The organism is Pseudonocardia sp. C8 (assembly GCF_014267175.1).
GTDB lineage: Bacteria > Actinomycetota > Actinomycetes > Mycobacteriales > Pseudonocardiaceae > Pseudonocardia.
On sequence record NZ_JACMTR010000002.1, the window covers coordinates 1,167,886 to 1,283,228 of the forward strand.

Here is a 115,343-nt window from a genome sequence, read left to right on the forward strand (position 1 = left end):
TCGAGCAGGTAGTCGATGTCCGCGGCGCTGGCCGCCGGGTGGGCCTTGTCCAGGTCCCAGTCGGTGTCGGTGGTGCCGATGATCCAGTGCCGGCCCCAGGGGATGACGAACAGCACCGACTTCTCGGTGCGCAGGATCAGCCCGGAGTCGCCGCGGATCCGGTCGCGCGGCACGACCAGGTGGATGCCCTTGGACGCCCGCACCTTGAACAGCCCGCGCTCGCCGGCCAGGCCCTGGGTCTCGTCGGTCCACACGCCGGTGGCGTTGATGACCTGCTTGGCGCGGACCTCGATCCGCTCGCCGGTCTCCAGGTCCTGGACGGTGGCGCCGACCACCCGGCCGGCGTCCTTGAGCAGCCCGACGACCCGGGCGCGGGTCGCGACGTGCGCCCCGTACGCCGCGGCGGTGCGGGCGATGAACATGGTGTGCCGGGCGTCGTCGACCTGCGCGTCGTAGTACTGCAGCGCGCCGACCAGGGCGTCCTTGCGCAGCGACGGGACGATCCGGCGCGCGCCGCGCCGGGTGAGGTGCCGGTGGTGCGGGACGCCGCGGGACCGCCCGGACAGGAAGCCGAGCGTGTCGTAGAGGGCGACGCCGGCGCCCGCGTAGAGCCGCTCCCAGCCGTGGTGCTGCAGCGGGTAGAGGAACGGCACCGGGCGGACCAGGTGCGGTGCCAGGTGCTGGATCAGCAGGCCGCGCTCGGCGAGCGCCTCGGCGACCAGCCGGAAGTCCAGCATCTCCAGGTAGCGCAGGCCGCCGTGGACCAGCTTGGACGACCGGCTCGACGTGCCGGACGCGAAGTCGCGGGCCTCGACCAGGCCGACCGACAGGCCGCGGGTCGCCGCGTCGAGCGCGGCACCGGCACCGACGACACCGCCGCCGACGACCAGCACGTCCAGCTCGCGGTCGCCCATCGCCTGCAGCGCCACGGTCCGGGCCTCGGGGGAGAGCGCCACCGATTTCATGATCAGACCTTCCGGTTGTACGTCGTGGGCGGGGACCACCCGATCCAACAGCGGGCCGGGCGCCGGTGTGCCGCCCGCGCCCCGTCGGGCGACGGGCGGCACACCGGCGGGTGACGGTCACTCCACGTCGACCCAGTCCAGGGTCCGCTGGACGGCCTTCTTCCACTGCGCGTAGCCCTGCTCGCGCTTCGCCTCGTCCCAGTGCGGCTCCCAGCGCCGCGCCTCGTTCCAGTTCTCCCGCAGCTCGTCGGTCGACTTCCAGAACCCCACCGCCAGCCCGGCCGCGTAGGCGGCGCCGAGCGCGGTCGTCTCGGAGACGACCGGCCGCGACACCGGCACGCCCAGGACGTCGGCCTGGATCTGCATGCAGAGCTCGTTCTGGGTGACGCCACCGTCCACGCGCAGCACGTCGAGGGTCACCCCCGAGTCCTTGGTCATCGCGTCGCTGACGTCGCGGGACTGGTAGCAGATCGCCTCCAGCGTGGCCCGGGCCAGGTGCGCGTTGGTGTTGAACCGGGACAGGCCGACGATCGCACCGCGCGCGTCCGAGCGCCAGTACGGCGCGAACAGCCCGGAGAACGCCGGGACGAAGTAGACCCCGCCGTTGTCCTCGACCTGCCGCGCGAGCGACTCGGACTGGGCGGCACCGGAGATGATCCCGAGCTGGTCACGCAGCCACTGCACGGCCGACCCGGTGACGGCGATCGAGCCCTCGAGGGCGTAGACGACCGGTTCGTCACCGAACTTGTAGCAGACCGTCGTGAGCAGCCCCGACTCCGAGCGGACCAGCTCGGTGCCGGTGTTGAGCAGCATGAAGTTGCCGGTGCCGTAGGTGTTCTTGGCCTCGCCGGGGGCGAAGCACACCTGGCCGACGGTCGCGGCCTGCTGGTCGCCGAGGTCGCCGGTGATGCGGACCTCGCCGCCCAGCGCGCCGGTGGCGAGGGTGCTCCCGAAGGCGTCGGCCGACGACGACGGGGTGATCTCGGGCAGCATCTGCCGCGGGATGCCGAAGAAGCCCAGGAGCTCGTCGTCCCAGTCCAGGGTCTCCAGGTTCATCAGCATGGTGCGGCTGGCGTTGGTCACGTCGGTGACGTGCCGGCCGCCCTGCGGTCCACCCGTGAGGTTCCAGATCACCCAGGTGTCGGTGTTGCCGAAGACCGCGTCACCGTTCTCGGCGGCCTCGCGGACGCCGTCGACGTTGTCGAGGATCCACTGGATCTTGCCGCCGGAGAAGTACGTCGCGGGCGGCAGCCCGGCCTTGCGGCGGATGACCTCGCCCCGGCCGTCCCGCTCCAGCGCGGTGGCGATCCGGTCGGTGCGGGTGTCCTGCCACACGATCGCGTTGTAGTACGGCCGCCCGGTCCGCCGGTTCCAGACGACGGTGGTCTCGCGCTGGTTGGTGACCCCCAGCGCGGCCAGGTCGGCCGCGGACAGTCCGGACGAGTTGAGCGCGGACTGCAGGCAGGCGTTGGTGCGCTCGATGATCTCGACGGGGTTGTGCTCGACCCAGCCGGCCTGCGGCAGGATCTGCTCGTGCTCCAGCTGGTGGCGGCCCACCTCGTTCCCGCCGTGATCGAAGATCATGAATCGGGTGCTGGTGGTGCCCTGGTCGATCGCGCCGACGAACTCGGCCATTGAGCTCTCCTAAAGGGGTTCGGGATCGGGGTGGCCGGGCGGTCAGACCCGCCCGATCTCCTGCGGGGCGTCCTCGGCCGGGATGAAGCGGTCGATCAACAGCTTGAACAGCCCACCGCCGACGACGGCCCCGAGGACCGGGGCGACGATCGGCAGCCACCAGTACGGCGTGCCGTCCGGGGTCACCCACGCGGTGTCGTAGCCGGTGATCCAGGACGCGAGCCGCGGGCCGAAGTCACGGGCCGGGTTGATGGCGTAGCCGGCGTTCGACCCCCAGGCCATGCCGATGCCCACGACCAGCAGCCCGATCATGAACGGCGCCAGGTTGGCCAGCGGTCCCTTGTTCCGCGGGTGCACCAGGGCGAAGATCACGAACACGAGGATCGCGGTGCCCACGACCTGGTCCAGGAACGCGGTCGGGATCGACACCGGATCACCGGGCAGGGTCGAGAAGATGTTCTGGGTCTCGGTCAGGTTCGGGTCGACGGACCGGATGAAGTCGGCGTAGGTGACCCGCACGATCAGCGCCGCGACGAGCGCGCCGAGCGTCTGGGCCAGGACGAACGGCCCGACCTTGCGCCACGGGAAGCCCTCGTAGACCGCGAACGCGATCGTGACGGCCGGGTTGATGTGCGCCCCGGAGATCCGTCCGGCCACGTAGACGCCCAGGGTCACGCCGAGGCCCCAGGCCCAGGCGATCGAGTCGTGGTCACCGTTCGACCCGTCCGGCGTGGTGACCACCTGCGCGACGACGCCGCAGCCGAACAGGATCAGGATCATGGTGCCGGCGAACTCGGCGCTCAGCTCGCCGAGCAGCGACGGCGTCCGGGCGGCGGGTGCCGCCTCGGAGCCGGTTTTCTCGGAGCTCGTCATCGAACTCCCTCCTCCTGGTTCCCCCTTGCGGGACCGGACGGCCCCGTCGTGTGCGCGCCGACGCTAGGAGCGGCCCCGGTCCCCGGCAACGGAAGGCATTCGACGATGTCGAACGTTGCGGGTCGTTCGGTCCATGATCGGAATGCGGGGGGCGGTTACGATCGGCCGGTGGCCCGGCAGATCCAGTCCGTCGAGCGGGCGGCCGCGCTGCTGCGGCTGCTCGGTGGCGCCGGACGTCCGCTGGCCCTGGCCGAGCTGGCGTCCGCGCTCGACCTGGCGCGGCCGACCGTGCACGGCATCCTGCGCACGCTGCGGGACGAGGGCCTGGTCGCCCAGGACCCGGGATCCGGGCGCTACCTGCTCGGTGACGGCCTCGACCGGCTCGGCATGCCCTGGGACCGGCACGATCTCCGGGCCCGGGCGATGAACTGGGCCGACGCGCTGGCCGCCGGGACCGGATGTGCCGTCTACCTGGGGGTACCGGCCGCCGACGGCCGCGGCGTGGACGTCGTGCACCACGTGTTCCGCCCCGACGGCAGCCCGCAGACCCTGCGCACCAACACGGTCCAGCCGCTGCACGCCACCGCGTGGGGGCTGTGCCTGCTGGCGTTCGCACCCGCGTCGGTGCGGGTCCCCGAACGCCTGGAGCCCTACACCCGGCGCACGCTGACCGACCCGGCGGCGCTCACCCGGGAGCTCACCGCGACCCGCCGGCGCGGGTGGGCGGCCGACCCCGGCGGCTGGGAGCCGGACGACGGCGGGCTCGCCGTCCCGGTGCGCAGCGGCGGCGGGCTGACCGTGGCCGCGCTGGGCATGGGCGGGCCGATCGAGCAGCTGTTCACCGGCGACGGCCGGGCCCGGCCGGACCCGATGATGCAGCTCGCCAGCGCGGCGGCCGAGATCGCGGCCGGGCTGGAGGGCCTGCCGTGAGCAGCGGCCGGGCCGGAGGCGCCGCCGTGAGCGCGACCGGGCGGGGCGTGCCCCAGTCGGAACGGGTGGTCGCCGCGATCGACCAGGGGACGACGTCGACCCGCTGCCTGCTGTTCACCCGCTCCGGCCGGATGGTCGGCGTCGCCCAGCGCGAGCACCGGCAGTACTTCCCGGCGCCCGGCCGCGCCGAGCACGACGCCGCCGAGATCTGGCGCGCGGTGACCCGGGTGGTCCCGGCGGCGCTGCGCCAGGCCGGGCTGGGCCCGGAGAACGTCGCGGCGCTCGGCATCGCCAACCAGCGCGAGACGACCGTGATCTGGAACCGGCACACCGGCGTCCCGCTGGCACGGGCCATCACCTGGCAGGACACCCGCACCGACGGCATCGTCGCGGGCCTGGCCGCCGACGCCGGGCTGTACACGCAGGTCTCCGGGCTGGGCCCGGCCACCTACTTCGCGGGCCCGCGGCTGCAGTGGCTGCTCGACCACGTGCCGGGCGCGCGGGACGGTGCCGAGCGCGGCGACGTGCTCTTCGGGACGATCGAGACCTGGCTGATCTGGCAGCTCACCGGTGGCCCGAACGGTGGCGTGCACGTCACCGACGTCACCAACGCCAGCCGCACGATGCTGATGGACCTGCGGACCCGGGAGTGGTCGCCGACGCTCTGCGCCGCGCTGCGGGTGCCGCAGGCGATGTTGCCGACCCTCGTGCCCAACGCCCAGGTCTACGGACGCTGCACCGACCTGCTGCCCGGGGTGCCGGTCGCCGGGGCGCTCGGCGACCAGCAGGCCGCGCTCGTCGGGCAGACCTGCTTCGCGCCGGGCGAGGCGAAGTGCACCTACGGGACGGGCGCGTTCCTGTTGAAGAACACCGGGTCCCGGATCGCCGGGTCGGAGGCGGGCCTGATCCCGACCGTCGGGTACCTGTTCGGCGACGAGCCGGTGTACGCGCTCGAGGGCTCGATCGCCGTGACCGGGTCGCTGGTGCGGTGGTTCCGCGACGCCCTCGGGATGATCGCTACGGCACCCCGGATCGAGACGCTCGCGCTGAGCGTGCCGGACAACGGCGGCTGCTACGTGGTGCCGGCGTTCTCCGGGTTGTACGCCCCGCGCTGGAACGCCGACGCGCGCGGCGTGATCGTCGGCCTGACCTCCTACATCCACCGCGGGCACCTGGCCCGCGCGGTGCTGGAGGCGACCGCGTGGCAGACCCGCGAGGTGCTGGACGCGATGAACGCCGACTCCGGCCTCCCGGTCACCCGGCTCAAGGTCGACGGGGGTATGACCGCGAACCACCTGCTCATGCAGTGCCTCGCCGACGTGCTCGACCTGACCGTGGAGCGCCCGCTCGGCTCCGAGGCCGTGTCGCTCGGCGCCGCCTACGCGGCCGGGCTCGCCGTCGGGTACTGGCCGGACCTGGAGGTGCTGCGCCGCAACTGGCACCGGGCGGCCGCCTGGGAACCGGCGATGGATCCGGACGTGCGGGACCGGGAGCACGCCAACTGGCGGCGCGCGGTGGAGCGCAGCATGGGGTGGGCGCGACCCTAGGGGGCGCCTGGGCCCGGCGCTGGGGCGGGTTCGTGCCGGTCGGAGGTCTGACGCCTGTCGATCAGCACGATGTGGCCGGTGGCGGGGCGAAATCGTGCGGGTGAGCCGTGCGGGCAGGCTCGAGCGGCACGTTGTCGTCCGTGGCGGGGCGTATTCGTGCGGGTCGCCTGTGTGCGGGATGTCGATCAGCACGAGCACGCCCCGCCGTTCGACGGCGTCATCGTAGCCCGAATGGGTCACCGACGGTGATGCGATCGTCACCGTCCATGTCCGGTTGGCGGACCGGCGTGGGGCCTTGCTCACGATGTGGGTCATGTGCGAGCGTGCCGGTCCGTTGCGCCCGGTCGCCGTCGTCCGGGCCGGTCGACCCGAGGAGCCGCGCGGATGGGCCCGGAGATCGTCTCGATCGTCGTCCTGGTCGTGATGTTCGTGATCGCGACGACGATGCCCGTGAACCTCGGTGCGCTGGGCCTGGTCGCCGCGGCCGCGGTCGGCGTGGGGATGCTCGGGATGAGCATGGACGAGGTGATCCTCGGCGTCCCGGACGGCGACGAGATCACGGGCGGGTTTCCCGGCGACCTGTTCCTGCTGCTGGTCGGGCTGACCTACCTGTTCGCGCTCGCGACCGCGAACGGCACCGTGGACCTCCTCGTGCACTGGGCGATGCGTGCGGTCCGCGGCCGGCTGGCGCTCGCGCCGTTCGTGTTCTTCGCGATCTCCTGCGGGCTCTCCGCGGTCGGCGCGCTGTTCGCCGTGGCGATCGTGGCGCCGCTCGCGCTGCCGTTCGCCCGCCGGTACGGAGTGAACCTCCTGCTCATGGGGATGATGGTGGTGCACGGCGCGCTCGGCGGGGCGTTCTCGCCGATCACCGTCTACGGCGCCTTCGTCAACTCCACGATGGCCCGGGTCGGGCTGCCCGCGGATCCGCTGGTGCTGTTCGTGACCCCGCTGGTGGTCAACACCGTCATCGCCGTGGTGATCTTCGTTCTGCTCGGGGGACGGTCGCTGCTCGGCCGGTTGGTCGATCCCCGCACCGACGACGGGGACGCGGACGGGGACGCGGACTCCACCGGCGACGAGGCGGGGCCGGCCACCGGCCGGGAGCACGTCGAGCGCGGCATCACCCTGGCCGGGATCGGGCTGATGACCGTCGGCGCCGCGTTCGGCTGGAACGTCGGTGTCGTCGCGCTCGCCGTCGCGATCGTGCTGCGGCTGGTCGCCCCGCGCCGCCCCGACGTCGTCGGCAAGGTCTCCTGGTCCACGGTCCTGCTCATCTGTGGCGTGATCACCTACGTCGGTGTCCTCACCGCCGCCGGCACGATCGACTTCGTCTCGTCGGGCATCACGGCGATCGGGGCACCCGTGCTCGCCGCCCTTCTGCTCTGCTACCTCGGCGGGGTCCTGTCGGCGTTCGCGTCCTCGGTCGCGATCCTCGGAGTCGCGATCCCGCTCGCGGTCCCGTTCCTGCAGCAGGGCGCCGTCTCCGCGGTCGGGATGGTCGCCGCGCTCGCGGTGGCGGCGACCGTCGTCGACGTCAGCCCGTTCTCCACGAACGGAGCCCTGATCCTCGCCAACGCGCCGGCCGGAATCGACCGGGACCGCTTCTACCGGCAGATGCTGGCCTACGCCGGCGTCGTCGTGGCGGCCGGCCCGCTGCTCGCCTGGGGCCTGCTCGTCCTTCCGGCCGTGCGATGAGGCGATAGCGTCGCGACCATGAGCACCACCGACACCGCCGTCGCCGCCGGGCGCCTCGCCCGCGGGCTGGAACCGCTGCACGCCCAGATCTACTTCGCCCCGGAGGCCGAGTCCCGGTTCGCGCGAGCCGGTCTCGAGGAGGGGCACCGGATGACCTACTTCGCGCCGCGCGCCGCGCCGATGGGCGCGGTCGGCCCCTCGGTGGTCAGCGCGACGTTCTACAACTTCTCCCCGCGGCTGGTTGCGGAGTCGATCCCGCGCGCGTGGGAGCTCGCCCCACCCGCCGACCTGGTCGCGGCCCGGTTCGAGGCCGCGGACGCGTCCCTGCGCCGGTTGCTCGGTGACGACGCCGTCGGCTCGGCCGAGATGGCCGAGGCCGCCGCGCTGGCCCGCGCGGCCGCCGAGGCCGTCACCCCGGAGGGACGCCCGCTGGCGGCGGGCCACCTCGACCTCGCCTGGCCGGCCGCGCCGCACCTGGTGCTCTGGCACGCCCTGTCCATCCTGCGGGAGTACCGCGGCGACGGGCACATCGCCCTGCTGATCGAGGCCGGCCTCTCCGGGCTGGAGGCGCTGCTGACCGCGACGGGCACCGGAACCGGGTTCACGATCGCGTTCGCCCTGTCCAGCCGGGGCTGGACGGTCACCGAGTGGAACGACGGCGTCGCCCGGCTCGCCGAGCGCGGCCTGCTGCAGTACGCACCGCCGTCCGACGAGGCCGTGACGCCGGTGCTCACCGAGGCCGGGGCCGCGCTGCGCAAGCGGCTGGAGGACGACACCCACCGGCTCGGGGCGGCACCGTGGTCGGTGCTCGGGACCGAGCGCGCGTCCCGGCTCGGCGAGATCGGCGGCGCATTCGTGCGGACCGCGCTGGCGAACGGGGCGTTCCCGTCCGGGGTGTTCGCGGCCCGGCCCCGCGGCTGACGGACGCCGACCCGGGGGCCGACGGGCCCGCCCGCGGATCCGGCGGAACGTCCCCGGTGTCCGATATGGTGCGGAGCGCGCCCGGTTCCCGGGAGCCGGTGCAGCAGAACGCAGGCGACGAAAGGAGACCGGGTGGCCGAGATCAGCGGGCTCGAATGGGCCGTCATGATCGGCGTCGTGATCGCGCTGCTCGCGCTCGATCTGATCCTTGCCTGGGTGAAGCCGCACAAGGTCCACTTCGGGGAGGCGACCGCCTGGTCGGTCTTCTACGTGCTGGTCGCGGTCGCGTTCGGCGTCGTGTTCGCGATGATGCACGGCTGGGACCTCGGCACCGAGTACTTCACCGGCTACATCGTCGAGAAGAGCCTCTCGGTCGACAACCTGTTCGTCTTCGTGATCATCATGACGACGTTCGCCGTCCCCGAGGAGCACCAGCACAAGGTCCTGACGTTCGGCATCGTCCTCGCCCTGATCATGCGCGCGATCTTCATCGCGGTCGGGGCGGCGCTGCTGAACCTGTTCTCGTTCATGTTCCTGCTGTTCGGACTGCTCCTGCTCTGGACGGCGGTGCAGCTCTACCGGCACAAGGACGAGGAACCCGACGTCGAGGACAACATGGTCGTGAAGGGCGCGCGCCGGCTCTTCCCGGTCACCGAGGAGTACGACCGCGGCCGGCTGTTCACCCGGAAGGACGGCCGCCGGGTCGCGACGCCGATGTTCATCGTGCTCGTCTCGATCGGCGGCATCGACCTGCTGTTCGCGCTCGACTCGATCCCCGCCGTGTTCGGCGTGACCCAGGAGCCCTACATCGTCTTCGCGGCGAACGCGTTCGCGCTGCTCGGCCTGCGGGCGCTGTACTTCCTGGTCAAGGGCCTGCTCGACCGGCTGGTCTACCTGTCCACCGGCCTCGCGATCATCCTCGGCTTCATCGGGGTCAAGCTCGTCCTGCACTGGGCCCACGTGGACCTCTCGCCCGCGGTCCCGGAGATCCCGACCGTGCTGAGCCTGGTCGTGATCGCAGTGGTCCTGACCGTCGTCACCATCGCCAGCCTGATCAAGACCAAGGGCGATCCGTCGCTGACGGCCAAGCCGGGCTCGCTGAAGGCGCGCAAGGAGCACCCCGAGCGGGAGGCGAGCTGACCCTCAGCCCAGCCCCGGGCCCCCGAGCGGGGTCACCTCGATGTAGTCGGGCGGCGCGGCCAGCAGCTCGAGGACGTCGGCCAGCCCGGCCTCGCCGAGGTCCCGGGCCAGCGCCGCCTCGGACGACGCCGTGTCCGACCAGATCTCGGTCACCCACACCGTGTCCGGCTCGTCCGGCGCCCCGTTCACCACGTAGGCCAGGCAGCCCGGCTGGGCCGCCATCCCGTCCGCGACCCGGAGCAGGGCCTTCGCCAGCTCGGGGCCCTGCCCCTGCACCGCCACCATCCGCACGTACCGGCCGACCCGCTCGCTCGTCTCCACGGCCGCGACCGTAGACGCCCGCCCCGCGGGCCCGCGCAGCACCGTGCCCGGCCACCGATCGAGGACCGGAGCTGTCCTCGACGGGCGGCACACTGGGTGCGTGATGGAGACCTCGGCGCGGCTGCTGCGCCTGCTCGGGCTGCTGCAGGTGCCGCGTGACTGGACCGGCCGGGCGCTGGCCGAACGGCTCGACGTCGACGTCCGCACGGTCCGGCGGGACGTCGACAAGCTGCGCACCCTCGGCTACCCGGTGCACTCCACACCGGGCACGACCGGCGGCTACCGGCTGGGCGCCGGAGCGGCGCTGCCACCCCTGCTGCTCGACGACGACGAGGCCGTCGCCGTCGCGGTGGGGCTGCGGACCGCGGCCGGCGGGACCGTATCGGGGATCGAGGAGACCTCGGTCCGCGCGCTCGCGAAGCTGGAGCAGGTCCTCCCGAACCGGTTGCGCCGCCGGGTCGCCGCGCTCGGCACCGCCACCGCCACCCTCGCCGGCCGCGGCCCCACCGTCGACGCCGACGACCTCTCCGCCCTGGCCGCCGCCTGCCGGGACCACGAGCTGGTGCGGTTCGACTACGTCGCGGCCGACGGCGGTGAGAGCCGCCGGATCGCCGAACCCGAGGGCCTGGTGCACACCGGCCGCCGCTGGTACCTGGTCGCCTGGGACACCGGACGCGACGACCGCCGCACGTTCCGGGTGGACCGGATGCGCCTCAAGCTGCCCGCCGGGCCGCGGTTCACCCCGCGGGAACCCCCGGAGGGCGGCGTGGCCGCGTTCGCCCAGCGCGGGATCTCCTCGGGCGCCTACCCGTACCGGGCGCGGATCGTGTTCGACGCGCCGCCCGAGCGGATCGCCGAGCACGTGACGCCGTCGTCGGGGATCGTGACCGACCTCGGCGACGGCCGCTGCGAGCTCGTCGCCGGGGCGTGGACGCTCGAGTCACTGGCGGTGTGGATCAACTTCTTCGACGTCGACTTCCACGTCGTGGAACCGCCGGAGCTCGTCGAGCACCTGGAGGCGCTCGCGGCCCGGCTCACCCGGGCCGCGGCGCGGTCACGGGAGGTCGCCGATCCCGGGGCACCAGGGGTGGCCGGGGCGCACGGCTAACCGGCCGAGCGTGCGTCCCGCTCGCCGGGGGAACCGAACCGGGGGAGCGGCCTGCGGCACAGGAACGTCCGGGCGGGCGGCGGGTTGCGCCACTCGGTGGCGGTCTCGACGACCTCGTCGAAGTGCGCGTCGAGCAGCGCCCGCAGGTCGCGGACCCGGTTCGGCAGCGCCATCCAGGTGACGATCATGCTCATGACCCCGTCCGGCACCAGCCGGCGGGCGATCACCCCCATCACCTTGCTGCGCATGGCCTGCGGGAAGACCGCCCACGGCAGGGTGGACACGAACGCGTCCACCCGGTCGATGCCGGCGTCGTCGAGGATCCGGTCGAGGTCGGCGACGTCGCCCTCGACGACCTCCAGCCAGGGCTTGTGCCGGCGCAGGTGCGCGACCAGCTCGGAGTCGATCTCGATGGCGAGGTAGCGGGCCTGCGGCCCGAGCCGGGACCGGATCGGCTCGGCCAGCACGCCGGGCCCGGCACCGAGTTCGACGACCACGCCGTTCGTGCCGTACGGGACGACCTGGGCCAGCTGCCTGCAGAGTCGCCGTCCGGTGAGGAACGGGGTCGCCAGCTGGTCCATCTTCGAGAAGGACCGTTTGAGGAAGACGGTGTGGTCGGGACGGGACATGAGGACATCGTGGCGGGTCCGGGCGCCCCGGTCATGTCCTGGCGACCGGCATCACCCGTGCGGCACGGACCTCGGTGACCCACGCGGCGACCTGGGCGCGTGAGGAGAAGCCGAGCTTGCTGCGAATGTGATCGACGTGGACCTCCACCGTGCGGTGTGAGATCACCAGCTTCGCGGCGATCGCCTTGTTGCTCAGGCCGTCCGCGATCAGGCCGGCGATCTCGAGCTCCCGCGGGGTCAGCCCGCCCGGGGGCGTGTCGGCAGCGGGGGACACCGCGCCACCGGTGCCCTCCTCGAGGGCGAAGGCAACGGCCTGGTCGAGACGCAGGCGGGCCCCGGACCGGAACTCGGCCTCGAACGACTCCTCGCGCAGGGTGCGGCGGACCCCGTCGAGGCACCGCTCGTGGTGGCGGATCAGGTCACGGATGCCGAACAGCGGAGCACCGACGTGCCTCCAGATCTCGTCGGCGCATCCGAGCAGCCTGGCCGCCCGCCGGTGCTTGAGGTCCGCGTGCGCCGTCCAGGCGAGGGTCTCGATGCAGAAGGCGATGACCATCTGCTCGTTGAAGACCCTCGCCTGCTGGAGGGCGTCGCGCGCCGACACCGCGGCGCTCGCGCCGTCGCCGTGCTCCCATGCCACCAGTCCCATGTCCCAGAGCAGGTACGACTTCAGCCAGCGCTCCCCGTGCTCGTCGCACAGGGCCAGGGCTTCCTCGCACATCTGCGCGGACCGGCTCGCGTGGCCGAGCAGCGCGCTGACCGCGACCAGGTAGAAGGTGGCGTCGAGCACTCCCACCGGGTTGCTGCAGCGCTCGTGCCGGACGAGCCCGCTCTCGAGGCGCGACCTCGCCGTCGACAGCGAGCCCGTCGACATCGCGGCCATGCCGGAGAGCTGCGTGGCCCAGGCCAGCGCCACGCGATCGTCCAGCTCGCTGGCCTGGCGCTGGCACTCGGTGATGAGCGGTTCGGCCGCCGCGACGTCCTGCTGGATGATGCACAGGTAGGCACAGGTCCAGAGGGCCTGGTTCCGGGCGCGGCTGGGCGCCTTCTCGACGTCGAGAAGGCGCTCGAGCCAGCGTCGCCCCTCGCTCGTCAGGCCGGTGGCGAGCCACACGAACCACAGCGCCGCGGCCATCTCCAATCCCGACTCGGCGCGGCCCCGCTCGGCGAGACAGTGGTCGAGCGCGGTCCGGACGTTGCCGTGCTCCTGCCGTGCCCGCAGGAGCAGGTTTTCCTGGTCCGGCCCGAACCAGCCGGCGGCCGCCTGCACGGCCTGCTGCAGGAAGTGCCCGCGGTGCCGGTCACCCACCTCCCGCGCGAGCCCCGCCTCGCGCAGCCGGTCCCGGCCGTACTCACGGATGGTCTCGAGCATCCGGTAGCGGACGTGACCGTGCTCCTCTCCCGCGATCACGATCGACTTGTCGACCAGGGCGCTCAGCGCGTCGAGCAGTGCATGCGGATCGACCTCGTCGTCGGTGCCGACCGCCTCGGCCGCGGCGAGATCGAACCCGCCCGAGAACACCGACAGCCGGGCCCACAGCGCCCGCTCCTCGTCGGAGCACAGCTCGAAGCTCCAGTCGATGAGGGCACGCAGCGTCTGGTGCCGGGGGAGCGCCTCGGGACTGCCCCCCGTGAGCAGGCGGAAGCGGTCCTCGATCCGGTCCGCGATCTCGGCGATGGACAGCGCACGCAGCCGTACCGCGGCGAGCTCGATCGCGAGCGGGAGACCGTCCAGCTGATCGCAGACCTTGAGCACGGGCTCCGCGTCCTCCTCGGTCAACGCGAAGTCGGGCTGGACGGCCTTGGCGCGGGCGACGAAGAGGTTCACCGCCTCGTACTGGATCAGCGAGTCCACGGGCGGGACCTGCCCCGATCCGGGCCGGGACAGGGTCGGCACCTGGTAGATGTGTTCCCCCGTCAGGCCGAGCGGCTGCCGGCTGGTGGCGAGGATCCGCACCTGGGGGGCGGACCGGAGCACGACGCCGGCCAGCTCCGCGCACGCGTTGCGGAGGTGCTCGCAGTTGTCGAGCACCAGCAGCATCCGCTTGTCGGCGAGGTGGTCGGCGAGGGCGGACGCCGGTGGGCGGGCGCCCCAGTCGTGCAGGCCGAGTGTCTGCGCGACGGTCTGGGCGAGCAGGCCGTCGTCCTCGAGCGGGGCCAGTTCGACGAGCCACGCGCCCTCGGGGAAGTCGTGCCGGATCTTGCCGGCCACCTGGAGCGAGAGCCGGGTCTTGCCCGCCCCGCCGACGCCGGTGAGGGTCACCAGCCGCGCTTCGGTGAGCAACCGCGTGACGTCGGTCATCTCCCGGCGCCGGCCCACGAAGCTGGTCAGCTCGGCCGGGAGGTTGCCGGCGTCACGGGGCCGGCCGGTGGCGGTCATGGCCGATTGTAACGGTCACCACACCGGGCTCGACAAGGTAGTGATCTTGCTCGGCCGGGTTCGCCGGCGCAGCCGGGTGCCCTCGACGGCCGCCGGCGCCGACTACGTACCCGGCGATCTAGGTAGTCGCCCAGATCCGCAGCTGTGACCGTTGCCACAGACTCAGTCTCGCACAGCCCAAGGAGTTGCCCTGGAGGTAGTGGCCTATGAAGCAACGAATCGCAGTTCTCGGAGCCGGGCCCAGCGGACTCGCCCAACTGCGGGCCTTCGAGACGGCGCGGCGGCAGGGGCACGAGGTACCCGACCTGGTCTGTTACGAGAAGCAGGGCGATCTCGGCGGGCTGTGGAACTACACCTGGCGCACGGGGCTGGACGAGCACGGCGAGCCGGTGCACGGCAGCATGTACCGCTACCTGTGGTCGAACGGGCCGAAGGAGTGCCTGGAGTTCGCGGACTACTCCTTCGAGGAGCACTTCGGCCGGGCGATTCCCTCCTACCCGCCCCGCGCCGTGCTCCGTGACTACATCATGGGCCGGGTCGACAACCACGATCTGCGCCAGTACATCCGGTTCAACACCCCGGTCCGGTGGGTCTCCTACGACGAGGCCGACCAGCAGTTCACGGTGACCGCGATGGACCACAACGTCGGCCGGATGACCGAGGAGAAGTTCGACTACGTCGTGGTGGCGACCGGCCACTTCTCCACCCCGAACACCCCTTACTTCGAGGGGTTCAACACCTTCCCGGGTCGCGTCCTGCACGCGCACGAGTTCCGGGACGCCTGCGAGTTCACCGGCAAGCGGGTGCTGACGATCGGCAGCAGCTACTCGGCCGAGGACATCGGCTCCCAGTGCTACAAGTACGGGGCCGCCTCGGTCACGTTCAGCTCGCGGTCCGGGCCGATGGGCTTCGACTGGCCGGAGACGATGCACGAGGTGCCGCTGCTGCAGCGGGTGGACGGCAGGACCGCGCATTTCGCGGACGGCAGCAGCGAAGAGGTCGACGCGATCGTGCTGTGCACGGGGTACCTGCACCACTTCCCCTTCCTGCCCGACTCGCTCCGGCTCCAGACGCGCAACCGGCTGTACGCGCCGAACCTGTACAAGGGGATCTTCTTCGAGGGCAACCGCAGGATGGTGTACCTCGGCATGCAGGACCAGTACTTCACGTTCAACATGTTCGACGCGCAGGCCTGGTATGCGCGGGACGTGATCCTCGGCCGGATCACGCTTCCGGACGAGGCCGCGATGGTCGACGACCAGAAGCAGTGGCTGGTTCGCGAAGAGGCACTGGAGACGGCCACCCAGGAGATCGACTTCCAGGCCGCGTACATCCGGGACCTGCTCCGGGAGACCGACTACGAGTTCGCGGTCGAGGAGCAGGGCGAGCTCTTCAAGCAGTGGAAGAAGCACAAGTACGAAGACATCATGGGATACCGCAACAAGAGCTATCCCTCCACGATCACCGGCAACCTCGGCACTCCGCTTCCGGACCACTGGCTGAAGCTCCGTGACGACTCCCTGGAAACGTTCATGACCAGCACCCTTCCCGCCTCGGAGGCCGAGGCCGGCGGTGCCCGATAGCGCTCGGGCCGACCGTTGCGGGACGAGGTCGGCGAGGGCAGCAAGGAGTGGAGAATGCAGCACACCCCTCCGATAGAAGAATTGCGGGCCGACCATCGCAACCGCCAGGTGCGCTGGGGGTTCATCTGGGCACTCTGGTGCGCCGTGCTGTGGGGCGCCTGGTACGTGCCGGGTTACGCCGTCTACTCGGAGCCACCGTTCGTGGACCTGAGCGAGACCGACGGCGACCTGATGCTCGCCGCGACCGTGGTCGCGTTCCTGAACGCCGTCGCGGTGCTCGCGGCGATGTTCGTCTGGGTCGGCGTGCTCGGCAAGACCAAGGACTACGCCCGCACCCTCCGGCACCGGCAGGTGTCGCAGTGGTACCTGCCGGCCGGGGTCGCGGGCGGCCTCGCGATCTTCGGCACCTACGTCGCCGTCGTCTACGTCGGCGCCCAGTTCGCCGCGGTGGCGGGGCTGCTGTACCCGATCGTGGGCGCGTTCGCGGCCCGGGTCTGGTACCACGAGCGCATAACCCCGCAGGCCGCGATCGGCATCATCGTGATCGTCGCGGGCGGGGTGGTCATCTTCGCCCCCGGCCTGATCGGGGAGCTGACCGGCACCGGCACCGCGGGCTGGATCGGCTACGTCGCCGGCGCGATCACGTTCGTCGGCTGGGGTCTCGAAGGTGCCATCGCCGGGCGCGCCCTCGACGTCAGCGACCCCGATGTCGGGCTCACGCTCCGGTTCACCTACGAGGTCGGCCTGTGGCTGGTCGTCGGCGTCCCGGTCAGCACGGTGCTGGCGGGCGGCGCGTTCTGGTCCGCGCTCGGCACCGCGCTGGCCAACCCGGCGGTCTGGCTGATGCTGCTGCTGATGGGGCTGACCTTCGCGTTCTGCTACGTGTCCTGGTACAAGTCGTTCCCGCTGATCGGCGTCGGACGCGGGCAGGCCATCGCCGCGCTGTACGGCCCGCTGGCGCTGCTCTGGCTGTTCCTGTTCACCGCCGAGTGGCCGGGCACCCACTTCGTCATCGGCGCGGCGATCGCGGTCGTCGGCAGCTTCATCCTGTTCACCGAGCGGCGCGGCATCCTCGAGATCGTCCGCGCCGTCCCGGCCCGGCGGACGACGGCGGAGGTCGAGTGATGGCGGAGCTGCACATCAAGGGTTACATCCTGCAACTGATGGCACGCAACGGCGCGATGTGGGACGACGACATCGCCAGGGACGTGCTGGGGCACTACGGGCTCTCCGGTGACTACTGGTACGGGACGGTCCGGGTGACCCTCACCGACCTGTTCTCCGGCGGCCTGCTCGACGAGCTCGACACCACCGTCGATCCGGATCGGACCGGCGGCAAGCCGAAGCTGCTGTTCAAGTTCGCCGTCAACGACTTCGGCCGCGAACGCATGGCGCAGACCGGACTCCTGGAGGCGACACCATGATCGAATTCTTCGCCTGGGGCGAAGCGGGGCTGATCCTGGCGGTGATCCTGCTGATCGGCCTGCCGGCGCTCGCGCTGTACCAGGCCCGCACCTTCGTCAAGCGACTCTGACACCAACGCGCGCATCCGGGGTGCTCCCTGCCCCGGATGCGCGCCCGTGCGTGAAGGGAACGACGGCGATGACAGCCACGACGACAGCCACGACACCGCCCCCGCCGAGACTGCTGTTGCCGGGGCTGCGCCCGGTCGAACCGGGGCTGGAGACGTACTGGGTGCGTCCGGCCGGTGTGACCACGCTGCGGCTCGACGCGGGGGACGAGCTGACCGTGATCGACCGGGCGGGCAGGCAGGCCGCCGAGGTGACCGTGATCGCCGCGAGCGGTGCCGGCGGTGCCGCGCTGGGTATCACGGCGGACGCGCCGGCGACCACGGTGCAGGCGCTGGCGGGCGCGGGGCCGGGCACCGGCGGTGCTGCCGACGAGATCCTCGCCGTGCTCGCCGGGGCCGGCGTCGACCCGGCCCGGGCCCGCGCGGCGCGGCTGTTCGGCGAGTGGTCACCGGCGGGCGCGCGGGAGACGTTCACCGCGGCCGAACCCGCCGATGTGCTCGTCGCCGCGCCCGCGCACACCATGACGGTCGACGACGCCGCCGCCAACCCGCCGTCCGACCTGCTGCTGGAGCTCCGGCGGGCGAACCCGCGCCGCCGGTTCGAGCCGCGGCTGCCGGCGCCGCTGGCCGAGCCGGTCCTGGACATGCGCATCGACGCGGCGACGGCGCGCGGCTACGAGGTCAAGGCCGGGCAGTACATCCAGATCATCGACGTCGAGGGCAGGCAGTGCTCGGACTTCCTGGCGTTCGACGGGCGCCGGCTCGACGCGGGCGTGGAGCGCGGCCTCGACGCGACGACGACGCGCTACTTCATGGGCAACGCGTACCCGCAGCCCGGGTTGTTCGGCAAATTCTACGACCAGGACATGCAGCCGCTCGTGGAGGTGGTGCGCGACACCGTGGGCAGGCACGACACGTTCGGGCTGGCGTGCAACGCGAAGTACTACGAGGACCTGGGCTACCCCGGCCACGTGAACTGCACCGACAACTTCAACGCGCAGCTGGATCCCTACGGCATCGCGGCGCGCAAGGGCTGGCCCGCGCTGAACCTCTTCTACAACACCGCGTTCGACGACAACAACCTGCTGGTGTTCGACGAGCCGTGGTCCCGGCCGGGCGACTACGTGCTCCTGCAGGCGCAGACCGACCTGGTCTGCGCGTCGTCGGCGTGCCCCGACGACGTCGACCCGTCGAACGCGTGGCTGCCCACCGACATCCATGTCCGTGTCTACGACGCGAAACGGAAGTTCTCCATGGCCATCTCCCACCGCGTCACCCCGGAGTCCGAGGCCGTGCTCACCAAGGAGACCGGGTTCGGCGAGCGGACCTCGAAGCTGACCCGGCAGTTCACCGAGTACCGCGGCTACTGGCTGCCGACCAGCTTCGACGGCCACGGGCCGCAGGCGGAGTACTGGGCCTGCCGGGAGCGGGCCGCGGTGATGGACCTGTCGCCGCTGCGCAAGTTCGAGGTGCTCGGCCACGACGCCGAGGCGCTGCTGCAGGCCTGCGTGACCCGCAACATCCGCAAGCTCTCGCACGGGCAGGTCGTGTACTCGGCGATGTGCAACGAGACCGGCGGGATGATCGACGACTGCACGATCTTCCGGCTCGGCGACACCAACTTCCGGTTCGTCGGCGGCGACGAGTACGACGGCGTCTGGCTGCGCCGGCAGGCCGAGCGGCTCGGGCTGGACCAGGTGTGGGTGAAGGACTCCACCGACCAGCTGCACAACATCGCGGTGCAGGGGCCGGCCAGCCGCGACATCCTCCGCGGGATCATCTGGACCCCGCCGAACCAGCCCGCGTTCTCCGACCTGACCTGGTTCCGGTTCGCGATCGGGCGGATCGGCGACCACAACGGCATTCCGCTGATCGTGTCCCGCACCGGCTACTCCGGCGAGCTCGGCTACGAGCTCTGGGTGCACCCCACGGACGCGCCGGCGCTGTGGGACGCCGTGTGGGAGGCCGGCGCGCCGCACGGCATGCTCCCGCTCGGCCTGGACGCGCTGGACATGCTCCGGATCGAGTCCGGGCTGGTGTTCGCCGGATACGACTTCTCCGACCAGACCGACCCCTACGAGGCGGGGATCGGGTTCACCGTGCCGCTCAAGACGAAGGAGGACGACTTCGTCGGCCGCGAGGCACTGCTGGAGCGCAAGGCCCACCCGCAGCGCACGCTCGTCGGGCTGGAGCTGGCGGGCAACGAGCCCGCCGCGCACGGCGACTGCGTCCACGTGGGCCGGTCGCAGGTCGGCGTCGTCACCAGCGCCACCCGCTCGCCGATCCTGCGCACGAACATCGCGCTGTGCCGGATCGCGGTGCAGCACGCCGAGATCGGGACCGAGGTCGAGGTGGGCAAGCTCGACGGCCATTCCAAGCGCATTCCCGCCCGGGTGGTGCGGTTCCCGTTCTACGACCCGGAGAAGCTCCGCCCACGCTCGTGAGCAGTGGGGGACCTGGAAGGAGATGGTGCGCCGTCAGGGACTCGAACCCCGAACCCGCTGGTTAAGAGCCAGCTGCTCTGCCAATTGAGCTAACGGCGCAGTGGTGCCGGTGAAGCAGTACTGCCGGTATTGCGTGCGCCGTCAGGGACTCGAACCCCGAACCCGCTGGTTAAGAGCCAGCTGCTCTGCCAATTGAGCTAACGGCGCATGTGTTCTTGTGCGTTCTGTTCTTGTGCGTTCGCCCGCCCCGGGCGAGAACGACCCCGGAAAACTAGCACGATGCTTTCCGGGATCGATCGCCAGGGGTGGCGACCGGGTGAGTGACGGGACTCGAACCCGCGGCCACCTGGACCACAACCAGGTGCTCTACCAACTGAGCTACACCCACCATGCGACCTCTCCGGCCGGGGCCGGAAGCGCTCGTACAGCATAGCCCCCGGCCTCCCGGGCTCCGCGCGGGGGTCGTTCAGCCCTCCGCGGCACCCCCGGCCTGCGGCTCGGGCGGGGCCGCGACCCCGGCGACGGCGGCCGCCGCGGCCTGGGCCTGCTCGCTGCTCGGCCCGGGCGGGGCCACGAACAGCACCTTGCGGTAGTAGGCGAGCTCGCGGATCGACTCGCGGATGTCGGCGAGCGCGCGGTGGGCCAGCCCCTTCTCCGGCTTGGCGTAGAAGACCCGCGGGAACCAGCGACGGGCCAGCTCCTTCAGCGAGCTGACGTCGATCATCCGGTAGTGCAGGTAGGCGTCCAGCTCCGGCATGTCCCGGGCGATGAACGCGCGGTCGGTCGCGATCGAGTTGCCGGCCAGCGGGGCGGAGCGGGCGTCCGGGACGTGCGCGCGGATGTAGTCGAGCACCATCCGCTCGGCCTCGGGCACGGTGAGGGTCGCCCGGCGGACCTCGTCGGTCAGTCCGGAGCGCTCGTGCATGTCCCGCACGACCTCGGGCATGTGGTCGAGCTTCTCGGCGGGGCAGGCGATCACGACGTCGACACCGTCACCCAGGATGTTCAGGTCACCGTCGGTGACCAGCGCCGCGATCTCGATGAGCGCGTCCTTGCCCAGGTCGAGCCCGGTCATCTCACAGTCGATCCACACCAGCCGGTCGGTCATTCCCGCAGACTATGTGACGCCGGTGCGCCTGGCGCGCGCCTGCGGGGGCGTGCCCTACGCTGCCGCCCGTGGCCGACAACACTCCTGCCCGCACGATCGCCGAGGGGTACGCCACCGACGGCGCCGCGCTGGAACTCGGCACGGTCGTCGTGGACGGCGCCTGCGACCCGGAGGCCCGGGTCCGCATCCCGCTCGCGACGCTGAACCGGCACGGCCTGGTCGCCGGCGCCACCGGTACCGGCAAGACGAAGACGCTGCAGGCGATCGCCGGGCAGCTGTCCGACGCCGGCGTCCCGGTGCTGCTCGCCGACGTCAAGGGCGACCTGTCCGGGATGGCGCGTCCCGGTGAGCAGAGCGAGCGGGTCGACGCGCGGGCGCGCGACACCGGCGACGACTGGACCCCGACGGCGTACCCGGTGCAGTTCCTGTCGCTGGGCGACGGCGGCACCGCCGTGCCGGTCCGGGCGACGCTCACCCAGTTCGGGCCGATCCTGCTCGCCAAGGTCCTGGGGCTCAACGCCACCCAGGAGTCCACCCTGGGGCTGATCTTCCACTGGGCCGACCAGCGCGGGCTGCCGCTGCTGGACACCAAGGACCTGCGCGCGGTCATCCAGCACCTCACCTCCGACGAGGGCAAGGCCGACCTCAAGGGGATCGGCGGCGTGTCGCCGGCGACGGCCGGGGTGATCCTGCGCGCGCTGGTGAACCTGGAGGCCCAGGGCGGGGACACGTTCTTCGGGGAGCCGGAGTTCGACCCGGCCGACCTCATGCGGCAGATCGACGGTAAGGGTGTCGTCACGCTGCTGGAACTCGCCGAGCGCGCGGCGAACCCGGTGCTGTTCTCGACCTTCCTCATGTGGCTGCTCGCCGAGCTCCACGAGGAGCTCCCCGAGGCCGGTGACCTGGACCGGCCGAAGCTGGTCTTCTTCTTCGACGAGGCGCACCTGCTGTTCGCGGACGCGTCGAAGGCGTTCCTCGACCGGATCGAGCAGACCGTGAAGCTGATCCGGTCCAAGGGCGTCGGCGTGTTCTTCTGCACGCAGCTGCCGACCGACGTGCCGAACGAGGTGCTGTCCCAGCTCGGCGCGCGGGTCCAGCACGCGCTGCGGGCGTTCACCCCGGAGGACCAGAAGGCGCTGTCCCGGACGGTCAAGACGTACCCGCGCTCGGAGGTCTACGACCTCGAGTCCGCGCTGACCTCGCTGGGTACCGGCGAGGCGATCGTGACGGTGCTGTCCGAGCGGGGCGCCCCCACGCCGGTGGCCTGGACCCGGCTGCGGGCGCCGCGGTCGTTGATGGCCGCGATCGGCGACGACGCGGTCCGCGCGGAGGCGGCGGCCTCGCCGCTGCAGGCCAAGTACGGCGAGATGGTCGACCGCGACTCGGCCTACGAGCGGCTGACCGGGCGGATCGCGTCCGGTCCGGGTGGGGAGGCGACCCCGGTCGGGGCGCCGCCCGCCGCCGCGGGCACGCCGCCGGCGCAGCCCGCGCCGCCGCAGGACGGCGACGGCGGGTCGGGCTGGTTCTCCAAGGTCGGCGACTTCCTGCAGTCGCCGACCGGCCGGCAGATCACGAACACGGTGACCCGGGAGATCACCCGGAGCCTGTTCGGGACCCGCCGCAGGCGCTGACGCCGCCGACCGCCTCCGGGGTGACCTCGGCCATCAGCGCGACCGCGTCGCCCGCGGCCAGGTCGAGGATCCGCACCGCACCGGACCCGGCCGCCGTCGTCGCCTCGAGGGTGACGAGGCCGGCCCGGCGCTGGAACACGGTCTGCCGGACCCGCCAGCCGATGACGCCGTCGCGGCGCAGCGCCGCCGTGGTCCGGAGCAGGGAACCCTGACGGGCGACGAGGTACTGCGCGTCGAGCCGGTGCCCGAGCGCCCGGTAGCGGTCCAGGCCCAGCGGCACGGCGGTCAGCACGAGCAGGCCCGCGGCGGCGACCGGCCACAGCGGACCGCCCGCGGCGGCGAGCACGGCCGCCGCCGCCGGGAACACCAGGGCGGGGACCACGGCCCGGACCAGCCGGCGGGTGCGTGCGGCCGGCGGGTGCGGGGTGAGCGGCCCCGAGGTGAGGCCCTCCCCGGCCCGGGCCGCGACCGCGGCGATGTGGTGGGCGTGCGCCCGCCGGACCGGCGGGCCGAGCGCCCCGCCGTGTGCCTTCTCGCTCTCCGAGCCGGCCAGTCCGACGGTCAGCGCGCCGGCCTGGGCGCCGCGGCCGAGCGCGCGGACCAGCAGCGGCTCGCCGACCGTCACCCCGCGCAGCCGCTGCTCGGACACCGACAGCGACCGGTGGGTGAGCAGGCCGCGGCGCACCCGCAGCGTGCCGTCGGGCTCGCGGGTCAGCCGGAAGCCCCACCACCGCTCCACGAACAGCGCGATCGAGCCGGCCACCATCAGCAGGAGCAGGGCGACGCCCCCGGCCAGCACCGACGCCCAGATCGGCGCGCCGGCCAGCTCGCCGGTGACGGCGGCGGCGCCGGGGAGGGTGCGCGGGTCGACGCCCGCCTCGTGCAGCAGGTTCCACCCGGCACCGGCCACCGCACCGACCGCGGCCAGCGACCCGGCGGTCAGCGGGGCGTAGCGCAGCGAGTCCCAGTCGAGGCGGTCCAGCTCCTCGCCGGGGCCGGGATCGGCCGGTCCGGTGACGTCGTCCCACCCTGCGGTGCCGGCCGGTCCGCCGGGGGAGCCCGGTCGGTCGGGGGAGTCCGGGCCGGCGGGGGAATCCGGCACGGCCTGCGGGCTCGGGCCGGCGGGCGGGTACGGCACCGGCCGGGACGCCGGACGCGCGAGCAGCTCGCGGCGCAGGCGCTCGGCCTCGGCCGTGGTGACGGCGTCGAGGTCCAGGCCGGACTCCTTGCCGCTCTGCCCGGAGCCGACCTTGACCACGCTCAGGCCGACGAGGCGGTGCAGCAGCGGCGCGGTGAGGTCGACGGTGCGGATCCGGTCCCGCGGGACCGAGCGGCGCTGCCGCTGCAGCAGGCCGCTGTGCAGCTGCACGCGTTCGGGGGTGATCCGGTAGCGGGTGGTCCGCCAGCGGACCACGCCGGCGGCGACGGCGACCACCGCGAGCCCGGCCGCGATCCACACCTGCACGGCGTCGCCCCGGCCCGCGCCGAAGAGCAGCAGGACGATCAGGGCCGGGGCCAGCTTGAGCAGCGCGGTCGCGGGCCCGACCAGCAGCATGAGCGCCGGGAGCCGGCGCCACTCGGCCGCCCCGGCCCCGCCGCCGGGTTCCGCATCGGCGAGGTCGGGGTCGGTCCCGCCGCTGCTCACGTCGCGTCCCCGGGGTGCCGGCCGGTCGTCTCGGTGAGCCGCCGGGCCAGCTCGCGGGCCGCGCCGGCGTCCAGCCCGGCGATGCGGACCGGGCCGCGGGCCGACGCCGTCGTCACCGTGACGGTCGCCAGCCCGAGTGCCTGCTGCAGCGGGCCGTGCTCGGTGTCGACGGTCTGCACCCGCGGGATCGGTGCGATCCGCCACTCCCGCACCAGCCAGCCCGACCGGTGGTAGACGGCCTCCTCGGTGACCTCCCAGCGGTGCAGGCGGTAGCGCAGGGCCGGCACCACCAGCGTGTCGGCCAGCAGCCACAGCACGGTGAGGGTGATCGTGGCGACCAGCAGCCCGCGCCACTCCGGGAGCAACGCCCAGCTGGCACCCTGTGCGACCAGCAGCACGATCGGCACCGGCAGCGCGCGCAGCCGCCACCACCAGATCGCGCGTGGGTCCACCTGGTGCGCCGGCGGGCGCAGCGGCAGCGGCAGGGCGCTGCCCGGACCGGCAGTGCCGTCGGCCGGGTCGCCGCTCCTGAGAGGGCCGGTGGCGGTCATGTCCCCACTGTGCCGAATCGGACCCGTCCCGGGTGGGCGGCCGCGCCGCCGGTGGCCGAAAGGTGGGTGCCGTGCCCGCCGCGGATGCGTCACACCGGCCCCGTCGCGCCGCGGGCCCGCCGTAAGGTCGCGTCCGTGACCCGTCCCCGCCTGGTCGCCCTGGACATCGACGGCACCGTCGTGCACGGCAGGCGGCCGCCGACCCCGGCCGTGCTCGACGCGATCGCCGCGGCCTCCGCGCACGCGGAGGTGATGCTCTGCACCGGCCGCACGGTGATCGGGGCCGCCGCCGCCCTCGACCAGGTCGGGCTGCGCCGGGGTGTCACGCTCACCTCGAACGGCGCCGTCGAGATGGACACGGCGTCGCGCGCGGTGCGGTCGGTGGCCCGGTTCGACGTCCGCGCGGGGCTGGCCCGGCTGCGGGCGACGTTCCCGGGCGCGGTGTTCGCCGGCGAGCACGTCGGTGTGGGGCAGCGGGTGAGCGGGCCGTTCCCCGACGGCGTCCTCGCCGGCACCGTCACCGAGGTCGGGCTGGACGGCGTGGCCGACCGGCCCACCCCGAAGCTCATCATGTACTGGCCTGGCCGGACGCCGGCCGAGACCGCCGCGCGCGCCGCCCGCCTGCGGTTCGATGACGCCACCATGACCCTCGACCACGAGCTGCCGTGGGTGACGCTGGTGCCGGCCGGGGTGTCGAAGGCGTCCGGGCTGGCCCGGGTGGCGCAGCGGCTCGGCGTCGACCGGTCCGAGGTGCTCGCCGTCGGCGACGGCGACAACGACCGCGAGATGCTGCGCTGGGCGGGGCACGGCGTCGCGATGGGGCAGGCGCCGCCCGAGGTGCACGCCGACGCCGACTCGAGCACCGGCACGGTCGCCGAGGACGGGCTGGCAGCCGCCCTGCGCCGCTGGTTCTAGCCGACCGGCCCGACCGGTCGCGCCGATCCGGCCAGCTCGACCGGGACGCCGGCGACCAGCGGCACCGTGGCGTCCGGGAACGCCCCGCAGGACGGCGGGCGCGGCGGCAGCCCGGTGCCGGCGCGCACGTCGACCGTCCACACCCGGCCGTCGGTGGCACGCACGGCCACCGCGCCGGGTCCGTCGGCCGCGTCCACCTGCAGCGCCGTGGCGTCACCGATCCCGGTGTGCTCGCGGACGGCCAGCTCGGCGAGCTGCTGCGCCGGTTCCAGCCCCGCGTGCCCGCGGCACGCCCACGGGTCCACGTTCCCGCCGGCCGCCGCCTTGAGCGCGGCCAGCGCGCTGCCGGTGTCGAGCCGGCCGTAGGCGTACCCGGTGGGCAGCACCAGCGCGGTCGGTGCGAACCGGTGCCCACCGAGGTGGGTGCACTCCCACACGTCGGCGCCCTCGGCGTCCAGCTCGGCGGCCAGCGCGCGGCCCCGCACGGCGCAGCAGACGTCCCGGCGGCCGTGCGCGCAGACCAGCAGCACCGGGTCGGTGACCGGCTCGCCGGCGTCCGGGTCCAGGCAGACCGTGACGAGCTCGTCGGTGCTGCAGACGGTCCGTGCCCGCACCCGGGACGCGCCGGGGGCCAGGTCGGCGAGGTAGACGGTGCGGGCACCGTCGCAGTCGCGGCCCGCGCGCCCGGGCCGCCGGATCAGCAGCAGCCGGACGTCGGCGCGGCGCAGCCGCTCGAACAGCTCCGTGACGTCGGGGTCGGGATGGTCGGCGACCGTGCGCGGCCACGCCCCGACGTGCTCGACGGCGACGACCCGGCGGGCGGCCGGCGCGGTCCCGGCCAGGGGCTCCCGGGCGGCCTCGCTCAGCGCCGCGCAGCCGGTGCGCGGTCGTGCGTCCGCGGCCGGGCGGCCGCCCGGAGCAGCGGAAACCGTCATCGGACCAGTGTAGGCAAGGATGGCCTAAGTTCAAGCCGGGGTCCCTGGTCGCGGTCAGGTTCGCCCGGGCAGGTCCTTCCGGAGCACCTTTCCGGTCTGGTTGCGTGGCAGCTCGTCGAGGAAGTGCACGTCCCGGGGGACGGCGAACTTCGCCAGATCGGACCGCACCCGGTCACGGATCGTGTCCGCGTCGAGGTCCGCGCCCGGCTCCAGAACCACCCAGGCGGCGAGGCGCTGGCCGTAGTCGGCGTCGTCCACGCCGAGCACGCAGGCCTCGCGGACGCCGTCCAGCCCGGCGACGAGGTCCTCGACCGGACCGGGGTGCACGTTCTCCCCGCCCGAGACGATCATGTCGTCGGCCCGTCCGGTGAGGAACAGCCTGCCCTGCTCGTCGAGGTGCCCGACATCGCCGGTGCCCAGCAGCCCGTCGCGTTCCTCGAGCCCGGACTCCCCACCGGTGTAGCCCTCGAACGGCAGGTCGTTGCCGACGAACACCCGTCCCTCGACACCCGGCCCGGCCGGCCGGTCGTCGTCGTCCAGGACCACCAGGGTGGTCCCGGCGGGGGCGCGGCCCGCGGTGCCGGGGGCGTCGCGCAGGTCGGCCGGGCCGGCGATCGAGACCCAGGAGACCTCGGTGGAGCCGTAGAGGTTGTAGAGGCAGTCGCCGAAGCGGTCCATGAACGCGGTCGCCTGCCCGGCCGGCAGCGCCGAGCCGGACACGGCCACGATCCGGGGTGCGTGGCCCGCGGGCCATCCCGGGGCGCCGGACTCGAGCACCCGCTGCAGCATCACGGGCACCGCGAACACCGTGGTGCACCACCGTTCGGCCACCGCGTCCAGGAAGCCCTCGGGGGTGAACCTGCGGCGCAGCACGACCGTCGCGCCGTGCAGCGCGGCGAGCAGCAGCCCGGCGTTGCCCCAGGTGTGGAACAGCGGCGCGGCGATGTGCACCGGCTCGGCGGCGCGCAGCGGGATCGCCGAGAGGATCGACGCCGCCGGGGCGAGGGTGGACGGGTGCGGCCGCTTGGCACCCTTCGGTGTGCCGGTGGTGCCGGAGGTCAGCACGATCTGCTTGGAGGGTTCCGGCCGGAACGGCAGCTCGCCCGGTCCGCCCCGCACGATCATGGCGCCGAGGTCGTCCACGGCGCGGTCCCCGGCGGGCCGCGGACGGTCCGGTGTGGAGGTCAGCACGACCCGCGGGCCCTCCGGCACGAGGTCGAGGAACTCCGGGTCGGCGACGATCGTGTGCAGCCCCTGCTGGGCCTGCACCCCGCGCAGCTGCTCGGCCGACAGCCCGGTGTTGACCAGGACGACGTCGGCGCCCGCCTTCCCGGCGGCGATCATCGCCGCGATCGGGGCGGCCGAGTTGCGGCACAGGATGCCGACCGGGGCACCCGGCCCTGCCCCGGAGTCGAGCAGCGCCAGCGCGAGCCGGTCGGTGCGCTCGTCGAGCTCGGCGTAGGTGGTGACGCCGTCGTCGTCGACCACCGCCAGCCGGTACGGGTGCCGGGCAGCGCCGACCGCGTAGGCGGCGGGGATGCTGTGGCCGTAGCGCAGCAGGGCGCGGCCCATGCCGACGAGCTTGCCCGGGCCGACCGGCCGCACGACCCCGGAGCGGGCCAGGGCGACGGTGGCGCGGGCGGTGCCGCTGCCCAGCTCGTACGCCGTGCGTGCGGTGCCGGTCAGGGTCTGGAGCAGCGGGGAGGCGGCCATGCGCGGCAGTCTTGCAGGGGTCTCCGGAGCGTCGCCGGATGCGGTGCGGTGATCTGTGTCGGGTCTCACTGCGTCCGTCCTTCGGGTGGGGCCGCCCGCTCGGGTGCCGGACCGGCCGGCGGGGAGGGGGACCCGTCGGCCGGCCCGGTGGCCCGGCCGCGGGCATGCGGCCGGGTCCCGGGCGCCGTCACCTCCGCCGGGGGCGCGTGCCCACGGCGGGTGACGACGACACGGCGCACGGTACTACCCGCCGGTAGGGGCTCAGCGGGCCCGCCAGTACCCCGTCGCGTAGACCGCGCGCCGGTCGAACCCGCGGTCGCTCAGCAGGTGGCCCCGCAGCTCCTTGACCGCGGCCGACTCGCCCGACAGCCAGGCCTGGCCGCGTCCCTCCGGCAGCGTGAGCGCCTTCACCGCCGCGACCAGCGGCGTCCCGGCCGGGGCGTCGCCCCGGTGCACCCAGTCGACCTGCGCGTGCCCGGGCAGGTCCTGCTCCTCGCCGGCGTCGGCGACCTCCACGACCGCGCGGACCGGGACGTCCGGGAGCGCGGCGGCGAGCGTCTCCAGCACCGTGGCGACCGCGGGCAGCGCCGACTCGTCGCCGATCACCAGCTGGAACGACGCGGCGGGGTCCGGTTCCCACCGGCCGCCCGGTTCGGACACGCCCACCCAGTCCCCGGGCCGCGCGTCCACCGCCCACGCCGCGGCGGGCCCGTCGCCGGCGTGCACGACGAAGTCGACGTCCAGCTCGCCGTGCGCGCCGGCGTCCGGGGCGAACCGGCGCACGGTGTAGGTCCGGATCGCCGGGCGGGGCTCACCGGCCGGCCAGACCGGACCGCCGGTGGACGCGCGCGGGATCGCCGGGCGGTCCTGGCCCTCGACCGGGAAGAACATCTTGATCCGGCGGTCGGGGCCGTGCCCGGGGAACCCGGCCAGCTCCTCGCCGGTCAGGGTCACCCGGATCATCGCCGGCGTGATCCGCTCGGTGCGGGCCACCTGCAGCAGGCGGGGCGCGGTCGTGCTCATGGCGGTGGAGTCTCCCGGACGCCCCGGTCAGGGCCGACCGCGGAGTCCGGCCAGCCCGGTCCAGACGACCTCCATCAGGTAGTCGGTCGCCTGCTCGGCGGTGATGCGCTCGTCCTGCCCGCGCCACACGGCGAGCCGTTCCGCGGCACCGACGATCACCTGTGCCCAGCCGGTCAGCCGCGCGGGGTCCGCCTCCGGCACCTGGGCGGCCAGCAGCCCGGCGATGAAGTCGGTCTGCTGCGCGCGGATCTCCTCCAGCGCGTCGTCGGCCACCCCGGCCTCGGAGCAGAACAGCTGCCAGGCCGGCGCGCGGCGGTCCAGGTAGACGAAGAACGCGAGCGTGCCGCCGCGCAGCATCGACTCGGGGTTGTCGGCGGCGGTCGCGGCCTCGGCCACGGCCTCCAGCAGCTCGGCCCGGGCCCGCGCGATCGCGGCGAGCAGCAGGCCCTCCTTGGAGCCGAAGTGCGTGTAGAGCACCGGCTTGGTGACCCCGACGCGCTCGGCGACGGCGTCCATCGACGCGCCCGCGTACCCGCGCTCGCCGAACACGGCGACGGCGGCGTCCACGATCTGGCGTTCCCGCTCCGCCCGGGGCACGCGGCGCCGGGGGCCGGGAGCGGTCTGCGTGGTCACGGCACGAACCGTACCCAGATGAAGTTACTCGTGGTAGGTTACCGTCGGTAACACCGAGCGAGCCGGAGGAACGCATGGCCGAGCAGGTCGACACGCTGATCGTCGGGAGCGGGTTCGCCGGGCTGGGTGCCGCCGTCCGCCTGGACGAGGCCGGGCGCCGGGACTGGCTGATGCTGGAGAAGGCCGACACCCTCGGCGGCACCTGGCGCGACAACGTCTACCCGGGCTGCGCCTGCGACGTGGAGTCCCACCTGTACTCGTTCTCCTTCTTCCCGAACGACGAGTGGACCCGCACCTTCGCCCGGCAGTCCGAGATCCGGTCCTACCTGGAGGACGTCGCCGACCACTTCCGGCTGCGGGACCGCATCCGGTTCGGCGCCCACGTCACCGGCGCCGAGTGGGACGGCGCGGCCTGGGACGTGACGCTCGCCGACGGCAGCGCGCTGCGTGCCCGCTACGTCGTGTTCGGCACCGGCGCCCTGCACGAGCCGGCCGTCCCCGAGATCGAGGGCCTCGAACGGTTCGCCGGAGCCGCGTTCCACTCCGCGCAGTGGGACCACACGGTGGACCTGCGCGGCAAGCGGGTCGCCGTGATCGGGACCGGTGCCTCGGCCATCCAGTTCGTGCCGGCCGTCGCGCCCGAGACCGCGCACCTCACGCTGTTCCAGCGCACCGCGCCGTGGGTGCTGCCCAAGCCGGACCGCCCGATCCGCGAGCGCACCCGGCGCGCGTTCCGCCGCGTCCCCGGCCTTCGCCGGGCATACCGCACCGCGCTCTACTGGCGGCACGAGGCGCTGGTCGTCGGCTTCCTGCACCCGAAGATCATGTCGGTGGTCGAGCGGGCGGCCCGGCTCTACCTGCGGCGCGCCTTCGCCGGTGACCCGGAGCTGCGCCGCGCGGTGACACCCGACTTCACCATCGGCTGCAAGCGCATCCTGATGAGCAACGACTACTACCCGGCGCTGCGGCGCGACGACGTCACCGTCGAGACGGCCGGGATCGCCCGGATCACCGAACGGGGTGTGGTCACCACCGACGGGGTCGAGCACCCGTGCGACGTGATCGTGTTCGGCACCGGGTTCCGGGTCGGCGACGGCATGAGCCGGATGGCGATCACCGGCCGGGACGGCGTCAAGCTGGCCGACGCCTGGCGGGACGGCCCGCAGGCCTACCACGGGACGACGGTCGCCGGGTTCCCGAACCTGTTCACGCTCGTCGGGCCGAACACGGGCCTCGGGCACAGCTCGATGGTCCTCATGATCGAGTCGCAGCTGAACTACGTGCTCGACGCGATGGCGCTCGTCGACCGCAACCGCGCCGTCGCGATCGACACCCGCGCCGACGCCCAGGACGCGCACAACGCCGAGCTGCAGGAACGGCTCGGCTCGGCGGTCTGGGGCGCCGGCGGCTGCGCCTCGTGGTACCTCGACGAGAACGGCCGGAACCGCACCCTGTGGCCCGGTTACACGTTCACCTTCCGCAACCGGACCCGCCGCGCCGACCCGGCCGCGCACGAGCTCGTCGCGTAGCTAGCGTCTCGCGGGTGGACGTCTACGCGCTTCCGATGACCACCCGCTTCCGCGGGATCACCACGCGGGAGGGCCTGCTGCTGCACGGCCCGGCCGGGTGGGGGGAGTTCTGCCCGTTCACCGAGTACGACGACCGCGAGGCCGTCGCGTGGCTGGCCGCCGCCCGGGAGGCGGCGGGGCAGGGCTGGCCGGAGCCGGTGCGCGACCGGGTCCCGGTCAACTGCACCGTGCCCGCGGTCGGGCCGGAGCACGCGCAGCGGATCGTGCGGGCCTCGGGCTGCACCACGGCGAAGGTGAAGGTCGCGGAGCGGGGCGGGCGGCCCGGCGATGACGAGGAGCGGGTCGCCGCCGTCCGGGACGCGCTCGGCCCGGCCGGCCGGATCCGGGTCGACGCCAACGCGGCCTGGTCCGCCGACGAGGCGGTCGCCGCGATCGGGCGGCTGGCGGACGCGGCCGGCGGGCTGGAGTACGCCGAGCAGCCGTGCGCGTCGGTCGAGGACCTGGCCCGGGTCCGGCGCGCGGTGGACGTGCCGGTCGCCGCCGACGAGTCGATCCGCCGCGCCGAGGACCCGCTGCGGGTGGTGCGCGCGGAGGCCGCCGACGTCGTCGTGCTGAAGGTGGCGCCGCTCGGCGGGGTGCGCCGGGCCCTGCGGATCGCCGGGGAGTGCGGGCTGCCGGTCGTCGTGTCGTCGGCGGTGGAGTCGAGCGTGGGCCTGGCCGCGGGGCTGGCGCTGGCCGGGGCGCTGCCGGAGCTGCACCACGCCTGCGGGCTCGGGACGGCGTCGCTGCTGGCCGCCGACGTCGTCGCCGACCCCCTCGTGCCCCGCGACGGGTGGTTGCCGGTCCCGCGGCGGGCCCCGGAACCCGTCCGGCGCGGCGAGGTGGCCGCACCCGCGGACCGGGCGAGCTGGTGGCGGGCCCGCCACGACCGGGTCGCGGCCCTGCTCGACCGGTCCTGCTAGCGGACCGCCCGCCACACCGTCGCGGTCGTCGCCAGCAGGACCAGCGTGCCGACCGACTCCACGACGAGCGTGGTCGGCGCCAGCTGGTAGTCCAGGCTGGACCGGATGCCGAACAGCCCGACGGTCAGCGCGAGCACCAGCGACAGCAGCGTGCCCGCCATGAACAGCAGGGCCAGCACGCACGCCAGCAGCAGGAGCCGCCGTCGCAGCACGAGCACGGCGACCGCCAGCACCGCGCCGCCGATCGCGTTCAGGATGAACAGCACCCCGAGGACGCCCCCGGTGCCGTTCAGGGCGAGGTAGAGGTGGATGCCGCCCATCGCGAGCAGGAACAGCGCGCTGAGCGCCTGCCCGAGCATCGGTGAGCGCTGCACGTGGCGATCGGTGGTCCGCGACATGACCGTGCCTCCCGGCGCGCGGCGGCCGACCGTCCCGGGCGCCGCCCGGTGAGTGCACCACATCCGGGGCGGCGACGGCGTCCCGAAATCTGACGAATCGCCGCCGGGTCAGGTCCGGCGGGGCAGCAACGCGACCGCGTACAGCACGAGGATCGCGCAGTACAGCGACGCCGGCACCGCGGAGGCCGGGACGCCGGAGCCCGACCACAGCCCGGGCCACTCCATCCCGATCAGCGGCAGCGCGAGCAGCGGCGCGGCGAGCGCGGTGTCCCGCCGGGCCAGCAGCACCAGGACCCCGGGCATGAGCAGGGTCAGGTAGTTGTGCCAGCTCACCGGGGAGAGCAGCAGGGCCGCGGCGGCCACCGCCCACAGCCCGGTGCCCCCGCCGTCGCCGTCGCGGTGTGCCCGCCACAGCGCGACGCTCACCGCCAGCAGGCCGAGGACCACGCCGGCGGCGAACCCGCCCGGCACGACCGCGACCGGGGAACCCGAACCGCTGTCGGTGGTGAGCCGGGCGAGGGTGGCGGGCAGGGAGGCGTTGTCGGCGTAGGTCTGCGCCGGGCGCCGGAGCAACGACGCCGCCCACGTGGCGAGCGCCGCCGGGCCGGTGACGAGGGCGCCCGCCCCGGTCGCGACCACGGCGGTGAGCGCACCGGCCGCCGTCCCCGGGAGGCGTCCCTGCAGGGCCGGGACCAGCAGGACCGGAGCGAGGCTGGGTTTGAGCGCCACCACCAGGCCCAGCGCGACGCCCTCGGCGACCGGCCGGGTGGCCCGGGCCGCCAGCCAGGCGGCGACCAGCCCCGCCGTCAGGACCGGGTACACCTGGCCGAGCCCGAGCGTGCCGAGCACCGGCGACGAGACCAGCAGCGCGACCGTCGCCGGGACCGCGAGCCGGGGCTCCAGCCGGCAGGCGACCGCCACGGCGGCGAGCGAGCCCGCCAGCAGCACCGCGCCGAGCAGGACGGTGAGCCGGTAGGCCTCCAGCGGGGCGAGCAGCGCCAGCGGCACGCAGAGCACGACGAACAGCGGCGGGTTGAGGTTCGGGTCCCGGGCACCGGTGGCGTAGGGGTCGGTGCCGTCGAGCAGCGCGCGTGCCGAGCGGCGGAACGTGTCGAGGTCGGAGTGGATCGCGAACTCGTCCGAGGCGAGCCGGGCGAGCGCGAAGCTGCCGCGGTCGACGTAGAGCGTCGCGGCGGTCGCCACCGCGGCGACGGCGACCGCGTACGCCGTCGCCCGGCCCGCGCGCGCCGTGGCCGATGTGGACGGCACGGGACCTCCGGGGGACGGCGGGCGGGCCGTCGACGGTAGCGCGCCCTCGACACCGGCGGGCCCGCGCCTCGCCCCGGCGTCGGCCGTGCCGTGGGCGAACGCTCACCGAACCCGGAGACGCTCGCGGGATGGAGTGAGCGTCTCCGGGTTTCGTGAGCGTTTGCGTGGCGCGCGCCGCGCGGAGGGGTGCAGGGGTGCCGATCTCGCGCCCATCGCCCGGCGGCCTGCACACCGCGCCCGTCGCCCGATCCGGCTCAGCGGCTGACCGGGCGGGCGGTGTTGCCCGGTGCCCGGCACCTCGCCCGCGCCGGCCGGCCGGGCGCGTCCCGCACGATCGCGGCGCGGCCTAGGCTCGGTGACGTGGGCGTGATCGTGGCCGGGGCAGGCATCGCCGGGGTCGCCTGCGCCGCCGAGCTGGCGTCCCGGGGCGTCGACGTGACGGTGCGGGAGCGGGCGTGCGGTGTCGGCGGCCGGCTCGCGGTGCACCGGCACGCGGGCCGGCCGGCCGACATCGGCGCCGCCTACCTCACCGTGTCCGACGAGGACTTCGCCGCCCGGGTCCGGTGCTGGCGGGACGCCGGCCTCCTTCGCGAGTGGACCGACACCCTGGCGGCCTACGAGGGCGACGCCCGCGGCCCGGACAGCCCGGGGCCGATGCGGTGGGCAGCGCCGGGCGGGCTGTGGTCGCTGGTCGCCGATGCGGCCCGGGGACTGGACGTCCGGACCGGGCACCCGGTCACCGCGGTCCGGCCCGGGCCGGGCGGGCGCCCGGTCGTCGACGGCGAGCCGTGCGACGCGGCCGTCCTCGCGATGCCGGACCCGCAGGCCGCCCGGCTGCTCGACCCGGACACCGCGGCCGGTGCCGCCGTCGCCGGTCGGGTGTGGAACCCGGTGCTCGCACTGACCCTCGGGTTCGCTCGCCGCGACTGGCCGGCCCTGCCCGCCGCGTTCGTCAACGACCACCCGGTGCTGGCCCTGGTCGCCGACGACGGGGACCGCCGCGGCGACGGCGCGCCGGTGCTCGTCGCCCACTCGACCGCCGCGTTCGCCCGCGCCCACGACACCGCGCCGGAACGAGCCGTGCCGGAGCTCACCCGCGCGGTGCGGGCACTGCTCGGGATCGTTGCGGATCCGGAGTGGACGTACGTGCACCGGTGGCCGCACGCCGCGCCCGCCACGGCCCGGGAGGCCGCGTTCCACCTCGACGACGACGGCGTCGGGTTGGCCGGGGACGGCTGGGGCCGCCCGCGGGTGCAGACGGCGTGGCTGTCCGGCCTGCGCCTGGGGCGCGCCGTGGCCGCGCGCCTCGGCCACTGACCGCCGGGGACGCCCGGTCGTTGCCGCCCCGCCCCGGTCGTCGCTGCCGCGCCCCGGTCGTTGCCGCCCCGCCCCGGTCGTCGCTGCCGCGCGCCGGTCGTCGCCACCCTGCCCGGCCGTCGCCCCCGGGACCCGCCGAGATGCAGATGAGCGCGAATTGTCGATCCTGGGCTCAAGGGGTGGTCGCAACATCCGGTGGGACGGGTCGTGAGAGTAGCCGGGCCATGGCCTCGGCGGGGCTGTCCCAGCCGAGTGTCTTGCGGGGACGGGCGTTGAGCTCGGCGGCGACGGCGGCGAGGTGTTCGGCGGAGTGTCGGGACAGGTCGGTTCCCTTCGGGAAGTACTGGCGCAGCAGCCCGTTGGTGTTCTCGTTGCTGCCGCGCTGCCAGGGACTGTGCGGGTCACAGAAGTAGATCGGCAGGCCGGTGGCGATGCTGATCTCGCCGTGGCGGGCCATCTCGATGCCCTGGTCCCAGGTCAACGACCGGCGCAACATTTCCGGCAGGGAGCAGATGGCGGGGATCATGGCGTCGCGCAGTTCCTCGGCGCCGTGGCGGCCGGGCAGGTGCAGTAGCAGCACGAACCGGGTGCTGCGTTCGACCAGGGTCCCGATCGCCGTCGCCCCGTCACCACCGATGATCAGGTCGCCTTCCCAGTGTCCGGGCACGGCGCGGTCGTCGGCCTCGGCCGGCCGCTCGGAGATCATGATCTTGTCGGGGATCCGGCGTTCCCGGCGTTGGTCGGGCAGCCGGCGGGGCCGGCGCAGTGCCCGGCCGGTGCGCAGGCAGCGGGTCAGTTCCCGGCGGAGTTCACCGCGGCCCTGGACGTAGAGTTCCTGGTAGATCGTCTCGTGGGACACCCACATCTCCGGCTGCTCGGGGTAGCTGCGCCGTAGTGTGCTGCTGATCTGTTCCGGGCTCCACCGCGCCTTCAACCCGGCCTTGACCTCGGCCAGCAGCGGCGGGTGGGTGAGTTTGCGGGGCTTGGGGCGCCGCGCTCGCTGTTCGGCCTTGGCCTGGGCCAGCGAGGGCCGGTAACGCAGCCGCTCGTGCTGGGGCTTGTCCCGGCCACGGTTGGTGCCCGGTACCGGGCCCGGCCGCCGACGCTGGCCGTCTGGTGCCGGTTCCCGCCGGGGGCGACCCCGGGCATGGTTGCGGGCCAGCTCCCGGCCGACCGTGGACCGGTGGCGTCCGATCTCGTGGGCGATCTTGGCGCGGGACCACCCCTTCGACCAGCCATCCGCGATCTCTTCGCGTTCGGCCAGCGACAGGTAACGGCCCGCAGGCGGACCGTCGAGATCATCCGGGATCATCCCGCCAGACTGCGCGACCCACCCGCGGGCACCGGTCGGTGACACGCCGACCGCGGCGGCCGCTTCCTCGAGCGTCGCTCCGCCGAGCCGAGCCAGCCAGAACGCCCGCACACGATCACGGGGCAACCGCGGAGGACCAGACACCACAACACCTCATCTACAAGCAGTGTTGCGACCGCTCCTTGAATCCGCCGATCTTCGGCGAACCGTCAGCTGCATCTCGGCGGGATTTTCCGGGTTGGCCGGGCCGGCCGCTGCGCCGGATCGGGGCGTGCCTGGCGATCCGCGCCCGGCCCGACCCGCCCTGCTCCTGACCGGGGTACCCCTGGCCGGGTACCGGGGTGCCCCTGGCCGGGTACCGGGTTGCCGCATACCGTCGCGGGCATGGCCGAACCCGCACCCGAGTCCGCCGGAGACCTGATCGACGGGCGACCCGCCGTCGTCGAACCGGAGGGGCGGCCGTTCGGCGGCTCCACCGCCCCCGCCGCGCTGGACGGTGCCGGCCCCGACGCCGCGGGCCGCGCGCTGCTGGCCGAGCTGTCCGCCGTCCTCGACGCCGAGCAGGTCCTCACCGACCCGGACACCGTCCGCCCGTACGTGCACGACGAGGCGGAGTGGGCCGAGTACGGCACCCCGCTGTGCGTCGTGCGGGCCCGGAGCACCGCCGACGTCGCCGCCACCGTCGCCGCGTGCGCGCAGGCCCGGGTACCGGTCGTCGCGCGCGGGGCGGGGACCGGGCTCTCCGGCGGGGCCAACGCCGTCGACGGGTGCGTGCTGCTCTCCCTCGAGCGGATGGCCGCGATCAAGGAGATCTCGCCGGGGGAGCGGCTCGCCGTCGTCGAGCCGGGTGTCGTCAACGACGACCTCCGCGCGGCCTGCGCCGAGCGGGGCCTCTGGTACCCGCCGGACCCGGCGTCGGCGCCCTGGTCGACGATCGGCGGCAACGTCGCCACCAACGCGGGCGGGCTGTGCTGCGTGAAGTACGGCGTCACCCGCGACTACGTGCTCGCCCTCGAGGTCGTCACCGCCACCGGCGAGGTCGTGCGGGTGGGGCGGCGCACCGCCAAGGGCGTCGTCGGCTACGACCTCGCCGGGCTCATGGTCGGCTCGGAGGGGACCCTCGGCGTCATCACCGAGATCACCGTCAAGCTGCGCCCGGCCCGCCCGGCCGCGCCGCGCACCGTCGTCGGGTTCTTCGAGACGCTGGCCGACTGCGGGGCCGCGGTCGCCGCGGTCACCGAGCAGGGGCTGCAGCCCGCGGTGTTCGAGCTGGTCGACCGGGAGGTGCTCGGCGCGGTGAACGCCTGGCGCAACGCCGGGCTCCCCGAGGACGCCGCCGCGCTGCTGCTCGCCCAGACCGACCTGCCCGAACCCGCCGCCGAGGCCGAGGCGGACGCGATCCTCGCGGCCTTCACCGAGCACGGTGCCACCGAGGCGATGGCGTCCACGGACGCCACCGAGGCCGAGGCGCTGTTCGCGGCCCGCCGGATGGCCTACCCGGCGCTCGAACAGCTCGGCATGGGGATGCTGACCGAGGACGTGTGCGTCCCGCGCCCACGGATGGCCGAGATGCTGGCCCGGATCGAGGACATCGGCCGCCGCCGGGACGTCCGGATCGCGACCGTCGCCCACGCCGGCGACGGCAACCTGCACCCGCTCATGCTCACCCCGCACGACGACGCCGCCGCGCGGGACCGCACGAAGGCGGCGTTCGACGAGATCATCGCCGCCGCCGTCGAGCTCGGCGGGACCGTCACCGGGGAGCACGGCGTCGGGCTGCTCAAGCGCGACGGCATGGAGCGCGAGCTCGGGCCGCAGGTGCTGGCGCTGCAGCGAGCGGTCAAGTCGGCCCTCGACCCGGACGGGATCCTCAACCCGGGCAAGGCGGTGTAGCCCGCGGCGCGTTTCGCCCGGATGGAGCCGAGTGAACGACCCGTCACCGGGGAACCACCGGTCACATGAGCCTCGACACGACCCCCACGCGGACCGATCCGACCGGCACGGAACTCACCTATCGCGGCCCCGCCCACACCGGGGCCCCGCGGCTGACCGGACTGTCCGGTGTGGACGACGCCCGGCCGGTCACCGAGGCCGAGATCCACGAGCACGAGCGCTTCGACACCGCCGACCTGCGGCTGCTCGCCTCCGGCATCGAGCTCGCCGTCGAGCGGGTCACCCCGGACCGGGCGTCCCCGGCGCAGGCGACCGCCGCGTGGGTGCTGCGCCTGCCCGACGGCGACCCCGGCGAGGAGATCCGGGTGCCGCTGCCGGGCCCGGACGTCGAGGGTGTCGACCCCGACACCGTCCCGGACCAGATCGACGCGCTCGTCCGGCGGGTCCGCGGTGACGCCGAGCTGCACCCGGTGGGCCGGGTCCACGTCGTCCGGTCGGTGACCGGCCTGCACGGCGACTCCGGCCGCCTGCTCGCGACGCTGCAGCGCGACCAGGTGCAGCTGTCCACGTTCGGCGACTCGACCACGGTGGAGGGCTGGAGCGAGGCCGTGGTGCGGCCCGGCACCGTCGGCACCGACCTGCTCCAGCGGATCGACGAGGCGCTGCGCGGCACCGGCCTCACCCGCGGCCCGGGGCAGGCCGGGCGCCGGCTCGCGGAACTGCTCGCGGAGAACGGACCGGCCGAGCCGCCGCGCGAGCGGGGGCGCAAGGGCAGCGCCGGACGGCTCGTGCTCGACTACCTCGGCCGGCAGGTCGACGCCCTCACCGAGCGGGAACGTGACCTGCGCGCCGACCGGCCCGACGCCGTGCACCAGATGCGGGTCGCGGCCCGCCGGATCCGCTCCGCGCTGCGCACGTTCGGCCCGCTGTTCGAGGGGCCGCGGGGGCCGCACCTGGTCGCCGAGCTGCGCTGGCTGGGTCGTGCCCTGGCCGGTGAGCGGGATGCCGAGGTGCAGGAGGAACGGCTGACCACCCGGCTGCGGGCGCTGGAACCGGAGCTGGTGCTCGGGCCGGTGCAGGCCGCCGTCACCAGGCACTTCGCCCGCACCCGGGCCGAGACCGGCGCCGTGGTGTTGGAGGTCGTCGACAGCGAGCGCTACGCCGCGCTGCAGGGCGGGTTGCGCCGGCTGCTGGCTGACCCGCCGCTGTCGGCCCGGGCCGGGAAACCGGCCGACAAGGTGCTGCCCGGGATGGTCGGGCGCACCGCCCGCAAGCTGGAGCGCCGGATGGAACGCGCGCTGGCCGACCTCGACGGCGGCGAGGAAGCCCCGACCTCCATGCACGACGCCCGCAAGACCGGCAAGCAGCTGCGCTACGCCACCGAGGTGGTCCGGCCGGCCGCCGGTGCCGATGCCCGCCGCTTCGCGAAGCGGCTCAAGAAGGTCCAGCGCCTGCTGGGGGACCACCAGGACGCCGTCGTCTCCCGGGAGACGCTGCGCACCTTCGGTGCCCGGGCCGGCGCCGACGACGAGAACGGGTTCACCTTCGGCGTTCTCCACGGGCGCGACACGGCGGCGATGCTCGAGCTGGAGCACCGCCTTCCCGACGTGTGGCAGCAGGTGTGGACGAAGAAGGCCCGGCGCTGGATGCATAGCTAGTCTGCGGGATGTGAGAGACGCCGTCGCCGACCTGCGCCGGATCGCGTTCCTGCTGGAGCGGGCGCACGAGTCCACCTACCGGGTCCGGGCGTTCCGGTCCGCGGCGGCCGCGCTGCGCGGGCGGGACGCCGACGAGCTGGCCCGCCTGCAGGCCGCCGGGGCGCTCACGGATCTGCGCGGCGTCGGCGAGGTCACCGCGCGCTGCATCGGCGAGTCGCTGTCCGGCGAGGAGCCGGTGTACCTGCGCCGCCTCGAGGACGCCGTGGCCCGGGCCGACGCCGACGGCATCCCGCTGGCCGAGGCGGCGCTACGGCTGCGGGAGTGGCTGCGCGGTGACTGCCACAGCCACACCGACGCCTCCGACGGCGGCTCCCCGCTGACCGAGATGGCGGAGACCGCGATCGGGCTCGGGCACGACTACCTCGTCGTCACCGACCACTCGCCGCGGCTCACCGTCGCCAACGGGTTGTCCGCCGACCGGCTCCGCCGCCAGATCGAACAGGTGGCGGCGCTGAACGAGCGCATCGCCGCGGCCGGGTCGGCATTCCGGGTGCTCACCGGGATCGAGGTCGACATCCTGGACGACGGCGCCCTCGACCAGGAGCCCGACCTGCTCGCCGAACTCGACCTCGTCGTCGCCAGCGTGCACTCCAAGCTGCGGATGCCGCGTGACGAGATGACCGAGCGGATGCTGACCGCCATCGCGAACCCGCACGTCGACGTGCTCGGGCACTGCACCGGCCGGATGGTCACGGGCCGCCGCAAGCGTCCCGGGTCCGAGTTCGACGCGGCCGCGGTGTTCGAGGCCTGCGCCGCACACGGGGTCGCCGTGGAGATCAACTCACGGCCGGAGCGGCTCGACCCGCCGAAGCGGCTGCTGCGGCTGGCGGTCGAGGCGGGCTGCGAGTTCACGATCGACACCGACGCGCACGCGCCCGGGCAGCTCGACTGGCTCGACCACGGCTGCGCCCGCGCGACCGCCTGCGGGGTGCCGCCGGAGCGGATCCGCAACACCCGCGACGTGGCCGGGCTGCTCGGGGCGGGCTGAGCTCGCCCGTCGGTCCGGCATCGTCGTGGGGGACGGCCGGTCGCAGCGCGGGCCGGGTGCCGCCGCGGTCGTCAGTGCGCTGATCGATGGCCGGGGAGGCCCGGAGGTCGGTCGAGGTGCGCGTACGCGCCGTGCTCGGCGCGGAAGTGTGCTGATCGACTGGGGGTGATCCCCGTGCCGGGGTCGAGATGCGCGTTCGTGCCGTCGGTGCGGCGGAAGGGTGCTGATCGACGGGTGGTGTCGGGTCGAGGTGCACGGTGTTGCCGTGGGTGGGGCGGATGCGTGCGGGTCGATCGGGGTCGGCCGGTCGATGTGCGCGCTATCGCCCCGGCCGGGGCGGGAGAGTGCTGGTCGACCACGATGCGCCGCCGACGGCGGGTCACAGCACGGGCAGCCGCCGCGGCCGCCGTGCTGGGCGGTGTGAGTGGTGATGCCGGAGTCAACGCAGCTCGAAGTCGTCGAAGTCGAAGCCGGGGGAGACGACGCAGCTGACCAGGACGGGTCCGTCGCCCAGGGGTGATGCCCGCTGCCAGACCCCGGCGGGCACCTCGCGCTGGGGGAGGGTCCGCATCCCACCGGGCTCGGGTGGCCCGAGGAGCAGCACGGTCCCGGGGCCGGGTTCCTCGCCGTCGCCGCCGAGGACCAGCTCGACCTCACCGAGGTGCCGGCACCAGATCTCCGCCGAGCGGACGCGGTGCCAGCGGCCCGGGGCGTCGAGCAGGTAGAGGATCGCGGTCGCGGACGGTCGCGGCCCGTGCGGCGTGTCGACCGTCACCGGGGACGTCCACGTGCGGCGGAACCACCCGCCCTCCGGGTGCGGTGCGAGGTCCAGTGCGGCGGCGAGCTCGGGACGCGACACACCCCCAGCCTGGCACCTGAACGCCGCACAGGTTCTGGTCGCCCCGCATGGGCTCGGACCTGTGCGGTGGTGCCACATCTTGTGCGGCGGTGCGCGACCGTGTGCGAGCGAGGCCCCGATCGGGGGTGGCCCGGACGGGTGCTTCCGCTGGCCTCGGTCACCGAGTGCTCGTCTGATGGGACTGTCGTGACACAAGGGAACGGGAGTGACCCATGGTGCGTACGAGGAAGCGAGCCCTGCGGAGCACGGTGGCGGTGCTGGCCGCGCTCACCGCGGCCCTGGCGGTGACCTCGGGGACGACAGTGAGCGCTCCGGTGGTGCTCACCTCGTCCGCGACGGCGGTCTCAGGCCCCGCCGCCGACCCCGCGCCCGCCACCGACCCCGCGCCCACACCCGCCCCGCCGTCGTCGCACTGCACCTCCACCGCCGCCGAGAAGTTCGGCTGGGGCGCCCCGGCCCGGCACTCGACGTTCGGCGGCACTGCCGTCCCGCCGGACTGGCACCCGTACGGCCCCGAGCCGGGTCACAACAAGAAGGGCACCCGCACCCCGGACGCGGTGACCGTCGCCGACGGCGCCATGACGATCCGGGGCGACCGGGACGGCACGACCGGCGCGGTGAGCTGGCATCCCGGGCAGAAGTACGGCCGCTGGGAGGCCTGCGTGCGGTCCGAGGCGGCCCGGGGAGGGCTCAACGCGCTGCTGCTGCTCTGGCCGGTGGCCGAGGACTTCCCGGTCGGCGGCGAGGTCGACTGGATGGAGATCCTGTCCGCCGACCGGCAGGAGACGGCGTTCTTCCTGCACTACGGCCCGGACAACGACCAGGATCACGGCTCGGTGCAGCACGACTCGACCCGGTGGTCGGCGTACGCGCTGGAGTGGACGCCGGAGAAGATCACCGCCTACGTCGACGGCAAGGAGTGGTACACGAACACCGAGACCGACCACTTCCCGCCGCGACCGATGAACATGACCATGCAGCTCGACTACTTCGGCAATGCCGGCGGCCCGACCGCCATGCACATGGACTGGGCGAGCCAGTGGGCGCTGCCGGAGAGCGAGCCGGCGACGCTGAGCCTGCCGCCGGGCGCGCCGGCGACCGGGCAGCCCCGCGACTACCCGCAGCGGGCGCCACGGGCGCTGACCCCGGCCGAGCAGCAGGCGCAGGACGCGATGCTCGCCGGCCCCCGGTGATCGACCGTCCGGCACGGAATCCGGCCGGATGTGTCCGGGATCCGTGCCGATGCGTCGATCACTGCGCGGTGCGCACGAGGAGTCTCAGGACGTGGTGGCGTCGAGCTCGGCGCGTGTCGGCGGGTTCGCGCCGTGCCGGGAGCAGGTGATCGCGGCGGCGGCGACGGCCTCGGCGAGCACGCCGTCGAGCGGCTCGCGTTCGATCCGGTACAGGTCCTCGCGGGCGGCCGCGCCGAGGAACCCGCGCCGGTGCAGCCCCGCCAGCATCGCCGCGGAGAAGCTGTCCCCGGCGCCGACGGTGTCCACCACGTCGATCTTCTTCCCGGGCAGGACGGTGTGCAGGCCGGACGCGGTGCCGGCCAGCACGCCGTTCGCCCCGAGCGTCACGACGACGACCGCCGGGCCCAGCTCCAGCCACTCGCCGACGACGTCGCCGGGCTCCCGGCCGGGGTGCAGCCAGGCCAGGTCCTCCTCGCTGACCTTGACGACGTCGGCCAGCCCGAGCAGCTCGTGCACGCCGGGCAGCTCCTCGTCCGGGGTGCCCATGAGCATCGGCCGGAAGTTCGGGTCGTAGCTGACCGTCGCGGTGTCCACAGCGGACGCCAGCAGCTCCCGCAGCGCCTCGTGCCCCGGTGGGGTGGTCAGCGCCAGCGATCCGGAGTGGACGGCCACGACCGGGCCGGCGTCGCCGTCGTCGAGGGCCCCGGCGAGCTCCTCGTCGGTCCACTGCCAGTCCGCGGTGCCGCCGATCCGGAAGTCGTAGGACGCCTGCCCGTCCGGGGCCAGCTCGACGATCGCCAGCGACGACGGCTCCTCGGCCGCCACCGCACGCGAGAGGTCGACACCGTTGTCCGCGAGATGGCGGCGCAGCTTCCGGCCCAGCAGGTCGTCGGCCAGCCGGGCGAGCATGCGGGCCGGGACGTCGAGGCGGGCGAGCCCGACGGCGACGTTCGCGGGGCTGCCGCCGGGCGCGAACTCCCAGTAGCCCTGCGCGGGCGCGGGGACGATGTCGACCAGGGCCTCGCCGGCGACGGCGACCACCCCGCGTGGCGGGCGTCCGGCGGTGGTGTCGGGCATAGGGGGAACTCTGCCACGGCCGGGGGGCGTGGTACTCATGTCGGGTGCCCCGGAAGATCCCGGTCGTGGTGCTGGCCGGGTTCCTCGGAGCCGGCAAGACGACCCTCCTCAACCACCTCCTCGCCGCCGGCGGGGACGCGCGGATCGGCGTGGTCGTCAACGACTTCGGCTCGGTGGGCATCGACGCGATGCGGCTGGCCGGGCAGGCCGGCGGCGTCGTCGGGCTCGGGAACGGCTGCCTGTGCTGCGAGGTCGGCGAGGGCGGGGTTTCGCAGGTCCTGGAGACGCTGACCCGGCGCCGCGACGAGATCGACGTCGTCGTGATCGAGGCCAGCGGGATCGCCGAGCCCGGCACGCTCGTGCAGCTGGTACTCGACGCGCTGGGGCAGCACCTGAGCTTCGGCGGGCTGGTCGAGGTGGTCGACGCCGCCGAGTACGAGGCCACCCGCCGGCGGCACCCGCAGCTGGACCGGCACGTCGGGCTGGCCGACCTCGTCGTCCTGAACAAGATCGACCGGGTGGGGACGGGCACGCTCTGGCGGGTGCGCAGGTTGTGCCGCGAGGCGAACCCGCGGGCGCCGATCGTCCCGGTGCGGGACGGCGCGGTAGACCCGGCACTGCTGTTCGACATCGAGATCGTCCCCGGCCGCCAGCTCATGCTCGGCGAGCAGGTCCGCGAGGCCGGCGACGACCACGAGACCCACCTGCACACCGGCTACCAGAGCGTCACGTTCCTCTGCGACGAGCCGCTCGACGCCGCCCGGCTCCGCGAGCTGCTCGACGCCCGCCCGGCCGGCCTGTACCGGATCAAGGGCTCGGTCCGGTTCGCGGCCGCCCCCGGCCGGGAACGCTGGGACCTGCACACCGTCGGCCGGTACGTCCGGTTCCGGCGCACCCGGTGGGACGCCGGCGAGCCGCGGCGCACCACGCTCGTCCTGATCGGCACCGGCCTCGACGAGGCCGCCCTGGAGCGGGCCCTGCGGGGCTGCGTCGCGGGCGACGGCGACCGCCGCGACCCCGACGCGCTGCTCCCGGTCGCCCGCTACGCGGTCTGACCCGGTCCGGCCCGGTCAGACCCAGGTCAGGTCCGGGCCGGTCGCCGGCTCGGTCAGCGACTGCACGGCCTCCGCGGCCCACTCCTCGCCACCGGCGACGGCCGTCCACAGCAGACCGCCGAGGGTGCGGGTCGGGTCGATCCGGCCGGACTGCCAGGACCGGCTCGCGGCCAGCCGCTCGGCGCGGGCGCACAGCTGCCCGGCGGCCGACGACCGGTCGGTGACGTCGACGGCGAACCGGGCGTGCCCGAACCGGCGGCGGTAGGCCCGCACCGGATCGGTCACCGCGTGGATCACCGAGAGGACGGCGACGGCGGCGGTGAACGCGAGCGCCAGCGTGCCGAGGAAGATCAGCAGCGACCAGCCCCACAGGTTGTCACCCACGGTGACGGCGACCACGGCCGACGTGAGGACCGCCGTCCCGGTCATCAGCCCGGCGGGGAGCCGGGTGTAGACGAGGTCGCCCGCGTCGTCGATCACGTAACGGGTTCCGGCGATCAGAGCAGGGTCGTAGACGCGGTAGCCGTGCTTGGTGCGCACGAGGGTCGGGAGCCGGTCGGTGCGGGCACCGGTGGTGACGTCGTTCATGGTCGTGCTCGATCTCTGAGGGAAGCTGCTGCTCGCGGCCCACCGGATGGCCGTCGCGCCCGGGACGTCGTCCACGATGCCCGCGGTCGTTACGACTTCACAACGTCGATCCCGCGCGGCGTACCTGTGTTGTTGATCACCCCGGGCTCGCGGGTGCCGGACCGGTCTCCCCGGGTGGCCACGGGTCCCCCCACGCGGCGTCGCGGGCGGCCCGGAACAGCTCTTTGCGACTGCGTGGTACGGGGGTGTCGCGTAGTCCTCCGTCCGCCGAACAGACACGGAGGGTGACGAGACCCTTCCGGCTCCCGGGGTGGCGGACGATCCGGCCGGGCGCCCGGTCCGGGTGCTCCCGCACCGCGACGACGTAGGAGAACTTCTCGTCCTCGTGGCCGAGCGTGCCGGCCTTGAGTGCCCGGTGCCGCGAGCTGCGAGGCACCCGTGCCGCGAAGTGGCACCAGTCGTCGCCGGTCACCGGGCAGGCGCCGTCGTGCGGGCAGGGCGCGGCGATCCGCATCCCGGCCGCCAGCAGCTGCGAGCGGGCGGCCAGCACCCGGGCGTACCCGGCGGGCGTCCCCGGCTCGACGACGACCACCATCCGCGCCGCGCGGGCCGCCGCGCCGGTCAGCGCCTCCCGGACCGGCTCCGGCAGCTCGCCGAGCAGGTAGCAGGCGGTGACCAGGTCGGTCTCCGGCAGCGTGGTGCCCGTGCCGAACACCGCGGCCTCCCACCGGGCGGCCCGCACCGCCGGTACCGGTGCCGCCTCGGCGAGCCGCCTGCCGAGCGCCCGGGCCGGGGCCGCGGCCTCGAGCACGGTGGCCTGCCGCAGCGACGGCCACACCTGGGCGGCCGCCCACACGGCCGCCCCGGTCCCGCCGCCGAGATCGACCTGGGTCGCCGGGTCGTCGACCCGGCCCGCCACCCGCTCCAGGACGTCGACGACGGCCGCGTACGTGGCCGGCATCCGGTACGCCGCGTAGGCGGCGGCGTCGTCGGCGGTGCGCAGGATCGGCGACGACGGCACGGTGCCGCTGCGGTAGTCCCGGATCAGCCGGTCCACCACCGGGGCGAGCCGCCCGGCCGGGACCGGGTCCAGCACGTCGTCCAGTGCCGCGGCGAGGCCGGCCGCGAGATCGGTGTCCGGGGCTGTCACACCGGACATTGCACCAGGCCGGGGTGCGCGGCCCGCGGCCCGCTCAGCGGCCGGCGAGCAGCGGGTCGTCCAGCGCGTCCAGCAGCGGGGCCTGCAGCCGCGCCCACGGCGACAGGCCCGAGGCCGGGTCCTCGGCGGCGGCGCGGAACCGCCCCCAGCTCCACCACTGCACGTCCTCGACCTCGTCCGGGCGCGGATCGGGCCGCCCGGCGAGCCGCGCCACGAACACCGGGCACAGCTCGTTCTCCTCGACCCCGTCCTGCGAGGCCCGGTAGGAGAAGTCCGGCAGCACCAGCCGCAGCTCGGTGGCCCGGACGCCGAGCTCGTCGGCCAGCCGGCGGCGCACGGCGTCCGCCATCTCCTCGCCCGGAGCGGGATGCCCGCAGCAGGTGTTCGTCCAGACCAGCGGGAACGCGGTCTTGGTGCGGGCGCGGCGGGTGACCAGCAGGCGGCCGCCGTCGTCGACGCCGTAGCAGGAGAACGCCAGGTGCCGGGGGGTCGTCGCACCGTGCACGGTCGCCTTGTCGGCGACGCCGACCGGATTGCCGTCGTCGTCCAGCAGCACGACCTGTTCCATGCCTCCCTGTCTACCGGACGGCACCCGCCGCGGCCCGCCTGCGGGCGCGGATCACGCCGGCCGGCAGGTGCGCGGCGACCAGGGCGAGCGCGGCGGGGGAGACGGTGCCCCGGGCCAGCCCCAGCCGGACCGCGCAGTCGAAGACGGTCCGGTGCGCGCCGGCGGCGCCGATCGCGGCGTCCAGGAACGCCGGCCGGGCCGAGAGCCGGGCGAGCGCGCCGACGTGCCGGTGGTGCCGGCCGAAGGCGCGTTCCATCGCCGCCCGGTGGGCGGCACCCGCGGCGGCACCCCGCAGCGCGTTGCGGCCGGCCAGGATGCCGGACGCGACGGCGTCGAAGATCCCCTCGCCGGTCAGCGGGTTGACCTTGGCCGCCGCGTCCCCGGCGAGCAGCACCCGGCCGTCGGGCTGGAACCGGGGCGTCGTCGACAGCGGCAGGTGGTGGGCCCGCAGCGTGGCCGGATCGGGTTCCTGGCCGGGCAGCAGCACCGCGAGCCGGTCGAGGAGCTCCGCGCGGGATCCGGTGCCCCGCTTGTCGAACACCCCGTAGCCGACGTTCGCGCCGCCCCCCGCGACCGGGAACGACCAGGCGTAGGCGGGCCAGGCGTCCCCGGCGTACTCGATGGTGAGCGTGCCCGGCTCCGCGGCCACCGGGGCGTACCCGCGGATCGCGACGGCCGTGCCCGCAGGCGGGGCGGGCGGCGCGCCGAGCGCGCGGCGCACCACGGAGTGCGCCCCGTCCGCGCCGACCACCGCGCGGGCGGCGATCGTGCCGTCGACGACGACCCGGCCGGGCTCGACCGACAGCGTGCGCACCCGGTGGGCCCGCAGCTCGGCACCGGCTGCGACGGCGGCGTCGACCAGCGCCGCGTCCAGCACCCGCCGGATGATCACCCGGTTCGGCCGGGGCGCGGTCCGGTGCACGACCCGCCCGGTGGGGGTGCGCAGCCGCAGCCGGGGCGCCACCGGACCGAGGTCGCGGATCCCGGTGACGCCGAGGTCGTCGAGCAGGTCGAACACCTCCGCCGCCACCCCGTCGCCGCAGGTCTTGTCCCGCGGGAACGTGTGCGCGTCGAGCAGCAGCACGGCCGCGCCGGGCCGCAGCCGCAGCACGTTCAGCGCTGCCGAGGCCCCGGCCGGACCGGCCCCGACCACGACGACGTCGTACACGAACATGGGACCTATTCTGCGTTCGCCGGCCGCGGACGCCGCTCACCCGCCGCGAAACCCGGTCGCCGCCGGACGGCGACTCGTGTTCACTCGTGGCTACCGCACGGTATTCCCGCCGCGGTCCCGCACGCTCCCGACCGGGCTGCGCCGACTCCGCGGGGGAGCACACGACAGGAGGATCCCGCTGTGACGACCGAGCCGACCACCGGCGACGCCCCCGGGACGGAACGGCTCCCACCCGGCGCGCCGCTGATCATCTCGTTGCTGGTCGGTTCCGCCTTCGTCATGATCCTCAACGAGACGATCATGAGTGTGGCGTTGCCGGCCCTGATCGCCGACCTCCGGGTCAGCGCGGCCACCGTGCAGTGGCTGACCAGCGGCTTCCTGCTGACGATGGCCGTGGTCATCCCGATCACCGGCTACCTGCTGCAGCGGTTCCGGCCGCGCTCGGTGTACCTGGCGTCGATGAGCCTGTTCAGCGCGGGCACCCTGCTCTCCGCGCTCGCCCCGGCGTTCCCGGTGCTGCTGGCGGGCCGGGTGGTGCAGGCCTGCGGCACCGCCGTGATGGTCCCGCTGCTGATGACGACGATCCTGCGGCTGGTCCCGGCGTCGCGCCGCGGGCAGACCATGGGCACGATCTCGATCGTCATCGCGGTCGCGCCCGCGGTCGGCCCGACGCTGTCCGGGGTGATCCTCTCCGCGCTGGGCTGGCGCTGGATGTTCTGGCTGGTGCTGCCGATCGCGCTGCTCGCACTGGCCGCCGGCGCGGTCTGGCTGAAGGTGACCGCCGAGACGTCGAAGGCGCCGCTGGACGTGCTGTCCGTGCTGATCTCGGCGGTCGCGTTCTCCGGGATCGTCTACGGCCTCTCCGCGATCGGGGAGTCCGCGGCGGCCGGCGGGCGCGGTGGCGTCCCGCCCTGGGTGCCGCTGGTCATCGGCGCGGTCGCGCTCGCCGTGTTCGTGCACCGGCAGCTCCGGCTGCAGCGGACCGGCGCGCCCCTGCTCGACCTGCGGCCGTTCGCGATCCGCCGGTACACCCTGGCGCTGGTCCTGGTGGCCACCGGGTTCATGTCCCTGTTCGGGGCGATCATCCTGCTGCCGCTCTACATCCAGGACGTGCTCGGCGACAGCGCGTTCGTCGCCGGCCTGGTGGTGCTGCCCGGCGGCCTGGTGATGGGCCTGATGGGGCCGGTCGTCGGCCGCGCCTACGACCGGCTCGGCGTGCGGCCGCTCGTGATCCCGGGGGCCCTGCTGCTGGCAGTGGTGATGTGGGGCTTCACCGCCCTCGGCGCGACGTCGCCGATCTGGCTGGTCGCGGTGCTGCACGTGGGCCTCTCCGCGGCGCTGGCGCTCATGTTCACCCCGCTGATGACCGACGCGCTCGGCGCGCTGCCCGGGGACCTGTACTCGCACGGCAGCGCGATCCTCACCACGCTGCAGCAGGTCGCCGGGGCCGCCGGCACCGCGCTGTTCATCACGGTCATGACGCTGTTCTCGGCCCGGGCCGGGGTGGACGAGGCCGGGGTGCACGCCGCATTCCTGGTCGCGGCTGTCGTCTCGCTGGTCGTGGTGGCGGTCGCGTTCCTCACCGGCGGGCGGAAGGACGCCGCGGAGCCGGCGGAGCGCACGCACGTCTGACGGGCCGGGATTCCCGGCAGGGGGACACGGCCGGTGGCGGGTGGCGTCGAAGGGACCTGCACACTGTTCCCGTGCACCTCGTCTCCCGGTTCGTGAGTCGGCGCCACGTCGACCTGCGCCGCCAGGCGAGCGCGCTCTGTCCCGGCGCCTGACCGCACCGTGAGGACCCGCTGCCGCAGCGGTACGTCCGCGTGCCGGCGTGCACCGCCCCCGTCCACGCCCGGGCTGCCGGCCTGGGCCGCCGCGCCCGTGGGTCCTGATGAGCGTCGAGCCCGGGCGCCACGGTCGCCCGAACCCCCACCGCGTGGTCCCCGCCGGCGCCCTCACCCGTCCCCGATCTCGTCAGGAGAGACCATGTCCGTCGTCGACGAGCGCGAACCCGGCCGGCTGGCCCGGGTGCTGCGCGAGATCCCCGCCACCGAGCGGGCGGCCTTCGGGCCGCAGGACCGGGCCGCGAAACCCCCGCAGTGGACGGTCGTCGCGGTCGGCCTCGTGCTGGCCGCGCTGTTCCTGGCCGGGGTGAGCACGGTCGCCCCGGCCACCATGGTCGGCACCGCCGCGCTGGGGCTGGCCCTCGGGTTCACCCTGTTCCACTCCCGCTTCGGCTTCACCTCCGGCTGGCGCCAGCTCGTGGCCGTCGGACAGGGCGCCGCGATCCGGGCCCACATGGTCATGCTGGGGACGGCGTCCGTGCTGTTCGCGGTGATCCTCGCGTCCGGGACGGCGCTGGCCGGGGAACCGCGCGGGTACACCTCGCCGATCGGCATCGGACTCGTCGTCGGCGCGTTCCTGTTCGGGCTGGGGATGCAGGTCGGCGGGTCGTGCGCGTCCGGGACGCTGTTCGCCGTCGGCAGCGGGCAGAGCGCGATCGTGCTGACCCTGTTCGGGTTCGTCGTCGGCTCGATGTTCGCGGTGCTCACCCACACCTTCTGGACGCGGACGGTGCCGCAGGGCCCGAGCGTCAACCTGGCCCAGGTACTCGGCTACCCGGGTGCGCTGGCCGCGACGCTGCTCGTGCTCGCCGCGATCACCGTCGTGACCTGGGTGGTCGCCCGGCGGCGCACCCCGCCGCCGGTGGAGCGGCCGCCGTCGGCCCGCGGCGCCGCCCGGGTGCTGCAAGGGTCCTGGCCGATGTGGGCCGGCGCGATCGTGCTGGCCGTGCTGAACGCCGCGGTCCTGTTCGTCTCGGCCGCACCGTGGGGCGTCACCTCGGCGTTCGCGCTGTGGGGGTCGAAGTTCCTGGAGCTCCTCGGCGTGGACGTGGCGAGCTGGGCGTACTGGCAGGTCCCGGCGAACGCGAAGTCCCTCGCCGGCCCGGTGCTCGCCGACCGGATCTCCAACCTGGACATCGGGATCATGATCGGCGCGCTGGTCGCGTCCGCGCTGGGTGGCGCGTTCGTGCTGCACCGGCGGATCCCGTGGAAGCTCGCGCTCGGCGCCGTGCTCGGCGGCATCGCCATGGGCTACGGCGCGCGGCTGGCGGGCGGCTGCAACATCGGCGCCTACTTCTCGGGCATCGCGTCGTTCAGCCTGCACGGATGGATCTGGGCCGTCGTCGCGCTCGGCGGCACGTGGGTCGGGCTGCGGCTGCGGCCGCTGTTCGGCCTGAGCAACCCGAAACCGGCCGACTCGCTCTGCTGAGGGCTCCGGCACGTGCTGCCGCACCCCTCCCCGGCGTGTCGCACCCGTCGGGTGGGGTGCGGCACGCCGGGACGGGGTGCAGCGGCGGGGCAGTGCGGTGATGCGGCCGGCCGTGCTCGGACGCCACCCCTCCGATGACTTGCGTCATGTGTAACCGGTGGTAACGTTACTGGCGGTTACAGTAACTGACGTCGTCGTCTGCGAGGAGCCGACATGACCGCCACCGTTCCGGAGCCCCAGACCGAGACGCTCGACGAGCGGCAGGACTCCGCCGAGCGCCTGCTGCGGTCGTCTGCCGAGCTGTCGTTCGACCCGGCGACCCAGGTCGACTGGGAGACCCCGCTCGACCGCAGCTACCACGGCATGAGCCCCGAGTGGAGCAGCCTCTACGGCACCGCGTACTGGGACGAGCTGACCGAGGAGCAGCGCACCGAGCTGACCCGCCAGGAGTCGGCGTCGGTCGCCTCGACCGGGATCTGGTTCGAGATGATCCTGCAGCAGCTCGTGCTGCGGGACTTCTACGCGAAGGACCCGACCGACCCGTCGTTCCAGTGGGCGCTGACCGAGATCGCCGACGAGTGCCGGCACTCGATCATGTTCGCCCGGGGCTCGGCCAAGCTCGGCGCCCCGGCCTACATCCCGAAGCGCTGGGTCGTGAACCTCGGCCGGCTCTGCGCGCTGACCTACTCCGGCGAGGCGGCGTACGCGTCGATCCTGGTCGCCGAGGAGGTCCTCGACGTGATGCAGCGGGACTGGATGCGCGACGAGCGCGTCGTCCCGTTCGTGCGGACGATCAACAACATCCACGTGGTCGAGGAGTCGCGGCACATGAAGTTCGCCCGGGAGGAGACCCGGGAGCGGCTCAAGGGCGTCGGCCGGCTGCGCCGCCAGTACCAGGCGTTCGCCGTCGCCGCGGCCGCGTACTTCATCGTCACGAGCATGTGGAACGAGAAGATCTACGAGAACGCGGGCCTCGACACCGAGCGCGCGCTGCGCGAGGCGAAGGCCAACGAGCACCACAAGGCGCAGCTGCGCTCGTCCTGTGCCGGGCTGATGGAGTTCCTGTCGTCCTGCGGCCTGCTGACCCGGCCGGCGCTGTGGTTCTACCGCCGCGCGAACCTCGTCTGAGCCCCGGGAGCCGGCCGTGCCCTTCGCGATCACCCAGACCTGCTGCACCGACGCGTCCTGCGTCGCCGCGTGCCCGGTCAACTGCATCCACCCGACGCCCGGCGAGCCGGACTTCGGGACGACCGACATGCTCTACATCGATCCGCGGGCGTGCATCGACTGCGGGGCCTGCGCGGATGCGTGCCCGGTCGACGCGGTGTTCCCGGTGGAGCGTCTGAGTGCCTCGCTGGCCGGCTACGCCGAGGTCAACGCCGCCTACTACGAGGGCAAGCCGGTCGCCGGGAAGCTCGAGGGGGGCGACTCGCCGCTGTTCCACGACTGGCAGCCCGCGACGTTCACCCGGTCGCTGCCCGCGGACATGGCGCCGCTGGACGTCGCCGTCGTCGGGACCGGGCCGGCCGGGATGTACGCGGCGCAGGACCTGCTGCTGCACACCCCGTCGCGGGTGACGTTGGTGGACCGGCTGGAGACCCCGGGGGGTCTGGTCCGCTACGGCGTCGCGCCCGACCACCCGTCGACCAAGGGGATCGGCGAGTCGTTCGCCCGCTTCCACACCCACCCGCGGGTCCGGATGCGGCTCGGGACCGAGGTCGGGCGGGACGTCACGGCCGACGAGCTCGCCGACCAGCACGACGCCGTGGTCTGGGCGGTCGGCGCGCCCGCGTCGAAGGACCTCGGCCTGGAGGGGGAGGGGCTGCCCGGCAGCATCGCCGCGGACACCGTCGTCGGCTGGTACAACGGCCACCCCGATGTCCCGCGGGACGCCGTCGACACCCGCCGGGACCGGGTCGTCGTGATCGGGACCGGCAACGTCGCGCTGGACGTCGCGCGGGTGCTGACCGCGTCGCCGGACGACCTGGCCGGCACCCCGATCGACCCGCACGCCCTCGCGGCGCTGCGCTCCGGCGCGGTCCGGGACGTCGTCCTGCTCGGCCGGCGCGGCCCCGAGTCGGTCGCCGCGACGGCGCCGGAACTGCGGGAGCTGCTCGGCCGGACCGGGGTGGACGTGGTCGTCGACGAGCACGACCCGCGGGTCACGGAGTCCCTCGACGGGCCGGCCGCCTCCGAGGCGCACGGCCTGCTGCAACGGGCCCGCCGCGAGAAGATCGACTGGTCGGTGCCGGCCGGGGCGCCGCGCGTGGTGTTCCGCTTCCACTCCGCCCCCGACCGGATCGCCGGCACGGTCCGCGTGCAGGGCGTGCACACCGCCGAGGGCGCCGAGATCCCGGCCGGCCTGGTGGTGCGGGCGGTCGGGCACCGCGGCCGTCCGGTCCCGGGGCTGCCGTTCGACGACGACCGGGGCGTCGTCCCGCACGACGCCGGCCGGGTCCGGGAGCGGCCCGGGCACTACGTCGTCGGCTGGATCAAGCGTGGGCCCTCCGGCGGCATCGGGACCAACCGCACCTGCGCGGCCGAGACGGTCGGCTCGCTGCTGGACGACGCCGTCGCCGGTCGCCTGCCGGCCCGGAGCCGGCAGGCCTCTCCGCTGCGGGCCGCGGTGCGGAAGCTGCGCGTGCGCGGCGGCTGACCTCACACCCCTTCGCGTTGCCGGACCCCCGTCGTAACAGGTGTGAGCCCTGGCGAACGGGTGTGAGGCTGCGCCGTCGCTGCTCGGTCAGCGCCCGAGGTCGAGCAGGGACAGCGCGCCACGCAGCACGTCGTCGATCCGGGCCGCCGGGATCGTCCGCCGCCACCCGGGCAGCGTGCCGCGCACGGTGATCCGGTCCGGGGCGAGCTCCACGCCGTGCAGGTGCAGCTGTGGCGGCAGGCCCGCCAGCTCGACCTGCCCGGACCGGATCGCGCGCAGCCGGGTGCGGTCGACCATCGCCCGCATCCCGCGGGAGGGCTCGACCCGGCGCCCGCCGACCGTCAGCGCGGCGACCGTCCAGGACAGGGTGTGCCCGTCGACGGCCACCGCGAGCTCCGCCGCCCCGAGCCCGGGACGGTCCCGCAGCCGTACCCGGGGGACGCCGTCCGGGTCGATCGTGGCCACCACCGCCGGAGCGTGCTCGCGCAGCCGGCCCGCCACCCAGTCCGGGTCCAGCACGGCCGCGATGTCCACCGGCCCCGTGACCAGCTCCGGGGCCAGCGCCGGCCGCAGCCGGACCTCGGAGGCCCGCACCGTGAGCTCCCGCAACCGCAGCGAGGGCCGGACGACGGCGCGCGCGGTGAGCCGGACGTCGTCGAGCCGGCCGGTGGTCAGGGCCCGCGTCCCGAGCGCGGACGCCTCGACGGCGGTCGGGACCAGCCGGACCTCCGCATCGTGGCTGCGCAGCGTCGTCTCGCGGCCGACGTAGCGGACGCGGACGGCCTCGACGAGCGCGCGCAGCAGCAGGGCGGACCCGGGGCCGGTGCCGGACGCGAGCAGCACGGCGCTCTCCAGTACCCCGGGCCCCTCGGGAACCGCGACGGGGTCCGGTCCGGCCATGCGGCTCCTTTCCCGTTCCCGGACGCCGGCCGTCGTGTCCTGCTCTCGACGGCGCTCGCGCACCCGGAGGTCCCGGGGCGCCGGTCCGCACGGGGAGTCGTCTCCCACGCGGGACCGTGCCCAGCGTCGCAGCAGCTCCCCGGCCGTCGCGAACCCGTGGTAACCCCCTGCGCCGACGTGCCGGCCGGCGTCGGCGGGCGGGTGGTGTCATCGAGCACGTCGTCACGACGCCCGGAAGTCACCTCGTTCGACGAGCAACGCCACGACACACCCGGTGACGAGTCCCCAGAACGGACCACCGATGTTGAGCACCGTGACGCCGGACGCGGTGACGACGAAGGTGACCAGCGCGCTGAAGGTGAAACGGTGACCGAACGCGGCGACGAAGGCCGCCTGCAGCACCTTGAGCATGGCGAGCCCGCCGAGCGTGGCGACGAACGCGGGCGGAGTCGCGAGCATGAGCGTCGTGAAGAGCGGAGCCAGCGCGCCGAACGCCATCGCCAGCAGCCCGCAGGCGATCCCGGCGGTGTACTGCCGTTCCCGCTCACCGGACACCGTCAGCAGCGCGTTGGTGGGGCCGGTCAGGCACGTCGAGACCGCTCCCGCGCCGGCGGCCAGCACCGACCAGGCTCCGCACAGCACCGTCGCGACGTTCACCGGGACGTCGTGTCCGGCGGCACGCAGAACGGCCACTCCCTGGCCGTTCTGGACGACGATGACGGTGATCGCCAGCGGAACGACGAGCTCGACCATCGCCTGCCAGGACCAGGTGGGTACCGCGAGGACCGGCGCCGCGAAGAGGCTCGCGCCGTCGGGCTCGTAGCGGAACGAGCCGGTCACCGCCACCGCGACGATCCCGGCCACGAGCGCGCCGACGACCGGCGGGACCCGGCGCGCGGCGGCGCCCCATGCGGTCAGCACCAGGAACACCACGACCATCGGCACCGCGATCGCGACGTCGTCGGTGACCGCACGGGCCAGGCCGGTCCCGAAACCCAGGAACACGCCGGCGACCATGCCCATGACGACGGGCATCGGGATCGCCGCCATCGCGGCCCGGATCCAGCCGGTGAGCCCGAGCACCAGGACGAGCACGCCCGTGACCACGTAGGCGCCGACGACCTCGGCCGGAGCGAGGTGGGAGAGGGCCGGGCCGATCAGGACCGTGCCCGGGATGGTCCACAGGAACGCCAGCGGCTGCCGGTAGACCCAGCTGACGACGACGGTGAGCACGCCGTTGAGGAAGAAGACACCGAAGATCCACGAGGCGATCTGGCGCTGGTCCAGACCGCCCTGGACACCGACGGCGAGGATCACCGCGACCGGGCCGGTCGCGGCGAAGATCAGGCCGACCAGACCGTTCACGAGGTACTGCGGACCGCTGTCGCGCAGGACCCCGCGGGGACCGTGGACCGCCGGCGGGCGCTCGAACCGGGCCTTCGCGTCCGGACGATCCGTCGTCGTCATGGGCACCTTCCGTGGGGCAGCTGGGTTCGATCAGTTCGCAGCAGCGGTCGAAGCGTCCTGGCGCTCGCCTCGTCGGGGCACGCCACGATGGGTCCCCGGCACCAGCCACGTCAGGACGACGCCGGCAACCGCGAGGGCCGCCAGGACGTAGAAGATCGAATCGAGCGCGAGTCCCGAGGCCACCATGAGCCCGCCGACGAGCGGGCCGCCGACCCCGCCGAGCCGTCCGAACCCGGCGCACCAGGCGACGCCCGCGCTCCGCACGTTCGTCCGGTAGTAGGTCGCGACGAATCCGTAGATCAGGATCTGGGTACCGCTGGTGCCCAGGCCGACGACGGCGACGAAGGCCAGCAGGACCGCCAGCGGCAGGTCGACGGTCATCAGGGCGATGGCGACCGCACCGATGCCGAAGCTGGCGGCGACGATCTTCTTGGGGCCGAAGCGGTCGGCGAGCCGGCTGGCGAGCAGGGCCCCCACGACCGCGCCGCCGTTGAGGACGAGCAGGAAGCTGAGCGAGCCGGACGTCGAGAAGCCGGCACGACCCATGAGCTCCGGGAGCCAGGTGTTGAGCGCGTAGACCAGCACCAGGCCGACCGCGCTCATCAGGCCCAGCAGGACGGTCGGGACCAGGTAGTCACGGAACAGGCCACCGAAGCCTGGCCGGCCGTCGGTCGCGGGGGCCGTCGCCGGTGACGGCCGGGACGCGATCTCCGCGAGGGGGATGCCGCAGCGCAGCGCGGCCTGCTCGGCTTCGGCGACCCGCCCGCGGGACATCAGCCAGGCGGGGGACTCGGGCATCCGGACCAGCGCGAGCGGCAGCAGCGTGACCAGGGGAATACCACCGATGAGCAGCATCCCGCGCCACCCGATGACCGGGAGGAGCAGGATGGCCAGCAGTGCCGCGACGAGGCTCCCCAGGGGGACCCCGGAGTAGGTGACGGCGTTGCAGAGGTTCTTCCGTCCGGGGGGCGCGAACTCCGCGACCAGGGCTCCGGTGGTGGCGACCAGGGCACCCACGCCGAGCCCGGTGAGGAACCGCAGGATTCCGAACGTGCCGGCGGTGCCGGTGAACGCGGTGGCGATCATCCCGACCGAGAACCACGCGTACGCCGTCAGCATGACCTTCCGTCTGCCGACGATGTCGGCCACGCTGCCGGCCATCAGCGCTCCGACCAGCACCCCGACCAGGGCGTAGCTGCCCAGGGCTCCGGCCTGTGCCGGATCGACCGGCCCGAGCTGGCTCGGGTCGCGCAGGAAGACCGGCACCAGTGTGCCGTACACGACGAGGTCGTAGCCGTCGAAGATCAGGCCCACGAGCGCGAGACCGACGATCCACGTGATCGTCCGTCTTCGCAGATCGGGGTCTCCCTCGGTCTGCCGTGACTGCCCGGATGACGTCATTGTCCGCTCCTCTGTGTGTCCGGAAGGCACGGCCGGCGCAGTGGTCCACCGGCCTCATGGATCTCGGGGTCCGCCGCCCGGGGGCGGCTCCGCTCGGATTCGATTCCAGAACGGGATCGGCACACATCCTGCACATCACCGAAAAACGAAGTCAAGGACGCAGAATGTGCTGACAGAGACATTGCCGATCCCAGTGCATGCACCATTGGTCCGCACGGACCTCGACAAATACCTAGCGCCGACCTGGGCATCATCGAGCTGCTGGATGTCTGGATCGAGCAGAACTCGGTCTTGGTTGCCACGGGTCGCGGGATGCACCGCCTGTAAGAGCGCCTCATGGCAATGACGCCGATGGCGAATACGGCTCCGAGCAGCTCAGGAAGAGCGACCTGACGGGTGGTGGTCACCGACCGTCCCGAGCACGGCGGCGACGAACCACCGAGACCGCGCCCATCGAAGGCACGGTGATCCGGGTGCCCGGACGCGGGCTCGTCGTTCAGCCGCAGACGACGTCGTCGGCCGGGATCCGGACCGTCACCCCGCCGTCATGGGTCACGAGGCTGCTCGCGCGGCGGCACCTGGTGGTCGTCCGGTCCCGTAGGTGTTCCCGGCCGGCGCGGGCACGCTGGTCGCCACCCGGCTCGACACCGCCGGGGTTTCCGCACGGGAGATCGCGAACCACCCGGGCGGAGAAGGCGTCGACGACGCAGGACGGCTACATGTCCTGCACAGCCCGCGGGCGAACGCGCCGCTGCTCTCGATGAGTTCCGTCCGGACGAAAGCGCGGACGGAACCAGCCGGGCCTCTGGCCCGGTGTTCCGGCGCCCCCGGCAGGACTCGAACCTGCGACCTAGAGATTAGAAGGCTCTTGCTCTATCCAGCTGAGCTACGGAGGCCGACGCGGCCCCCACGGTAGCGACACCCGCAAGCGGGCCCCCACCCGCCACGGGGCCCCGCACGGCCTGCGGGCACCATCCATACGGTTGAAGCGGACGGCGAACGGACCTCGCCTGCGACCCCGGCGAACCGTGCCGTCCATACTGTCCCCATGGTTCTGGGACTGCGATCCGCGATCAGGTCGGATGTGGGTCGTCGCCGGACGTCGAACCAGGACGCCGGCGCGACGACCGGCCGCCTCCTGATCGTCGCCGACGGCATGGGTGGCCACGCCCACGGCGAGATCGCGAGCGCGATGACGGTGTCGGCCTTCACCGAGATGGAGGCCCGGCTGCCCCAGGACCTCACCGACGTCGACCTCGCCGCCGAGCTGAGCGCGACCCTGGACGACGTGACCGAGCGGCTGACCCGGCGAGCCGGCGAGGAGCCGGACACCCGGGGGATGGGGACGACGGTCGTGTCCCTGCTGCTGACCGGTGAACAGTTCGCGCTGGCGCACATCGGGGACTCGCGGATCTACCGCCTCCGGGACGGCGACCTCACCCAGCTCACCCACGACCACACGATGGTCCAGCAGCTGGTCGACGAAGGGCAGATCACCGCCGAGGAGGCCGCCCACCATCCGCGCCGCTCGGTGCTGATGCGGGCGCTGAGTACCGACCACGCACCGGAACCCGACCTCGACCGGATCGACATCCTCGAGGGGGACCGCTACCTCCTGTGCTCGGACGGCGTCACCGCGGTCCTCGACGACGAGGTGCTGCGGCAGGAGCTGAGCAGCGGGGCCGAACCGGAGGAGATCGTCGAGCGGCTGGTCGCGCTCGCGAACGAGGGCGGCGGCCCCGACAACATCACGGCGATCGTCGCGGACGTCGTGGACCCGCCGGACGAGGCGTCGCTGGGCCTGCGTACGGCCGGTGCCGCCGAGGAGTTCAGTACCTCGAACTGACCGGGTCAGCGGCGGGCCACGATCCGGCGCAGCCGTACCGACCGTGCCGCGGACCGGTGTGCGGCCAGGGCCGAGCGCGTCTCCGCCGGCAGGTCGGGCGGGTAGACGCCGGCCTCGCACAACGCGCCCACGTCCCGGACCCGGTCGCTCCCCGGGACGTCGTCCAGGGTGAAGTCGAGCCGGTCATCGGCCAGGACCGCGAAGTCCGCGGACGAGGCCAGCCACCCGGGATGCTCCACGCCCGACCGATGACGCCACGCGTCCCGCACCGCCCGCCGTAGCTCACCACCGCGCCATCCGAACGACGCCGGCGCCGGGACCAGGAGCGACAGCAACCCGTGCGGGGCGAGCACCCGCCGCAGCTCCGCGAAGAGCCCCTCCATGTCCGGCAGCAGCGGAAGGACGAGGGGGACGGCGACCCGATCGACCGACCTCGTTCGCACGGGGAGCGCGAGGGGCGACGCCCGCAGGTAGCCGGGCGAGCCACCACCGGCCTCCACCGCGATCCCGTCGCGGACGACGGTTGCCCGCACCCGGCTGCGGGCGCCCGGTGCCCGGCACCACCGGGCCGCCGTCAGGCCACCGTCGGCGCGGAGCCGGTGCAGCACGGGAGCGAGGACGTCACCGTCGGTCGGCACGCCCGGCAGTCTGACGCAGTGCGGGCGCCGAAGCCGGGTACCCACGACGAGCGGCCGTTCCCGGCCGATGATCGTCCCGTCCGCGGCCGGGGCATCGCGCCAGACGGTCGGCGGGCCGCACGTCGGCCGTTCGTCGCGGCCCGTGGCCACGACGGGCGGTCGAAAAAAATCTTGAAAAAACCTGGCGCGCAGGCAGACGCGGGACGAACGACAACCGGTGCGGCTCCCAGCGGCCCGGATCCGCCGCGCCCCTTGCGTGATCCGCGCTGGTCAGCCACCATCCACGAGAAGCACGTCGGCGCGACCGTTCGTCGCGCGGCCGGGGTGGATGCGTCCGCGGCCCGGCGCGGCTCGGAGACGAGTTCGCGCAGGTCAGATGGCGTTTTCGACCCCGGTTTGACGTGCTCGGAGAGCGTGCCGTAACTTATTCCCTGTCAGCGAGAGAGCCGGACAGAACGGGCCCTGAGGGGGTCGGTCAGCAGGCCCCGCTGGTGGGCTCCCCCCTGGCTGCATCGGTTGGTTTCGGTGTGGTTATGGTGGTGGGGTCGAGGTGATCCGTCTGCTGGATCCGCGTCCGTGTGTGGGTGTGGTGATGGCCGGTGCGGGTGTCTTTTGAGAACTCAACAGTGTGTCGAGCTATATATGTTTGGCGTTTTTGTGCCAGATTGTTTGTTCGGTTGCGGCCCGACCCCCGTCGGGTGTTTGTGACCGGTTTTTTGTCAGGGTTTTTGTTGGAGAGTTTGATCCTGGCTCAGGACGAACGCTGGCGGCGTGCTTAACACATGCAAGTCGAGCGGTAAGGCCTCTTCGGGGGTACACGAGCGGCGAACGGGTGAGTAACACGTGGGTGACCTGCCCTCCACTCTGGGATAAGCCCGGGAAACTGGGTCTAATACCGGATAGGACGCACTGTCGCATGGTGGTGTGTGGAAAGTTTTTTCGGTGGGGGATGGGCCCGCGGCCTATCAGCTTGTTGGTGGGGTGATGGCCTACCAAGGCGGTGACGGGTAGCCGGCCTGAGAGGGCGACCGGCCACACTGGGACTGAGACACGGCCCAGACTCCTACGGGAGGCAGCAGTGGGGAATATTGCGCAATGGGCGGAAGCCTGACGCAGCGACGCCGCGTGGGGGATGACGGCCTTCGGGTTGTAAACCTCTTTCGCCAGGGACGAAGCTTTTGTGACGGTACCTGGAGAAGAAGCACCGGCCAACTACGTGCCAGCAGCCGCGGTAACACGTAGGGTGCGAGCGTTGTCCGGAATTATTGGGCGTAAAGAGCTCGTAGGCGGTGTGTCGCGTCGGCCGTGAAAACCTGGGGCTTAACTCTGGGCGTGCGGTCGATACGGGCATCACTTGAGTTCGGCAGGGGAGACTGGAATTCCTGGTGTAGCGGTGAAATGCGCAGATATCAGGAGGAACACCGGTGGCGAAGGCGGGTCTCTGGGCCGATACTGACGCTGAGGAGCGAAAGCGTGGGGAGCGAACAGGATTAGATACCCTGGTAGTCCACGCCGTAAACGTTGGGCGCTAGGTGTGGGGACCATTCCACGGTTTCTGTGCCGCAGCTAACGCATTAAGCGCCCCGCCTGGGGAGTACGGCCGCAAGGCTAAAACTCAAAGGAATTGACGGGGGCCCGCACAAGCGGCGGAGCATGTGGATTAATTCGATGCAACGCGAAGAACCTTACCTGGGTTTGACATGCACAGGATCGCGGCAGAGATGTCGTTTCCCTTGTGGCCTGTGTGCAGGTGGTGCATGGCTGTCGTCAGCTCGTGTCGTGAGATGTTGGGTTAAGTCCCGCAACGAGCGCAACCCTTGTTCCATGTTGCCAGCGGTTCGGCCGGGGACTCATGGGAGACTGCCGGGGTCAACTCGGAGGAAGGTGGGGATGACGTCAAGTCATCATGCCCCTTATGTCCAGGGCTTCACACATGCTACAATGGCCCGTACAGAGGGTTGCGAGACCGTGAGGTGGAGCGAATCCCTTAAAGTGGGTCTCAGTTCGGATCGGGGTCTGCAACTCGACCCCGTGAAGTTGGAGTCGCTAGTAATCGCAGATCAGCAACGCTGCGGTGAATACGTTCCCGGGCCTTGTACACACCGCCCGTCACGTCACGAAAGTTGGTAACACCCGAAGCCGGCGGCCCAACCCTTGTGGGAGGGAGTCGTCGAAGGTGGGACTGGCGATTGGGACGAAGTCGTAACAAGGTAGCCGTACCGGAAGGTGCGGCTGGATCACCTCCTTTCTAAGGAGCCTCACTGTGGTGGGGCGCCGGTGGCTGCCTGTGTGGTGGCTGCTGGTTGCTTAGCTGATTCGCACCGTCAGCCCCGAGTGTGGGTTGGGTGTGACTGGGTGGAACACAAATGAGACGTCAGGCTTGGTTCGGCACGCTGTTGGGTCCTGAGAGGACACCCTGGTTAGGGGTTCGTCTCTGGCCGCCTCGTTCGGGGGCTTCGCTAACGCGACCGGTGTGGTTGTGGTGGTTGCCTTTGGGTGGGTGTGGTTGTGGGTTGAGTGTTGCATAGTGGATGCGAGCATCTTGTTGTGGTCAAGTTGTTGAGAGCACATGGTGGATGCCTGGGCATCAGGAGCCGATGAAGGACGTGGGAGGCCGCGATAGTCCTCGGGGAGTTGTCAACCGAGCTGTGATCCGAGGGTGTCCGAATGGGGGAACCCAGCACCCGTCATGGGGTGTTACCCGTGCCTGAATTCATAGGGTGCGTGGAGGGAACGTGGGGAAGTGAAACATCTCAGTACCCACAGGAAGAGAAAACAATATGTGATTCCGTGAGTAGTGGCGAGCGAAAGCGGAGGAGGCTAAACCGTGTCCGTGTCAAGCCGGCAGGCGTTGCGGGTGCGGGGTTGTGAGACGTGTCGTTCGTCCTCTGCCGGGGGCGGGACGGTGTGGGTCGGTGTTAGCGGAACGTCTCTGGGATGGGCGGCCGTAGTGGGTGAGAGCCCCGTACGCGAAAACATTCGATTCTGCTGTGGGCGTGTTCTCGAGTAGCAGCGAGCTCGTGGAATTTGCTGTGAATCTGGCGGGACCACCCGTCAAGCCTGAATACTACCTGGTGACCGATAGCGGACGAGTACCGTGAGGGAAAGGTGAAAAGTACCCCGGGAGGGGAGTGAAAGAGTACCTGAAACCGTGTGCTTACAAGCCGTCAGAGCCTTGTGGGGTGATGGCGTGCCTTTTGAAGAATGAGCCTGCGAGTTATGCTTCGTGGCGAGGTTAACCCGTGGTGGGGTAGCCGTAGCGAAAGCGAGTCCGAATAGGGCGTGTGAGTCGCGGGGTGTAGACCCGAAGCGGAGTGATCTACCCATGGCCAGGGTGAAGCGTCGGTAAGACGTCGTGGAGGCCCGAACCCACCAGGGTTGAAAACCTGGGGGATGAGTTGTGGGTAGGGGTGAAAGGCCAATCAAACTTCGTGATAGCTGGTTCTCCCCGAAATGCATTTAGGTGCAGCGTCGTGTGTTTCTCGCCGGAGGTAGAGCACTGGATGGCCTAGGGGGCCGACAAGCTTACCGAAGTCAGCCAAACTCCGAATGCCGGTGAGTGAGAGCGCGGCAGTGAGACTGCGGGGGATAAGCTTCGTGGTCGAGAGGGAAACAGCCCAGATCACCGGCTAAGGCCCCTAAGCGTGCGCTAAGTGGGAAAGGATGTGGGATCGCCGAGACAACCAGGAGGTTGGCTTAGAAGCAGCCATCCTTGAAAGAGTGCGTAATAGCTCACTGGTCAAGTGGTCCTGCGCCGACAATGTAGCGGGGCTCAAGCGTACCGCCGAAGCCGTGGCAATGACACTGTTTGGTGTTGTTGGGTAGGGGAGCGTCCTGCGTCTGGTGAAGCCCGGGAGTGATTTACGGGTGGAGGGTGTGGGAGTGAGAATGCAGGCATGAGTAGCGAATGCAGAGTGAGAATCTCTGCCGCCGGATGACCAAGGGTTCCTGGGCCAGGTTGTTCCGCCCAGGGTGAGCCGGGACCTAAGGCGAGGCCGTCAGGCGTAGTCGATGGACAACGGGTTGATATTCCCGTGCTCGTGATAGTGCGTCCATGCCGAGGCTGGTGATGCTAACCATCCGATCCCACCTCGGTTCCTTCGGGAGCCGTGTTTGTGGGGGAGCGTGGGGTCCGATCTGGTAGTAGGCAAGTGATGGGGTGACGCAGGAGGGTAGCTCCGCCACGCGGTGGTTGTCGTGGTGTAAGCCTGTAGCCTGATCTTCCAGGTAAATCCGGAGGGTCGTGACGGGTGAGAGGTGATGCGTAGCCGTTGAGGTGAAGAGGGTGATCCCATGCTGTCGAGAAAAGCCTCTAGCGAGTGCTGTTGCGGCCCGTACCCGAAACCGACACAGGTGGTCAGGTAGAGAATACCGAGGCGATCGAGCGAACTGTGGTTAAGGAATTCGGCAAAATGCCCCCGTAACTTCGGGAGAAGGGGGGCCACCTGCCTTGAAGCCACGTGCTGGCTAGGGGTGGGTGGTCGCAGAGACCAGGCCCAAGCGACTGTTTACTAAAAACACAGGTCCGTGCGAAGTCGCAAGACGATGTATACGGACTGACGCCTGCCCGGTGCTGGAACGTTAAGAGGACCCGTTAGCCTCTTTGGGGGCGAAGCGGAGAATTTAAGCGCCAGTAAACGGCGGTGGTAACTATAACCATCCTAAGGTAGCGAAATTCCTTGTCGGGTAAGTTCCGACCTGCACGAATGGCGTAACGACTTGGGCGCTGTCTCGACCACAGACTCGGCGAAATTGCATTACGAGTAAAGATGCTCGTTACGCGCGGCAGGACGGAAAGACCCCGGGACCTTTACTATAGCTTGGTATTGGTGCTCGGTTCGGCTTGTGTAGGATAGGTGGGAGACTGGGAAGCGGTCACGCCAGTGGTCGTGGAGTCGTTGTTGAAATACCACTCTGGTCGAATTGGGTGTCTGAACCTCGGGCCATGATCTGGTTCAGGGACAGTGCCTGGTGGGTAGTTTAACTGGGGCGGTTGCCTCCTAAAGGGTAACGGAGGCGCCCAAAGGTTCCCTCAGCCTGGTTGGTAATCAGGTGTTGAGTGTAAGTGCACAAGGGAGCTTGACTGTGAGACTGACGGGTCGAGCAGGGACGAAAGTCGGGACTAGTGATCCGGCACCTCCTGGTGGAAGGGGTGTCGCTCAACGGATAAAAGGTACCCCGGGGATAACAGGCTGATCTTGCCCAAGAGTCCATATCGACGGCATGGTTTGGCACCTCGATGTCGGCTCGTCGCATCCTGGGGCTGGAGTAGGTCCCAAGGGTTGGGCTGTTCGCCCATTAAAGCGGTACGCGAGCTGGGTTTAGAACGTCGTGAGACAGTTCGGTCCCTATCCGCCGCGCGCGTTGGAGACTTGAGGAAGGCTGTCCCTAGTACGAGAGGACCGGGACGGACGAACCTCTGGTGTGCCAGTTGTCCCGCCAGGGGCACGGCTGGTTGGCTATGTTCGGGAGGGATAACCGCTGAAGGCATCTAAGCGGGAAGCCTGTTCCAAGATGAGGTCTCCCACCACCTTTGAGTGGGTAAGGCTCCCAGGAGATGACTGGGTTGATAGGCCGGAGATGGAAGCCTTGTGAGGGGTGGAGTTGACCGGTACTAATAGGCCGAGGGCTTGCCATGACGTGTTGTTCGCATCCACTGTGTGACCCTGAGTCCACAACCGTGCCCGTGGGGTGGTTGTGTGGGTTGGGCCCTGCGGGGTTTCTTGTGGGGTTTATTTTTGGATAGTGTTGTCGGTGGTTATGGCGGTAGGGGAACGCCCGGTCTCATTCCGAACCCGGTAGCTAAGCCTTCCAGCGCCGATGGTACTGCACTCGTCAGGGTGTGGGAGAGTAGGTCGCCGCCGACATTCAACTTCAGAAGGGAGCGCCCCGGAACCGGTGATCGGTTCCGGGGCGCTTTTTCGTGTGTCCAGGACCGGGCCGGCCAGCGGCTGCCCCTCCGGCCGCCGCCCACCGCCCGGAGCCGAGGGCGGTGCCCAGCGGCCCTGATATGCGTGGGGGGTGTGTAGGTGGTCGGGTCGTGCGTGACCGCCGCCCGCTACCACAGCCCACCGACGCCGGGCCGCTCAAAGCCCGTCCCGGCAACCGGTTCTCCACAAGTGCGTGCCCTGTCCACAGCCACGACGGAGGGTTCCCCGGAAAGCGGCACGAGGCGTGATGCTCGACGGGCACCACCACCCGCACCGAGCGAGCCCCGGGAGGATCCCGTGTCCGTCAACCAGATCACCATCACCGGCAACGTGACCCGCAAGCCGACTCTCCGCTACAGCCCGAACGGGTACGCGGTCACCGACCTCTTCGTGGCGGTGAACTTCCGCCGACGCGACCACAACAGCAACGAGTGGCGTGACGTCTCGACGACGTACTACACCGTCGTGTGCTGGCGGAACCTCGCCGAACACGTCGCACAAAGCCTGGACAAGGGACATCCGGTCGTGGTGGTCGGCCGGCTCTACGTCGACGAGTGGACCGACCGCGACGGGATGCTGCGCAAGAGCCCGAAGATCGACCCGACGAGCGTGGCATTCGATCTCCGCTACGCGTCCGTACTCGCGCCGGTGCGGCTGCCCGTCGCAGCCCCCGAACGGGACACCGGGGCGATGCGTGCCGAGGACCCGGCCACGGAGCGGCCGCAGGCCGACGACGACGCCCCGTTCGGCGGTGAGCCGTCCGAGGACCTCGACATGCGGCAGTCCGTCGGGGCCGTACCGGGCTCCGAGGGCTGAGGACGAGCGAACTACCATCGTGTTCGTGGCGGATCTGATTTACACGATGCGGAACGTGCGCAAGGCGCACGGCGACAAGGTGATCCTGGAGAACGCGTCGATCAGCTTCCTGCCGGGGGCGAAGATCGGCGTGGTCGGCCCGAACGGCGCCGGGAAGTCGACCGTCCTGAAGATCATGGCCGGGCTGGAGAAGCCGAACAACGGTGACGCGTTCCTGAAGCCCGGAGCGACGGTCGGCATCCTGCAGCAGGAGCCACCGCTCAACGAGGAGAAGACCGTCCTCGGCAACGTCGAGGAAGGCCTCGGCGAGGTCAAGGTCAAGCTCGACCGGTACAACGCCATCGCCGAGGAGATGGCGACGAACTACACCGACGAGCTGATGGAGGAGATGGGCAAGCTCCAGGAGGAGCTCGACCACGCCGACGCGTGGGAGATCGACTCGCAGCTGGAGCAGGCGATGGACGCCCTGCGCTGCCCCCCGGGCGACGCCGAGGTCCGCCACCTCTCCGGTGGCGAGCGGCGGCGGGTGGCGCTGTGCAAGCTGCTCCTCTCCCAGCCGGACCTGCTGCTCCTCGACGAGCCGACCAACCACCTCGACGCCGAGAGCGTCCTGTGGCTCGAGCAGTTCCTCGCGAACTACTCCGGCGCGGTCCTCGCGGTCACCCACGACCGCTACTTCCTCGACAACGTCGCCGGTTGGATCCTGGAGCTGGACCGGGGCCGGACCTTCCCGTACGAGGGCAACTACTCCACCTACCTGGAGAAGAAGGCCGAGCGGCTCGCCGTCCAGGGCAAGAAGGACGCGAAGCTGCAGAAGCGCCTCAAGGAGGAGCTGGCCTGGGTCCGCTCGAACCCGAAGGCCCGCCAGGCCAAGAGCCGTTCCCGGCTGGACCGGTACGACGAGATGGCGGCCGAGGCCGACCGGCACCGCAAGCTGGACTTCGAGGAGATCCAGATCCCGCCGGGGCCGCGACTGGGCAACCAGGTCGTCGAGGTCTCCCACCTCGACAAGGGCTTCGACGGCCGGCAGCTCATCAAGGACCTGTCGTTCACGCTGCCGCGGAACGGCATCGTCGGCGTCATCGGCCCGAACGGCGTCGGCAAGACGACCCTGTTCAAGACGATCGTCGGCCTGGAGGAACCGGACTCGGGCGAGGTCAAGGTCGGTGAGACGGTGAAGCTGTCGTACGTCGACCAGAACCGGGGCGGGATCGACCCGGCGAAGACGGTGTTCGAGGTCGTCTCGGACGGGCTGGACCACATCCAGGTCGGCAACGTCGAGATGCCCTCCCGGGCCTACGTCGCGGCGTTCGGCTTCAAGGGACCCGACCAGCAGAAGCCGGCGGGCGTCCTCTCCGGGGGTGAGCGGAACCGGCTGAACCTGGCGCTCACCCTCAAGCTCGGGGGCAACCTGATCCTGCTCGACGAGCCGACCAACGACCTGGACGTGGAGACGCTCGGGTCCCTGGAGAACGCGCTCGAGCAGTTCCCCGGCTGCGCGGTCGTCATCTCCCACGACCGCTGGTTCCTCGACCGGGTGTGCACCCACATCCTCGCCTGGGAGGGCACCGACGAGAACCCGGCAGCCTGGTTCTGGTTCGAGGGCAACTTCGAGTCCTACGAGAAGAACAAGATCGAGCGGCTCGGCGCGGAGGCGGCGCGACCCCACCGGGTCACACACCGTAAGCTCACCCGCGACTGAGCACCACTCCGCCGGACCGCGCCCAGACGGTCCGATCTGGATACTGCGGACGCGACGACGCGGCACGGGACAACCGGGCCGGTGGTGTCACGGGAGGCTATGTGACGTCCGACCTGGGTCACCGCGCCGGAAGCGCGACGACGGCCGAACTGAGGACAGCGGCGGCGCTGCGGTGGCAGCGGCCGCTGCTGACCGCGGAACTGGCCGAGCACGCGTCCGCGCGGGCAGTCGCAGACGGTGACGATCTCTGCTGGTTGCTCGCGGCCGGATGGCTCATCGACGGGCACGCCGCCGGCGGTGACGCCCGGGACGTCGCCACGGCCGTCCTGGGCGGTCTCACCGGGACGGGGCAGCCCGACGACGCGGTGCCGGCCGTACCGCGCCGTCCACCGGGGCCCGCCGTGCTCGGCCGGCCCGAGGCGGCTCGGCTCCGGGTCGAGCTGGCGGCGATCGCCCAGGCTGACGGCGAGCTGGACACCGCCCGGGCACTCGTGGCCGACCTGCCGGACGACGCACCCGGCGAGGAACCGGGACTGCTGCGGCTGGACCGCCTCGCCGTCGAGGTCCGGTGTGCGCTCGCCGCGGGCGACGACCCGGGCCGGCCCACCCGCGAGCTGGAGGCCTGGGCATCGGAGCTCCGGGGTGACACGGCGGCGTTCGCGGACCTCGTGGTCGGGTCGGTCCACCGGGCCCGCCGGGAACACGGTGCAGCCGTCGAGCGCGCGCTGCACGGGCTGGCCGAACTCGGCTGGACCCCCGACCGTCCGGATGCGCGGCCGCTGTCCGCGCACCTGGCCGCGGCCCTCCTGAGCCAGTGGATCACGGCCCTGCTCGACGGCGGCCGGTCCCCGGCCGAGGCCGTCCGCGCGGCCTCCGCGCAGCATGCCGCGGTCGACGCCGGCCGCCAGGGCGTGCTGCTGCGGTTGACGTTGACCCGCGCCGAGGCCGGCCGAGTCGATCGCGCGGCCCGGGCGCTGGCCGATGCGGCCGCAAGTGCCGAGGCCGCCGGCGTGCCCGCCCTGGTCGCCGCCTGCCGCACCGCCCAGTCCGAGCTGCACGAGGGCGCCGGCCGGTACCGCGAGGCGCTCGAGGCGATGCGGGCGGCGGTTGCGGCCGACCAGCGCGACCGGGACCGGGGCCGGCGTTTCCGGCACGCCGTCGCGGCGATGAACGAAACCGTCGGTGCCGGGATGTGGACCTCGCCCGGCCCCGGTTCCACGCCGGTGCCCGCGCCCGTCGAGCGGCGCGCGTCCGGGCACACGGCGGAGGCCCCCGCGCGACGACGTCCCGAGCGCGGCAGCCACCGGCGGACGGCAGCGGTGACAGCCGGCCGGGAGCCCGCGACCACCACCGACACCGGCCGACCGGACCGGAGCGCCGCCGGACCGGGCCAGGGCGCGGAGAACGCCGCCGCCATCGCCGGGGGCGAGGCCGCCGGAACGGCGGACGGCGCTGCCGTGCACGCCGAACCGGCCGGGCACGCGGAGACCGGTCGCGACGGGAACGGACGTGCCGGCGCGGCGCGGACAGCACGAAGGGGAACGGCTCGGGCTGCTGTGGCTGCCGCCGACGGTCCGGGATTCGGCACCGTCAACCCGAGCAGCACCGGACGCGAGCTCGCGATCGACCCCGACGATCCGCTGGGTGTCTCGGCGATGCTGGCCGGAGCCTCGGACGACGCCGCGACGATGCCAGGCGGCGACAGCGGCCCGGCCCACCCGGCCGGCCGATCCTGGTCGGTGCCGTCCGCTGCGACGCGCAGCGGATCTCCGCTCGCCGATGCCCTCATCGCGGAGCTCCGCAACGGCGACCGGGCGCGAGTGCAACTGCCGTCGACCGGCGGCACGCGTACCGCGGACGAGCGCCCCCGCACTGATCGCCGCCTCCCCGGTGCCGGTGCACCGCAGCCGGAACGGGCCGAGCCGACGATCGTCGTCGAGGTCCTCGACGGGGCCGGGGCGCCGGTGCACGGCGACGCCGTGACCACGGCGCTGGAGGAGATCGCGCTCCGCTCGCGGCGGTTGGTGCCGCCGACCGGATCCGCCGAACCCGGCGCCGCCTCGGTGCGTGTCACGCTGCCCGGCGCCGACCGGGTGACCGTCCTGCTCTGGGCGCGCTCGCTGGCCGCGCACCTCGCCGAGCGGCTGCACCGTGGCGGTCTCCCGGACGGGGCCGCGCTGCGGCTGCGTGCCACCGGAACCCAGGGGGACGCGGGAGACGAGATCGTCCGTGAGCTGACCGGACCGGACGCGCCGCCCCCGGGACAGGCCGACGAGCCGGCCCCCGCTGCGGGCGGACGTGCCCACGAGCCGGTCCGGACGGCCCCGCAGGACGAGCCCGCCGCCCCGGAGACTCCGGACGCCGTCGCGGCCGGCCGGTGCGATGAGGAGCAGGCGCGCCGGACGCCCGTCGCGGGACCGGCGATGGCCGTGACACCGGACCTGTCGGTCGCCGTGGCCGGGACTCGCGCCGGGCGACGGCGAGCCGCGGACGGCGAGGTGTCACCCGTGCTCGCGGCGGCCATCTCCGCCCGTCCGGCGAGGGGAGGCCGGCGGCGGGCGGACGAGGTCCGGCGCACGGACGGCTCGGCGTCCGCGCAGGAGCCCACGCTCGCCCCGGGCGCCGACAGCCCGGCCCCGGTCGGCCCGGCCATCGACACCACCGCGGCCGACACCATGGCGGCTGGTACCGCGGTCAGCGGCGCGGCGGCCGCCGATGCTGCGGCCACCGACACCGCGGCGACCGGGGCCGCGGTCACCGACAGTGCGGCCGCCGACAGTGCGGCCGCCGACAGCGCGCCCGCCGACACCGCGCCCGCCGACACCGCGCCCGCCGACACCGCGCCCGCCGACACCGCGCCCGCCGACACCGCGCCCGCCGACACCGCGCCCGCCGACACCGCGGCCACCGACAGTGCGGCGACCGGGGCCGCCCCGACCGGCGCCGCGGCGGCGGACATCTCGGCCACCGACACCCCGGTCGCGCATGCAGGCAGCGCCGGAACCCCGGCCACGGACCCACCGTCACCGGCCCGCCGCTCCGTGCCGGACGGGCCGGCCCCGGACGAGGCGATTCCTGCTGTGCCGGCGGCCGGCGGGCCGGCCGCGGACCTGCCCGCCGACGATGCTGCGGCCGTGGCGGTGACCGGCGCCGACACGCCGGACGCCGCGTCCGACCGCCGGCTCGCGGAGGCCGTCCGCGCCCATCTCGACCTGTCCGGGGCGCCCGGAGCGAACGCCGGTGACGGGATGAACGGGCGTGAGGGGCGGCCGGTGATGTGGTCGTCGGTGTCCGCGGGCGCCGGCCCGGCCGCACTGCCCAAGCGGAACGGGCGGTCCCGCGCGGGTCACGGCGGGCAGGACGGTGCCGGGGCCGCCGTCGGGTCCGCTGCCGGGACGTCAGCGGCGGACGGGTGGGCCGTGCGGTCGTCCGGTGCCGGTGTGGACCTGCGCACCGGTACGGCTGCGGCCCCGGACCGGGCGTCCGGGGACCGGGCTGCCCGGGCCGGGACGACGGAGGGCGGCCCCGGGACGGGCCCGGACCGCGGCGCGAACCGCGCCTCGAGCGCCGGCGGTTCCCCACCCGACGAGGCCGCCGCCGCGGCCGGCGGCTCGGCTGCGCCCGGGGACACCGCCGCGTCCGCCGATCGGCCGGCTGCCGGTGAGCCGGATGCGATCCCCGAGGACATGGGGCTCGCCGACCTGCTCGCGGGCGCGCTCGCCGCGTACCGCGAGATCTGACGCCGCCCACCGAACAGGGCCGGAACGGTCGCCGGGCGGCCCGGGACCGTCGTCCCCGGAGGATAGGGTGACGCCGTCAGCACAGGCGCGGGCCGGAGTGGGACGTGAGCAGCGGTACGACGGGCAACACCAGGAACACAGCCGACTCCGAGGCACGGGCGGAGGGACATCCGCGGCCGGGCAGCGGCGCCGGCGCGGACCTCGTCCGCTTCTACGCCCGGCACACACCGGAGACCGACGACCCCGGCGGTGTGGAGCTGCCCGGTCCGGCCTCCGTCGTCGACGCCCACCTCGAGCTCGGTGCGCGCCGCCGGCCCGGGAACGCGGTCGTCCGGGTCGACTCCGGTCCCGGTGAGGCGACGACGGTCGACATCGTCACCGACGACATGCCCTACCTCGTCGAGTCGGTGCTCGCCGGTGTCGGCCGGGCCGGCGGGACCGCCCGCCGGGTCGTGCACCCCATCCTGGTCGTCCACCGGGACGCCCAGGGTGTCCTCAGCGGAGTCGACACCACCGCCGACCCGACCGAACCCGGTGACGGGCTGGCCGAGTCGTGGATGCACCTCGACGTCGTCTCGGCGGGCCCGCTCGACCCGGACGCGTTGCGTGCCGAGCTGGAACGGACCCTCTCCGACGTCCGGGAGGTCATCGACGACACGGCGGCGATGACCGCGCGGGCCCGCGAACTGGCCGACGAGCTGGCCACGGTGGGGACGACCGGCACCCGCGACGCCGAGGACGACGCCCGCCCGGCCGAGGTCGCCGAGCTCCTCCGCTGGCTCGTCGACGAGCACTTCATCTTCATCGGCTACCGCCACTACGTGCGGCGCGACGGGCGCCTGCAGCCGGACACGACCACCGGGCTGGGGATGCTCCGCCCGGACGATGCCGGCGCGAACCTGTTCCTCCCGGACGAGGGCCGGCTCGGCACGGAGGACCCGGCCGGGCTCCTGCTGATCACCCGCGCGAGCGAGCGCAGCCGGGTCCTGCGGGCGGTGCACCCGTACTACGTGGGCATCCGCACCCGCGACGCGGACGGAACGGTCACCGGCGAGCACCGCTTCCTCGGCATGCTCTCCGTCCCGGCCCGGCACGAGTCCGTGCTGGACATTCCGGTCGTCGCCCGCCGCATCCGGGGCGCGATCCGCCGTGCCGGCTTCCCGCCGGACTCCTACTCGGGCCAGCAGATGCTCGAGGTGTTCTCGGTGCTGCCCCGCTCGGAGCTGTTCTCCTCCTCCGAGCAGCGCCTGCACGACACCGGCGTCGGTGTGCTGGAGGCCAGCGCCCGGCGCTCGGTCCGGCTGTTCGTGCACGCCGACCCGTACCGGCGTTTCCTGTCCTGCCTGGTCTACCTGCCGCGGGACCGCTACACGACCGCCACCCGCCTGCGGGTCACCGAGATCCTGCGCACCCGGCTCGGCGGCACCGACACCACCTACACCGCGCAGGTCGGCGACGCCGAGCTGGCGATGCTGCACCTGACCATCTCCACCGACCCGGCCGCGGAACCGGTGGCCTACGACCTCGCCGCGTTGCAGGACGAGGTCGCGGAGGCCACCCGCAGCTGGGACGACCGGCTCGTCGCCGCGCTCGGCGACGCCGGGCCCGCGGCGCGGCCGATGCTCGCCGGCATCCCCGAGTCGTACAAGGCGGGCGTCGTGCCGGAGCGTGCGGTCGAGGACCTGCGCCGGCTGATGGCGCTGGGCGGTGAGGCCGCGGGCCCGTTCGACCTGCGGCTGTACCGCACGGTCGAGGGGGAGATCCGGTTCGCCCTCTACCTGGGCGACTCGCCGGCCACCCTGACCCAGGTCCTGCCGCTGCTGCAGCAGCTCGACGTCGACGTCGTCGACGAGCGGCCCTACGAGTTCACCCGCCCCGACGGGCGCCGGTGCTGGCTCTACGATTTCGGGGTGCGGGCGCCGCACGCGCCCGGGACGACGCCGGCGGTCCCGACGGTCACCGTCGAGGACGCGGGTGTCCGGTTCGAGGAGGCCTTCGCCGCCGCCTGGCGCGGGGACGCCGAGTCCGACCGGTTCTCCGCGCTGGTGCTGCGGGCCGGGCTGCACTGGCGGGAGGCGGCCGTCCTGCGGGCGTACAGCCGCTACACCCGCCAGCTCGGCGGGCTGTTCACGCTGCAGTACACGGCGAACGTGCTCGTCGCGCACCCGGAGGTCGCGCAGGGCCTGATGACGCTGTTCCGGGCGCGGTTCGACCCGGCGACGGCCGACGCCGCCGAGCGCGAGGCCGCACACAAGCGCGCGCTGGAGAACGTCACGATGCTGATCGACCAGGTCAGCGGCCTGGACGCGGACCGGATCCTGCGTGGCTTGCTCGCCGTGATCGAGGGGACGCTGCGCACCAACTGGTTCCGCGGCCGGTCGTTCTTCTCGTTCAAGCTGGACCCGGCCGCGGTGCCGGACATGCCGCAGCCGCGGCCCCGGTTCGAGATCTTCGTGTACTCGCCCCAGGTGGAGGGGGTGCACCTGCGGTTCGGTGCGGTCGCGCGGGGCGGGCTGCGGTACTCCGACCGGCAGCAGGACTACCGGACCGAGGTGCTGGGCCTGGTGAAGGCCCAGGCGGTGAAGAACGCCGTGATCGTCCCGGTGGGGGCGAAGGGCGGGTTCATCGTGCGGCGGACCGGGGCGGACGCCGGGCACGTCCGGGAGTGCTACCGGACGTTCATCTCCGGGCTGCTCGACGTCACCGACAACCTGCGGAGGCTGCCGGACGGCGGCACCGAGACGGTGCCGCCTCCGGACGTCGTGCGGCACGACGGCGACGACTCCTACCTGGTCGTGGCCGCCGACAAGGGCACGGCGACGTTCTCCGATCTCGCGAACTCCGTCTCCGCGGAGTACGGCTTCTGGCTCGGTGACGCGTTCGCCTCGGGCGGCTCGGTCGGCTACGACCACAAGGCGATGGGGATCACCGCGCGCGGGGCGTGGGAGTCGGTGAAGCGGCATTTCCGGGAGCTGGACCTGGACACCCAGCGCCAGGAGTTCACCGTGGTCGGGGTCGGGGACATGTCGGGGGACGTGTTCGGCAACGGGATGCTGCTCTCGGAGCACATCCGGCTGGTGGCCGCGTTCGACCACCGGCACGTGTTCGTCGATCCGGACCCGGACGCCGCGCGGTCGTACGCGGAGCGGCGGCGGCTGTTCGAGCTGCCGCGCTCGTCCTGGGCCGACTACGACCGGTCGCTGATCAGCCCCGGCGGCGGGGTGTGGCCGCGGACGGCGAAGTCGGTGCCGGTCGGGCCGGAGATGCGGGCCGCGCTGGGCCTCGGCGACGACGTCACGCGGATGTCGCCGCCGGAGCTGATCCACGCGATCCTGCTCGCGCCCGCCGACCTGCTGTGGAACGGCGGGATCGGCACCTACGTCAAGGCCTCCACCGAGACCAACGCCGAGGTCGGGGACAAGGCCAACGACGCGATCCGGGTGAACGGGTCCGAGCTGCGGGTCCGTGTCGTCGGGGAGGGCGGCAACCTCGGCCTGACCCAGCGCGGCCGGATCGAGTACGCCCGTGCCGGCGGGCGGATCAACACCGACGCGATCGACAACTCGGCCGGTGTGGACTGCTCCGACCACGAGGTCAACATCAAGATCCTGCTGGACCGCCCGGTCGCCGAGGGTGCCCTGGACCGCGAGACCCGCGACGAGCTGCTGGCGTCGATGACCGACGACGTCGCCGCGCTGGTGCTCGCCGACAACGTCGCGCAGAACGCGGTGCTCGGGGTCGCCCGCGCGCACGCCCCTGGGATGGTGAGCGTGCACGGGCGGATGGTCACCGACCTCGTGGAGCGGACCGGTCTGGACCGGGAGCTGGAGGTGCTGCCCAGCGAGGCCGCGTTCGACGGGCTGGCTGCGGACGGGGTGGGGCTGACCAGCCCGGAACTGGCCACGCTGCTCGCGCACACCAAGCTCGACCTGACCGCCCGGCTCCTCGAGAGCGACCTGCCGGACCGGCCGGCGTTCGCGCCGGTCCTGCCGGAGTACTTCCCGGAGCCGCTGCGCGAGCGGTTCGACCACGCCGTCCGCACCCACCCGCTCCGCCGGGAGATCATCGGCACCCGGCTGGTCAACCAGATGGTCGACGGTGCCGGGATCAGCTACGCGTTCCGGCTCGGCGAGGAGCTCGCCGCGGGGCCCGACGACGTCGTCCGCGCCTACGCCGTCACGACCCACGTGTTCGAGCTGCCGGCCCTGTGGGAGGCGGTGCGGACGGCTGACGTGCCGGTCAGCGTCGCCGACGCGGTCGTGCTCGAGTCGCGCCGGCTGCTCGACCGGGTGTCGCGCTGGTTCCTCACCAACCGGCCGCAGCCGCTCGCGGTGGGCGCCGAGATCAGCCGGTTCGCGGCGCCGATCGCGGAGCTGCGCGCGCAGCTGCCCGAGCTGCTGCAGGGCCGCGAGCTGGACGCCGTGCGGGAGCGGGCGGCGACCCTGCGGGCGTCCGGGGTGCCGGAGGACCTCGTCGAACCGGCCGCGCTGTCGTTGTACGCCTACGGCCTGCTCGACGTCGTCGAGCTCGTCGAGCTGTCCGACCGCGAGAAGGAGCCGCGCCCGACCGCCGAGGTGGCCCGGCTGTACTACGCGATCTCCGAGCACCTCGGTGTCGACCAGGCGCTGACCGCGGTCAGCCGGCTCGACCGCGGCGACCGGTGGCATTCCCTGGCCCGGCTCGCGCTGCGTGACGACCTCTACGGCTCGCTGCGGTCGATCACGCTCGACGCGCTGCGGGAGACCCCGCCGGGCACCGGTGTCGAGGAGTCGATCGCGGCGTGGGAGCAGGCGAACGCGTCCAAGCTGTCCCGGGCCCGCACCGCGCTGGAGGAGATCGGGGCGTCGGCGTCGCTGGACCTGGCCACGCTGTCGGTGATATCGCGCCAGCTACGTGGCCTCGCCCGGTAGCGGTCGGGAACACTCGCCACCATGGCACCGTTCGTCACGATGGTCCCGCTCCGGTGGACCGACCAGGACGCCTACCGGCACGTCAACCACGCCCGGATCGTCACGCTGATCGAGGAGGCGCGGGTCGCGCTGGCCTTCACCGGTGCGGGGCAGGAAGGGCTGGACGGGTTCGCGTCCGGGCTGCTGGTCGCGGGGCTGCACGTCGAGTACAAGCGGCAGCTGGCCTGGCGGGCGGAACCGCTCCGGGTGGAGATCACCGTGCGGAACCTGCGGGCGGCCTCGTTCACGCTCGACTACGTCCTGCGGGACGGTCCCGGGCCCGACGACCCGGTCGCGGTCACCGCGTGGACGACGATGGCGCTCTACGACCTCGAGGAGCAACGCGTGCGACGGCTCACCGACGACGAGCGGGACTACCTGAAGCGGCACCTGGGAGACGGGTCGTGACCCTCCGGCTCGCCGACCCGACCGAGCGGGACGACCTCGGCGCGTTCACCGCGCGCGTCGTCCGGCTCGACCAGTCGGCGACGATCCGGCTGACTTCCGACGCCGGCCGGGTGACCGCGTGGGCACGCACCCCGTTCGACGTGCTGGTCACCCGGTCCGTGGCCGGGTCGCTGGACGGCGGCGCACCGGTGACGGCGCACGCGTCGTCGCTGCTGACGGCGCTCGCGGTGGACCGGGCCGAGGCGATCGACACCGGGCCGGCGGCGACGTGGCTGGAGGAGCTGCCGCCGTCGGAGGGATGGACGCGGGTCGACGACGTGCCCGCCGACGAGCTCGACGGCCTCGCCGACCGGGGGCTGGCGCTGGCGCGTGAGCACGCGGGCCCGCTGGGGCCGCCGGCGTCGCTGCTGGACCAGACGGTGCTGACGGTGTCGCCCCCGGAGTCCGGACGGCCGGTGACCGTCCCGATGCGCGTGCTGTTCGCGATGTCCGGGATGGGGTTCCTGGGGTCCGGGCCGTCCGGTGCCACCGGGCCGCGGGTGCGGGTGTCGGCGTCCGGGTCGTGGGTGCGTCTCGACGCGCGCTACGGGGCCGTGGTGCGGCGCCGGGTGCTGTCGCTGCCCCTCACCGTGACCGGGTGATCAGGTCAGGTTCAGGACGCTGACCTGGCCGTCACCGGTGACCCAGCCGGTGCGGCCGTCCGGGGACACCGCGACGTCGGTCGGGTTCCCGGCGACGTCGACCGTGCTGGTGACCTGCCAGGTCGCCGTGTCGACCACCTGCAGGCCCTGACCCGTGGTGACGTAGAGGTGGCGGCCGTCGGCGGCGAACGCCAGGCCCGTCGGGCCGCCGGGGGCCTCGACGGTGGCGATCTCGCGGCCGTCGGCCGGGTTGACCACGGTGACCGTGTCGGAGTCCGGTCCGGCCACGGCCACCTTCTGCTCCGGAACGGCGGCGGGGGTGGCCGCGACGGCCTCGGCGTCGCCGGAGACCGGGTAGCTGCCGAGGACACCGAGGCTGTTCGGGTCGAGCACGGTCAGCTGGTCGTCGCCCCGGGCGGCGAGGTACACGCGGTCGGCGGCCTCGTTCGCGGCAGCCGCGTACGGGTCGCCGGGGACCGGCACGGAACGGGTGACGACCCCGGCGTACGGATCCAGCTCGTCGACGACCCCGGTGGCCCGCGAGGGCAGGTAGAGGAACCGCCCGTCGGGGGCGGCGATCGCGCCGGCCGGGTCCCCGGCGACCGGCACGGTGTTCAGCACGGTGGCCCCGGGGACGTCGACGACGGCGACCTGGCCGCCGGTGCCGTCGGACATGCTGACGAACGCGCGGCTCCCGTCCGGGGAGGCGGTGACGCCCTGCGGCGCGGCCGGGAGCGGGACCTCGGCGGTGACGGCGTCGGACGCCCCGTCCAGGACCAGCAGCCGGTTCGCGTCGCGCACCGCGACGAGCGCGGGGCCGCGGGACGACGGCGCGGTCGCGACCGCCGACGAACCGGCCGGGACGGTCGCGCGCACCGTGGGCTCGGCGAGGCTCGCCCCGGCCGGCGCGGCGACCGGGCGGGGCCCGAAGCCCGGAGCGGCCGCACCCGGCCGGTCCGCGGTCGCGCCCTCGTCCTGCGGGACCGGCGACAGCATCGCCCATAGGGTCAGCGTGCCGAGCAGCACGATCGCCAGGGCGATCGCCAGGCCGGCCGGTGAGACGCCGCGCCGGCCGTTGCGCGGCTTCGCCGACATGATCGCGTCACGGCGCGGCGTGACCGGCTTGGCCTCGGGGTCCGGCGCGTCGGCGCCCGGCTCGGCGGGGTCGTCGGAGACGTGGCCGTCGCGGCCGGAAGCGGCTCGGGCCGCGGCCACCGACACGGCACCCACCGACGCCGCCGCGGCGGCGTTGCGGCCGGTCGCGTCGGAGTGGCCGGAGTCGCTCCGCGTGTCGTCGTCCTCGCCGTCCGGGCCGGGGGCGGCCGGGCGGGCGGGGACCGGGGCCGTGCCCTCGACGGCGTTCGGGCGTGGCCGGGGGCGGCCGTCGTCGCCGACCGGGCGCAGGTTGTCGTCGCCCACCGGGCTCGTCTCGCCCACCGGACGCAGTGTCACGGTCCGCTCGGCGGCCGACTGCTCCGTGCCGGCGTCCGCGGGACGGGCCCGCGGGGTGGGGCGTGGCGGGATCCGGGTGGTGGCGTGCTCGTCTGGCGGAGCCCACGGGTCCACACCGGAGCGGTGGTCACCGGTGGCCTCGGCGCCGTCCCGGGGGTGGTGCGGCGGGGGCCCGTCGGTGCGGTGTGGGGTGCCGTGGTGGTTCCGCGCGGTGCTGTGCTGGTCCGGCGCGGGGCCGGGGCGACCGTGCAGGTCCGACGCGGGGTCGTCGGGACCGTGTGGGGAGCCGGGACGGCCCGGCGCGAGGCCGTGGGGGCCGTGTGCGGTGCCGCGATGGTCCGGGGCGGGGCCGCGGTGCTCGGCCGTGGTGCCGCGGTGCTCGGGTGTGGTGCCGTTGCGGCCGGGCTCCGTGCCGGCCCCGGCGGCGGGGCCGGGCGACGGGACACCGGGCGGCGTGGACGTGGCGCGGATCCCCGGGACCGGCGTGCGGGGGCCCGGCGCGCCGGTCGGCGCAGGGAACTCCGGGGCTGCTGCCGGACCGGGTACATCCGGGCCGGTCCCGTCGTGCCGGGCCTGGTCGCCGGCGGGGGACGCCGTGGACCGGGCTCCGGCCGCGCCGTCGGGACGGGGCCGCGGGCTGAGGGAGCCGGCTTCGCCGTCGCGGAGTGCCCGGTCGTCGCCGGCGCGCCGGTCGTCGCGACCGCTCCGGTCGTCACCGGTGGCCTCGTCGGCGCGGTGGCTCCGGTCGTCACCGATGGGTTCGTCCGGGCGGTGGCTCCGGTCGTCGCCGACGGGGTCGTCGGGGCTGTGGTTCCGGGCGCCACCGGCGGGTTCGTCCACGCGGCCGGCCGGGGCCCAGGCCTCGGCGCCGCGGCCCGGCAGCTCACCGAACCCGCGTGCGGTGCCGGTGTCGGAGGGCGTGGCGAACAGGTCGTTCCCGGACAACCCGGCCATCGCCGGCCCGCTCGGTGCCCCGCCCATCGGCGGCCGTGGTGCGGGGCCAGGCTCCGGCTCGGCCGGGGCGGGGCGCCGGCGTCCGGGCATCGTCGGCCGGCCTCCCGCACCCGGTGTGTCCGGTCGCGGCTCCGGATCGGGCCGGCGGTCGGCCGCCCCGGACGTCGCGGACGGGTAGTGCCCGAGCAGCGCGCCCGGGGGGAGGATGTCGGTCTCCGGGCCGTCCGAGGCCGGATGGGCCGAACGCAGCGGCCACCGCTTGGCGGACACGGGCTCGTCGGCGTCCCCGGAGGTGGTGCTCCGGGCGGACGAACCGGTCTCCCGGGTGTCGGGGGCGCCCTCGTCGAGCGGGCGGGGCGGTGGCGCGATCGGCGGCACCACCGTCGGCGCCGGCTCGGTCACCGGGACGCCGTCCGCGCCGGCCCGTCCTCCTCCCATCCGGGGACGGCCGGTTGCGGGGGTCTCGGTCGGGTCGCCGGGGGTGTCCGGCGCGAACGACGGCGGCGGCGCGAACTTCTCGGCCGGGGTGTGCAGGGGATCGGCGGTCGGATCGTCGTCCGTGGGCAGGGGCCCGATCCCCAGCGGGTCGTCACCGAGGTCCCCGAGGTCGGCGTAGGTGTCGTCGGCGGGGGTGCCGAGCCCGGGCGGGCCGTCACCGGTGCCGGGGATATCCGAGCCCGAGCCCGAGCCAGCGCCGGTGGGCACGGGGGTGGGCCGTGGCGAGGGTGCCGGTCGGTCGCCGGAGCCCGTGCCGGGATCACCGGCCACGGGTGCGGAGGAGCCGCGCGACCGGACGAGGTCGGCGAAACCGGCTCCGGGCGACCGGGCCGGCTCGGTCGCGGACGGTGCCGCCGAGCCGGTGCCGACGTCGCCGCCGGTGCCACTGGAGTCGGTGCCGCCGGTACCAATGCCGGCGGAGTCGGTGCCAACGGTGCCGGTGCCAACCGTGCCGGTGCTGCTGGAGTTGGCGCTGCTGGAGTTGGTGCTGCCGGTGTCGGCGCCGCGGGTGCCGGTGCTGCCGCCGGTGCCTGTGTTGCCGGCGGTGCCGGTGACGCCGGGGTTGGCGCTACCGGAGATGGTGCTGCCGGAGTCGGTGTCGGATGCCCCGCCGCCTCCGGTCGGCGCGGATGGCCGTGCGGTGCTCGCGATGCCGGGCGTCGTGGTGGCCGGGGAAGGGTCAGCGGCGGGAGCGGCGTCGTCGGCCCCGGTGACACCCGGCCCGCGGCCGGCGGCGGTGGGGGCGGTGCGCTCCGTGCCGGCCCCGTCCCTGCCGCTGCTGGCGGAGCCGGCGAGGGGGGTGGCGGTGGACGCGGTTCCGCTGAACGCGGTGCCGGAAGTCGGGGAGCCGGTCGGCGTCACACCGGGCGTGCCGGAGCCACCGGACCGGCCAGGGTCGGCGGGGGAGCCACCGGACCCGCCGGCGTCGGCGGGAGCCGCCCCGGCGCCGTCCGCGTCCGCGGAACCCGACCGCATGACCAGCTCGACCAGCGATCCGGGGACCACGGGAACGCGGCCCGTCCGGATCGCCTCGCCGAGCCCGTCCGGGTCCGCTTCCGCGTCCGCGGGGTCGGAGTCGTGCGGCGGGGGCGTGCCGTCGCGGCCCCGGTGACCGGGCGCCGACGTCATGCGTTCTGTGACGATCGGGTGCACATAACGATCTGATTATCGCGACCGGCGCCCGGCGCCCGGACCCCGGGTCGGTCCACGGTGGCCCCGGGACGCCCCTCCCGCGCCGTCGGTCCTGGTCCGGCCGCTGTCACGACCCGAGCCGAGATCACCGAACGGGAGTACCCCGATCGAGGTGAGCGAGATCGGCGGGATCTGCCCGATCGTCGTCCGGTCCGGGTCGTCGTCGCGCTCGGTCCCGGGACGGCGGCCCGGACCGAGCAGCAGGGTGCCGGTGGTCGTGGTGCCGTGGTCGTCGTCCCCGGGCTGCTCTCCGTCGTCGTCGTCCTCGGTGGATGCCGACGAGTCCGCATCCGACGACGGGCCCGCATCGGTGAGGGAGGCCCCGGTCTCCGGGGACGCGCTCGTGCGGTCGCCGGCGGTCGTCCCGGACGACCAGACCAGCGACGTGCCCCCGGACGCGGAGGCCGGTGCCGCGGTGCTGCCGAACAGGGCGTCGTCGAGGCTTGCCGCGACCGGCTCCCGGTCCAGCTCGGTGGACAGGGTCTCGCGGACACGGGTCAGCTCACCCCGGACCTCGTCGCGCAGGGCCGCCAGCCGGTCGATGTCGCGGGTGACGGCGGTCCGCCGCTCCTCGACGCCGCGTTCTGCCTCGCGCCGCAGAGCCGCGGCCTCGTCCCGGGCGGCGGAGAGGATCTCCTCGGCGTCCGTGCGCGCCTCGGCGAGGAGGGCGTCGGCCTTCTCCCGGGCCTCGCTCACCCGCTCGTCGGCGGCCCGCTCGCGCTCGGCGACCTCGCCCTCGCGCCGGCCGATGACGTCCTCGCGCTCGTCGAGCGCGGCGCTGCGGGAGGTGAACTCGCGGTCCAGCGTCGCGGCGCGGCCGAGCAGCGCCTCCTCCGTGCAAGTGCGCCGCTCCTCGGCCTCCTCGCGGGCCCGGGCCACGATCTCCGCGGCCTCGGTGGACGCCCGTTCCCGCAGCTCGGTGGCCTCCTCCTCGGCGGCCTGCAGCACCCGCTCCACGCGCCGGCCGATCCCGTCCTCCGTGCTGCGGCGTTCGGAGCCGGACGCGTCCGCCGCAGCGAGCCGCTCATGGAGGTGCCGGATCTGCGCGCGGGCGTCGGAGAGTGCCCGCTCGGCGGACTCGGCGCGCCGGATCTCCTCGTGGATCCGGTGGTCGAGGTCGGCCAGCCGGGCGTCCACCTGGCTGCGGTCGTAGCCGCGGAGCACGACGGTGAACCAGGCCTCGCCGCCCGGGTCGTCGTGCTCGGTGGGCTCCGGGTCGGTGGTGGCGCGGTGCGAGTGCCGTGACGAGCCGGACGACGGGTCACGGCGCTGCGGACCGGGCGTGGGACCGGACGGTGACGGCAGTGCGCTCACGATGTACCCCCAGACGGGTGACTACTCGCCGCCAGGCTGCTGAGGCGGCGTCCGGTCCAACGAGTCCGGACGCGTTCGGTCACGACCGCCGTGACTTTTGCCCGGATCGGCGGTTATCGCCGCCCGTGTGGCGGTCGGGGACGGCCATTTCAGCTACTCAGCGTAATGGCGATGCGACCGGGCGGGGTCGGAACTCAGAACTCGGAGTTCTGCATGCTCATCGCGGCGTACTGCAGGTAGTTCCACAGCTGCTCGCGGTGCTCGGGCGACAGGTTCTCCTCGTCGACGGCGATCCGCATGCAGCGCAGCCACGCGTCCCGCTCGATGGGGCCGATCCTGAACGGGACGTGCCGCATCCGCAGCCGGGGGTGCCCGCGCTGGTCGGAGTAGGTGCGCGGGCCACCCCAGTACTGCTCGAGGAACATCCGCAGCCGGTCCTCGGCCGGGCCGAGGTCCTCCTCGGGGTACAGCGGGCGCAGCACGTCGTCCCGCGCGACCTCCTCGTAGAACCGGTGGACGATCCGGCGGAAGACCGGAGCGCCGCCCACCTCGGCGTAGAAGTTCTGCGGTGCACTCACGTCGCCATCGTCTCAGTTCTGCTTCGCGGAGCCACCGTTCAGGGCGCCTCCCGGGTAGAGCATCGGACGGGGGACGCCGTGGTCGTCGAAGGCGTCGGTGATCGCGCCGTTGAGGGCGCGCTGCACCGCCCACTGGCGGCCCGGGCTGACCTTGGCGGTGATCCGCAGCGTCACGCCCTCCGGGCCGATCCGGTCCGCTCCCAGCACCTCGGGGGCCTCGAGGATGTCGGCGGCGATGTCGTCCTGCGCGGCCCGCTCGGTGGCGGTCCGGCCGGCCAGCTCGGTGGCCTCCTCGACGTCCGCGCTGTGCGCGATCGGCAGGTCGACGACGGCGACCGCGAAGCCCTGGCTCATGTTGCCGACGCGCAGGATCTCGCCGTTGCGGACGTACCAGACCGTGCCCTTCAGGTCCCGGATCGTCGTGATCCGCAGGCCGACCGCCTCGACGGTGCCGATGGCCTCGCCGACATCGACGATGTCGCCGACCCCGTACTGGTCCTCGAGCAGCATGAACATGCCGGACAGGAAGTCGCGCACCAGGTTCTGCGCGCCGAAACCGATGGCCAGGCCGAGCACGCCGGCACCGGCCAGCAGCGGGCCGAGCGGGTAGCCCAGCTCGCTCATCACCATCATCACCGCGACCAGCAGCACGACCGCGGACACGATCGACCGCAGGACCGAACCGATGGTCCGGGCCCGCTGGAGCCGCCGCTGCGACCCGGGTGGGTTGCCCGCGGCGTCGCCCCCGCGGTCCGAGCGGCGCAGCCGCCGGGCCCGGCCGACGAGCGCCGTGAACCGGCCGTTGGTCGCGCCGTCGACCATCCGCGCGATCGCCCGGTGCGCCAGCCAGCGGAACAGGATGGCGATCACGACGATCGTCGTGATCGAGATCGTCTTGCCGATGATGAGATCGGCGTGCCGGGCCATGAAGTCGCTGCTGGTCAGGCGGTGGACGGTCGCGCACCAGGAGCCGGAGTCCTCGACGCAGGCGGGCACGAGTCCGGCGATCTCGACGGGTGCGGGCGGGATGATCGTCACGCGTCCTCCTCGGGGGCGGTGAGGGCTGCGTTCTCGTCGATGAGAGCGGTCGTGGGCAGGCGGAACGCCGCGGGGCGGGGGAGCGGGGCGGCGACCGGCACGTCCGTCGAGACTACGTCACCCGTTCCGGTGATCGGTGCACCCCAGGTGTGCCGGGACGTCGTGGTGTCCGGGCAGGTCGGGGGCCGGTTCCGGGGCTCCGCGCACGGTGCGGATCGGCACCACGCCGGACCAGGCGCGATCGGCGAGCACGTCGGCCTCGTCGTCGACCGGTGGTCCGGTGCGGCGCTTCACACTTGCCTCGGTGAGGTCCAGGGCGAACACGGCGGTCGCGGCGAGCTCGCGCCGGTCGGGGCGGCGCGCGTGGTCCCACGCACCCGGGGTGAGGTGCTCGACGATCGCGCGGAGCGCCTGCCACCGCTCGTCGGGGTCGGTGACCTTCCGGGCCACACCGTGGACGACGGCGCTGCGGTAGTTCATGGAGAAGTGCATGACCGAGCGGGCGTGCACGATCCCGTCGAGGTGGGTGACGGTCACGCAGCACGGCAGGGTGTCCCCGGCGAGGTAGCGCGCACCGGTGGATCCGTGCAGGTAGAGGGTGTCGCCGGCACGGCCGTAGGCGGTCGGGAGGACGACCGGGGCGCCGTCGCGCACGAAGCCGAGGTGGCAGACGAGACCCTCGTCGAGGACGGCGTGCAGCTCGGCGCGGTCGGTCGCCGCCCGGCCGCGGTTCCGGCCGAGCGTGCTCCGTGCCGTGGGGGAGAGCGTGGTGGGAGAGAGCGTCACGGACCGAGCCTGACGCGGCGAGTGGCATCCTGGAACGGCCAATCACAAGCGAATCGAGAAGGCCGATGGATGTGCCGCCCCTGACGGTCGACCGTGACTCCGGCGTGCCGCTCGCGGTCCAGATCGCGGACGGCCTGCGCGGCGCCGCGGCCGGCGGGGCGCTGCGGCCCGGCGACCGGCTGCCCTCGACCCGCTCCCTGGCCACGGCGCTGGGCGTGAGCCGGACCGTGACGGCCGCCGCCTACGACCAGCTGCTCGCCGAGGGCTGGGCCGAGGGCCGGGTCGGCGCGGGCACGTACGTCACCGCCGTCCCGACGGCCCCGCCCGTCCCGACCGCCCTGCCCGTCCGGACGGACCCGCCGGTCCCGACCGCCCCGCCCGCCGGGCCGGCCCGGCGGATCCCGGCCCGTGCCGGCCGGGCGCCGGCGTCGCCCGGTGTCGATCCCGCCGCCGGTCCGGCCGGGAAGCCCACAGGGCCCGGTGGTGGAGCGCCGTACCCGCTCGATCCCGGCCGTCCCTGCGTGGCGGCCCTCGACCGGGGGATGTGGCGGCGGGCCTGGCGGGCGGCCGCCGAGCCGGACCCGGACGACGCACCCCGCCCGGACGGCCTGCCCGAGTTCCACGCCGCCGTCACCGAGCACCTGCTGCGCCACCGCGGACTCGTCCCGGCCGCCGTGCTCGGGACCGCCGGCAGCTCGGCCGCCGTCGCCGAGCTCGCGCGGCTGCTGCCCGCCGGGGCGACGGTCGCCGTCGAGGACCCCGGCTACCGGCGCGCGGTGAGCGCGCTGCGCGCGGCCGGGCTGCGGATCGCCCCGGTGCCCGTCGACGACGACGGGCTGGTCGTCGACGCGATCCCGGCCGGGTGCGTGGCCGTCTACACCACCCCGGCCCACCAGTTCCCGACCGCGGTCCGGATGGCCGCCGCCCGGCGGATCGCCCTGCTCGACCGGGCCCGGGACGAGAACCTGCTGGTGATCGAGGACGACTACGACGGCGAGCTCCGCTACGACGTCGCCCCGCTGCCGCTGCTGGCGGCGCTCGCGCCGGAGCACGTCGTGCACCTCGGCACGGCCAGCAAGATCGTCAGCCCGACGCTGGGCGCCGGGTGGGTCGTCGCCCCGGAGCCGGTGCTGGCGGCCTGGCGGGACCTGCGTGCGCGGACCGGGACCCGGCCGGCGCCGGCCGGTCAGCGGGTGTTCACCGCGCTCGCCGCGCACGGCGACCTGTCCCGGCACCTGCGACGCCTGCGGCGCGAGCTGCGCGCACGCCGCGACCTCGTGCTCGCCGCGGCCCGGGACGCCGGGTGGAGCGCGCACGGCGACCCGGCCGGGGCCCACCTGGTGCTGCGCGGACCGTCCGAGCACGAGCGGGTGGCGCTGGCCCGGGACCGCGGCGTCGACGTCCGCGGGCTCGCCGGCTACCACGAGGGCGAGCCCCGGACGTCCGGCCTGGTCGTGGGGTACGCCGCCGGCACGCGGACCGACCTGGTGGAGGCGCTGACCCGGCTCACCCGGTGATCCCGGCTGCGCAGGGCCTCGGTGGCGGCGCCTACCCTCGTGCCCCATGAGTTCCGACCGGGTCCGGGTGGCCGTCGTCTTCGGTGGCCGCAGTTCCGAGCACGCGATCTCGTGCGTCTCCGCGGGCAGCGTGCTGACCCACCTCGACCCGGAGCGGTTCGAGGTGATCCCGGTGGGGATCACCCGCGACGGCGCGTGGGTGACCGGGCCGTCCGACCCGCGCCGGCTGGCGATCTCCGGCCGCGAGCTGCCCGAGGTCGACCGGGACTCCGACGCGCTGGTCCTGCCCGGGGAGCCCGGGCGCGGCCTGGTCCGGCTGACCGGTGACTCCGTGGGGGAGGTCCTCGCCCAGGTCGACGTCGTCTTCCCGATCCTGCACGGCCCGTTCGGCGAGGACGGCACGATCCAGGGCCTGCTGGAGATGGCCGGCGTGCCGTACGTCGGCGCCGGCGTGCTGGCGTCCGCGGTCGGGATGGACAAGGAGTTCGCCAAGAAGCTGCTGCGCGCCGATGGCCTGGACGTGGCCGACGGCGTCGTGCTGCGGCCCGGCACCGAGATCGGGTTCGCCGACCGGGAACGGCTCGGGCTGCCGCTGTTCGTCAAGCCGGCCCGTGCCGGGTCGTCGATGGGCGTGACCCGGGTGACCGACCCGGCCACGCTGGACGCCGCGATCGCCGCCGCCCGAGAGCACGACCCGAAGGTGCTGGTGGAGGCCGCCGTCCCGGGCCGGGAGATCGAGTGTGCGGTGCTCGAGTTCCCGGACGGCAGCGTCCGTGCCAGCCTGCCGGCGGAGCTGCGCTACACGGGCGAGTTCTACGACTTCGAGTCCAAGTACCTCGACGTGTCCGAGCTGGACATCCCGGCCAAGCTCGACGACGAGATCACCGACTCGGTGCGCTGGAAGGCGATCACCGCGTTCCGGGCGCTGGACGTGCAGGGCCTGGCCCGGGTGGACTTCTTCGTCACCGATGACGGCCAGGTCACCGTCAACGAGGTTAACACGATGCCCGGGTTCACGCCGAGCTCGGCGTTCCCGAAGATGTGGGCGGTCACCGGGCTGGACTACGGCGAGCTGCTCACGACCCTGGTGGAGACCGCACTCGCCCGCGGGACGGGTTTGCGGTAGGCCCTGCGGGCTCGTGAGTGGTTATCAGGGTCAGGACCCTGATCACCACTCACGAGCGCGCCAGCGCCTGTGAGATCGCGTCCGACACGGCCTGCAGCGGTCCCGGGCCGACCCCGGGCGGCGCGGTCAGCTCCAGGAAGATCCCCCGGTCGACGGCGGAGTAGGTGCGGGACGGCACGCCCTCGGGGGCCGGCAGCGGTAGCCAGGTCACCCCGTTCACCACGATCAGCGACGCCGTCGGGACCAGCTCGGCGGGCCGCTCCGTGCCGCACCGCAGCACCACCGGTTCCGGTTCGGCGACCCAGGCCCGCGCTCCGGGTACGGCCGGGTCCAGCTCACGGGACGGCAGCGACCCTGCCCCGCCGGGCAGCTCCGCGGGCAGCGCGGCCAGCACGGCGTCGCACCGGGGGTCGGCCGCCTGCGGAGCGGCCCGCGCGGGGAGGGCGAGGGGCCCGGTGTCCGGCCCGGCCGTGGCCCGGCCGTAGACCCCCAGCCCGGCCACGACGAGCGCGAGGAGCACCGGCAGCGCGATCGCCACCGCCACCGGCGGTGAGATGCGAGACCGTGCCCTCGCCACGGCTCAGCTCAGCTTGACGACGGGGCAGGTCAGCGTCCGGGTGATCCCGTTGACGTTCTGCACCCGCGCGACGACCAGCCGGCCGAGCTCGTCGACGTCGTCGGCCTCGGCGCGCACGATCACGTCGTACGGCCCGGTGACGTCCTCCGCCGAGATGACCCCCGGCAGGCCCCCGATCTCGGAGGCGACGGCGGCCGCCTTGCCGACCTCCGTCTGGACGAGGATGTATGCCTGCACCACGGCGTGCCCCTTTCCGGTACGTGCCGCCCTGCCGGATGGTTGGCGGCAGGAATGTCGGACGCAGAACTTACCGGAGGCAGCCCCCGTGTCCCCATCCGCGATCACGCCCGAGGGCGGTTCCGAGTCGAGCGTCTCACTCCGCGAGGTCGGCGAGTTCCGCCTGATCGACCGGGTCACCACGGACCGTGTCCAGCCGGACACGACCGTGCTGGGCCCGGGGGACGACTCGGCGATCGTCGCCGCGGCCGACGGCCGTGTGGTGGCGTGCACCGACGTTCTCGTCGAGGGGGTGCACTTCCGGCTCGACTGGTCCTCACCCGAGCAGGTCGGCCGCAAGGCGGCCGCAGCCAACCTCGCCGACGTGGCGGCGATGGGCGCCGTACCCACGTCGCTGCTGGTCGGCCTGGCCTGCCCGTCGTCGACACCGGCGAACCAGCTCGAGCAGCTCGCCGACGGACTGTGGGCCGAGGCTTCGTCGGTCGGGGCGGGACTGGTCGGCGGGGACCTGACGTCCGGGCCGGTGATCGTCGTGTCGGTGACCGCACTCGGGTCGCTGCAGGGCCGCGCACCGGTGCTGCGCTCCGGGGCGCGCCCGGGGGACCGGGTGGCCGTCTGCGGGCGGCTGGGCTGGTCGGCGGCCGGGCTGGCGGTGCTCGGCCGCGGTTTCCGCTCACCGGCCGCGCTGGTGAACGCGCACCGGGTGCCGGAGCCGCCGTACGCCGCCGGGCCGGCGGCCGCGGACGCCGGCGCCACCGCGATGATCGACGTCTCCGACGGGCTGCTGGCCGACCTGGGGCACCTGGCGCGGGCGTCCGGGGTGGCGGTGCGGCTGCGGTCGCGGTCGTTCACGGTGCCGGCGCGGCTGGCCGAGATCGGGTCCGCGCTGGGCCTGGACCCGCTGCGCTGGATGCTCACCGGCGGCGAGGACCACGCGCTGGCGGCGACCTTCCCCGAAGGTGCGGAGCTGCCGCCGGACTGGGTGGAGATCGGGGCGGTGGAGGCCCCGGACGACGCGGGCCGGGCCGTCACGGTGGACGGCCGGCCCTACGAGGGCGACCAGGGCTGGGTCCACTTCGCGAAATCATGATTCCACTGCGGGCTTGCGACCGCGCCAGGACGGGTGACAGGGTCTCTCCTGATCATGCTGTTCGTCACCTTCGTCCGGATGGCTTGCGTGCAGAGGGGAAGTCACTGTGGACAACCTGGGCGTGCTCAGCCTGCTCGCGCTCGCACCGATCCTCGTCGTCGCGATCCTGCTGGTCGGCCTGCGCTGGCCGGCGAAGTACGCGATGCCGCTCGGGTTCGTCGCCGCCGCACTGATCGGCGCGCTGGTGTGGGGGATGGACACCACGACGATCGTCGCGGCATCGGTCGAGGGCATGCTCATCGCGATCGGCCTGCTGTACATCATCTTCGGCGCGTTGTTGCTGCTGCAGACGCTCACCCAGAGCGGCGCGCTGGCCACCATCCGCGCCGGGTTCACCAGCATCAGCCCGGACCGGCGGATTCAGGCGATCATCATCGGCTGGCTGTTCGGGTCGTTCATCGAGGGCGCGTCCGGGTTCGGCACGCCGGCCGCCGTCGTCGCCCCGCTGCTGCTCGCGCTGGGCTTCCCGGCGCTCGCGGCAGTGCTGGTCGGCATGGTCATCCAGTCCACCCCGGTGAGTTTCGGTGCCGCCGGGACCCCGGTGCTGACCGGGCTCGGGCAGGGTCTGGCCGGCTCCGGCGAGGTCGAGGCACGGATCGGGGGGCTCGGGCTGGACGCCGCGGGTTACCTCTCGACGATCGGCGTCGAGGTCGCGCTGCTGCACGCCGTCGCCGGAACGCTGATCCCGCTGTTCCTGGTCTGCCTGCTCACCCGCTTCTTCGGTGAGAACCGCAGCTTTGCCGAGGGGCTGGCCGTCGCGCCGTTCGCGCTCTACGCGGCGTTCGCCATGACGGTGCCCTACGTCCTGGTGGCGGCGCTGCTCGGTCCGGAGTTCCCGGCGCTGCTCGGCGGCCTGATCGGCCTCGCACTGGTGATGTTCACCTCCAGCCGCGGTTTCCTGATGCCGCAGCAGATCTGGGACTTCCCCCCACGCGAGCGCTGGCTGGATCGCTGGACCGGCACCCTCGAGGCGGACACGAGCGTCGCCGGCGCGCGGATGAGCATCTTGCTGGCCTGGTCGCCGTACGTCGTCGTCGCGCTGGTCCTGGTGCTCACCCGGACCGTGGAGCCGCTGAAGGACTGGCTGTCCGACGTGACCGTGGGGCCGAGCGACATCCTCGGGACCGGGATCTCCGAGGAGCTGCAGCCGCTCTACTCGCCGGGCGCGGTCTTCCTGCTGGTCTGCCTGGTGACCTACGTCCTGCACCGGATGGGCGGGCGGCAGATCGCGACCGCGTGGAAGGTCTCCGCAGGCCAGCTCGCCGGAGCCGCGGTGGCCCTCCTGTTCGCGGTCCCGCTGGTCCGGATCCTGATCAACTCGGGACCGGACCACAACGACACCGGGCTGGCGTCGATGCCGCTGACCCTCGCCGAGGGGGCCGCGGCGATCAGTGGGCCGGCGTGGCCGATCCTCGGACCGTGGATCGGGGCGCTGGGCGCGTTCGTCGCCGGATCGAACACGATCTCCAACCTGACGTTCGCGCTGTTCCAGTTCGCCACGGCGGAGAACATCGGGGTCGATCCGGAGACGGTGGTTGCCGCCCAGGCCGTCGGCGGCGCGGCCGGCAACATGATCACCGTGCACAACGTCGTCGCCGCGTCCGCCACGGTCGGCCTGCTCGGCAGGGAGGGCGACGTCATCCGGATGACGATCGTTCCGATGACGTACTACTGCCTGCTCACCGGTGGGCTCGCGTTCGTGCTGATCTACGGCGTCGGCTTCAACCTCGGGACGGTGCTGCTGCTCCTGGTGCTCGTCACGCTCGCCGCGATCGTGGTCGGGCTCACGAGGTCCTCCGGGCGACTGCCGGCCGAACGGTCCTGATCACACGCCGCGGACCGGGGTGTCAGGCGCCGCGGCGCCAGAACAGCAGGGCCCGGCGCAGCCGGTCGCGCAGCCGCGGGTGGCCGGGCACCGAGCGCTGCGGGGCGGGGAACTGCCGGAACTCCGCCGGTGCGGGGACGAGGTTGGCGGCGGGGAGGGTCGGCGGGTCCATCGCGACCAGGGTCTGCGGGAAGTGGCGCGAGGACGGGGCGGGGCCGGGGGTCGGGGTCTTCTCCTCCACGGCCGATCCATCGCCGTGCGTGGTCGATCCGTTACCGGTGGACTGCTGCTGCACTCCGGCCTCCTCACAGCCTCCGCGCGTTGCGGGCGCGGGTCGTCGCGGATCGCGCCCGCGCGCCGCCGTCCGGGTGGGCGGGTGACGACCGCCGGAGGTGCCGCCGGCGCGCCGGGCCTCGTACGGACGGACGGGTGCGCGGGCGACAGTGCCTGCACGAACCAGGGTAGTAGAAGATCGAGATCGCCGCCGCCGCGCATGTCGATCACCCGGTCGGCCGACGGCCGGGCCGGATCCGGTTACGGTACGTACCGACAGGGCGGACGACGGGTGAACCGGAGCGGTGGTGTCGGGGCTGGTGACGGTGGTGGCGGGGGCCGCCCTGGTGGGGGTGGTCGCCACGGGGGTGCTGCTCGTCCTGGCGCTCCGGCGGATCGCGCGGCTGGAGCGGGCGCACAGCGCCCTCAAGTGGGACCTCGTCGCGCTGCGGGCCGAGGCGGGGGCACGGCAGCGCGGGACCGGCGACCCGGCGCCGGCCACCCCGGGCGCGTCCGGCCACGACCGTCCCTCCGGTCCGGCCCGCCGCCCGACCGGTGCGACCGCCTGGCGGCGCGCCCACCGCCGCACGCACCCCGCGCGCCGTCGCCCGCGCTGAGGGCGTCGCCGGATCGGCCGTGCCGTCCCCGAGCCGCGCCGTGCTGCGCCGCGCGAACCGGTCCGTGCCCGGAACATCCCCGCCGAGACGCGGGCCACGGCGAAGTGTCGATCGTCGTCGAACCCTGCACTGCATCTCGGCGAGACCGGACCGGACGCGGGACGCCCCGGGACGGCTACCGGTGCGGGACCGCCGCACCCCGGATGGAGGCGTCCAGCACCTGCACCGGGTGCAGCAGCGGGATGTCGCGGAAACCGCCGTCGGGCAGGTACTTCCCGATCTGCAGCAGGCAGCCCGGGTTGGCCGTGACGACGACGTCCGGGCGCGCCTCCCGGATCTTCCCGGCCTTCCGCTCGCCGAGCTCCGCCGCGGCCTCCGGCTTGATCATGTTGTAGATGCCGGCCGAACCGCAGCACAGCGCCGCCTCGGCGATGTCGACGAGCTCGAGCTCCGGGATGCTGCGCAGCACCTCCCGCGGCTCGTCCCGGACGCCCTGGGCGTGCCCGAGGTGGCAGGCGTCGTGGTAGGCGACCCGCCCGCGGACGGGCGTGCGGGGCGCCCGCGGGCCGCCGTCCTCGGACTCGGGCCGCCCGTAGAGCTCGGCGAGCACCTCGTGCACGTCGCGGCAGGCGGCGGAGAACGCGCGGGCCCGCTCGGCCCACTCCGGGTCGTCGGCGAGCAGGTGGCCGTAGTCCTTCATGGACGACCCGCAGCCCGCGACGTTGGTGACGATCGCGTCGACGCCGAGGTTCTCGAAGCGGGCGATGGTGCGCCGGGCCCGGTCCAGCGCGGACTCCTCCCGCCCGGCGTGCACCTCCAGCGCACCGCAGCACTGCTGGTCGCGGGGCACGAGCACGTCACAGCCCTCGGCGGCGAGCACCCGCACGGTCGCCTCGTTGACCCGGTGGAAGAACACGTCCTGCACGCAGCCGGTGAGCAGCGCGACCCGGGCCCGCCGCGGCCCGACGGCCGGGGTGTGCACCGGGAGCCGCGCGAACGCCTCGCGCACCGACACCGGCGGCAGCAGCGACTCCATCGCGGCCAGCCGCCCGGGAAGCTTCCCGGCGAGCGCGCGGATCGCCGGGACGGTCCGCAGCTTCTGGTACAGGGCGCCGGGCAGCGCGGCGACCCGCAGCCTGCGCTTGTAGGGGAACAGCGCGAAGATCGCGTCCCGGAACAGGGCGTCCGCCCGGGACCGGGGCACGTTCCGCTCGATCTGCGGGCGGACGGCTTCCAGCAGCTTGTCGTACTGCACCCCGGACGGGCACGACGTCACGCAGGCCATGCAGCCCAGGCAGTTGTCGATGTGCTCGGTGAACGGGCCGTCCAGGGAGATGTCCCCCTTCTCGGCCAGGTCCATCAGCAGGATCCGGCCGCGCGGGGAGTCCATCTCCTCGCCCCACAGCGTGTAGGTCGGGCAGGTGGGCAGGCAGAAGCCGCAGTGCACGCAGTCGTCGAGCAGTTCGCGCTGCGGCGGGTGGACGCCGTCGAACGCGCTCGGTGCCTGCTGCGGGATCTTCGATTCGGCGGAGCCGGCGGGAGTGGTCACGCGTGCCTCACATCCAGGGGTCGAAGCGGCCGGGGGCGAACCGGGCGTCGGGGTCGAGCCGCGTCTTGACGGCCCTCAGCAGGGCCAGGGACGAGGGGGCCGGTCCCCAGGCGGGCACCTCCGCCGACGCGGGCCGGTCCCGCAGCACGCTCGTGCCGCCTGCGGCCGCGACGGTGTCGTGCACCTCGGGGACCGCGGTGGCGGGAACGGTCACGGTGGCGACCCCGGTGGCCAGGCCCGCGGTGACCGCGGTCGCCGGCAGCCGCCCGATCAGCGGCGCGAGCGTGCGCGGCGCGCACCCGATCCGGACGACCGCGGCGTCGGGCGCGGCGCCGGAGCCGGCGGTCAGTGCCGCGTGCGCGTCCCAGGCGGCGGCGCCGTCCACCTCGCGGGCGCCGTCGCCGAGCAGCTCGACCAGCCGCGCCACCCGGGCGGGGAGGGTCCGCTCGCCGCCCTCCAGCCGGACCAGCAGGCGCCCGGGCTCGCCGGAGAGCCACTCGACCGCGATCGGTTCCAGCGGGCTCGCCATCAGCCGCAGCACGTGCTCCGCGGCCCGGTCCACCGGCCCGTCGACGGCGACGCAGGTGGTCGCCCTCGGCGCCGGGTGCAGCCGCAGCACGACCTCCACCAGCGGGCCGAACGTGCCGTAGGAGCCGTGCATCAGCTTGGCCACGTCGTACCCCGCCACGTTCTTGATCACGTGGCCACCGCTGCGGACCATCGTGCCGTCGGCGAGCACGGTCGTCGCGCCGATCACCAGGTCCCGCATGCCGCCGTAGACCAGTGCGGAGGGGCCGGCGTCGGCCGTCGCGACGAGACCACCGACGGTGGCGCCGCGGGCGACCCGGGCCGCGTCGAGGGCGAGCCGCTGGCCGTGGGCGGCGAGCTCGTCCTGCAGCGCGCGCAGCGGGGTGCCGGCGTGCACCGACACCGTCATGTCCCCGGGGTTGTGGGCGATCACCCCGGACAGGCCGGACAGGTCGAGGGTGGCGTCGACCCCGGCCGGGCGGCCCGCCCAGTGCCGGGCGGTGCCGGCACCGGTGATCGCGAGCCGGCCGGGGGTGTCCAGGACGGCGTCGCGGACCTCCTTCGGTGTCGTCGGGCGCAGGGTGGTGGGGGCGGCGCGGGTCATGGTTCGGGCCCTTCGTGGCGCGGTGGGACGGGTCGGGCTACAGGCGCTCGATCAGGCCGGCCTCCTCCAGGGGGTGCGGGCGGTAGTGCCCGGGCTTCTCGCCGCACAGCCGCGGTGTGGGCAGCAGCTTGCCCGGGTTGCAGATCCGGTCCGGGTCGAACGCGGAGCGGAGCCGGTCCATCACGGCGAGGTCCTCCTCACCGAACATCTTCGGCATCGAGCAGGCCTTGTCGGTGCCGATGCCGTGCTCGCCGGACAGTGAGCCGCCCATCTCGACGCACAGCTCGGCGATCGCCGACGACAGCTCCTCGGCGCGCTCGGTCTCCCCGGCGGCGGCCGAGAACAGCACCAGCGGGTGCAGGTTGCCGTCGCCGGCGTGGAAGACGTTCGCGACCCGCAGGCCGGCCTCGCTGCCCATCTGCTCGATCCGCTCGAGCACCTCGGCCAGCCGGGTCCGGGGCACGACGCCGTCCTGCACGATGTAGTCCGGCGAGATCCGGCCGACCGCGGCGAACGCGGCCTTCCGGCCCCGCCAGATCTTCGCCCGTTCCGCGGGGGAGCCGGCGACGTGCAGCCGGGTGCAGCCGTGCCGGTCGCAGATCTCCTTGACCTGGGCGAACTGCTCGTCGCACTCCTCGACGGTGCCGTCGAGCTCGACGACCAGCGCCGCGGGCGTGTCGAGCGAGTACCCGGCGCCGGTGGCGCCCTCGGCGGCCTCGATGGCCAGCGCGTCCATCATCTCGACCGCGGCCGGCACGATCCCGGCGGCGACGATGTCCGACACGACCTGACCGCCGGCGGCCACCGACGGGAAGTCCGCGAGCAGGGTCCGCATGACCTCCGGCGTGCGCAGGAGCCGCACGGTGACCTTCGTGACGACGCCGAGGGTGCCCTCCGAGCCGAGGAACACCCCGCGCAGGTCCGGGCCCTGCTGCTCGGCGGAGTCCGAGCCCAGGGTGACCAGCGAGCCGTCCGGCAGGACGACCTCCACGGAGAGCACGTGGTTGGTGGTGAAGCCGTACTTGAGGCAGTGCGCGCCGCCGGAGTTCTCCGCGACGTTCCCGCCGATCGTGCACACCTGCTGCGACGACGGGTCGGGCGCGAAGTAGAGACCGTGCGGCGCGGCCGCCGCGGTGATCTCCAGGTTGGTCACGCCCGGCTCCAGCACGGCCCGCCGGTTCTCCGGGTCGACCTCGAGCACCCGGTTCAGCCGGTTCAGCCCGATGACGACGCCGTCCGCCACCGGCAGCGCGCCGCCGGAGAGCCCCGTCCCGGCCCCGCGGGCGACGAACGGGATCCGGTGCCGGGCGCAGATCCGCACGCAGCCCGCGACGTCGTCGGCGGTGCGGGGCAGCAGCACGAGCTCGGGGACGACCCGGTTGCCGGTCAGCCCGTCGCACTCGTAGGTGCGGGTACGGACCGGGTCGTCGATGACGTCCTGGTCACCCAGCAGGGCCACGAACTCGGCACGGATCGGTGCGTCCAGGGGCATCGGTGCACTCCCTCTGCTCGGTCTGCGGCAGCATGACGGCGCTCACGCGAGCCTACGTCGGCTCGACGCCGGGCAGGGTGAGACACTACTTTCATGATGCGGAATAACTAATCCACTGATAGAAAACCTCAATCACGGCACCAAACTCAGAGAAGGTGGTCTCACATGGCCGACAGCTCCGGGCTGCAGGTCGACCCGCACCTGAAGTCGTTCGTCGAGGACGAGCTCCTGTCCGACGTGGATCTGGCCGCCGAGGACTTCTGGGCGACCCTGGCGAGGTTGCAGGAGCGGTTCGCGCCGAAGATCGCCACGCTGCTGGCGAAGCGTGACGAGCTCCAGGCCGCCATCGACGCGTGGCACCGGGAGCACGGGCCGGGCTCGGTGGAGGACTACGAGAAGTTCCTCGCCGATCTCGGCTACCTGCTCCCGGACGCCTCGCCCACGATCGACGTCGACCGGGTCGACCCGGAGATCGCCGAGGTCGCCGGCCCGCAGCTCGTCGTGCCCGCGACCGTCCCGCGCTACGCGCTCAACGCCGCGAACGCCCGCTGGGGCTCGCTGTTCGACGCCTACTACGGCACCGACGCGCTCCCGCGGGACTACGAGCTCGCCCGCGGCTACGACGAGCGCCGCGGCGCCCAGGTCATCGCCGGGGCCGACGAGCTGCTCGACGAGCTGTTCCCGCTCGCGCGCGGGTCGCACGGCGACGTCACCGCCTACCGGGCCGGTACCGACGGGCTCGTCGCGGACACCACGAACGGCACCGTCGGGCTGGCCGACCCCGCGCAGTACGCCGGTTTCCGGCCGATCGACGCCGACGGCCGGGGCGCGGTGCTGCTCACCCGCAACGGGATGCACCTGGAGATCTCGATCGACCCGACCACGCCGGTCGGGCGGCAGCACCACGCCGGGGTCACCGACATCGTGCTCGAGGCCGCGATCAGCACGATCATCGACCTGGAGGACTCGGTCGCGACCGTCGACGGCGAGGACAAGACCGTCGGCTACCGCACCTGGCTCGGGCTGCTGAAGGGCGACCTGACCAGCGAGTTCGAGAAGGGCGGCACGACCGTCACCCGGCGGGTCAACCCGGACCGGACCTACACCGCGCCGGACGGCTCCGAGCTGACCCTGCCCGGCCGCTCGCTGATGCTGGTCCGCAACTGCGGCCACCACATGACGACCAGCGCCGTGCGGACCGCCGACGGCCAGGAGGTCGCCGAGGGCGTCCTCGACCTGCTGGTCACGGCCGTCGCCGGGCTGTACGACCTGCAGCACAAGGGCCCGCACACGAACTCGCGGGCCGGCAGCGTCTACATCGTCAAGCCGAAGCAGCACGGCCCGGAGGAGGTCGCGCTCACCGTCGAGATGTTCGGTGCCGTCGAGGAGGTCCTCGGCCTGGAGCCGAACACCCTCAAGGTCGGCATCATGGACGAGGAGAAGCGCACCTCCGTCAACCTCGGCGCCTGCATCGCCGAGGCCGCCCAGCGGGTGATCTTCGTCAACACCGGCTTCCTGGACCGGACCGGCGACGAGATCCACACCTGCTTCCAGGCCGGCCCGGTGCTGCGCAAGGGCGACATGCGCGGCACCACCTGGCTGCAGACCTACGAGGACCGCAACGTCGACGTCGCGCTCGCGGCCGGGTTCTCGCACCGCGCCCAGATCGGCAAGGGCATGTGGGCCAAGCCCGCCGCGATGGCCGAGATGCTCGAGCAGAAGATCGGTCACCCGCAGGCGGGCGCGAACTGCGCCTGGGTGCCCTCGCCGACCGCGGCCACCCTGCACGCCCTGCACTACCTGCGGGCCGACGTGCACGAGGCGCAGTCCGGGCTCGGCTCGCGGGGGATCGCCGACCGGCGCGGCCTGCTGGTGCTCCCGCTCGGCGACCCCTCGGCGCTGTCCGCCGAGGAGATCACCCACGAGCTGGAGACGAACGCGCAGTCGATCCTCGGCTACGTCGTACGCTGGGTCGGGATGGGCATCGGCTGCTCGACCGTGCCCGACCTGGAGGGCGTGGGGCTGATGGAGGACCGCGCCACCCTGCGGATCTCCGCCCAGCTGGTCGCGAACTGGATGGCCCACGGCGTGGTCGACGAGCGAGCAGTCCGGGACACGTTCGCCCGGATGGCAGCGGTGGTCGACGACCAGAACGCCGGCGAGCCCGGCTACTCGCCCATGGCGAAGGACCTCGAGGGCAGCGAGTCCTTCCAGGCCGCGCTGGAGCTGGTGTTCACCGGCGCGACCGAGCCCAACGGCTACACCGAGCGGACGCTGACCCGCTGGCGTCAGCGCGCCAAGGCCGGCGCCTGACGGCCACCGCGCAAGAGTCGACGACGACGCCCCCGGAACCCGGTTCCGGGGGCGTCCGTCGTGTGGAGGAGGAACGTGTGAAGGCCTGGGTCCGCCCGGCGGCGGCGCTGTTCGGCGTCGGCTTCGGCGCCAACCAGTTCAGCCCGCTGATGGTCATGTACCGCGAGCAGGGGCACTACTCGGCCACGGTGGTCGCCGCGTTCTTCGGCGTCTACGTGCTCGGCCTCGCGCCCGGGCTGCTCGTCGGCGGGCCGGCGTCGGACCGCTGGGGCCGGCGGCGGGTGCTGCTCCCGGCCACGGCGCTGGCGATCCCGGCGAGCCTGGTGCTGGCGCTCGGGGCCGTCGCCGAACCCCTGCTGTACGCCGGGCGGCTGCTGATCGGCGCGAGCATGGGCGTCGCGATGGCCGTGGCGACCACCTGGGTCAAGGAGCTGTCCGACGACGGCGGCGGGGCCCGCCGGGCCGCGCTCTCCCTCACCCTCGGCTTCGGTGCCGGTCCGCTGCTCGGCGGCCTGCTCGCGCAGTACGCGCCCTGGCCGATGGAGCTGCCGTACGCCGTGCACGTCCTGATCATGGTGCCCGTGGTGTGGGGACTGCGGCGGGGCGCGGAGACCGTGCGGCCGGGCCGCACCCGTCCGCTGTGGCGGGACCTGCGCGTGCCCGCGGCGGCACACCCGCGCTTCCTGAGGCTGGTGGTGCCCGCCGCGCCGTGGGTGTTCGGTGCGGCCGCGCTGTCCTACGCGGTGCAGCCGGCCCTGCTCACCGGCGCGTCCGGGGCGCACGGCCTGCTCGTCGCCACCGCGATCACCGTGGTGAGCCTGGCCGTGGGGTTCGCCGCCCAGTCGGCCGCCCGCACGATCGACCGGCGCTCGGCGCACGCGAGCGGCCGGATCGGGCTCGGCCTGGTGATCGCCGGGACGCTGGTGGCCGCCGGTGTCGCCGCGACGGCGTCGATCCCGCTGGCGTTCGGCGGGGCGGTGCTGCTGGGCGGCGGCTACGGGTTCGTGCTCCTCGCCGGGCTGCAGGAGGTGCAGCGCATCGCCGACCCGGAACACCTGGCCGGGCTGACCGCGGTCTTCTACTCGATCACCTATGCCGGGTTCCTGCTTCCGGTGGTGCTGTCGGCGCTGACCCCGCTGGCCGGGTACCCCGTGCTGCTCGTGGCGGTCGCCGCGGTGGAGACGGTGTGCCTGGTGCTGGTGTGGGCCGGGGCGCGCGGGCTCCGGGACGCGCGCCGGCCGGCGGTGCCGGTGGGCGCCGGTTCGTGACCCGTGCCCGGCGTTCCGGCAAGCCCCTGGACGGGTGAGCCCCGGTACGGTGTCGGGCGAAACGTCCGGTTGCGACGATAGGATGGTGCCGGCGTCGTCGCCGTGTCCCGGCCGGTGATCGGCCCGCGACCGCCCTCGCCGCTCCCCGGACCGCCCCGTGAGGCGAGTGACCAGCCGTCCGAACGACCCCAGGAGGTTCGGTGCTCGCCGTCGTCGCGGCCCATCTCGGCTTGGCGCTCTGCCTACCCGCACTCGCCCGCTACGACCGGCGGCTCGCCTTCGGCGCGGGTGCCGCCCTGCTGGCTGCGACCCTGGTCTGGGCGCTGACGCAGTGGTCCGAGGCGCTGGGTCCCGGCGTCACCGAGGTCGTCGCGTGGGCCCCCGAGCTCGGGCTGTCGCTGAGCCTGCGGATGGACGCGCTCGCCCTGGCGATGATCGTCCTGGTGTCCGGGGTCGGTGCCCTGATCATGGTGTACGCGGCCTGGTACTTCGGGCCGCGGTCGCGGGACGCGCCGCGGTCCGCCGCCCTGCTCGTGACGTTCGCCGGGACGATGCTCGGCCTGGTCCTGGCCGACGACCTGCTCACCCTGTACGTGTTCTGGGAGCTGACGTCGCTGGCGTCGTTCCTGCTGGTCGGGCAGGGCGGCCGGTACCGGGAGAACCGGCGGGCCGCGGTCCAGGCCCTGGTCGTCACCGTGTCCGGCGGGCTGGCGATGCTGCTGGGGATCGTGCTGCTCGGCGGGCTCTCCGGGACCTACGCGATCCCGGAGATCACCGCCGCCGCGCACGCCGGCACCCTCGCACCGGACCGGCCGCTCGCGCTCGCGGCCGCGCTCGGGCTGATCCTGCTGGGGGCGCTGACCAAGTCGGCGCAGGTGCCGTTCCACCCCTGGCTGCCGTACGCGATGGCGGCCCCGACGCCGATCTCGGCGTACCTGCACGCCGCCTCGATGGTGAAGGCGGGGGTCGTGCTGGTGGCCCGGCTCGGCCCGGCGTTCGCGGCGTTCGGTGTGTGGTGGGTGCCGGTGACGGTGCTGGGGTGCGTGACGATGGTCCTCGGCGGGTGGCGGGCACTGCGCCAGACCGACCTCAAGCGGCTGCTCGCGTTCGGGACGGTCAGCCAGCTCGGCTTCCTGATGGTGCTCTTCGGCACCGGGTCCCGGGTCGCGGCGCTGGCCGGGATCGCGATGCTGCTGGCGCACGGGCTGTTCAAGGCCCCGCTGTTCATGGTGGTCGGCGCCATCGACAAGGCGTGCGGCACCCGGGACCTGCGCGAGCTGTGCGGGCTCGGGCGTCGCCGGCGTGGCCTGGCCGTGCTGTCGACGCTGGCCGCGCTGTCCATGGCCGGCCTGCCGCCGATGCTCGGTTTCGTGGGCAAGGAGGCCGCCTACGAGGCGTTCCTGCTCGAAGGCGGTGTCCGCGGCGGGCTGGTCCTGGCCGTCCTGGTCGGTGGCTCGCTGCTGACGGCGGCCTACACCGCACGGTTCCTGTGGGGCGCGTTCTCGACCAAGGGATCGCAGCCCACCGGTGGCGACCCGGTGCCGCCCGGCCTGTCCGGCCCGGCCTGGCTGTGCGCGCTGGCCGGCCTGGCCGCCGGGTTCGCCGCGCCCACGGTGCAGGAGCTGGCCGCGGCGTACGCCCGCCCGTTGCCGGCACTCGGCGACCCGGGTGCCGCGCAGTACACCCTCGCACTCTGGCACGGCGTCGGGCCGGCGCTGCTGCTCTCGGTGGTCGCCGTCGCCGGCGGCCTGCTGCTGCACCGCTCCGGGATCCCGGGGAGCCTGCACGTCCGGTTCCCCGCGCCGTCCGCGCAGCGCGGCTACGAGGCGGTCGTGACCGGTCTGGAACGGACGGCCATCGCCGTCACCGGTCGGCTGCAGATCGGGTCGCTTCCGGTGTACCTGGGCTGCATCCTGGCCGTCCTGGTCGCGCTGCCCGGCACGATGCTGCTGGTGGGGGGCGCGATGCCCGGGAACCAGCAGCTCTTCCACTCGGTCATGCAGGTCCCGGTCGGGCTGATGGTCGTCGTCGCCGCGCTCGCGCTGACCCGGGCCCGGCGCCGGTTCACCGCGGTGCTGCTGGTCGGCGCGGTCGGCTACGGCATCGGCGGGCTGTTCGTCATCGACGGTGCCCCGGACCTCGCGCTCGCCCAGTTCCTGGTGGAGACGCTCACGCTGGTCGCGTTCGTGTTCGTGCTGCGGCGGCTGCCCGCGCACTTCGCCGAGCCGGACGCCGGCCGCCGGGTCCGCGCTCCGAAGGTGGTGACGGCCGCGTGCGGCGGCCTGCTCGTCGCCGGGATGGCGGTGGTGCTGTCCGGGGCCCGGACGCTGCCGCCGTCGACCACCGCACCGTTCGTCGCGAACGCACCCGAGGCCGGGGCCACCAACCTCATCAGCGCGATCCTGGTCGACTTCCGGGCGCTGGACACCATCGGGGAGATCACCGTCCTGCTCATCTGCGCCGCCGGTACCGCCGGCCTCGTGCTCGCCACCCGCTACGACCGGAGGACCGACGACGCCCGGACCGGCGAGACCGTCGTGAACAGCGGTGCCGGTGTGCCGGAGCACGAGAAGGAGGTGCTGGGATGACCGCGCGCGACACCTCGGCGGACCGGGCCTCGGGCCCGCCCCCGGAGGCGCCACCGGAGCGGCCGCCGCCCGGTGGATCCGGCCGGTGGGACCAGCCGAGCGCCGGGTGGATGCTGCCCGGCACCACCCCGGACTCCCGCGGGCGCACCCTGGTGCTCGAGGCGGCCGCCCGGCTGCTGTTCCCGACCGTGCTCGTGTTCTCGCTGTACCTGCTGCTCGAGGGGCACTACGGGCCGGGCGGCGGCTTCTCCGGGGGGCTGGTCGCCGGGCTGGCGTTCGTGCTCCGGCACATCGCCGGCAGCGAGGACCCCGGCGCTCCGTTCGGGATCCGCCCGCCGGTGATCGCCGGGACCGGGCTGGTCATCGCCGTCCTCACCGCGCTCGCCCCGGTGGTGGCCGGAGACCCGGTGCTGTCCTCGACGAAGTGGTACCTCCCGCTCGGGCCGTTCGGCCAGGTCGACGTCGTGAGCAGCCTGATCCTCGACGTCGGGGTCTACCTGCTCATCATCGGCGTGGTGCTGGACCTGCTGCGCTCGCTGGGCTCGGGCATCGCCCGGGACGCCCGCGCGGCCGGCGAGCACCTCCCGCCCGGGACCGCGGGAGGTGACCGGTGAGCGCGACGATCAACATCAGCATGGCGCTGGTCCTCGCCGTGCTCTACTCCGTCGGGTTCTACCTGCTCATGCAGCGGTCGCTGATGCGGGTGCTGATGGGCATCGTCGTGCTCGGGCACGGCGCGAACCTGCTGCTCCAGCTGGCGGGTGGTCCACCCGGCCGGGCGCCGATCATGGACGCCGTCCTGCCGGAGGAGATCACCGACCCGCTGCCGCAGGCGCTCGCGCTGACCGCCATCGTGATCACTTTCGCGTTGACCACCTACCTGCTGGCGCTGGGCTACCGGTCCTGGGTGCTCGTCGGGCACGACGAGGTGCAGGACGACGTCGAGGACCGCCGCATCGCCGCCCGCACCCCGGACGGCGCGATGGAGGAGGGCACCGCGGAGGAGACCGACGCCGGGCCCGAGGACACCGCCGACTCGCACGAGCTCGAGGAGGCCCGCCGGTGACGCCGCTGCAGGTGTGCGTGACGCTGCCGGTGTTGCTGCCGATGCTCGGTGCGGCGACCAGCGTGATCGTCGGCCGGCACGCCTCGCTGCAGCGCGTGGTCGGCGTCGTGACCCTCGCCGCGGCCTGCGTGGTCGCCGCCGTCCTGCTGGTCGCCGCGGACGCGCACGGCCCGGTCGTCGCCGAGCTCGGTGGGTGGTCGGCCCCGACGGGCATCGTGCTGGTCGCCGACCGGGCGTCGGCGCTGCTGCTGCTCATCTCGACGCTGGTCACCCTCGCGGTGCTGGTGTACGCGATCGACCAGCGGATCTCCGACTACGGCCGGGAGACGGCCAGCACCACCTTCCACCCGATCTTCCTGCTGCTGTCCGCCGGCGTCTCGCTGGCCTACCTGACCGGGGACCTGTTCACCCTGTTCGTCGCGTTCGAGATCATGCTGGCGTCCAGCTACGTGCTGATCACGCGGCGGACCTCGGCGTCCCGGATCCGGTCCGGCATGACGTACGTGATCGTCTCGCTGATGTCGTCGCTGCTGTTCCTCACCGCGGTCGCGCTGGTGTACGCGGCGACCGGCACGGTCAACCTGGCCGACCTCGCCGGCCGGGTCGAGTTGCTGCCGGACGGGCTGAAGACGGTCCTCGCGCTGGTCCTCGTCGTGGTGTTCGGGATCAAGGCCGCGATCGTCCCGCTGCACTTCTGGCTGCCCGACAGCTATCCCAACGCCCCCGCACCGGTCACCGCCCTGTTCGCCGGCCTGCTGACCAAGGTCGGGATCTACGCGCTGCTGCGCACCCAGACGCTCGTCTTCCCCCAGGACCATCCCTCGACGCTGCTGCTGGTGATCGCCGCCGTCACCATGGTCGTCGGCGCGCTGGGTGCCGTCGCGCAGGACGACCTCAACCGCCTGCTGTCGTTCCTGCTGGTCAGCCACATCGGGTTCATGCTGTTCGGGCTGGCGGTCTACACCCCGTCCGGGATCGCGGGGACGGCGCTCTACGTCGTCCACCACATCACGGTGCAGGCCACGCTGTTCCTGGTCAGCGGGTTGATCACGCGGCGGACCGGGACGGTGTCGATCGCCCAGATGGGCGGGCTCGCGCAGACCGCGCCGCACCTGGCGGTGCTGTTCGCGATCCCGGCGATCACGCTGGCCGGGCTGCCGCCGACCTCGGGTTTCGTCGCGAAGCTCGCGCTGCTGCGGGCCGGTGCGGACGCGGGGACGGCGGCCTCGGTCGTCACCGGGGTCGTCGTGCTGGCCAGCCTGCTCACGCTGTACGCGGTGACCCGGGTGTGGGTGCGGGTGTTCTGGGGCGCCCCGAAGGAACCCCTGGTCGACGACGACCCGAACGACGAGCTGGTCGTCGGGACCGCCCGCAGCGCGCGCGGCATGTACGTCGGTGCCGCGTCGCTGGTGGTGGTCAGCCTCGTCATCGCGCTGTTCGCCGGGCCGCTGTCGGCGGTCACCTCGCGGGCCGGGGCCGACCTGCAGGACCGGGGCCCGTACCGGAGCGCGGTGCTCGGCCCGGACGAGGTGCCCGGTGGATCCGGGCCGGAGCCGGTCGCGACGGTCCCTGATGGACGCGGGACTGCGCCGGTCGCGGCGGTCCCCGATGGACCCGGGACTGCGCCGGTCGCGGCGGTCCCCGGGGGTTCCGTGGCCGGCGCGCGCGAGGGGGCGGGCCCGTGAGCGAGGACCGCACGACCCGCGACCCCGCGCGGGGCGGCCCCGGTCCCGCCGGCGACGGCGAGGTGGGCCGGCCCGGGGCGGACGTGCAGCCGGCGGGAGCGGGCCCCGGCTCGCCGGACGCGGGCGTGGACGCATCGGGGGCGTCTGCCGCCCCACCGGGGGCGACCGCCGACTCACCCGAGGGGCGCCACGACCAGCAGGTGTCGGGCGCCGAGACCGGTGAGGACGGTAAACCGGCCGGTGACGGCCGTCCGGAGCCGCCCCGGCTGCGCGGCCACCTGCTGCGCCGCGTCCCGCAGGTGCTGGCGCTGGCGCTCGTGTGGGTACTGCTGTGGGCCACCCTCACCCCGGCGACGATCGTCGGCGGCCTGCTCGTCGGGTTGCTGGTGACGGCGCTGTTCCCGCTGCCGCTGCTGCCGGAGCGGCTCCCGTTGCGCCCGCTGAAGGTGCTTCGGCTGGTCGGCTTCCTGCTGCAGGACCTCGTCGTCTCGGGCGTGCGGGTGAGCATGGTGACGCTGGTGCACGGGCCGCGGGCCCGGTCCGGGATCGTCGCCCTGCCGCTGTGCACCGGCTCGGACCGCACGGTCACGACGCTCGTCGCGGCGTGCGCGCTGACCCCCGGCAGCTTCGTCCTGCAGATCGACCGCGAGCGGCGGCGCTGGTACGTGTACGCGCTCGGGCTGCACCGGCCGGGCGCCGTCGAGCGGGTGCGCCGGGACATGATGACGCTGCAGCGCCGCGTGGTCGACGCGCTCGGCAGCGAGGCCGACATCCGGAGCTGCCGGGACGCCGTGGCCGCGGTCGCCGCGGGCCGCGACGGATCCGAGGGGAGTGGGACACCGTGACCGCCGTGTACGCCGTGGTGCTGGCCATGCTGACCACGGCGGCGCTGCTGACCCTGGCGCGGCTGCTGAGGGGCCCGACCACGCTGGACCGGATCGCCGCGCTGGACGTCTTCGTGGTGCTCATCGTGGCCGCGGCCGCGGTGTACGCCGCGATCTACTCGGACGGGTCGAACATCCCGCTGCTGGCGGCCGTCGCCCTGATCGCGCTCGTCGGCTCGGCGACGGCGGCCCGGCTCGTCGAGCGATGGGAGCGGCACCGCTGATGGCGATCTCCGACGTGCTGTCCGCAGCGCTGCTGCTCGCCGGCGGGCTGTCCTGCCTGCTGGGCGCGCTCGGCCTGGTCCGGCTGCCCGACCTACCGGCCCGGCTGCAGGCGACGACGAAGCCGCAGACCCTCGGGCTGATGCTGATCCTGCTGGGCGTCGCGATCCGGCTGGAGTTCGTGAACTCGGCGACGCTGGTGCTCGTGATGCTGTTCCAGGTGCTGACCGCTCCGGTGATCTCCCAGGTGGTCGGACGGTCGGCGTACCGCAGCGGCGCGATCGACCGGGACTCGCTGGTGGTCGACGACCTGGCGGCGTGGACGGAGGCCGACGGCGACGACACTTCCCACGGGCGGACCGCTCGTGACGAGGGCGGTGTGCGGCCCGACCGGTAGCGCGACGAACGGTCCGCTCGTGACGTCCCCGAAGTGGCGCGCGGGGGCGGTGCGCCGGGCGGGGGAGGGACGCTCGTACCCTCCCGGTGTGCCTGTGTACGCGCTCGGTGACGCCGAACCGGACATCCATCCGACCGCCTACGTCCACCCGGACGCCGTCGTGATCGGCAACGTGACGCTCGGCCCGGAGTCGACGGTCTGGCCGACCGCCGTGCTGCGCGGCGACGACGGCCGCATCGAGGTCGGCGCCCGCACGAGCATCCAGGACGGCTCGATCATCCACACCACCCTGCGCCGGGCGACGGTGATCGGCGACGAGGTGACGGTCGGGCACAACGTGCACATCGAGGCGGCGACGATCGCCGACCGGGCGCTGATCTCGTCCGGCTCGGTGGTGCTCAACGGCTCGGAGATCGGGGAGGGCGCGGTCGTCGCTGCCGGCGCGGTCGTGTCGCCGAACGCCGAGGTTCCGGCGTACCGGATGGCGCTCGGTGTCCCCGCCCGGGTGCGGGAGGGCTACGAGGTCCCCGCCGACCGGTGGAAGCACTCCGTGGAGTCCTACGTGGACCGCGGGCGGCGGTTCCGTGCACAGCTGCGGAAGCTGGAGGGCTGATGGCCGCGAAACCGCTGCACGAGGTCGTCGAGGCCGGCTGGGCGCAGGCCCTGGAACCGGTCGCCGACACCGTGACCCGGATGGGCGAGTTCCTGCGGGCCGAGCTCGCCGCCGGGCGTCGCTACCTGCCCGCCGGGGCGAACGTGCTCCGCGCGTTCCAGCAGCCGTTCGAGTCGGTCCGGGTGCTGATCGTCGGGCAGGACCCGTACCCGACGCCCGGGCACGCGGTGGGGCTCTCGTTCTCGGTCGCGCCGGAGACCCGGCCGCTGCCGCGCTCGCTGCAGAACATCTTCCGCGAGTACAGCGAGGACCTCGGGCACCCGGCGCCGTCGACCGGGGACCTGTCGCCGTGGACCGAGCAGGGCGTGCTGCTGCTCAACCGGTGTCTCACCGTCGCCCCGGGCGAGCCCGGCTCGCACCGCAACAAGGGCTGGGAGGAGGTCACCGAGCAGGCCATCCGGGCGCTCGTCGCCCGGGACGCCGAGCCGATGGTCGCGATCCTCTGGGGCCGCGACGCACGCAACCTCGCCCCGCTGCTGACCGACGTGCCGCTCATCGAGTCGGCGCACCCGTCCCCGATGTCGGCCGACCGCGGGTTCTTCGGGTCGCGGCCGTTCAGCCGGGCGAACGACCTGCTGGAGGAGATCGGCGGGGAGCCCGTTGACTGGAAGCTGCCCTGAGCGGAGCTTGCGGAGCGAGCATCGGCGCTGAGCGGAGCTTGCGGAGCGAACATCGGCGCTGAGCGGAGCTTGCGGAGCGAACATCGGCGCTGAACCGGGCGGCCACGCTGGCTAGGCTGGCCTGTGTGACCGACCCGGACTCGATCCGCATCTCCGACGCCGACCGGGAGGCCGCCGCCCGCCGGCTGCACGACGCGCTCGGCGAGGGCCGGATCACCCTTGTCGAGCTCGAGGAGCGGTTGGACGCCGTCTACGCCGCCCGGACGGCCGCGGAGCTGCGCCCGCCACTGTCCGACCTGCCGGGCGGGCTCCCGCCCTCGGTGACGGCCGCGGCAGGGGCACCGGTGGACCCGGCGGAGCGCGTGCACCTGCGGACCGGGGCCGGCACGGTCAAGCGCACCGGGGACTGGCAGGTGCCCGCGGCGCTGCGGCTCACGACGAGCATGGGCACCATCCACCTGGACCTCTCCGAGGTACGCCGGCTGCCGCCGCGGATCGACGTCGAGGTGTCGACGGGCATGGGCGAGATCGTGCTCGTGCTGCCCGAGGGTGGCAGCGCCGAGGTCGACGGCGTGCGGGGCTCCTGGGGCGAGGTGAAGACGAAGGTCCCCGCCGCGCCCGGTGGCACCGGACCGCACCTCGTCGTGCACGGCAAGGTGGGCATGGGGTCGCTCACCGTGCGGGCCTCTCGGAAGGGCTGGTGGAAGGCCGTCCTGGGGTAGGCGCCAGGACGACATCGTCGCCAGCGGCCTCGAGGTCGTGCAAATCTGCGGCCGTGGGCTGACCGGAACCGACCAGCCGTGGGCTCCCAGGCACCGGCCGTCCGGCGCGGCATGCCGGTCACCATGCCTGAGCCCGGCTCCGGAACATGCAGGAGCTCGGTACCGCCTCCCTCGGACAGAGCGGCAGAACAGGGTCAGAACGGTGGCGGCTCGTCGTCCGGCTTCCGTTTCGGTTTCGGTTTCGGTGGTGGTGGCAGGGGCGGGTTGGTCGCCGGGCGTTGCAGCAGCGGTGTGTCGTGTTTCCGCAGGTCCCCGTCGACTTCGGCGGCGCTCTGCTCGCCCGGCTGCTCGTGCTCCTGCGACTCGGGCGCGGTCGGCTCGGGGTCGGGGAGGTCGGGGCGGACGGGTTCGCCGCGGGTGCGGTAGGTGCGCCCCAAGGGGCTCTTCCAGCAGAACCGGCCGGGTTCGGGTTGGGTCAGGGTCCAGCCGCGGTCCTTGTCGGCGTGGTGGCGGCCGCAGGCGGGCCCGATGTTGGCCGGCACGGTCGGTCCGCCGTGGTCGTGGTCGGTGGTGTGGTCGAGCTCGGAGCGTCGGGCCGGGCGGGTGCAGCCGGGGCCGATGCAGGTGCGGTCGCGGACGTGGATGTGGGTGGCCAGTGGTCCGCGGGCGAACCGGGCGGTGGGATCGGCGTCGAGTCGGGTGCGCCGGGTGTCGCGGTCGGCCCAGGCGCGGGCGATCTCGGCCAGCAGTGGGTGCCAATCGGCCAGCCCGGGGTCGGCGGCATAGCGGTCGAGTTCGTCGAGGCTGATGTGGAGCTCGACGACGCCGCCGCGCACCGGCGGCGCGCCCGACGGGGCGCCGGGCGGGTTCTCCCGGTTCGGTGTGCCGGGCGGGTTCGGGCCGTTCGGGGCACGGGTGCGGGGGCGGCGGCGCAGGGGGCCGGCCAGCAGGAGGTAGCCGTCGGGGTCGGTGATGGCGAAGATCCAGCGGGCGCCGCGGCGTTGGGTGGTGGCGGCGGTGCGGGCGGTGTGGGCGGTGATCGGGCCGAGGCCGGGGATGTCGCCGGGGCGGTCGTCGCGGCCGGCCAGGGTGCCGAGTCCGACGCGGAGTTCGATGCCTTCGCGGGTGGCGACCCGGTCGTGCGCCCACCGGTCCTGGGCCGGCTGCTCGGCCGCGAGCGGGTCCCCGGCCGGGCCGGTCGACGGCCCGCCCGCAGAAATCGACCCGGTCCCAGGGCTGGTTCTGGTGGCGGAGCCGGTGCCGGTGGCGGGGCCGGGTCCGGTGTCACGTTCGGTGGGATCACGATCAGCAGAGTCGCCGGAACCGGAGTCGGAGCCGGCGGCCGAGTGGACGTCCGCTTCGGAGTAGCCGTCGGAGTCGACGTCCGAGTCGATCTCGGCGGCCGAGTCGACGTCCGCCTCGGTGTCGGACCCGGTGTCGGGCCCGGTGTCAGCGGCCCCGAAGCCGGACTCGCCCGCGCCGACCTCGCCGTCGTCAGTGTCGGCCGTGTCGGTGTCGCCGGTGGTGGTGTCGGTGGGCTGGTCTTCGGGGCGTGGGGAGGCCAGGAGCCGGTCGATGATCTCGGCCTCGGTCAGGCCGTGGAAGGCGCCGTCGAGCATCCCCAGATACAGATCGGTGCTGATCTGGGCCAGGGTGCCGGGGTGTCCGGCCCGCCGGCAGGCGGCGGCCAGCCGGTCCAGGCGGGCGGCCGCGGCGGCGGCCTCGTCGGCGGGCAGCCCGGTGCCGGTCAGGGTGGCGGTGCCGGTGTGCGGGTCCAGGTAGAGCACCAGGCCGCGGGCCTGCACGGCACGCTGGTAGCGGCGCCGCCGCAGGGCCGGGTTCAGGTGCAGCAGGGCCCGGTAGAGCCGGTCGCGCAGCTGGGCGGTGGTCCACCCCGGCGCCTGGGGCAGGAACCGGTCGCACAGCTTCCGGGCCTGCTCGGCGGTGAGGTCCCCGGTGCCGGGGTCGAGGTAGTCGACCAGCACCCGGGCCTTGGCCAGGTCGATCCGACCCTCCTCGAGGGCGGTGAACACCCACGGCAGCCGCTGGCACAGGGTGGTGGCGAACCCGAGCTCGCGTTCGGCGCGGGCCCGGGTCCAGGTCAGCCCGGCGGCGATCTCCCCGGCGGCCCACTCGAACTGGTCTTCCGACCGCACAACGGCCTCGGCCCGAGAGGCGGTGTTCTCGGGCAGGTCGGCCAGCGCGGCCGCGTGGCTGATCTCCACCAGCCCGGCGTAGAACCCGGCGTGTTCGTGGGCGAGCTGGCGGTCGCGGGCCTGCAGCACCTCGACCAGGCGGTCGTTGGGCAGCTTCTCCCACGCCAGTTCGGCCAGGGTGGCGGCGAGCTCCGGGCCGGGCGGCAATCCTGCTGCCCGGTCGATCAGCTCCACCACCTCGGCCATGAATCGAACATACGTACGACCACCGACAGAACGGGCCGCCGGCGGCCATGCTCCGCAAGTTCACCCGGATGGCCCATCAATCCCACCGCTGGCCGGCGCGTCCAGCCAGGCGACGCGGAACGGCTCCAGGGCTGCATCGCGCACCTCGAGCCGCAGCCCCGCTGTCGGCGGTCCGCACGCGACATCCCCACGCCTGCCCTCGTGCATGGCGGCCGGTGTCGCCACGGCGCCGGCGTCGATGGGCGCTGCGCGCGCCTCAGGAACGGCAGCTCGTGCGCCGCACCGAGGCCCGGGACTCCGGCGCTGGCTCGGGCCTTCGAACGCGAGCCGCGCCAGCACACGGCGCGCTCATGGCAGGGGCCATGCGTCCCCCCCCGGGGAGGCCTCCGCGTCCTGCGGTCACCGGCCGGGCAGGAACTCCTGCAGCTTGGACTTCACGCCGGTCTTGAGCACGTCCCAGGCCTCCGGGTCGCCGCGCAGCAGCGCCTCCGCGGTGCTCTCCATCTGGTCCAGGCTGGCGTGCGGCGGGATCGGCGGCACCGCCGCGTCGGTGACGAACTCGACGACGCACGGGCGGTCGGCGGCGATCGCCCGCTGCCAGGCGCTCCCGATCTGGTCCGGCTCGGTGACCTTGATCCCGGCCAGGCCGATGCTCTCGGCGAAGCCCGCGTAGGGGAAGTCGGGGATGTGCTGGGCGAACGGCACGTCCGGCGAACCCGCCATCGCGCGCAGCTCCCAGGTCACCTGGTTGAGGTCCCGGTTGTTGAGCACGCCGACGATCACTCTCGGGTCGGACCACTCGCGGTAGTACTTCGCGATCGTGATCAGCTCATTGATCCCGTTCATCTGCATCGCGCCGTCGCCGACCAGGGCGAACACCGGCCGGTCGGGGTGCGCGAACTTGGCACCGGTCGCGTACGGCAGGCCCGGGCCCATCGTCGCCAGGGTCCCGGACAGCGTGGCCCGCATCCCGCGCCGGATCCGCAGGTGACGGGCGTACCAGTTGGCCGCCGACCCGGAGTCGGAGGTGAGCACGGCGTCGTCCGGGAGCAGCGGGGACAGGTCGTGGAACACCCGCTCCGGATTGATCGGGTCGGCGGTGACCTCGGCGCGCCGGGCGAGGACGTCCCACCAGCGGGCCACGTTCGACTCGACGGTCTCCCGCCAGGACCGGTCGGTCTTGCGGTCCAGCATGGGCAGCAGGGCACGCAGCGTGCCGGCCGCGTCGCCCTGCAGGTTCACCTCGAACGGGTACCGCAACCCGATCATGGTGGGGTCGATGTCGATCTGCACGGCCCGGGCCTGGTCGTACTCCGGCAGGAACTGGCTGTAGGGGAAGCTGGAGCCGATCATGAGCAGGGTGTCGCAGTCGCGCATGAGCTCGTAGGACGGCCGGGTGCCGAGCAAGCCGTTCGAGCCGGTCACGTAGGGCAGGTCGTCGGGCAGCACGTCCTTGCCGAGCAGCGCCTTGCTGACCCCCGCGCCGAGGACGTCGGCCACCTCGGCGACCTCGTCCGCGGCGCCCCGGGCGCCCTGCCCGACCATGATCGCGACCTTGCTCCCGGCGTTGAGCACGTCCGCGGCCCGGCGCAGGTCGGCCTCCTGCGGCACGGGCCGCCCCGTCGAGAGCCCCAGGCTGGAGGGGATCATCTTGAACGCGTGCGTGGGCGGGGAGTAGTCGGCCTCCTGCAGGTCGGCCGGGATGATGATCGCGGTGACCGTGCGGCGGGACAGCGCCACCCGCATCGCCCGGTCGATCAGGTTCGGCAGCTGCTCGGGGACCATCGCGGTCTGCACGTAGTCGGCGGCGACGTCCTTGTACAGCGAGTGCAGGTCGACCTCCTGCTGCATGGAGCCACCCATCGCCGACCGGTTGGTCTGGCCGACGATCGCGACGACCGGCACGTGGTCGAGC

88 protein-coding genes, 4 tRNA genes and 3 rRNA genes (2 of these 95 only partly in view) are annotated in these 115,343 nt (G+C 73.6%); 52 read left to right on the forward strand and 43 right to left on the reverse strand.

The features are described from left to right. From H7X46_RS06175 to H7X46_RS06185, 3 genes are all read right to left on the reverse strand, one after another. Positions 1–965 carry the 5' portion of a glycerol-3-phosphate dehydrogenase/oxidase gene (locus H7X46_RS06175; RefSeq protein WP_186358486.1) on the reverse strand. The gene continues 748 nt to the left of window position 1, outside the view, so the window shows 965 of its 1,713 coding nt (coding positions 1–965); its start codon is at positions 963–965; the stop codon falls past the left edge of the window. A gap of 117 nt (positions 966–1,082) precedes the next feature. Continuing rightward, positions 1,083–2,600 (reverse strand): glycerol kinase GlpK, encoded by a 1,518-nt coding sequence (glpK, locus tag H7X46_RS06180; protein ID WP_186358487.1) that lies wholly within the window; start codon positions 2,598–2,600, stop codon positions 1,083–1,085. Between the two features lie 42 nt (positions 2,601–2,642). Beyond that, positions 2,643–3,473, reverse strand: a complete 831-nt coding sequence (locus tag H7X46_RS06185) for an MIP/aquaporin family protein (protein ID WP_186358488.1) — start codon at positions 3,471–3,473, stop codon at positions 2,643–2,645. Positions 3,474–3,641: 168 nt separating this feature from the next. Between H7X46_RS06185 and H7X46_RS06190 the strand changes: the two genes are divergently transcribed. The 5 genes from H7X46_RS06190 to H7X46_RS06210 all read left to right on the forward strand — a co-directional run bounded on the left by H7X46_RS06190 (position 3,642) and on the right by H7X46_RS06210 (position 9,706). Next, positions 3,642–4,403 carry an IclR family transcriptional regulator gene (locus H7X46_RS06190; protein ID WP_186358489.1) on the forward strand — a complete coding sequence of 254 codons (762 nt, stop codon included), beginning with the start codon at positions 3,642–3,644 and terminating at the stop codon, positions 4,401–4,403. A 26-nt stretch (positions 4,404–4,429) separates the two neighbouring features. Continuing rightward, the gene (glpK, locus tag H7X46_RS06195) at positions 4,430–5,950 is read left to right on the forward strand and encodes a glycerol kinase GlpK (protein WP_370588633.1); all 1,521 of its coding nucleotides are present in this window, start codon (positions 4,430–4,432) and stop codon (positions 5,948–5,950) included. A gap of 384 nt (positions 5,951–6,334) precedes the next feature. Beyond that, positions 6,335–7,645 (forward strand): SLC13 family permease, encoded by a 1,311-nt coding sequence (locus H7X46_RS06200; RefSeq protein WP_186358490.1) that lies wholly within the window; start codon positions 6,335–6,337, stop codon positions 7,643–7,645. An 18-nt stretch (positions 7,646–7,663) separates the two neighbouring features. Further along, a complete protein-coding gene (locus H7X46_RS06205) occupies positions 7,664–8,566 on the forward strand; it encodes a hypothetical protein (RefSeq protein WP_186358491.1) in 903 nt (300 codons plus the stop codon). Between the two features lie 132 nt (positions 8,567–8,698). Then, positions 8,699–9,706, forward strand: coding sequence for a TerC/Alx family metal homeostasis membrane protein (locus H7X46_RS06210; protein WP_186358492.1), 1,008 nt, complete (start codon positions 8,699–8,701; stop codon positions 9,704–9,706). 3 nt (positions 9,707–9,709) lie between these two features. Here H7X46_RS06210 and H7X46_RS06215 read toward each other — a convergent pair whose 3' ends face one another. Then, positions 9,710–10,027, reverse strand: a complete 318-nt coding sequence (locus H7X46_RS06215; protein ID WP_186358493.1) for an antibiotic biosynthesis monooxygenase — start codon at positions 10,025–10,027, stop codon at positions 9,710–9,712. A gap of 100 nt (positions 10,028–10,127) precedes the next feature. Between H7X46_RS06215 and H7X46_RS06220 the strand changes: the two genes are divergently transcribed. Beyond that, positions 10,128–11,135, forward strand: a complete 1,008-nt coding sequence (locus H7X46_RS06220; RefSeq protein WP_186358494.1) for a WYL domain-containing protein — start codon at positions 10,128–10,130, stop codon at positions 11,133–11,135. Here H7X46_RS06220 and H7X46_RS06225 read toward each other — a convergent pair. Together H7X46_RS06225 and H7X46_RS06230 are read right to left on the reverse strand one after the other, a co-directional pair. Then, the gene (locus H7X46_RS06225) at positions 11,132–11,764 is read right to left on the reverse strand and encodes a class I SAM-dependent methyltransferase (RefSeq protein WP_186358495.1); all 633 of its coding nucleotides are present in this window, start codon (positions 11,762–11,764) and stop codon (positions 11,132–11,134) included. The two genes, H7X46_RS06220 and H7X46_RS06225, sit on opposite strands and share 4 nt — an antisense overlap. A 31-nt stretch (positions 11,765–11,795) precedes the next feature. After that, positions 11,796–14,144: a LuxR C-terminal-related transcriptional regulator gene (locus tag H7X46_RS06230; RefSeq protein ID WP_186358496.1), complete on the reverse strand. Its 2,349-nt coding sequence runs from the start codon at positions 14,142–14,144 to the stop codon at positions 11,796–11,798. Between the two features lie 206 nt (positions 14,145–14,350). Between H7X46_RS06230 and H7X46_RS06235 the strand changes: the two genes are divergently transcribed. From H7X46_RS06235 to H7X46_RS06250, 4 genes are all read left to right on the forward strand, one after another. Further along, the gene (locus H7X46_RS06235; RefSeq protein WP_186358497.1) at positions 14,351–15,727 is read left to right on the forward strand and encodes an NAD(P)/FAD-dependent oxidoreductase; all 1,377 of its coding nucleotides are present in this window, start codon (positions 14,351–14,353) and stop codon (positions 15,725–15,727) included. A 54-nt stretch (positions 15,728–15,781) separates the two neighbouring features. Then, on the forward strand, positions 15,782–16,852 hold the full coding sequence (locus H7X46_RS06240; RefSeq protein ID WP_186358498.1) for a DMT family transporter: 1,071 nt from the start codon (positions 15,782–15,784) through the stop codon (positions 16,850–16,852). Continuing rightward, positions 16,852–17,151 carry a hypothetical protein gene (locus tag H7X46_RS06245; RefSeq protein WP_186358499.1) on the forward strand — a complete coding sequence of 100 codons (300 nt, stop codon included), beginning with the start codon at positions 16,852–16,854 and terminating at the stop codon, positions 17,149–17,151. Before H7X46_RS06240 ends, H7X46_RS06245 begins: the two co-directional genes overlap by 1 nt. Positions 17,152–17,329: 178 nt before the next feature. Then, the gene (locus H7X46_RS06250) at positions 17,330–19,702 is read left to right on the forward strand and encodes a DUF1989 domain-containing protein (RefSeq protein ID WP_186358500.1); all 2,373 of its coding nucleotides are present in this window, start codon (positions 17,330–17,332) and stop codon (positions 19,700–19,702) included. Positions 19,703–19,725: 23 nt separating this feature from the next. On the opposite strand, the gene H7X46_RS06255 is transcribed toward H7X46_RS06250, so the two are convergent. The 4 genes from H7X46_RS06255 to orn all read right to left on the reverse strand — a co-directional run bounded on the left by H7X46_RS06255 (position 19,726) and on the right by orn (position 20,810). Further along, a tRNA-Lys gene (locus H7X46_RS06255) sits at positions 19,726–19,801 on the reverse strand. A 35-nt stretch (positions 19,802–19,836) separates the two neighbouring features. Continuing rightward, a tRNA-Lys gene (locus tag H7X46_RS06260) sits at positions 19,837–19,909 on the reverse strand. A 108-nt stretch (positions 19,910–20,017) separates the two neighbouring features. Then, a tRNA-His gene (locus H7X46_RS06265) sits at positions 20,018–20,090 on the reverse strand. Positions 20,091–20,168: 78 nt separating this feature from the next. Beyond that, a complete protein-coding gene (orn, locus tag H7X46_RS06270) occupies positions 20,169–20,810 on the reverse strand; it encodes an oligoribonuclease (protein ID WP_186358501.1) in 642 nt (213 codons plus the stop codon). A 68-nt stretch (positions 20,811–20,878) separates the two neighbouring features. On the opposite strand from orn, the gene H7X46_RS06275 reads away from it, so the two are divergent. Further along, positions 20,879–22,441: a helicase HerA-like domain-containing protein gene (locus H7X46_RS06275; protein ID WP_370588634.1), complete on the forward strand. Its 1,563-nt coding sequence runs from the start codon at positions 20,879–20,881 to the stop codon at positions 22,439–22,441. Here the strand turns inward: H7X46_RS06275 and H7X46_RS06280 are convergent. Together H7X46_RS06280 and H7X46_RS06285 are read right to left on the reverse strand one after the other, a co-directional pair. Then, complete coding sequence (locus H7X46_RS06280; protein ID WP_186358502.1) at positions 22,404–24,086, reverse strand: PH domain-containing protein; 1,683 nt, start codon at positions 24,084–24,086, stop codon at positions 22,404–22,406. The two genes, H7X46_RS06275 and H7X46_RS06280, sit on opposite strands and share 38 nt — an antisense overlap. Then, positions 24,083–24,637 carry a PH domain-containing protein gene (locus H7X46_RS06285; RefSeq protein WP_186358503.1) on the reverse strand — a complete coding sequence of 185 codons (555 nt, stop codon included), beginning with the start codon at positions 24,635–24,637 and terminating at the stop codon, positions 24,083–24,085. The genes H7X46_RS06280 and H7X46_RS06285 overlap by 4 nt, the downstream gene beginning before the upstream one ends. 135 nt (positions 24,638–24,772) lie before the next feature. On the opposite strand from H7X46_RS06285, the gene H7X46_RS06290 reads away from it, so the two are divergent. Continuing rightward, positions 24,773–25,552 (forward strand): HAD family hydrolase, encoded by a 780-nt coding sequence (locus tag H7X46_RS06290; protein WP_370588635.1) that lies wholly within the window; start codon positions 24,773–24,775, stop codon positions 25,550–25,552. Here H7X46_RS06290 and H7X46_RS06295 read toward each other — a convergent pair. The 4 genes from H7X46_RS06295 to H7X46_RS06310 form a co-directional block, all read right to left on the reverse strand. Then, positions 25,549–26,487 (reverse strand): sucrase ferredoxin, encoded by a 939-nt coding sequence (locus H7X46_RS06295; RefSeq protein WP_186358505.1) that lies wholly within the window; start codon positions 26,485–26,487, stop codon positions 25,549–25,551. The genes H7X46_RS06290 and H7X46_RS06295 overlap by 4 nt on opposite strands. A 54-nt stretch (positions 26,488–26,541) precedes the next feature. After that, a complete protein-coding gene (locus H7X46_RS06300; protein ID WP_186358506.1) occupies positions 26,542–28,200 on the reverse strand; it encodes an AMP-binding protein in 1,659 nt (552 codons plus the stop codon). Between the two features lie 261 nt (positions 28,201–28,461). Further along, positions 28,462–29,223: a siderophore-interacting protein gene (locus tag H7X46_RS06305; protein WP_186358507.1), complete on the reverse strand. Its 762-nt coding sequence runs from the start codon at positions 29,221–29,223 to the stop codon at positions 28,462–28,464. Between the two features lie 27 nt (positions 29,224–29,250). Further along, a complete protein-coding gene (locus tag H7X46_RS06310) occupies positions 29,251–29,856 on the reverse strand; it encodes a TetR/AcrR family transcriptional regulator (RefSeq protein ID WP_370588636.1) in 606 nt (201 codons plus the stop codon). Between the two features lie 74 nt (positions 29,857–29,930). On the opposite strand from H7X46_RS06310, the gene H7X46_RS06315 reads away from it, so the two are divergent. Next, the gene (locus H7X46_RS06315) at positions 29,931–31,385 is read left to right on the forward strand and encodes an NAD(P)/FAD-dependent oxidoreductase (protein WP_186358508.1); all 1,455 of its coding nucleotides are present in this window, start codon (positions 29,931–29,933) and stop codon (positions 31,383–31,385) included. A gap of 14 nt (positions 31,386–31,399) precedes the next feature. Beyond that, on the forward strand, positions 31,400–32,347 hold the full coding sequence (locus tag H7X46_RS06320; protein ID WP_186358509.1) for an o-succinylbenzoate synthase: 948 nt from the start codon (positions 31,400–31,402) through the stop codon (positions 32,345–32,347). Here the strand turns inward: H7X46_RS06320 and H7X46_RS06325 are convergent. Beyond that, the gene (locus H7X46_RS06325; RefSeq protein WP_186358510.1) at positions 32,344–32,745 is read right to left on the reverse strand and encodes a hypothetical protein; all 402 of its coding nucleotides are present in this window, start codon (positions 32,743–32,745) and stop codon (positions 32,344–32,346) included. The two genes, H7X46_RS06320 and H7X46_RS06325, sit on opposite strands and share 4 nt — an antisense overlap. A 108-nt stretch (positions 32,746–32,853) precedes the next feature. Then, complete coding sequence (locus H7X46_RS06330; protein WP_186358511.1) at positions 32,854–34,014, reverse strand: glycosyltransferase family 87 protein; 1,161 nt, start codon at positions 34,012–34,014, stop codon at positions 32,854–32,856. Positions 34,015–34,374: 360 nt separating this feature from the next. Between H7X46_RS06330 and H7X46_RS06335 the strand changes: the two genes are divergently transcribed. Next, positions 34,375–35,331 carry an NAD(P)/FAD-dependent oxidoreductase gene (locus H7X46_RS06335; protein ID WP_370588637.1) on the forward strand — a complete coding sequence of 319 codons (957 nt, stop codon included), beginning with the start codon at positions 34,375–34,377 and terminating at the stop codon, positions 35,329–35,331. 172 nt (positions 35,332–35,503) lie between these two features. Here the strand turns inward: H7X46_RS06335 and H7X46_RS06340 are convergent, their stop codons facing one another. Next, positions 35,504–36,643 carry an IS30 family transposase gene (locus tag H7X46_RS06340; protein ID WP_186358512.1) on the reverse strand — a complete coding sequence of 380 codons (1,140 nt, stop codon included), beginning with the start codon at positions 36,641–36,643 and terminating at the stop codon, positions 35,504–35,506. 384 nt (positions 36,644–37,027) lie between these two features. On the opposite strand from H7X46_RS06340, the gene H7X46_RS06345 reads away from it, so the two are divergent. The 3 genes from H7X46_RS06345 (at position 37,028) to H7X46_RS06355 (ending at position 41,242) form a co-directional block, all read left to right on the forward strand. Continuing rightward, complete coding sequence (locus H7X46_RS06345) at positions 37,028–38,536, forward strand: FAD-binding oxidoreductase (protein WP_255426086.1); 1,509 nt, start codon at positions 37,028–37,030, stop codon at positions 38,534–38,536. 65 nt (positions 38,537–38,601) lie between these two features. Continuing rightward, positions 38,602–40,194 (forward strand): CHAD domain-containing protein, encoded by a 1,593-nt coding sequence (locus tag H7X46_RS06350; RefSeq protein WP_186358513.1) that lies wholly within the window; start codon positions 38,602–38,604, stop codon positions 40,192–40,194. Positions 40,195–40,204: 10 nt separating this feature from the next. Next, the gene (locus H7X46_RS06355) at positions 40,205–41,242 is read left to right on the forward strand and encodes a PHP domain-containing protein (protein ID WP_186358514.1); all 1,038 of its coding nucleotides are present in this window, start codon (positions 40,205–40,207) and stop codon (positions 41,240–41,242) included. Between the two features lie 439 nt (positions 41,243–41,681). On the opposite strand, the gene H7X46_RS06360 is transcribed toward H7X46_RS06355, so the two are convergent. Further along, on the reverse strand, positions 41,682–42,101 hold the full coding sequence (locus H7X46_RS06360) for a cupin domain-containing protein (protein WP_370588638.1): 420 nt from the start codon (positions 42,099–42,101) through the stop codon (positions 41,682–41,684). A gap of 212 nt (positions 42,102–42,313) precedes the next feature. Between H7X46_RS06360 and H7X46_RS06365 the strand changes: the two genes are divergently transcribed. Then, positions 42,314–43,294: a glycoside hydrolase family 16 protein gene (locus tag H7X46_RS06365; protein WP_186358516.1), complete on the forward strand. Its 981-nt coding sequence runs from the start codon at positions 42,314–42,316 to the stop codon at positions 43,292–43,294. Between the two features lie 84 nt (positions 43,295–43,378). On the opposite strand, the gene H7X46_RS06370 is transcribed toward H7X46_RS06365, so the two are convergent. Next, positions 43,379–44,371, reverse strand: coding sequence for a carbohydrate kinase (locus tag H7X46_RS06370; protein ID WP_222131211.1), 993 nt, complete (start codon positions 44,369–44,371; stop codon positions 43,379–43,381). Positions 44,372–44,415: 44 nt separating this feature from the next. Between H7X46_RS06370 and H7X46_RS06375 the strand changes: the two genes are divergently transcribed. Further along, positions 44,416–45,426, forward strand: coding sequence for a GTP-binding protein (locus H7X46_RS06375; RefSeq protein ID WP_186358517.1), 1,011 nt, complete (start codon positions 44,416–44,418; stop codon positions 45,424–45,426). Positions 45,427–45,441: 15 nt separating this feature from the next. Here H7X46_RS06375 and H7X46_RS06380 read toward each other — a convergent pair whose 3' ends face one another. The 4 genes from H7X46_RS06380 to H7X46_RS06395 all read right to left on the reverse strand — a co-directional run bounded on the left by H7X46_RS06380 (position 45,442) and on the right by H7X46_RS06395 (position 48,915). Further along, on the reverse strand, positions 45,442–46,014 hold the full coding sequence (locus H7X46_RS06380; protein WP_186358518.1) for a hypothetical protein: 573 nt from the start codon (positions 46,012–46,014) through the stop codon (positions 45,442–45,444). Between the two features lie 136 nt (positions 46,015–46,150). Beyond that, positions 46,151–47,164, reverse strand: a complete 1,014-nt coding sequence (locus H7X46_RS06385) for a small ribosomal subunit Rsm22 family protein (protein ID WP_370588639.1) — start codon at positions 47,162–47,164, stop codon at positions 46,151–46,153. Positions 47,165–47,207: 43 nt separating this feature from the next. Continuing rightward, positions 47,208–47,741 carry an isopentenyl-diphosphate Delta-isomerase gene (gene idi, locus H7X46_RS06390; RefSeq protein WP_186358520.1) on the reverse strand — a complete coding sequence of 178 codons (534 nt, stop codon included), beginning with the start codon at positions 47,739–47,741 and terminating at the stop codon, positions 47,208–47,210. 10 nt (positions 47,742–47,751) lie between these two features. Further along, on the reverse strand, positions 47,752–48,915 hold the full coding sequence (locus H7X46_RS06395; protein ID WP_186358521.1) for an NAD(P)/FAD-dependent oxidoreductase: 1,164 nt from the start codon (positions 48,913–48,915) through the stop codon (positions 47,752–47,754). A gap of 180 nt (positions 48,916–49,095) precedes the next feature. Between H7X46_RS06395 and H7X46_RS06400 the strand changes: the two genes are divergently transcribed. The 5 genes from H7X46_RS06400 (at position 49,096) to H7X46_RS06415 (ending at position 54,844) form a co-directional block, all read left to right on the forward strand. After that, positions 49,096–50,547, forward strand: coding sequence for a DHA2 family efflux MFS transporter permease subunit (locus H7X46_RS06400; RefSeq protein ID WP_186358522.1), 1,452 nt, complete (start codon positions 49,096–49,098; stop codon positions 50,545–50,547). A 92-nt stretch (positions 50,548–50,639) separates the two neighbouring features. Next, positions 50,640–50,699 carry a putative leader peptide gene (locus tag H7X46_RS30525; RefSeq protein ID WP_370589053.1) on the forward strand — a complete coding sequence of 20 codons (60 nt, stop codon included), beginning with the start codon at positions 50,640–50,642 and terminating at the stop codon, positions 50,697–50,699. 202 nt (positions 50,700–50,901) lie between these two features. After that, complete coding sequence (locus tag H7X46_RS06405; RefSeq protein ID WP_186358523.1) at positions 50,902–52,188, forward strand: YeeE/YedE family protein; 1,287 nt, start codon at positions 50,902–50,904, stop codon at positions 52,186–52,188. A gap of 213 nt (positions 52,189–52,401) precedes the next feature. After that, the gene (locus H7X46_RS06410) at positions 52,402–53,316 is read left to right on the forward strand and encodes a diiron oxygenase (RefSeq protein WP_186358524.1); all 915 of its coding nucleotides are present in this window, start codon (positions 52,402–52,404) and stop codon (positions 53,314–53,316) included. Between the two features lie 16 nt (positions 53,317–53,332). Continuing rightward, a complete protein-coding gene (locus tag H7X46_RS06415) occupies positions 53,333–54,844 on the forward strand; it encodes an FAD-dependent oxidoreductase (RefSeq protein WP_186358525.1) in 1,512 nt (503 codons plus the stop codon). An 87-nt stretch (positions 54,845–54,931) separates the two neighbouring features. Here H7X46_RS06415 and H7X46_RS06420 read toward each other — a convergent pair whose 3' ends face one another. The 4 genes from H7X46_RS06420 to H7X46_RS06435 form a co-directional block, all read right to left on the reverse strand. Further along, positions 54,932–55,744: an LmeA family phospholipid-binding protein gene (locus H7X46_RS06420; protein WP_186358526.1), complete on the reverse strand. Its 813-nt coding sequence runs from the start codon at positions 55,742–55,744 to the stop codon at positions 54,932–54,934. Between the two features lie 222 nt (positions 55,745–55,966). Then, a complete protein-coding gene (locus tag H7X46_RS06425; RefSeq protein ID WP_186358527.1) occupies positions 55,967–57,211 on the reverse strand; it encodes a benzoate/H(+) symporter BenE family transporter in 1,245 nt (414 codons plus the stop codon). Positions 57,212–57,241: 30 nt separating this feature from the next. After that, positions 57,242–58,612 (reverse strand): aromatic acid/H+ symport family MFS transporter, encoded by a 1,371-nt coding sequence (locus H7X46_RS06430; protein ID WP_186358528.1) that lies wholly within the window; start codon positions 58,610–58,612, stop codon positions 57,242–57,244. Between the two features lie 822 nt (positions 58,613–59,434). Beyond that, positions 59,435–59,508, reverse strand: a tRNA-Arg gene (locus tag H7X46_RS06435). Between the two features lie 152 nt (positions 59,509–59,660). On the opposite strand from H7X46_RS06435, the gene H7X46_RS06440 reads away from it, so the two are divergent. Continuing rightward, entirely contained in the window at positions 59,661–60,458 is a 798-nt protein-coding gene (locus H7X46_RS06440) for a Stp1/IreP family PP2C-type Ser/Thr phosphatase (RefSeq protein ID WP_186358529.1), read from the forward strand. Between the two features lie 5 nt (positions 60,459–60,463). On the opposite strand, the gene H7X46_RS06445 is transcribed toward H7X46_RS06440, so the two are convergent. After that, positions 60,464–61,096 carry a methyltransferase domain-containing protein gene (locus H7X46_RS06445; RefSeq protein WP_186358530.1) on the reverse strand — a complete coding sequence of 211 codons (633 nt, stop codon included), beginning with the start codon at positions 61,094–61,096 and terminating at the stop codon, positions 60,464–60,466. A 728-nt stretch (positions 61,097–61,824) separates the two neighbouring features. Here H7X46_RS06445 and H7X46_RS06450 point away from each other — a divergent pair. The 9 genes from H7X46_RS06450 (at position 61,825) to H7X46_RS06490 (ending at position 79,282) form a co-directional block, all read left to right on the forward strand. Next, positions 61,825–63,344: ribosomal RNA gene (locus H7X46_RS06450) — 16S ribosomal RNA — on the forward strand. Positions 63,345–63,645: 301 nt separating this feature from the next. Then, positions 63,646–66,733, forward strand: a 23S ribosomal RNA gene (locus H7X46_RS06455). Positions 66,734–66,846: 113 nt separating this feature from the next. Continuing rightward, positions 66,847–66,963, forward strand: a 5S ribosomal RNA gene (gene rrf, locus H7X46_RS06460). The 16S, 23S and 5S rRNA genes sit together here, the layout of an rRNA operon. A gap of 360 nt (positions 66,964–67,323) precedes the next feature. Next, positions 67,324–67,842, forward strand: a complete 519-nt coding sequence (locus tag H7X46_RS06465) for a single-stranded DNA-binding protein (RefSeq protein ID WP_186358531.1) — start codon at positions 67,324–67,326, stop codon at positions 67,840–67,842. A 25-nt stretch (positions 67,843–67,867) separates the two neighbouring features. Next, on the forward strand, positions 67,868–69,544 hold the full coding sequence (ettA, locus tag H7X46_RS06470) for an energy-dependent translational throttle protein EttA (RefSeq protein WP_186358532.1): 1,677 nt from the start codon (positions 67,868–67,870) through the stop codon (positions 69,542–69,544). A 101-nt stretch (positions 69,545–69,645) separates the two neighbouring features. Next, entirely contained in the window at positions 69,646–73,284 is a 3,639-nt protein-coding gene (locus tag H7X46_RS06475; RefSeq protein WP_186358533.1) for a hypothetical protein, read from the forward strand. Positions 73,285–73,388: 104 nt separating this feature from the next. Beyond that, the gene (locus tag H7X46_RS06480) at positions 73,389–78,194 is read left to right on the forward strand and encodes an NAD-glutamate dehydrogenase (RefSeq protein WP_186358534.1); all 4,806 of its coding nucleotides are present in this window, start codon (positions 73,389–73,391) and stop codon (positions 78,192–78,194) included. Positions 78,195–78,215: 21 nt separating this feature from the next. Continuing rightward, positions 78,216–78,641, forward strand: coding sequence for a thioesterase family protein (locus H7X46_RS06485; protein WP_186358535.1), 426 nt, complete (start codon positions 78,216–78,218; stop codon positions 78,639–78,641). Then, entirely contained in the window at positions 78,638–79,282 is a 645-nt protein-coding gene (locus H7X46_RS06490; protein ID WP_186358536.1) for a hypothetical protein, read from the forward strand. The genes H7X46_RS06485 and H7X46_RS06490 overlap by 4 nt, the downstream gene beginning before the upstream one ends. Here H7X46_RS06490 and H7X46_RS06495 read toward each other — a convergent pair whose 3' ends face one another. The 5 genes from H7X46_RS06495 to H7X46_RS06515 all read right to left on the reverse strand — a co-directional run bounded on the left by H7X46_RS06495 (position 79,283) and on the right by H7X46_RS06515 (position 87,093). Then, on the reverse strand, positions 79,283–83,314 hold the full coding sequence (locus H7X46_RS06495; protein WP_186358537.1) for a YncE family protein: 4,032 nt from the start codon (positions 83,312–83,314) through the stop codon (positions 79,283–79,285). A gap of 36 nt (positions 83,315–83,350) precedes the next feature. Next, a complete protein-coding gene (locus H7X46_RS06500; protein WP_186358538.1) occupies positions 83,351–84,691 on the reverse strand; it encodes a hypothetical protein in 1,341 nt (446 codons plus the stop codon). A gap of 194 nt (positions 84,692–84,885) precedes the next feature. Next, complete coding sequence (locus tag H7X46_RS06505; protein ID WP_186358539.1) at positions 84,886–85,269, reverse strand: globin; 384 nt, start codon at positions 85,267–85,269, stop codon at positions 84,886–84,888. A gap of 12 nt (positions 85,270–85,281) precedes the next feature. Next, the gene (locus tag H7X46_RS06510; RefSeq protein WP_186358540.1) at positions 85,282–86,307 is read right to left on the reverse strand and encodes a mechanosensitive ion channel family protein; all 1,026 of its coding nucleotides are present in this window, start codon (positions 86,305–86,307) and stop codon (positions 85,282–85,284) included. Positions 86,308–86,424: 117 nt separating this feature from the next. Then, a complete protein-coding gene (locus H7X46_RS06515; RefSeq protein WP_186358541.1) occupies positions 86,425–87,093 on the reverse strand; it encodes a pyridoxamine 5'-phosphate oxidase family protein in 669 nt (222 codons plus the stop codon). A gap of 65 nt (positions 87,094–87,158) precedes the next feature. Between H7X46_RS06515 and H7X46_RS06520 the strand changes: the two genes are divergently transcribed. Both H7X46_RS06520 and H7X46_RS06525 read left to right on the forward strand, forming a co-directional pair. Further along, entirely contained in the window at positions 87,159–88,610 is a 1,452-nt protein-coding gene (locus H7X46_RS06520; protein WP_186358542.1) for a PLP-dependent aminotransferase family protein, read from the forward strand. A 46-nt stretch (positions 88,611–88,656) separates the two neighbouring features. Next, on the forward strand, positions 88,657–89,736 hold the full coding sequence (locus H7X46_RS06525) for a D-alanine--D-alanine ligase family protein (protein WP_186358543.1): 1,080 nt from the start codon (positions 88,657–88,659) through the stop codon (positions 89,734–89,736). A gap of 49 nt (positions 89,737–89,785) precedes the next feature. Here H7X46_RS06525 and H7X46_RS06530 read toward each other — a convergent pair whose 3' ends face one another. Both H7X46_RS06530 and H7X46_RS06535 read right to left on the reverse strand, forming a co-directional pair. Continuing rightward, on the reverse strand, positions 89,786–90,280 hold the full coding sequence (locus H7X46_RS06530) for a DUF3515 domain-containing protein (protein ID WP_186358544.1): 495 nt from the start codon (positions 90,278–90,280) through the stop codon (positions 89,786–89,788). A gap of 36 nt (positions 90,281–90,316) precedes the next feature. Next, positions 90,317–90,553 carry an Lrp/AsnC ligand binding domain-containing protein gene (locus H7X46_RS06535; protein WP_186358545.1) on the reverse strand — a complete coding sequence of 79 codons (237 nt, stop codon included), beginning with the start codon at positions 90,551–90,553 and terminating at the stop codon, positions 90,317–90,319. 85 nt (positions 90,554–90,638) lie between these two features. Here H7X46_RS06535 and H7X46_RS06540 point away from each other — a divergent pair, with 85 nt between their 5' ends. Both H7X46_RS06540 and H7X46_RS06545 read left to right on the forward strand, forming a co-directional pair. Further along, a complete protein-coding gene (locus tag H7X46_RS06540; RefSeq protein ID WP_370588640.1) occupies positions 90,639–91,640 on the forward strand; it encodes a thiamine-phosphate kinase in 1,002 nt (333 codons plus the stop codon). A gap of 106 nt (positions 91,641–91,746) precedes the next feature. Further along, positions 91,747–93,525, forward strand: a complete 1,779-nt coding sequence (locus tag H7X46_RS06545) for an L-lactate permease (RefSeq protein WP_186358547.1) — start codon at positions 91,747–91,749, stop codon at positions 93,523–93,525. A gap of 22 nt (positions 93,526–93,547) precedes the next feature. Here the strand turns inward: H7X46_RS06545 and H7X46_RS06550 are convergent, their stop codons facing one another. Next, a complete protein-coding gene (locus H7X46_RS06550; protein ID WP_186358548.1) occupies positions 93,548–93,766 on the reverse strand; it encodes a hypothetical protein in 219 nt (72 codons plus the stop codon). A gap of 340 nt (positions 93,767–94,106) precedes the next feature. On the opposite strand from H7X46_RS06550, the gene H7X46_RS06555 reads away from it, so the two are divergent. Continuing rightward, a complete protein-coding gene (locus tag H7X46_RS06555; protein WP_186358549.1) occupies positions 94,107–94,415 on the forward strand; it encodes a hypothetical protein in 309 nt (102 codons plus the stop codon). Positions 94,416–94,590: 175 nt separating this feature from the next. Here H7X46_RS06555 and H7X46_RS06560 read toward each other — a convergent pair whose 3' ends face one another. Genes H7X46_RS06560 through H7X46_RS06570 form a run of 3 tightly spaced genes read right to left on the reverse strand, consistent with a single transcriptional unit; the run spans position 94,591 to position 98,588 of the window. Beyond that, the gene (locus H7X46_RS06560) at positions 94,591–95,964 is read right to left on the reverse strand and encodes a (Fe-S)-binding protein (RefSeq protein WP_370588641.1); all 1,374 of its coding nucleotides are present in this window, start codon (positions 95,962–95,964) and stop codon (positions 94,591–94,593) included. 7 nt (positions 95,965–95,971) lie between these two features. Beyond that, complete coding sequence (locus H7X46_RS06565) at positions 95,972–97,096, reverse strand: FAD-binding oxidoreductase (RefSeq protein ID WP_186358550.1); 1,125 nt, start codon at positions 97,094–97,096, stop codon at positions 95,972–95,974. A gap of 37 nt (positions 97,097–97,133) precedes the next feature. Next, complete coding sequence (locus H7X46_RS06570; protein ID WP_186358551.1) at positions 97,134–98,588, reverse strand: FAD-linked oxidase C-terminal domain-containing protein; 1,455 nt, start codon at positions 98,586–98,588, stop codon at positions 97,134–97,136. Positions 98,589–98,753: 165 nt separating this feature from the next. Here H7X46_RS06570 and H7X46_RS06575 point away from each other — a divergent pair, with 165 nt between their 5' ends. The 12 genes from H7X46_RS06575 (at position 98,754) to H7X46_RS06630 (ending at position 111,026) form a co-directional block, all read left to right on the forward strand. Further along, positions 98,754–100,901, forward strand: a complete 2,148-nt coding sequence (locus H7X46_RS06575) for a malate synthase G (RefSeq protein ID WP_186358552.1) — start codon at positions 98,754–98,756, stop codon at positions 100,899–100,901. A gap of 77 nt (positions 100,902–100,978) precedes the next feature. Continuing rightward, complete coding sequence (locus H7X46_RS06580; protein ID WP_186358553.1) at positions 100,979–102,169, forward strand: MFS transporter; 1,191 nt, start codon at positions 100,979–100,981, stop codon at positions 102,167–102,169. Between the two features lie 200 nt (positions 102,170–102,369). Beyond that, positions 102,370–104,757, forward strand: coding sequence for a hydrogen gas-evolving membrane-bound hydrogenase subunit E (gene mbhE, locus H7X46_RS06585; RefSeq protein WP_186358554.1), 2,388 nt, complete (start codon positions 102,370–102,372; stop codon positions 104,755–104,757). Then, positions 104,754–105,371: an MnhB domain-containing protein gene (locus tag H7X46_RS06590; protein ID WP_186358555.1), complete on the forward strand. Its 618-nt coding sequence runs from the start codon at positions 104,754–104,756 to the stop codon at positions 105,369–105,371. Before mbhE ends, H7X46_RS06590 begins: the two co-directional genes overlap by 4 nt. Positions 105,372–105,391: 20 nt before the next feature. After that, complete coding sequence (locus H7X46_RS06595; RefSeq protein WP_186362486.1) at positions 105,392–105,823, forward strand: Na(+)/H(+) antiporter subunit C; 432 nt, start codon at positions 105,392–105,394, stop codon at positions 105,821–105,823. Positions 105,824–105,828: 5 nt separating this feature from the next. Continuing rightward, positions 105,829–107,508: a Na+/H+ antiporter subunit D gene (locus tag H7X46_RS06600; protein ID WP_255426386.1), complete on the forward strand. Its 1,680-nt coding sequence runs from the start codon at positions 105,829–105,831 to the stop codon at positions 107,506–107,508. Next, complete coding sequence (locus tag H7X46_RS06605) at positions 107,505–108,353, forward strand: Na+/H+ antiporter subunit E (RefSeq protein WP_186358556.1); 849 nt, start codon at positions 107,505–107,507, stop codon at positions 108,351–108,353. Before H7X46_RS06600 ends, H7X46_RS06605 begins: the two co-directional genes overlap by 4 nt. Further along, entirely contained in the window at positions 108,350–108,616 is a 267-nt protein-coding gene (locus H7X46_RS06610) for a monovalent cation/H+ antiporter complex subunit F (RefSeq protein ID WP_186358557.1), read from the forward strand. The genes H7X46_RS06605 and H7X46_RS06610 overlap by 4 nt, the downstream gene beginning before the upstream one ends. Then, on the forward strand, positions 108,616–109,011 hold the full coding sequence (gene mnhG, locus H7X46_RS06615) for a monovalent cation/H(+) antiporter subunit G (protein WP_186358558.1): 396 nt from the start codon (positions 108,616–108,618) through the stop codon (positions 109,009–109,011). Before H7X46_RS06610 ends, mnhG begins: the two co-directional genes overlap by 1 nt. Before the next feature lie 88 nt (positions 109,012–109,099). Beyond that, entirely contained in the window at positions 109,100–109,624 is a 525-nt protein-coding gene (locus tag H7X46_RS06620; RefSeq protein ID WP_186358559.1) for a gamma carbonic anhydrase family protein, read from the forward strand. Continuing rightward, complete coding sequence (locus H7X46_RS06625) at positions 109,624–110,304, forward strand: uracil-DNA glycosylase (RefSeq protein ID WP_186358560.1); 681 nt, start codon at positions 109,624–109,626, stop codon at positions 110,302–110,304. Before H7X46_RS06620 ends, H7X46_RS06625 begins: the two co-directional genes overlap by 1 nt. A gap of 125 nt (positions 110,305–110,429) precedes the next feature. After that, positions 110,430–111,026, forward strand: a complete 597-nt coding sequence (locus tag H7X46_RS06630) for a DUF1707 domain-containing protein (protein WP_370588642.1) — start codon at positions 110,430–110,432, stop codon at positions 111,024–111,026. Between the two features lie 194 nt (positions 111,027–111,220). Here H7X46_RS06630 and H7X46_RS06635 read toward each other — a convergent pair whose 3' ends face one another. Together H7X46_RS06635 and H7X46_RS06640 are read right to left on the reverse strand one after the other, a co-directional pair. Then, a complete protein-coding gene (locus tag H7X46_RS06635; protein ID WP_186358561.1) occupies positions 111,221–113,428 on the reverse strand; it encodes an HNH endonuclease signature motif containing protein in 2,208 nt (735 codons plus the stop codon). 399 nt (positions 113,429–113,827) lie between these two features. Next, positions 113,828–115,343 carry the 3' portion of a thiamine pyrophosphate-requiring protein gene (locus H7X46_RS06640; RefSeq protein ID WP_186358562.1) on the reverse strand. The gene runs 272 nt beyond the window's last position, so 1,516 of the gene's 1,788 nt are visible here — the last part of the coding sequence; its start codon lies beyond the right edge, outside the window; its stop codon occupies positions 113,828–113,830.

Excerpts from the sequence above, each read along its gene's own strand:
- mnhG (WP_186358558.1), top strand. The coding sequence starts at position 108,616 with ATGGCGATCTCCGACGTGCTGTCCGCAGCGCTGCTGCTCGCCGGCGGG.
- H7X46_RS06205 (WP_186358491.1), top strand. The coding sequence starts at position 7,664 with ATGAGCACCACCGACACCGCCGTCGCCGCCGGGCGCCTCGCCCGCGGG.
- H7X46_RS06225 (WP_186358495.1), bottom strand. The coding sequence starts at position 11,764 with ATGTCCCGTCCCGACCACACCGTCTTCCTCAAACGGTCCTTCTCGAAG.
- H7X46_RS06575 (WP_186358552.1), top strand. The coding sequence starts at position 98,754 with ATGGCCGACAGCTCCGGGCTGCAGGTCGACCCGCACCTGAAGTCGTTC.
- H7X46_RS06350 (WP_186358513.1), top strand. The coding sequence starts at position 38,602 with ATGAGCCTCGACACGACCCCCACGCGGACCGATCCGACCGGCACGGAA.
- H7X46_RS06565 (WP_186358550.1), bottom strand. The coding sequence starts at position 97,096 with ATGACCCGCGCCGCCCCCACCACCCTGCGCCCGACGACACCGAAGGAG.
- H7X46_RS06240 (WP_186358498.1), top strand. The coding sequence starts at position 15,782 with ATGCAGCACACCCCTCCGATAGAAGAATTGCGGGCCGACCATCGCAAC.
- H7X46_RS06420 (WP_186358526.1), bottom strand. The coding sequence starts at position 55,744 with ATGGCCGGACCGGACCCCGTCGCGGTTCCCGAGGGGCCCGGGGTACTG.
- H7X46_RS06635 (WP_186358561.1), bottom strand. The coding sequence starts at position 113,428 with ATGGCCGAGGTGGTGGAGCTGATCGACCGGGCAGCAGGATTGCCGCCC.
- H7X46_RS06325 (WP_186358510.1), bottom strand. The coding sequence starts at position 32,745 with ATGTCGCGGACCACCGATCGCCACGTGCAGCGCTCACCGATGCTCGGG.
- H7X46_RS06380 (WP_186358518.1), bottom strand. The coding sequence starts at position 46,014 with ATGAACGACGTCACCACCGGTGCCCGCACCGACCGGCTCCCGACCCTC.
- H7X46_RS06595 (WP_186362486.1), top strand. The coding sequence starts at position 105,392 with ATGGCGCTGGTCCTCGCCGTGCTCTACTCCGTCGGGTTCTACCTGCTC.
- H7X46_RS06525 (WP_186358543.1), top strand. The coding sequence starts at position 88,657 with ATGAGTTCCGACCGGGTCCGGGTGGCCGTCGTCTTCGGTGGCCGCAGT.
- H7X46_RS06570 (WP_186358551.1), bottom strand. The coding sequence starts at position 98,588 with ATGCCCCTGGACGCACCGATCCGTGCCGAGTTCGTGGCCCTGCTGGGT.
- H7X46_RS06485 (WP_186358535.1), top strand. The coding sequence starts at position 78,216 with ATGGCACCGTTCGTCACGATGGTCCCGCTCCGGTGGACCGACCAGGAC.
- orn (WP_186358501.1), bottom strand. The coding sequence starts at position 20,810 with ATGACCGACCGGCTGGTGTGGATCGACTGTGAGATGACCGGGCTCGAC.
- H7X46_RS06365 (WP_186358516.1), top strand. The coding sequence starts at position 42,314 with ATGGTGCGTACGAGGAAGCGAGCCCTGCGGAGCACGGTGGCGGTGCTG.
- H7X46_RS06250 (WP_186358500.1), top strand. The coding sequence starts at position 17,330 with ATGACAGCCACGACGACAGCCACGACACCGCCCCCGCCGAGACTGCTG.
- H7X46_RS06405 (WP_186358523.1), top strand. The coding sequence starts at position 50,902 with ATGTCCGTCGTCGACGAGCGCGAACCCGGCCGGCTGGCCCGGGTGCTG.
- H7X46_RS06625 (WP_186358560.1), top strand. The coding sequence starts at position 109,624 with ATGGCCGCGAAACCGCTGCACGAGGTCGTCGAGGCCGGCTGGGCGCAG.
- H7X46_RS06345 (WP_255426086.1), top strand. The coding sequence starts at position 37,028 with ATGGCCGAACCCGCACCCGAGTCCGCCGGAGACCTGATCGACGGGCGA.
- H7X46_RS06295 (WP_186358505.1), bottom strand. The coding sequence starts at position 26,487 with ATGACGGTTTCCGCTGCTCCGGGCGGCCGCCCGGCCGCGGACGCACGA.
- H7X46_RS06395 (WP_186358521.1), bottom strand. The coding sequence starts at position 48,915 with ATGTTCGTGTACGACGTCGTCGTGGTCGGGGCCGGTCCGGCCGGGGCC.
- H7X46_RS06430 (WP_186358528.1), bottom strand. The coding sequence starts at position 58,612 with ATGACGTCATCCGGGCAGTCACGGCAGACCGAGGGAGACCCCGATCTG.
- H7X46_RS06285 (WP_186358503.1), bottom strand. The coding sequence starts at position 24,637 with ATGACCGCCACCGGCCCTCTCAGGAGCGGCGACCCGGCCGACGGCACT.
- H7X46_RS06185 (WP_186358488.1), bottom strand. The coding sequence starts at position 3,473 with ATGACGAGCTCCGAGAAAACCGGCTCCGAGGCGGCACCCGCCGCCCGG.
- H7X46_RS06230 (WP_186358496.1), bottom strand. The coding sequence starts at position 14,144 with ATGACCGCCACCGGCCGGCCCCGTGACGCCGGCAACCTCCCGGCCGAG.
- H7X46_RS06300 (WP_186358506.1), bottom strand. The coding sequence starts at position 28,200 with ATGGCCGCCTCCCCGCTGCTCCAGACCCTGACCGGCACCGCACGCACG.
- H7X46_RS06200 (WP_186358490.1), top strand. The coding sequence starts at position 6,335 with ATGGGCCCGGAGATCGTCTCGATCGTCGTCCTGGTCGTGATGTTCGTG.
- H7X46_RS06495 (WP_186358537.1), bottom strand. The coding sequence starts at position 83,314 with ATGACGTCGGCGCCCGGTCACCGGGGCCGCGACGGCACGCCCCCGCCG.
- H7X46_RS06425 (WP_186358527.1), bottom strand. The coding sequence starts at position 57,211 with ATGACGACGACGGATCGTCCGGACGCGAAGGCCCGGTTCGAGCGCCCG.
- H7X46_RS06590 (WP_186358555.1), top strand. The coding sequence starts at position 104,754 with ATGACCGCGCGCGACACCTCGGCGGACCGGGCCTCGGGCCCGCCCCCG.
- H7X46_RS06370 (WP_222131211.1), bottom strand. The coding sequence starts at position 44,371 with ATGCCCGACACCACCGCCGGACGCCCGCCACGCGGGGTGGTCGCCGTC.
- H7X46_RS06305 (WP_186358507.1), bottom strand. The coding sequence starts at position 29,223 with ATGAGCACGACCGCGCCCCGCCTGCTGCAGGTGGCCCGCACCGAGCGG.
- idi (WP_186358520.1), bottom strand. The coding sequence starts at position 47,741 with ATGGAACAGGTCGTGCTGCTGGACGACGACGGCAATCCGGTCGGCGTC.
- H7X46_RS06235 (WP_186358497.1), top strand. The coding sequence starts at position 14,351 with ATGAAGCAACGAATCGCAGTTCTCGGAGCCGGGCCCAGCGGACTCGCC.
- H7X46_RS06245 (WP_186358499.1), top strand. The coding sequence starts at position 16,852 with ATGGCGGAGCTGCACATCAAGGGTTACATCCTGCAACTGATGGCACGC.
- glpK (WP_186358487.1), bottom strand. The coding sequence starts at position 2,600 with ATGGCCGAGTTCGTCGGCGCGATCGACCAGGGCACCACCAGCACCCGA.
- H7X46_RS06315 (WP_186358508.1), top strand. The coding sequence starts at position 29,931 with ATGGCCGAGCAGGTCGACACGCTGATCGTCGGGAGCGGGTTCGCCGGG.
- H7X46_RS06520 (WP_186358542.1), top strand. The coding sequence starts at position 87,159 with ATGGATGTGCCGCCCCTGACGGTCGACCGTGACTCCGGCGTGCCGCTC.
- H7X46_RS06410 (WP_186358524.1), top strand. The coding sequence starts at position 52,402 with ATGACCGCCACCGTTCCGGAGCCCCAGACCGAGACGCTCGACGAGCGG.
- H7X46_RS06340 (WP_186358512.1), bottom strand. The coding sequence starts at position 36,643 with ATGATCCCGGATGATCTCGACGGTCCGCCTGCGGGCCGTTACCTGTCG.
- H7X46_RS06440 (WP_186358529.1), top strand. The coding sequence starts at position 59,661 with ATGGTTCTGGGACTGCGATCCGCGATCAGGTCGGATGTGGGTCGTCGC.